Raw genomic sequence first — 115,343 nt, 5'->3', positions numbered from 1 at the left:
GACGCGGAACATTTTGCTTGCGAGAGGCGCCTCCGCCTCCGAAAAATGAATCAAAGATGTCGCTGAATCCGCCAAATCCGCCGAATCCGCCAAAATCGCCACTGCCAAAGCCTTGGCCTCCAAACCCTTGACCAAATCCGCCTTGCGCACCTGCTGCGCCGAATTGATCGTATTGAGCTTTCTTTTTAGGATCGCCCAAAATATCAAAAGCTTCATTGACTTCCTTGAATTTTTCTTCAGCCCCTGGCTCATGATTCAGATCAGGATGGTATTTCTTTGATAATTTGCGGTATGCTTTTTTGATTTCATCAGCAGATGCGTCTTTTGAAACGCCTAAAACATCATATGGATCTCTTTGTTCTGCCATATTGATACCCCTTCAAAAATTTTCTCATGCTTATGAATCTAGCTTAACATAGGTTCAATGAATAAAAAAGAGCCGGAATGAATCCAGCTCTTTTTTGACTCTTAGTTCTTATCGTCTGGATCGACTTCTTTGAAATCGCCGTCAACGGTATTGCCGTCGTTTCCTGCAGAACCATTGTCCGCATTCTGCGTTCCGGCTGCGCCTTGAGCACCTGCTTGCTGTGCCTGTTGTGCCTGTTCATACAATTTGACGGAAATATCTTGGATAGCCTTCGTAAGGTCGTCTTTTTTAGTCTTCATTTCTTCAAGGTTGTTTGCTTCCTGTGCTTTCTTCAAAGCATCGCGAGCATCTTCAACCTTCTTGATTTCAGCAGCATCGACCTTGTCCTTGACTTCTCCCAAAGTCTTGTCCGTTTGGAAGAGAAGCTGATCGACTTCGTTTCTGAGATCGACTTCTTCCTTGCGTTTCTTGTCGGCTTCTTCGTTTTCCTTAGCTTCCTTGACCATGCGATCGATTTCTTCGTCTGAAAGGCCGGACGAACTCTTGATTGTAATCTTTTGTTCCTTGTTCGTGCCAAGATCCTTGGCAGAAACGTTAACGATCCCGTTCTTATCGATATCGAACGTGACTTGAATTTGAGGAACGCCACGAGGTGCGGCAGGAATGTCCGTTAATTGGAAACGACCGAGCGTCTTGTTGTCGGCAGCCATCGGACGTTCGCCTTGAAGGACGTGGATGTCTACGGCAGGCTGATTGTCGGCAGCCGTTGAGAAGACTTGAGACTTGGACGTTGGAATCGTCGTATTGCGATCGATCAGCTTGGTGAAGACGCCGCCCATCGTTTCAATCCCAAGGGAAAGAGGCGTAACGTCGAGCAAAACGACGTCCTTGACGTCACCCGTGATGACGCCGCCTTGGATGGCAGCACCCAAAGCAACCGCTTCATCAGGGTTGACTGATTCGTTAGGAACGTGACCCGTTTCAGCTTTAACGGCTTCCTTAACTGCAGGAATGCGCGTTGAACCGCCGACCAGGATGACTTCATCAATATCGGCATTCGTCAAGCCGGCATCTGCCAAAGCATTGCGAACGGGAATCTTCGTGCGTTCAACGAGGTCTTGCGTCAATTCGTTGAATTTGGCACGCGTCAGCGTTGTTTCCAAGTGAAGCGGGCCTTCTGCGCCGGCCGTGATGAACGGAAGGGAAATCTGTGCCGAAGTTACGCCGGAAAGGTCTTTCTTAGCTTTTTCAGCAGCATCCTTCAAACGTTGCATTGCCATCTTGTCAGCTGAAAGATCGATGCCGTGTTCGCTCTTGAAGCCTTCAACCAGCCAGTCGATGATCTTGTTGTCAAAATCGTCACCGCCAAGATGCGTATCGCCGTTTGTCGAAAGAACTTGGAAAACGCCGTCGCCAAGTTCAAGGATGGAAACGTCAAACGTACCGCCGCCAAGGTCGAAGACGAGAATCTTTTCGTCTTTGTCCTGCTTGTCAAGACCGTAAGCCAAAGCTGCAGCCGTTGGTTCGTTGACGATGCGTTCAACTTTGAGTCCGGCAATCTTGCCGGCATCTTTTGTTGCCTGACGCTGCGAATCGTTGAAGTATGCAGGCACCGTGATAACGGCTTGCGTAACTTCTTCGCCAAGATACTTTTCAGCATAGTCCTTGATGTATTGAAGAATCATTGCCGAAATTTCCTGAGGAGTGTAATCCTTGCCTTCAACGTTTACCTTGTAGCCTTCTTCGCCCATGTGACGCTTGATTGATGAAATCGTGTTCGGGTTCGTGATTGCTTGACGCTTGGCAACTTCACCGACTTGCGTTTCGCCGTTTTTGAATGATACGACGGAAGGAGTCGTACGATTGCCTTCCGGATTTGTGATAATCTTAGATTCTTTGCCTTCGAGGACTGCAACTGCAGAGTTAGTCGTCCCCAAATCGATACCAATGATTTTTGCCATTAGATATTCTTCCTTTTCTTAATTGATTTCCTTAATTATTGTGCAACGACGACCATTGCCGGACGCAAAACGCGATCCTTCAGCATGTAGCCGTCTTGATAGACTTCAACGATCGTTTCGGCTTTTTGACCTTCTTCGACGGGCACCGCTTTAACGGCCTGGTGAAGCGTCGGATCAAAAGTTTGTCCCAATGCTTCAATCTTTGTGACGTCGTTGTCTTTCAAAGCCTTTTCCATGTCTCGCTGAACCATCTCGATTCCTCGCTTAAGCTGTTCGGAACCGCTCTCCTTGACGTCGATCTGCAAAGCGCGATTCAAGTTGTCGACGACCGGCAAAATCTCTCGAATGAGGTCTTGTCCTTCATATTTGAGCAGCTGCTGCTGTTCTTTTTTGAAGCGTTTGGTCATGTTCTGCATCTCGGCTTCGGCACGCAGATACTTGTCTTCCAGCTCATCATATTTCTTTTGGAGATCTGAAAGCTTCTTTTCCGTTTCCTCGTCCGTTTCCTCGCTTGATTGTTTTTTTTCGGGCTCTTTTTTTGCAGTGTCTTGATCGACGTTCTTTTCAGCCGTCACTTTTTCCTTTTCAGAAACCTCAGGCTTTTTTTCTTGATCTTTTTCAGCCACGTAAACACCCCTTTTCTTTCAAAATTCAGTTCAGATGCTGGTAATAATCAAAGATGCGCTGCGTAAGCTCATCTCTGAATGCATCGAGCAGGCCGATGACTTTTGAGTACGGCATGTTCGTCGGACCAAGAATCGCAATGATTCCCTGACCGTTATTACCGTCATCATACGCTGCAGAAACAAGGCTGTAATGGGACAAAAGCGCATCCGAAAGCTCGGATCCCAATTTGACGGAAACGTCACCGTCCCTGTTTTCAAGCAGCATTCCAAGGTTCGCCGACTGATCGATCAGCGAATACAAAGCTTTGATCTGCTCCGGGTCTTCCCAGTGCGCAAAGCTCAAAAGATTCGTCTTGCCGCTTACGTATACCTGCTTTTTGACCGCTTTGTCAAGGATGCTGCCAAACGCATCCATGAATCCGTCAGGCTTATGCAAATACTTCGTAATGAGGGGCAAGCATTCATGCAACTTGGCAACCACCTGATTCAGTGACAAGCCGACAACCTTGTCATTAATGACGCGAATGACCGATTCGAGCTCGTCGCCATGAATTCCTGCCGGAAGATTGTACATCTGACTTTCAACCGTGCCGTCACTGGTAACAAGAATCACCATGACTTGCCGATCGCCAATCGGAACCATCCTGAACCCTTCCAACCGAATGTCGGCTGATTCAGGTTTTAACGAAATAGCCGTGTATTTCGTCAGATCAGACAAAATCCGTGCCGAAGTGGCGACAATCTCATCAACCTTTTGAAATTCATTCCCAAACGATTGTCGAATGTTTTGAACCGCGCCCCTGTCTATCTTGGCAGGTTTCATGATATGGTCGACGTAATAGCGATACCCTCGTTCCAAAGGAATTCTCCCGGAACTTGAATGCTCCTTTGCGATCAAGCCCAGTTTTTCAAGCGCAGCCATCTCATTTCGAATCGTTGCCGAACTTGCATGAATAGGCAATTGCTGTTCCAGACGTTTCGATCCGATTGGCTGTCCCTCATTCGTATAGTCGCGAATGATTGCCTCAAGAATCAAAAGCTGTCGTTCAGTTAACATACAATCACCTCTTTTTAGCACTTAACACATCTAAGTGCTAAGTCAATTATTAATATACACAAGGTTGGCAATCTTGTCAAGCGGATAACACCATAAAAACGTGATTTCAGCGGCTTTTTCGTCCTGTTTTTAGCACTGTTCATGCTAGAGTGCTAAGAATGACGCGGCTTTTGGCACCTTGCATTTTTTCTGCTAAAAATTATTAAAAAATTACTAAGAAATCTCGGCAATCGCTTCTGCCAATCTTTCAAAGCCTTCGATCATTTTTTCTTCGCTGACCTGCGCGATTGAAATCCGCAAATGATCGTCAGGTTTGGAGTAAACGTAATATGCGTCTCCGTTTGAAATGATCAGTCCCCGCTTGCGCGATTCTTCGACGACTTTTTTGGCTGAAAGTCCGTTTTTCAGTCTGATCCAAAAACAAAAACCTCCTGACGGAAGACACCAATCAAACGAAGCTCTGAATTTTTCATCAAGAATGCGACAGGAAGCGGCAAATTGATGCTGATAAGACTCTTGAAGCTTTGTTTTATGCTCGTTCCATAAATTGCTGCGCAGATAATAGTCAAAAATTCGCTGAATCAAACCTGAAGTTTGAATGTCGGTCATTCGCTTGACGCTTTTCAGGCTGTCGGCAAGCTTGCTCGGCATAATCAGATATCCGAGTCTCATCCCGGACACGAACATTTGCGACAAGCTTCTGATGTAGATTACGCGATCGTCGCGGTCATAGGCTTTAAGCGGAGCCGATTCGACCTCATCGTACAAAATTCCGCTGCAATAATCGTCTTCAATGACGTAAAAATCATAAAAATGCGCCAGTCCCAAAATCTTGCGCTTGGTCTTTTGCGACATTGAAAGCCCCGTCGGATTCTGCACGATTGGCATCAAATACACCAGCTTTGGCCGAAAAACTTCCAGTTTTCTTTCGAATTCATCAACGCGAAGGCCATTTTCGTCAATCGGAATTCCGATGATTTTGGCACCGCTCGCCCGAAGCGATTCGAGCGCCCCGGGATAGGTCGGATCTTCCGCAAACACGCAGTCGCCAGGTTCAATCATTGCTCGCGCGCAAATATCGATCCCTTGCTGAGCGCCAGAAATCACCTGCACGTTTTGGGGCGAAGTCATTATCTTGCGTTTGGAAAGCTCAAGCGCAAGCGATTCTCTTAGCGAATAGCACCCAAGATTGTCTTCAACCGTAAAGGCTCTGCCGCCCGAAGCGTCAAGCACGCGATTGACGGCGCGTTTGAAGCTTTTGGCGGAAAATCTGTCCGGATCGAGCGCAACGCTTGACATGTCGATCATTCCTTCTGAAAATGCAGTGCTTTGATACGCGAATGCGGTTTGTTCGTCAGATTCTTCGCTTTCATAAAGCGGTACTTCAGCCACAAAGCTGCCGCTGCCCCACTTGCTGATCAAAAAGCCGTTCTTTTCAAGCTCCTTGTATGCTCTGACAACTGTTCCCGGATTGATCTGAAGCTTTTCTGCCATCCATCTGATCGGGGGCATCTTGAAATTGGTGCTCAGTTTTCCCTGCTCGATCATTTGTTTGATATGGCGATAAAGCTGAACATACAGCGGAATCATGCTCTCACTATCCAACTGTATCGATACAATCTCTTGTTTTATGTCTTGTTCCATTGTCACGCACCTCGCTTTTGATTATAATGTCATTGACTCTTGGAAATTCTTCAAAATTGTTACGTTACAATTTTATCAAGGGACTTATCTGCATTCAAGGAGGAATTTTATATGTCAGATCGCTACACTTTAAACAAGAACTTGGCTCAAATGTTAAAGGGCGGAGTCATCATGGACGTGACGAACGTCGAACAGGCCAAAATCGCAGAAGACGCTGGAGCGGTCGCCGTCATGGCCTTGGAACGCGTTCCGGCGGACATCCGCAAAGAAGGCGGTGTTGCACGCATGTCGGATCCGAAAATGATTCGCGAAATCAAAGAAGCAGTTTCGATTCCGGTCATGGCAAAGGCAAGAATCGGTCACTTCGTCGAAGCGCAGATTTTGCAGGCAATCGGAATCGACTACATAGACGAATCAGAAGTTTTGACGCCGGCAGATTACGAAAATCATATCGACAAGTCCTCGTTTGACATTCCGTTCGTTTGCGGTGCCAGAAACCTTGGCGAGGCGCTCAGACGCATCGGCGAAGGAGCCAGCATGATCAGAACCAAGGGCGAAGCAGGCACGGGCGACGTTTCGCAAGCCGTTCGCCACATGCGGACGATGCAGCAGGATATTCGACGCGTTCAAGCAGCGTCGCAGCCTGAATTGATGCATCTCGCCAAAGAATACGCTGCGCCGTTCGATCTGATTCAGTACGTTCACGACAACGGCAAGCTTCCGGTCGTCAACTTTGCCGCCGGCGGCGTTGCAACGCCGGCCGATGCTGCCTTGATGCTCCAACTTGGTTCGGATGGCGTCTTCGTCGGCTCAGGCATCTTCAAATCCGGCAATCCGAAGAAACGTGCCAAGGCAATCGTCGAAGCTGCCACGTTCTACGATGATCCGGAAAAACTCGCTGTCATTTCTGAAGATCTCGGCGAAGCCATGGTCGGCATCAACTGCGATGCTTTGTCTGAAGAAGAACACCTCGACAAGCGCGGATGGTAAGCAAATGAAAAAAATCGGAATCTTAGGCATGCAGGGCGCAATCGAAGAACATCGAGAAAAGCTTAAAAAACTCGCAGGAATCGAGCCCGTCATCGTCAAAACCAAAGAAAAGATCGCAGAAGTCGATGGCCTGATTCTTCCAGGCGGTGAATCGACTGCGATGGGACGTCTGCTCAACTACTTTAATCTGACCGAACCTTTGAAACAGTCGATTGAAGCAGGTCTGCCCGTTTGGGGGACTTGTGCAGGAATGATTTTGCTCGCCAAAAACATTGAAGATCAAGACGAACGCTATCTGTCAACGATGGACATCACCGTCAAACGCAACGCTTACGGATCTCAGCTTGACAGTTTTTCATGCGAAAAAGAAATTCCTGAAATTTCAAAAGATCCGCTTCCGCTCGTTTTTATCCGTGCTCCTTACATCACAGAACTCGGACAAAAAGCACAAGCCGTGGCTACGGTCGATGGCAACATCGTCTGTGCAAAACAGGACAACATGCTGGTTTCGTCTTTTCATCCGGAACTGACCGACGATGCAAGCTTTCATGAATATTTTGCAGAAAAATTCATTTGAAACAAACGGCAGCTTTGAAAAAAGTCCCGTGATGATCTTAAAACAAAGTCCGGATGAGTTTCAGTTGCTTGAAACTCATCCGGACTTTTATTTTTTTATCCTCTTAATGCTTTCACGAAAGCGATTCAAGCGTCCGTTCGGCTTCGTCTTCAATTTCTTTGATTGATTTTATTGCAGGCATCGGAACGACATGTCTTGAGATGAACTTCTCCATCCAAATCATGTCATACCACGTGTCAAATTTATAACCGCACTTTTTGAACCTTCCAACGAGTCGATAATCATGCTTTTTGTGAAAATCAACGCTTCCGTGCGTAAGATGCTCATCTTCTTGATCCGCATACGTGATGCAGGCATTGACGTTGGTGATGCCTTGAAGTTTCAGCATCGCTTCAAGCGCGGCATACAACAGCGTGCCCGTCCCATGACCGCGATCGTCTTTTGCAACGTAGATGGACGTTTCAACTGCCCAGTCATAGGCAGCCCTGGATTTAAACGTGCCGGCATAAGCATAGCCGATGATTTTGCCGTCACTCTCCGCAACGATGTAAGGATACCTCTCCTTGGTATTTTTGATTCTTTTTGAAAATTCGGCTACCGTGGGAACATCATATTCAAACGTGATAGCAGTTTGCTCAACGTACGGAGCATAAATTTGAAGCAGCTCGTTTGCATCATCGATTTCTGCAAATCTTAAAGTTGTTTTCGCCATATCAATCATCCTTTTTGATTTATGCGTCAATTTTATCCAAAAAAAGCGCTCCTGACAATATCAGAAACGCTTTATCTCAAAAATTATTTAGCCAGGCTTTCTTCTTTGAGCAAAATCTGAAGCGAGTTGAGCAATTCGTCAAGCTTGACTTCAAGCGTTTCACCCGTGCGACGCAGCTTGATTTCGACGATGCCTTCAGCAGCCTTTTTGCCGACCGTGATTCTGGCAGGAATTCCAATCAGATCGGAATCGGCAAATTTAACGCCCGGACGTTCCCTGCGATCATCGACGAGGACTTTATACCCTGCATTTTCAAGCAATTCCGTCACCTTTTCGGAAAGTTCGACCTGTTCTTCCTTCTTGATGTTGACCGGAATCACGTGCACGTCAAACGGTGCGATTGAACGCGGCCAAACGATGCCGTTTTCATCAGAATGCTGTTCAACGATTGCAGAAAGCAAACGGGAAACGCCGATGCCGTAGCAGCCCATGATGATTGGAAGCTGACGTCCGTTTTCGTCAAGCACGACGGCATCCAAATCCTTGGAATAGCGCGTGCCGAGCTTGAAGATATGTCCGATTTCGATTCCGCGCGTAAACTTGAGATGGCCTTTTCCGTCAGGCGAAATTTCCCCTTCTTGAACCGTTCTGAGATCTGCAAAATGAGTTACGCTGAAATCGCGACCAAGGTTGGCATTGAGGTAGTGGAAACCGTCCTCGTTTGCGCCGACGCTGGCATTTGCCATGTTTTCAACGTCAAGATCAGCCAAAATTTCGATTTCTTCGGAAACTCCGACGGGGCCGAGCGAACCGAAGCCTGCACCGAGGTATTTTCTTGCCTCATCTTCTTCGGCAGGACGCAAGAAGTCGCATGAAAGATAATTTTTAAGCTTGACTTCATTGACTTCGTCATTTCCGTGCATCAAAACAACGACCGGCTTTTCATCAGCAATGAAAAGCAGCGTCTTGATTTCACGATCGGCTGAAGAACCCAAGAATTCAGCAACCTCATCAATTGTTTTGGCTCCGGGAGTTGCCACCTTCTGCAGTTCTCCCAACGTTTCATGCGACTTTGGCATCGTTCGCTTGTTTTGAGCCATTTCCAAGTTGGCAGCATAGTCGCTTTCATCAGAATAAACAACCGTATCTTCACCAATCGGAGCAATCGCCATGAACTCCTTGGAATTGTTGCCGCCCATTGCTCCGGCATCACCGATAATCGAGCGGAAGTTCAACCCGACGCGATTGAAAACGTTCGTGTAAGCAGAGTCCATATCGCGGAACGTCTTATCAAGACTTTCTTCTTCAGCATGGAACGAATATGCATCTTTCATGATAAATTCACGACCGCGAAGCAACCCGAAGCGCGGACGATTCTCGTCTCGATACTTCGTTTGAATCTGATAAAGCGTAATCGGCAGCTTTTTGTATGTCTTGATGGCATCGCGCACGATCGTCGTAAATGTTTCCTCGTGCGTCGGTCCCAAAATGAAGTCACGTTCATGACGATCTTGGAATTTGAAAAGATTCGGGCCATATGTTTCATAACGACCGGTTTGTTTCCAAAGTTCTGCAGGAAGAGCAGCCGGAACCAGCATTTCAGCCGCATCGATATTCTCCATTTCTTCTCTGATAATTGTTTCAATATTGCGCAAAACGCGATATGCCAACGGAAGATATGCATACATCCCCGCCGTAATTTGCTTGATGTACCCACCGCGAAGCATCAATTGGTGGCTGATTGCTTCAGCATCGCTTGGCACTTCCTTTAAAGTAGGAATCAACAATTTTGACTGTTTCATAGAAAGCAGATACCCCTCTCAAATTTTTACTTGTAATATTATACACCATCTTAGCGGAAGAAATACCGCTGAATATCGTTCCACGTTACCAAAAACATTAAAATCAACATAAATGCGAAACCGATCAAAGTCAAAACGACTTCCTTATTCGGATCGATTGGCTTGCCTCTGACAGCTTCAATAACGTTCAGCAAAAGCTTGCCGCCATCCAAAGCAGGAATCGGCAGCAGGTTGACGATTCCAAGGTTGACCGATAGAAACGCGAGCAGCGAAATAACACTGACAACGCCATACTGAGCCGCTTTTGAAGTATATGAATACATCGCGACGGGGCCGCCGAGATCATTTAAGCTGAATCCGTGAATCATTGCTCCCAAAGCCGCAAAAATCTTTTTCATGACGTTCCACGTTTGAACAAACCCGTACTCGGCAATCGCAATCGGAGAGCGGTTGACTGCCTGTTTTGCAATCACCCCGATTTTGCCTGATTTTTTGCCGTCTTCAGTCACCGTCTTGGGTTTGAGGCTGATGTTTAGAACCTGATCTTTGCCGCGTTTGACCTTAAAAATAAGTTTTTTGCCCGGGTTGGCATCAATTTTTGCAGCCATTTCCGAAAAATCGGCAACCTTTTCGCCGTTGATCGAAACAACCGTGTCGCCCTTTTTCAACCCGGCTTTTTGCGCAACGGAATCGTGCTGCACTTGACCAAGCGTCGTCGTATTGGTAATGACGCCGCCCTGCATTACCGCTACGAGCGCAAACGCAACGATTGCCAACAAAAAATTGTTCAATGCCCCGGCAAAGTTCGTCATCATCCTGTTAGGAAGCGCCGCCGATTGAAATTGAACGTCAAGCGGTGCAATCTGAACCTCGGTTCCGTCTGATTCGATAATCATCGCATCGTGATCGACCTGATAGGTTACCTCTTTTGTTTCGTCACCGTTTTCATAACCTTTGATCCATAATTCTTGATCAAGATCCCATGCAGACACCTCAAGCGGCACTGCATTTAACAAAGTCATCTTGGAAGATGCGTTGATTTTCCTGACGATGCCGTTATCGTCCAACAACAGCGAAATCGGCTGTCCTTTTTTTAAAGAATCTTCCTCATCTTCAAGTCCGGCCATGCGAACGTATCCGCCAAGAGGCAAGATCCTCAGCGTATAAGTTGTTCCGTTTTTGTGATACGCGTAAATTTTTGGCCCCATGCCGATGGAAAATTCACGCACCAGAATTCCGGAACGCTTAGCGAAGAAATAGTGCCCGAATTCATGTACGAACACCAATACTCCAAAGACGATGATAAAAGTTATTATTGTCGTAATCACGGGCAGATTCCTCTCTGGCCTAAATCAGGCCGAACAAATGCATCAATGGCAACACAAACAACAATGAATCGAAGCGATCCAAAATTCCGCCGTGTCCCGGAAGAATTTTACCGGAATCTTTAACGCCATAATGACGTTTGAAAGCAGATTCGATCAAATCGCCGATCTGACCGCCGACAGACAAAACAACCGTCAACAACAGCATAATCGGAAGGCCATAGGCAAACTTGACCGGTGAAAATGCAAGGTAAAGGCCAACGACGATTACGCTCACGAGACTTCCGCCGATTGACCCTTCCCACGTCTTGTTGGGGCTGACATGCGGCGCAAGTTTGTGCCTGCCGAGCTTTCGACCAATCAGATAAGCACCAGAGTCGGTAATCCAAACAATCAAAAGCGCATATAAGATGACCCAAACGCTTTGGGCACGAGCCTGCATCATCAAATGAAAGCCCATCCCGGCATAGAGCGCACCTAAAGCCGTAACGCCTGCATCATCAAACGAAATGCGGTTTTTTGAAAAAACAGTGTAGATCAAAAGCGCAAGCATTACGAAATAAAAAGCATCAAGCGTCGTGACGTTTTTCGGCAAAAACCTTGCACACTGGCCAGGCGCAAGCATCACCGCAATACCAATAAAACTGAGCAATGCTTCAACGGAAACGATCAGCTCTTTTTTCATGATTAAAAATTCAGACATTCCGGCAATGCCCATTGCAAAAACCAAAACATTAAACGGCACGCCGCCAATCAATAATAACGGAATAAAAACGGCCAAAGCCACGACTGCCGTAATGACACGTGTTCTCATTATTTTTTGTCCCCCTCGTTCAGACCGCCGAAACGACGATCTCGTTGTTGAAATTTGCTGATATCTTCCGCCAGATCAGCCGGAGAATAATCAGGCCAAAAAGTATCGGTGAAAACCATCTCGCTGTAAGCAAGCTGCCACAACAGGAAGTTGGAAATGCGTTCTTCACCGCTTGTCCGAATTAAAAGGTCCGGATCATCATACGGATAAACGGATGCCGTCATCAGACTCTTGCGGATCGTTTCTTCATCAATCTCATCTGCAGCAAGCTCGTTATTTTGAACCTTCTCGGCAATTTTTTTGACGCCGGTCACGATCTCTGCTCTGCCACCGTAATTCAAAGCAAAGTTCAAAATCATTCCCGTGCAGTTTTTTGTTTGCTCAATCGCATCAAAAACGGCTTTTTGCGTCTTTTCCGGCAATTGATCCGTATACCCCATCACGTTTACCTTGACGTTGTTTTCAATCAATTCAGGAACAAACGTGTCAAAAAATTTTGAAGGAAGATCCATCAAAAAACTGACTTCAGACTTGGGACGCTTCCAATTTTCAGTTGAAAATGCATAAAGCGTCAAAACTTTGACACCAAGATTGCTTGCTGCTTTGGTAATTTCCTTTACGTTCTCCATCCCTTGCTTATGTCCGGCAACTCTCGGCAAATGTCTCTTTTGCGCCCAACGTCCGTTGCCGTCCATGATGACAGCGATATGGTTTGGAATCTTATTTTCATCTAAATCGACTTCTTCAGTTTCATTTTCTGAATTCGTCTTAAATAATTTTGAAAACATCTTTTCAAAACCTCCGAATCATGTTTCAGCAGATACAAGAATAACGGGGCAGCTGAGCGCATTCTGCCTGAAATTGCGCCGTTTTGCCCCGTTATTTCGGAAAGCTGACTATTCTGCCAAAATTTCTTTTTCCTTAGCAGCCGTAATTCCATCAATATTCTTGATTGAAGCGTCCGTAATCTTTTGTGCTTCGTCTTCCAGATCATGAAGCACGTCTTCGCTCATGTCGCCGTTCTTTTGTGCCTTTTTTAATGAATCCATCATTTCGCGACGAACGTTTCTGACCGCAACTTTGCCCTTTTCAGCCGCCGCACGAACCTGTTTGGCAAGTTCCTTGCGTCGTTCTTCAGTAAGCTGCGGAATGACCAAACGAATTGCACTGCCATCGTTCATCGGCGTCAAGCCGAGATCTGATGCCAACAAGGCATGTTCGACGTCTTTTAAAGAAGACTTGTCATATGGCGTAACAAGCAAAACGCGTGCTTCAGGGACTGAAATTTGCGCCATTTGGTTAAGCGGAGTCGGAGCACCGTAGTATTCAACCATCACGCGATTGAGCAGGCTGGCATTGGCGACGCCGGCACGAATCCCGCCAAGCTCATGCTGCAAAGCGGCTTCTGCTTTTTGCATCTTTTCTTGATATTTAACTAGTTCTGAACTAACACCCATTGTTATTTCTTCCTTCCTGATTATCGATAAATCATCGATCAAGTATTTAAGTATCCGTTGCTTTTTCAAGTCAACCTTTTTGAGGAAATTATCATTGATATCACGAGATAATTCCAAATCATCACCAAATACTATGTTATCTAACCAAAGTAAATTTGTCAAAAATAATCTGACATCAAAAAAGCCGGGAACTGCGCACCCGGCTTTTAAAGCTGTCAATTATTTCGTAACCGTCGTACCGATATTTTCACCGACAACAACTTTCTTGATGTTGCCGTGCTTATTCATATTGAAGACGACAAGCGGAATATCATTATCCATTGAAAGGGAGGATGCCGTCGTATCCATTACGTTAAGACCTTTGTTGATAATATCAAGATGCGTCAAATTGTCATACTTGACCGCATTTTCATCTTGACGAGGATCTGCCGAATATACCCCGTCAACACCGTTTTTGGCCATCAAAATCACATCGGCGTTAATTTCTGAGGCACGTAACGCAGCAGTCGTATCAGTTGAGAAATATGGAGAACCGGTCCCAGCGGCAAAAATCACGATGCGGCCTTTTTCGAGGTGACGCATGGCTTTTCTTCTGATATAAGGTTCAGCAACCTGGCGCATTTCAATCGCCGTTTGAACGCGTGTCGGAACCCCGACCGATTCCAAATTATCCTGCAATGCCAACGCGTTCATCACCGTGCCGAGCATGCCGATGTAGTCGGCTTGCGCACGTTCCATGCCCATCGCTGCACCTGCTTCGCCGCGCCACATATTGCCGCCGCCGACAACAATCGCGATTTCGACTCCGAGATCATGAACTTCCTTGATTTCTTCGGCAACTTTACGGATTTCGGGTGGATTGATGCCATGGCCTGCTTCACCGGCCAATGCCTCACCGCTCAATTTCAAAACAACACGTTTGTATTTAATATCCGCCATCTGAGTTAATTCCTCCTAAATCTTGATTCATTATAGGCCATAAACCATTCTAAGATATGATACCATTATTTTCATATGCTTTCAAACTGCTTTTCTAAAAAGATTTCCATCGTGAAATTCAGAGTTTTACGACATCATCGTCTTTATGACCCCAACGAAGCGGATCTACCAAATTTTCCAACACGAAATTCTCGGTTTCAGACTCGTATTCAAAAACCGCAATGCTGCAATTCGGAATTCCATGCTGATTTCTGATCAATTGCATCGTATCCGACTCGTATTCGTATCGGTTATGCCCGTATAATGGTGTAAATTGATAAAAAAAAGAGAGCCAAGTGCTCAGCTCCCAGGTATAATTAAATCAACAAACAACAATAATACTAGGAGGATGAACAAATGGCCCAATTAAATATTACCTTAAATCAAGAGGAAATTCTACAACTTCTTTCAAAGGATCACGATCAGGCATTTCGCGAACTGCTTCGTAAAAGTCTCAATAGTATTCTGATGGCGGAATCCACTGCTCAGCTCAAGGCTGAGCCTTATGAACGGTCAGAAGAACGCACGGACAGCCGCAACGGCACTCGAGAACGCGAGCTCAAGACACGGATAGGCAAAATCACCTTAACTGTGCCGAGACATCGCAATGTTCCTTTTAAGACTCTTGTTTTCGAGAACTATTCCCGAAGCGAAGCTGCCTTGATCGCCAGTATGGCGGAGATGGTTGTCAGCGGAGTAGCGACGCGTAAAGTGTCGAATATCATGGAAACTTTGTGCGGAACGACATTTTCTAAGTCCTCAGTTTCAGAAGTATGCAAGGATCTGATTGAAAAGGTCAATGAGTTCAAGGACAGACCCTTGACCGGAGACTACCCTTTTTTAATAGTGGATGCAACCTACTTCAAGGTCAGGGACAAACACAGAATTGTTTCCAAAGCGTTTATGATCGCTTATGGTACGAATCAGGAAGGACATCGTGAAATCCTTGGATTTGAAGTATATGACAACGAATCCAAAGAAACTTGGAATTCCTTTCTCCAAAAACTGAAAAAACGTGGCCTCCAAGGGCTTTTGATGATCACTTCTGATGCTCATGAAGGTATTCAGGATGCCGTCAGTAAGGTATTTCCTGAGGTTCCATGGCAAAGGTGCCAGTTTCATTTTGCCAGGAACATTTCGGGAAAATCACCAAAAAAATATCAGGCAGGCATCAGAGCCGAACTTCAGGAAATGTGGAACTGCGAAACTATAGAAGATGCACGTAAAAAACGTGATGAAATCATCGCTGATTACAGAGATGTTGCTGAATCTGCCATGTCATGCCTCGATGAAGGCTTTGAAAGTGCCATGACCGTCATGGCGCTTCCTAAGAATTTGCGGAGATATTTCAGAACATCAAACCATATAGAACGACTGAACAAAGAGCTGAAGCGACGTTCTTCCGTCATCGGAATCTTCCCAAACGAGAACTCGCTGATGCGGCTGATGGGGTTCCGTTCTGTTGGAAAGAAACGATGTCGTTAGCTCCAAGAAAGCCATATTCAGTCCGGCAACCTACGCAAAAATGATCAAGTCTAAGACGGTTGCTGAACTAAAAGAATTGGCAGAGGAACAACAAAAACTAAGAGCTGCGTAAGGTGTATCACTCTTTCCGAAGCTGTCAAGGGAACCTCTTCGAGGTGCGCAGATGGCGCACCCTTGACAGCTCCTTCAAGAGTGATAGTGGACAGACATGGATGCATTCGCATCCCCTGCACAACTTGTGCCTGGGAAAAAATATTTTACACACAAATTAGGACTTGACTCGTATCCGGTGCGAAACGATCCAAAAAAGTTCCGATCGTGCATCCGTGCGAGACGATCAAAATATTTTCTCCTTCTTCTTTTTTCATGATTGCCTTAACGCAATTTTCAAATCTTTCAGCCATTTCTTGAACGGACTCGCCTCCGTACGGAACAAACGCATCGGTGTTGTCAACGAACCAATTCTTAGGCTGCGTGAACTCGCGCTGCCCTTCATAAAGTCCGAAATAAATTTCTTTCAATGCCTTGAGTCTAGTATAGGGCTTGTCCGTGATTAATTCCGCAGTATCTGAAGTTCTTTCCGAAGTCGACGTGTAAACTGCTGAAAAATCAACGTTCCTGAGCGATCTCCCTGCTTCTTTTGCCTGTTTTCTGCCAAGTTCGGTCAGCGGCGAATCACACCATCCTTGAGTCATGTGCAATTCGTTAAACAACGTTTGACCGTGGCGCACCAAATATAGTTTTTTCATGTCTCTCACCTCGAAATTTATCCTGTCTGTTAATTTTAAAAAAATGAAAAGAACTTCTTATGGATATTTTGCGATTTTTTTCACTGCTTCTTTTAAAATCAAGCATACTCTTGCTATAATTGATAATGTTGAGATATAAAGAAAGGATTGAAATTTCGTTGACTAACCAAACTCGACAAAAAAGGTCTCATCCTCAAAAGCGAAGCCCGTTCTCCAAAAGCAGCCTGTTGCTCATGCTGCTTGTTCTCGGACTCGGTTTCATCTTGGGCTATCGGACCAGGACTTATATGAATCAGATAGTTGTCGAAACAACTGATGCCGTGTTAAAAGAAGGTCCCGGCACTGAATTTCCGCAAAAAAGCTTCCTGAAAAAAGAACAACGTCTGACCGTCTATTCAAGAAAGAATCACTGGCTTCACGTTAAAACGGACAACGGCAAAACAGGATGGGTCGCTGATTGGATGATTGCCGATGGTTATAAGAACCCGATCGAAAAGCTCAGCGATGCGACGATCGTCATTGATGCCGGTCACGGCGGCGCAGATTCGGGCGCATTGTCAATCAAAAACAAGATGGAAAAGAAGTACACGCTCCTTTATGCCAAAGAACTTGAGCAAAAGCTTGAAAGTTATGGTACCAAGGTCTACATGACGCGTTCTTCAGATAAAACGGTCAGCCTTTCTTCAAGACCGATTCTTGCCCAACAGGTTCATGCCGATGCTTTCATCAGTATTCACTTTGATTCTTGCGATCAGCCGAATGCCGCTTCGGGATTTACGACATATTACTATCACACCGGCAAATCGCTTAAACTCGCACGCTGCATCAACCAGAGCTTCGGAGCCCTGGGACTTGAAAATCGCGGTGTTGACAAAGGAGATTTTCTCGTTATCCGTGACAACACTCAGCCGTCAGTTTTGCTTGAAATGGGCTACATCAACACCCAAAAGGATTTCGAAAATATCTCCGATCCTTCATATCGCAGCGAAGCAATGGACGACGTCGTAAAAGGCCTAAAGAAGTTTATTGAAAATAACGATTGAAAAAGAGGCTGCCTCAAATTAAAAACCCGAATGATGCCGGGGTTTTGCGGATGCGTGACAATCGCCTGCTATGTCGGAACAACCCAAAAACAAAACGTGTCTGTAAATTTTAAATGAGATCTTTCCTTGAACAGCACTGTATTTTATAAAATAAAAAATGCCGGACAAAGCCAGTCGCAAATCGACCGTCTTCGTTCGGCATTTCGTTAAATTCAAGCAGAAAGCAGGAATTTTTGCTGTCAACTATTTGTTTTCCGTTCTCAGATACAGTTCTTCCAACTGCTTTTCGGAAACGGTGCTCGGGGCATTCGTCAATGGTTCTGACGCCTTGGAATTCTTAGGGAAGGCAATCACTTCACGAATATTGTCTTTGCCGGCAAGAAGCATTGCGAAACGGTCAAGGCCAAGAGCCAGGCCGCCATGAGGAGGGAATCCGTAATCAAGTGCCTCCATGAACCAACCGAATTGTGCTTCAGCGCTTTCCTTCGTAAATCCAAGCGCTTTGAACATCTTTTCCTGGATATCGCGACGATGGATACGAATCGAACCACCGCCAAGCTCATACCCGTTCAAAACGATGTCATAGCTTTGAGCATGACATTTGTGCGGATCCGTTTCAAGCAGATCCAGATCTTCTTCGTTTGGCATCGTGAACGGATGATGAGCTGCGATATAGCGTTCAAATTCCTCGCTGTACTCAAACAACGGCCAGTCGACGACCCAAATGAACGCAAATTTGGAATTGTCGATCAGATCAAGTTCCTTTGCAATCGAAACGCGCAAATATCCAAGAGAATCAGCAACGACCTTGCGATTGTCGGCAACGAACAACAACAGGTCGCCAGCTTTGGCACCGGTTGCTTCTTTGACTTCTGCTTCCTTTTCTTTGAAGAACTTGGAAACGGGACCGGCCAAGCCTTCGTCCGTCACTTTCATCCAAGCCAGGCCTTTGGCGCCGAAACGCTTGATGTATTCCTGCTTTTCTTCGATCTTTTTGCGCGAATACTTATCAGCACCGCCAGGAACGACGATTGCTTTGACCTGACCGCCGTTTTCAAGCGCCGAATCAAAGACCTTAAAGCCGGCACCCTTGACGACTTCTGCCATATCCTGCAATTCCATGCCAAAACGAATGTCCGGCTTGTCTGAACCGAAACGATCCATCGCTTCGTTCCAAGTAATCTGCTTGATCGGCGTTTCAATTTCGATTCCAAGAGTTTCTTTCATGACTGCTTTCAGCAAGCCTTCCGTCATTTCGCGAATTTCATCAGCCGTCATGAATGACATTTCCATATCAATCTGAGTAAATTCAGGCTGACGATCACCGCGCAGATCCTCATCACGGAAGCAGCGCGCAATTTGATAATAGCGATCATAGCCTGCCCCCATCAGCAATTGCTTAAAGAGCTGCGGTGATTGCGGAAGTGCGTAGAAATGTCCCGGATAAACACGCGACGGAACCAGATAATCACGGGCACCTTCAGGAGTCGAGCGCGTCAAATATGGCGTTTCGATGTCAAGAAAATGGTTTTCATCCAAATAACGATGAACGGTTTGCGTGATTCGATTTCTGATCATCAAAGAACGCTGCATTTCAGGACGACGCAAATCGAGATAACGATAACGCAGACGAGTGTCGTCAGTTGCCGTCGTATCATCTTCGATGCTGAATGGAGTCGTTTTTGCTTCGTTTAAAATCGTGACCTTGCTTGTTTCAACTTCGATTTTGCCGGTTTTCATATTCGGGTTGACGGCATTTTCAGCACGACCGACGACCTTGCCGACGATTTCGATTACGTATTCGCTTTTAAGCGTTTCGGCAATTTTGAATGCTTCTTCTGAAATTTCATGACTGAAAACAAGCTGAACCAAGCCTTCACGATCGCGAAGGTCTGCAAAAATCAAATTTCCCAAATTGCGGCTTTTTTGTACCCAGCCTTTCAAAACCACTTCTTGACCGAGATACTTTTCATCGACCAATCCAGCGTATGTCGTTCGCTTCATTTAATATCTTCCTTTCCTACTTTGCAAGTTTCGCAAAGTCTTCATAAACATCATTTAAGGAAACGCTTATTTCTTCGCCTGTTTCCATTTTCTTCAAATTAGCTTTTCCTTCGGCAAGTTCCGTTTCGCCGATCGTCAAGGTATACTTGGCGTCAAGCTTGCTTGCCGTCTTGAATTGCGCCTTTGGCTTGCGCGACAGATAATCGCGATCGGCACTGAATCCCTGGCGTCTCAATGACATTGCAATCTTAAGCGTTTCAGCATTCGTGCTTTCACCGATGCCGACAACGTAAACGTCAAGATCGTTTTCGATGTCAAATGCATCCTCTTCTGCCTCCAAGATAAGCAGCAAACGCTCAACGCCAAGACCAAAGCCGATGCCCGGCGTTTCAGGTCCGCCAAGCTGTTCAACCAGACCGTTGTAGCGTCCGCCGGCACAAACGGTTGTCCACTTGCCTGAAAAGACCTTGGAATCGCTCATGATTTCAAAAATCGTATGGTTGTAGTAATCAAGGCCGCGAACCATGTTTGAATCGATTTCGTATTCGATGCCAAGGTCGTCAAGCAACGATTTAACCGTTTCAAAGTGCTTTTTTGCATCGTCCGTCAAATAATCGAGAATTGACGGTGCTCCTTCAACGATTTTTTGATCGCCTTCATCTTTTGAATCCAACACGCGCAACGGATTTTTGTGAAGACGTTCTTTTGAATCATCTGAAAGTTCCGCTTCAAAAGGTTCGAGATAATCAATCAAAGCTTGTCGATAAGCCGCGCGCGACTCATTGTCGCCAAGCGTGTTCAAAGCAAGCTTAAGACTGTTCAAACCAAAACTCTTGAGAAGTTCGATCGCCATTGCGATGACTTCAACGTCAAGCGTCGGATTGTCGACGCCGAATGCTTCGACGCCGATTTGGTGAAATTCGCGGAAACGTCCGGCTTGCGGGCGTTCATAGCGAAACATCGGTCCGATGTAATATGTCTTGAACGGCTTTTGAATTTCTGGTCCGTAAAGCTTGTTTTCCACATAGCTGCGAACGACTCCAGCAGTTCCTTCAGGACGAAGCGTAACGTGACGATCGCCCTTGTCAAAAAAATCATACATTTCCTTTGTCACAATGTCTGAAGTTTCGCCAGACGTTCTTGAAAAGACCTCAAAGTTTTCAAAAATCGGCGTTCTCATTTCCTGATAGCGAAATTTTTTGAATAATGCACGTGCCTTTTTTTCAATAAATTGCCATTTTTCGGAATCGCCCGGCAAAATATCGGCAGTGCCCTTTGGACGTTGGTACTTCATTTTTAATTCCTCCTGTTGATTTTCCGGCAACAAAAAAGCCCCTATCGATCATCTCTGATCGACAAGGGCGCAAAAGCACGGTACCACCTTGGCTTATAAACTCAGGGATAACGCGCCATGTCGCGGTGCTTTCATCAAGCACGCCTCGAAAGTGTCTTTCGAAAAGTCGATCCGTTGGACTTTGCAGCATCCGTCCACTCTCTGTGCGGTCTTCCTTTCTACTCCTCTTTTTCACCGGTTCATTTATGATAAATACAGTGTACTAAATATCAAATGTTAAGTCAAGCGTTGTTACGGCTTGTTTTTATTGAACAAGCAAACACATCTCACCTGATCGGCAAACCTTTAGCGTACGTTTCTTTAGCTTCCGTCAGCGTCATTTCATTGAGACCGCCATCAAAGCGCTCAAAGACAACCACCTCATAGTCATCTTTAGCCATATTTGCACCTCACGTTACAAATGAAAGTCAGCTATTTTTTCTGGCTGCTCTCATCTCACGTTCCTTGCGTCTTTTCTTTCCATACTCTTCTAATTCTTTTGCTCTTTCTTTTTGAAGACGCAGTTCTTCTTCGGTATAATCCGGCTTGCGTGATTCTGCATAGATTCGCTCCAGATAATATTTTCGAGCCAATTCCTTACTCAACATAAAAATATCACCTCAATTTATAAATATACAAACCAGCCACTTTTTTCACTAACTCTAAATCAGCACCACCGTTTATAACAAACTCTCGCTGCTTTCTATATGCTTCATCAGCTATCAACTCAACGTAACCGCCATTACTTCCCCTGGGAACAATAATTGTCACATTGGGTACCTTTCCTATTGCTGCCCCAGGTGCGACCGACGTACTCGTAAATTTGTAGGAAACACCGACTAAGTCTCTAGGATAGAAATCATTTCTGTATGCTATTATATCATCCTTCAACCTAAATGATATGGCGGCCTTGATATTGTCTGCGTTTCTCAAAATGATTTCCTTATCTAGAGTATACTCTTATTTAATCGATGTTGATGATAAGAAAAATTACGTCAATTATCACGGAAATTAAAGCAGTAAATTAAAGAATAAATTATTCATATGTGTGCAAACTGTGTGCAGACTTTTTTAAAACATACTAAAACATATGAAAACTCAGAAACAAAAAAATCGCCTATAAACGTTATCATATCAACGTTTATGGGCGATTTTAAAATTATTTGAACTATAGCATATTGAACTATAGCATATTGTTTATAAAAAGGAGAGTACAGGATTTGAACCTGCGCGCCGGTACTACCGGTTCGCCGGATTTCGAGTCCGGTGCATTACCACTCTGCCAACTCTCCACAACAGCATTAATTATATCAACTAATATTGCTATTGGCAAGAGGAAATTTCATTATCTTTTAAATAATTCTTTTTTTATGCCGTGATTGACGAGATAAGCCACTTTCTTGGCACGAGATTGATGCTTGAAAGCATATTCTGCTTTCAACGCACTGGATTTGTCAGAAAATTCTTCGTGATATATCAGCTTGACGGGCCGCCTGTTTCGCGTATATTTGGCTCCTTTGCCGCTGTTGTGCTTTGCTGTACGAACTTTCAAATCGGTCGTAAACCCTCCGTAAAGCGTTTTGTCAGAACAAAGAAGAACATAAAAATAATATTTTTTATCCATATACGATCTTCCTGACTTCTTCCGTGTACTTCCCGTTTTCTTCGTAGACGAAAAGCGGCGGCATAAAGCGAAGTCCGCCCGGCTTGCCGTCTTTTATGGCTTCAACGAGCACCATGTTTGCTTCGCGATTCCTTTTTGGATAGACGAACTGCACTCGTTTCGGCTCCAAACGATGCTTCTTCATCAATTCGATCATTTCGATCAAGCGTTCCGGACGATGAACGTACGAAACCCTTCCGTTCATTTTGAGCAAACCGCTGGCCTGTTCAATCGTCTGTTCAAGCGTCACCGCAAGCTCATGCCGAGCCAATGCCAAATACTGATTGGGATTTTTCTTGCTGTCGGGCTGATCTTCAAAATACGGCGGGTTGCAGGTCACCGTATCGATCGAGTCCTTTGCCAAATACTCAAAAACATTGTTCAAATCATCGTTGATCACCGTTACGCGTTCTTCCAAACCGTTTAGGTCAATGCTTCTTTTTGCCATGTCGGCCAAACGCGGCTGAATTTCGACTTCGTAGATTTGCGCACTGGATTTTGGCGTCAAAAAAAGACCGACCGCACCGTTTCCTGCACATAAATCAACTATTTTCTGCTCCTTTTTCTTAGCCGGGTTGGCAAAATCAGCCAATAAAACGGCATCTAACGAAAACGAAAATACCTCGCTGCTTTGAATAACCTTTATGCCGTTTGAAAAAAGCGCATCGACGCGCTCATTTGCATGAATTTCAACATCCATTTCTTTTCCCTCGTTCACTTGTTTAGGATATCTGTATATTATACCATTTCCTGGTCAGCTTTTCGAAAAACTTGTAATTTATGTCGTTTCATTTTAATATTAGGTGTGAATACATTTTGAAAGGGAGAAAAAATTTGTTCTATTCTTTTATCAGAGTCGTTGCGCGATTCATCGTCTTCGTTTTAAACGGCAACGCTCATTATGAAAATAAAGATAAACTTCCAAAGGGAAACTATATCCTGGTTGCGCCGCACCGTGCTTGGTTTGACATGATCTATTTCGCTTTGGCGGCGGCACCGAAAAAATTTTGTTTCATGGCCAAAAAGGAACTTTTTAAAAATCCAATCCTGAAATTCATCTTGGTTCATGCCAATGCTTTTTCGGTCGATCGAGAAAATCCAGGGGCATCAGCCATCAAAAAACCTGTCAAACTGCTAAAAAGCACCGATTTGTCGCTCATAATCTTTCCGTCCGGCACGCGTCACAGCCAAAACCTCAAAGGCGGTGCCGTTTTGATTTCAAAACTTTCCGGAGTTCCGCTTGTTCCCGTCGTCTACCAAGGACCCGTAACCTTTAAAGATTTATGCAAACGCCAAAAATTAACGGTTCGTTTCGGAGATCCGATTGAAGTCAATCGTAAAATGAAACTGACGGATGAAAATCAGGCTGAAATTCTTGAAAAAATGAATCAGGCATTCGATAAGCTCGATAAAGAAATCGATCCGAACTACCATTATGTCGATCCGCATCCGAAAAAATAACCGAGACCGTCAGTTTATCTGGCGTTTTTTGCTTTATTCGCAAATAATTTCAAAGCTAAAAAATACCTGCTGCAATCGCTCATCATTGAAGTGCAATAAAAAAGTTAGACAAAATTAAACAATTAAGCTGTCATGGCATGATTTCGGTATTCTACCGGAGTCATGCCTTTTGTTTTTAAAGAAACCCGTTCGTAATTAAAGAAATGGATATAGTCTTGAACCATCATTTGAAATGCAGTAATGTCTTCAAATAATGGTAGCCCATCCAGCAACTCAGTTTTCAGTATGTGGAAAAAGCTTTCCACTGGTGCGTTATCCAGACAATGTCCCTTACGAGACATACTTTGAACAAAGTGATGGTTAGCCAATCTTTGAGTATAGTAAGGCAACTGATACTGCCATCCCTGATCCGAATGAATCAAGGGGCAGGCATGATCAGGAAGATTCCTGATTAATTCATCCACAGTCCTTGTAATTAAATCTGAATTCGGGTGAAGGCTGACCTGACATGCCAGAACTTCCTTACTGGCCTCATCAGTCATCACCGAAAGGTAAGCCCAGGTTTGATTAGCCAGACGGACCTGACTGACATCTGTATGGCACACCTGATAGGGTTTTGTCGCGCAAAAGTTCTGATGTAATCGGTTAGGAGCAAGATGACCTACGGTACCTCGATAGGACGAATACTTTCGATTTTGATGACGGTTGTAGATGGTTACCTGAATGTCCAGGTCACGCATTAGCCTCCGAACGGTATCACCAGCCAGATGAATTCCCAGACGTTCCAATTCAACTTGAATTCGTCGATAACCGGCAGTGAAACGATTTCTCATGGAATACTTCTGCGCAATAATCATCATCTGCCTTTTAACTTCATGATACTTGTCAAACTTATTACTGATGCGCTTACGTTCATCATAGTAAGTTGCCCGTTTCAACTCTAATTTAGACAGTAAGTCATTAAGACTGAAACGTTCAGCTTTAGGCATTTGTAACTGTTCGGCCCTGATCTGGTCAAGAATCATCGTTTTCCGTCGTGCTTTGAGTTCCAGAACAGGGCCGCCGCTTTTTTTAATATGGCTGCGTCCAGACGTGCATCATACAATTCTTTCTTTAGCTTGATAATTTCAGCCTTCAGCCGCTCATTTTCGCTCAATTCTGATGATGTTGGTTTCTTTTCCGGGTGTTTTGGTGATTTCATTTGTTTTGGCTTCCTTCCCTTTTGATGAGGACGCAAAGCTTCTATACCACCCGTTTTAAATAGTGTCCTCCAATGGGATACTTGACCTGGAAGCAGATCAAACCTGGCAGCAACTTCAGCTATGGTTACCTCATGTGTTTGATAATAGTCTATCACAGCCAGTTTAAAATCAGTGTCAAATATTCTCTTATTTCTACTATGACGAATTTTACCTTGAAGTCGATATGTTTGAATCCAGCTTCGAACAACCCTTGAATTGAGGTTGTATTCTCGAGCTAATTGGATACTCGTTGCCATTCCCTGATTATATTTACTAATAATTTCCGCTTTCAGTTCCTAACTGTACTTGGCCATAAAAATACCCCACAATCATTAGACTACTTTGTCTAACAATTATAGGGCACTTCAGATGCAACAGGTATTTTTCTTTAATTCGAATTAATTTTTATGCGCCTTGCCCTTGTGTTTGCGCACTTTGCATGCGATAAAGCTCAGCATAGCGTCCGTTCAAAGCAAGCAGGCTTTCGTGATTGCCGCGTTCAACGATATTGTTGCCCTTGTCAAGAACAAGAATCAAATCGGCATCCTTGATCGTTGACAGACGGTGGGCAATCGCAATCGTCGTTCTGCCCTTTCGCATCTGATTCATCCCGTGCTGAATCATCATTTCAGTCTGAGTGTCGATATTTGCCGTTGCTTCATCTAGAATCAAAATTTTAGGATCTCTGACGATCGTTCGCGCAAATGAAAGAAGCTGCCTCTGTCCGGCTGAAAAAGCTCCTCCGCGTTCAAAGACCTTTGAATCATATTTTTGCGGAAGTTTTTCGATAAATGACGAAGCATTGACAAATTCAGCTGCTTCTTTGACTTGTTCATCGGTAATCGATTTGTCATACATCCTGATATTCGTCTTGATGTCGCCATAAAACAAGAACGGCTCTTGCAAAACAAGTCCCAGCTTGCTCCTCAGTTCGGCAGTCGAATAATCTCTGATGTCATGTCCGTCGATTAAAATCTGACCGCTCGAAAACTCATAAAATCGCATTAAAACATTGATGATTGAACTTTTGCCGCTGCCGGTATGTCCGACCAAAGCAACGGTCTGCCCTGGTTCAACGGTAAAATTGATGTTTTTCAAAACCGGATTGTCTTCATCGTAACCAAAAACAACATCCTTAAACTCGATTCGCCCGGCAGTAATTTCAGCATCAGACTCTTCATTTTGCTTAGGGGCATACGTTTTTTCGTCCATGATTTTCAAAATGCGACTTCCGGCAACGATTCCGTCCTGAAAAACGGACATGTAATCCATCACATTCGTCATCGGATTGAAGAAGTTTTGCACATACGACAGGAACGCATAGATAACACCTGCCTTGACGAAATTATCCAATCCTTGAACGCCAAAATATGTCAAAGTTACCAACTCAGCCAAATTGAACAATAACGTAACAATCGGAAAGAGCAGCAATGAGTTGATCTTGATCATCTTGAAACGCATCTGCATATATGCTTCGTTTTCATCTTCAAATTCATGCGTGATTCGTTTTTGTTGCCTGAATTGCTGAATAATGCTGATTCCCATCAAAGATTCGTTCAGTTTCGTGTTGATTCGACTGAGATATTCGCGCAGGCGCCGATAAATTTTTGAACTTAATTTTTCATAAAGATAAGTCGTCGCAAAAATCACCGGCAAAAAAATCAGAGTCAGACAAGCTAACGAAACGCTCACGCTTGCCATTGCGAAAAATGCTGAAATAACCGAAAAACTTGCGACAAAAATCGTCAAAAAAAGCGTCCAAAAATCAAATAGCGTTTTCGTATCGTTCGTAACCCTTGAAACGATGGAACCCGCAGGCACGTTATCAAAATATTTGAGTCCTAACGTATGAAGCTTTTTAAAAAGTTCAACGCGAATTCTTTCAAGCGTTCGTTCGGCACCCATTCCAAAGGCAAACTGTTGTATGAACTGAGTTGCCGCCTTAATGATCGTTCCTAAAAAATACAGTCCGGCAAATGCCCAAATCATATTCATCGTCGTGTTCGAATTCGTCAGGTAATGATCAAGGTAGTATTGCAATGCACGAGGCAATGCGATATTGATCAGACTCAAAACAAGCGCAAACACGATTGCCGTAATGAACTGCCCTTTAAATTCCATTGCGTAAGGAATCAAGCGTTTAATAATCGTTTTTTGCTCTTTTCTTGTAAATGATCTTGCCCAAACCGACTCATGTTTCATTATGCCTCATCCCCCTTTCCGATATTTTGCTCAAGTCGCTGCATCTCAAACGTTTTTTGGTACCATCCTCCGTTTTGGGCAAGCTGCTCATGCGTTCCTCGTTCAACGACCGTCCCATGATCGATTACGATAATTTCATCGGCTCCCATAACCGAGCTCAAACGGCTGGCAACCATGATTGTCGTGCGATCCGCACGATTTTTCTTGATTCGTTCAAGAATGTGCTTTTCCGTTTTTGCGTCGACAGCAGAAAGCGAATCGTCCAAAATCAACAGTTCGGGCGAAACCATCAGTGCTCTGGCAATGGCCAAGCGTTGTTTTTGCCCTCCTGAAAGAGAGACGCCCATTTCCCCGACTTCAGTATCATAGCCTTCCTGCATCTGAACGATGTCTTCATCAAGATCGGCAGTATAGGCAGCTTTTTCGACTTCTTTTTGATCGGCCAAAGGCTTGGCAAACCGAATGTTTTCACGAATGCTTGTTGAAAATAAGAAGCTTGTCTGCGGAACATAACCGATTTGCGTCAGGAAATCCTGCATTTGATAATCGCGAATATCATGACTGCCAAACGTGATCTTACCGTCATAGCTGTCAAATTCACGCATCAAAAGACGTAAAATCGTGGATTTCCCGGCACCGGTTCGGCCAACGATTCCAAGTACTTTGCCAGGTTTTACCTCAAATTTGACATTTTGCAAATTGACGCCGCGATCTTTTTGATCAGGATACTTAAATTCCTTAATGTCAAATGCAAGCTCTCCTTCAACATCTGAATGTTCTTCAAGTTTTGGCTGAACCCAGTGATTCTTTTCTCCAAGAAGCAGCATGATTCGATCGTAGCTGGCAGTGCCGCGTTCAAGAATGTTGAACAAACGTCCGATAGCAAACATCGGCCAAATCAATTCAGACAGATAAGAAACAAACGATACGAGCTGCCCGATTGAAATCGTTCCGTTCAAAACCGAACTGCCTCCGTAAACAATCGTCATAATGTATGAAAACCCCAAAATAATCGTCGTTGCCGGATCAAACAAGGAATCAATCACGATCGATTTTTTGTCGGCAGCAATCGTCTTGTCAACATGACGTTCAAAATCTTCAATGTCCTGCTTTTCCTGTCCAAGCGTTTTAATAACCTTGACGCCTGTAATGCTTTCTTGCGTCTTATTGTTCAGATCTGAAAATGCAGCCTGGGCATCACTGAACGCATCATGAATCTTCTTGCCAAGATATGTTGCTTCCAAAGCTAAAAAAGGCAAAGGAATGATTGCTAAAATAGTCAAGCGCCAGTCAACGAAGATGCACATCGCAATCAAAGTCGAACAGCCCGTCATCAACGAATCTGCCAAAGTCAAAATTCCTGAACCTGCGACTTCTCTGACCGCATCAACGTCATTGGTCGCATGCGCCATCAAATCACCGACGCGATGGTTGGCATAAAACGTCTGATCCATCTTCATAAAATGCTGAAAAAGACGACTTCTGATTTGCCTTTCTAAAATAAATGACGTGCCAAATATGTATTTTCTCCAAACATAACGCATCAGATATCGCATAACGGAACTGAAAAGAAAAATCAAAAGCATTAGACACAAAAAATTTGGTTTCAGGTTTCTCTGCGAAATGGCATCAACGATGCTTCCGATCACCTTAGGAGGAACGATTGTCATGATTGCCGTCACGAACAGAGCTAAAACGCCGATAACGTAACGTTTTTTCTGTTCTTTGAAAAACCAGTCCAAACGTTTAAAAATACCCAAAATAAACACCCCTTTTCTAAAAAATAAAAAAGCCAGGCACGCAGAAATCGCATCCCTGGCTTGATTTCAGCAAGATTTAAACATATGATCATTTCTTATCCATGTTTGCTTTCATTGCTGTCATCATTTGGTGAAGTTTCTTTTCGGAAGGCTTTTGGCCCATTTGGACCATCATCGTCCTTAACATTTGCTCATTGATAGGAGGATTCTTCTTTAAATAATCTTCCATATACTTGCGAGCCGCAAAAAAACCACCTGCAAAGCAAGCCAAGCCCACTAATACGATGATCAGCACTAAGACTGGTGTCGACATACTAACGCCCCCTTCTGATTAAAACTAAGTCTCAACAAATAATTTTACACAATATCAAATAAAAAATAAAGTGAAACCTCAAGAAACTTTACCTTGTCTGCTAATCATCACGCAATCCGCGTTTCCTTTGGATGTTTTTAACCTTCTCGGGCGTGACTTCCTTACCGTCTTTATCATAAATTTGAAGCATTTCAATTCGATTTCTGAATCCTTCGCGAAAAATAGACAAGTATGTCTCGCGAAGGCTTTTTTGTTCTTCTTTTTCTTCCGGAGTCAGACCGACAGTCTTTTTCCTGTTGGCCAACTCATTGATTCGATCGATGAGATTTTGCGGAATTTGACCATTATCCATCAATGGAGCCTCCTATTTTTAAATTCAACATGGCTAATGATATCTGAAATTTAAGAAAAAAACAAGTTTTTTGCTCACACGTTCGGAAAAGTTTTTGAACGAACTTTAGTTTGATTATCGATTGATTTATGTTATAATGATAACAAAATATAAAAGGGGGTGTACCCATGCCAAAAAAGCCATCAGAAAAACGCCAAATCAAGGTTTTGCGCTACATCTACAACACGGTTCAAGAGAAAGGCTATCCTCCAACCGTTCGCGAAATTTGCAAAGCAGTGGAACTTTCTTCCACTTCAACGGTTCACGGTCATTTGGCACGTTTAGCCAAACGCGGCTATCTCAAAAAAGACCCGACCAAGCCGCGTGCAATGGAAATTACGCCAGAAGGCCTGGAAGCCATCGGTGAGACTCCCAAGAAAACGAAAATTCCGGTTATCGGTACCGTCACTGCCGGTGCGCCAATTCTTGCCGTTGAGGAAACAACCGAGTATTTTCCGCTTCCTCCGGAATTTGAAAGCGCAGATGACTTGTTCATGTTGACAATTCGTGGCGAAAGCATGATCAATGCCGGAATTTTAAACAGTGATCAGGTTATTGTCCGCAAGCAGAACTATGCTGATAACGGGGACATCGTTATTGCGATGACCGAAGATAACGAAGCAACTTGCAAACGATTCTTCAAAGAACGTGACCATTACCGCTTGCAACCGGAAAATGATACGATGGCACCGATTATTTTAAACAGCGTCAGCATCGTTGGCAAAGTAATCGGTCTGTATCGTAATATGATTCGATGACTCAAATAATAAATGCGATTGCCCCATGAAAAGAAGGCAATCGCTTTTTTTACGAACAAAGGTCGCTGCCTTGCCCTAAGGTTTGACAACAACCTTTGTTTTAATTTTTTCTTGTCTCTTTGGCCATCTTGAAAAGTTCCTGCGCATGCTCCAAAGTCAATTCCGTAATCTTTGATCCGGACAGCATTCTTGCCAACTCTTGGACCCTTTCGCTATTATTCAAGAACTTGACGTGCGTTTCGGTTCTTCCGTCGATGACGTGCTTTGCAATAAAGTAATGGTGATCAGCAATTGCCGCAACCTGAGGCAGATGCGTAATGCAAAGAACTTGCGAATTACGAGAAATCAGACTGATTTTTTCAGCAATTGCCTGAGCAACGCGTCCGCTGACGCCGGTATCGACCTCGTCAAAAATAATGCTTGTTACGCCTTGTTTTTGTGCAAAAATAGTTTTCAAGGCCAGCATGATTCGCGATAATTCACCACCGGATGCAATTTTTGCCAGTGCGCCCATTTCTTCGCCAGGATTCGTTTGAATGTAAAATTCAACCCGATCAATCCCGTCTTCATTCAATTCAGCTGCATTTTCCTTAAGAAACTTGACTTCAAAAACGGCTTTATCCATGCAAAGTTCAGCAAGCTGCTGATGAATCGCTTTTTCCAGACCTTTAGCCACGGCTTTTCTTCTTTCGCTAAGCTTTGCAGCTAAAGACAGCGCCTCAGACCGTGCCTTTTTGACGCTTTCTTCTTGTTCGCTTGAGTCTCTGTCAACTTGCTGCATTTCGTCAAGTTCGGCAGAAATTTTCTCAAAATATGCCAAAATCTGCGGAATCGAGTCTCCGTATTTGCGCTTTAACTGATGAATCGTTTCAAGTCTTGCTTCGATTTCATCCAAGCGATTTTCATCCCACTCCATTGTATCAAGCTCATTTGAAACGTCTCTGCCGACATCTTGCAGGCCGTAAAAAGCCTCTGAAATTTTATCGGCTATCGAACTCAGTTTGTCGCTGATTCCTGCAACCTTGTTCATTTCCTCCATGACGTTTCCAAGCACGCCCAAAACATCGAATTCTTCGCCGTTAAAGGCTTCATAGCCCGTTTCAAGCGCATCATGAATCATTTGGTAATTGTCAAGCTCTTCTTTTTCCGAAAGAAGTTTTTCTTCTTCGTCAGAGACCAGATTGGCCGACTTGATTTCCTGAACCTGAAACTGCAGCATGTCCATCCTTTGCGCCCACTGCTTTTCGTTCGTCTCTCTTTTTTCAAGTGACTTTTTCTTTTTCAAAAAATCCGCATATCGTTCATGATACTCGTTTAAAAGCGGAGCAAGAGAATTGTCGAATCCATCGAGCAGCTTGATGTGATTTTCAGGATGCATCAATTCCTGATGTTCGTTTTGGCCATGAATATCAATCAGCGTTTCGCCAACGCGACGAAGCGTGGTCAAGTTGACCATCGCCCCGTTGATTCGACAAATATTTTTACCGCTTCGATAAATGTCGCGCTGCAAAATAAGGCCGTCGCTTTCAACGTCAATTCCGAATTCATCGAGAACGTCATTTGTCTTTGAATCTCCGGGAACGTCAAATAATCCTTGAATCACGGCTTTGTTTGCACCTTTTCTGATAAAATCGACCGAACCTCGTCCACCGGAAAGCAATCCCAAGGCATCAATGATAATTGATTTTCCGGCACCGGTTTCACCGGTCAGGACCGTCATTTGGCTTTGAAACTCCAGATCCATTTTTTCAATGATTGCAAAATCGCGAATCGTCAACTCTTGAAGCAAAATATGACCCCCTGAAACTATTCTTCGCCAATCATGTCAAGGAGCTTGTGGTGTATCTTTTGTGCATCCTCGTCCGACTTGGCAAACAGCATCACCGTATCATCATCACCCAAGGCCGCAAATACCTCATCATATGCCATCTGCGTAATCAAACTGGTAATAACCGGGCCGTTTCCGGGCAAAACCTTAAACACGCACATGTCGCGCAAGAAATCTGACGATACGTATGCCTCTTTCAAAATGCGATTGAGTTTCTTTTCAGTACTTGTCTTGACAGAAGGTGGAACGCTGTAACGATACTCTCCATTTGGCGTTGGCACCTTCAAAAGCTGCATGTCTTTAACGTCGCGCGAAATCGTTGCTTGAGTTACTTCGATTCCCTTAGCTTGCAGAATCGCAACCAAATCTTCCTGACGATAAATGTCATTTTCTTGCAGAATCCTTCGAATGATGCGCTGTCTGTCTATTTTCCTCATTTATCTCACCTTTCTCTACTTACGTTCAAGAACGGCATGTGCCTGTTTAACGACTGCCGCTGCATCAACTTCGGGCATGATTTTTCCCTCTCCGTCAACGGATTTCAGGTGTATCAGAAATTCGATGTTTCCCTGACCTCCGGTGATCGGCGAAAAATCTAATTCGCAAACATCGTAACCGACGCTTGCGGAAAAGACCATTATGTCTTGAACGACTTCCAAATGAGTTTTAGGATCATGCACGATTCCGTGCTTGCCGACTTTTTCTCTTCCCGCTTCAAATTGAGGCTTGATCAAAGCAACGACGCTCCCGCCCTCTTTGATGATTGAGTGCAGATTCGGCAAAATCAAATGCAGAGAAATAAACGAAACGTCAATCGTGGCAAAGTCAGGCTGACCGCTTGTAAAATCATCTTTCTTTGAATATCTGAAATTGGTATTCTCCATTACGACGACCCGATCATCTTGTCTCAATTTCCACGCAAGCTGATTGGTGCCAACGTCAAGCGCATAACTCATCTTGGCACCCTTTTGCAAAGCTGCGTCGGTAAATCCTCCGGTTGAAGAACCGATATCCAAAACGGTCTTGTCCTTAATCGAAAGATGAAAGACTTTAAGCGCTTTTTCAAGCTTCAATCCGCCTCGACTGACGTACGGCATTTTAGTGCCCTTAAAATGAAGCTTCGTTTCAGGATCAACCTTCATTCCCGGCTTGTCCAAACGTTCTTCATTTTCTCCGAGAATCTCCCCGGCCATAACCGCACGTTTGGCCTGCTCGCGCGTTTCAAATAAGCCTTGTTGAACCAACAAGACGTCAATTCTTTCTTTTTTCATCTAATTCTTACCTGCTTTAAAATAATTCAATAACTCTTCAAGCAACATCGTTTTTGCGCCAAATTCTTCTGCCAGCACTTCCAGATGCGCTTTGGCATTCGCTTTTGCTTTTTCAAGTTCCTCGTATGCTCCGTCAAGACCCAACAGTCCAGGATAGGTATTTTTATGCTCTGACTGGTCCTTATGCGTGGCCTTTCCCATTTCTTCCGGAGTCGAAACGACATCCATGATATCGTCATAAATTTGGAATGCCAGTCCAAAACAATTTCCAAGTTCTTTAAGTTCACCCAAAGCCCGGTCAGACACGCCGGCAAGTATTCCGCCTGATTCAAATGCATATCTGAGCAAAGCTCCGGTTTTTTGCGCATGAACGTTTCTAAGCTGAGGCAACGTGAGCTTGACGCCTTCATTTTCAATATCCCCGACCTGTCCGTTGACCATGCCTTGAGGTCCGGCTGCAAACGCCAACCTGCTCATGAGCGTGCACTTTGTCTTTGCGGAAATGCTTGTTTGTCCCAAGCATTCAAAGGCTGTCGTCAATAATCCGTCACCAGCCAAAATAGCCATCGATTCGCCAAAGACTACGTGATTCGTTGCCTTTCCACGCCGAAGCTCATCATTGTCCATTGCCGGCAGATCATCATGTATCAACGAATAAGTATGCACGAATTCAAGCGATGCGCAAACGTCTAAAACGTCTTGATCGATTTTTTTCTTGAAAGAATCGCAAACCAGCATGATAATCATCGGTCTGATGCGCTTTCCACCGGCATCAACCGAATAAGACATCGAATCATGAAGAGTTTTGCGCGTATTGAGCTGTTGCAGATAAACGTCCATTCTTTCATTTAACAAGGGCAAAAATTCTGCTTGAAAATTATCCAGTTCAGAATTATTCATTGTCATCAGCTCGTTCGTAAATTTCTTCTTCTCCGTTCGAATTGATAACTTTCGTCAATGTTTCTTCAGCATCGTTCAGCGTCTTTTGCAAGGTATTGCTGAGATCGATTCCTTCTTTAAACTGAGTCATCGCTTCTTCCAAAGGAACGTTGCCTTTTTCAAGATTGTTTACGATCTGTTCTAATTCCTGCAGCTGCTGTTCGAATGTTTTTTCATTGTTCATTTGTCTCATTCCTTTTCTGTTTCAATAATTGACGCATTTGCATATCCGTCTTGCAAATGCAGTTTGATCTCTTCTCCGACGCTAAGCTCATTGACGCTTTTGATCACGTGATCTTCTTGAGTCACATAGGTAAAGCCGCGGCCCATCACCCTCAGCGGACTCAACATATCAAGCGCATTTTTTGCTTTGATGAAACGATTCTCTGAATTTTTAAGTCGGCTTATTCCTGCGCTTTCAAGCTGTCTTCTGTCTTGTTTCAATTCGCTTTGCAGCAGGCTTATCCTGTCAGGCATGATTCGGCCATACAAAACTTTGTTTGCAACCGTCAAGCGATTTTTTCCCTGACTGATTTTATTTTGCGTCAAACCGATCAGTTCATTTTGCATTCTGTCAAGTTTTTGAAGATATCCTTCATACAAGCGTTCCGGCTGCATGAAAATGTAGGAATTTCTACATTTTTCAAACCGTTGCTTAAGATACTCGATTCGATTTCTCATGCTCTTGACCAAGCGATAGCGCAACTGATCAATCATTGCCAAATCATCGCTTAAAACTGAGGTTGCAAGTTCGGCAGCCGCAGTCGGTGTTGCAGCTCTGACGTCTGCCACAAGATCAGCAATCGTCGTATCGGTTTCATGTCCGACTGAAGAAATAACAGGAATCTTGCTGTCAAAAATCGCCCGTGCGACTTTTTCTTCGTTAAACGGCCATAAATCTTCAATCGAACCGCCCCCTCGTCCGATGATAATCGTGTCAAAATCTCCTCTTGCGTTGACTTCCTTCAAACGTGCGACCAACGTATCAGCAGCTTGCGCACCTTGCACGACTGCCGGAAACAGCACTACTTGGGCGATCGGATATCTTCTGCGAATCGTCGTCCTGATATCTTGAATCACGGCTCCGGAACGGCTGGTAATAACGGCGATACGCTTAGGAAATCTATTGATCGGCTTTTTCGGTGCAGAAAACAAACCTTCTGCCGAAAGCTTTTGCTGAAGTTCTTTGAGTGCCTGGTACAGTGCACCGATTCCTTCAGGCTCCATTGTTTCAACGTAAAATTGATACTTTCCGCTTCCTTCATAAACGTCGACACGACCGCTGACAATGACTTTCATCCCTTCTTCAGGTCTGAACTTGACCTTTGAGAAATCACTTGCAAACATTACGACGTCAATCACTGCATTTTCATCTTTTAAAGAAAAGTATTGATGTTTGGGACGCAGTCGAAAATTGGAAATTTCGCCTGTCAAATACACTCTGCGCATATACGGGTCGGCCGTAAATTTTCGTTTGATGTAACGCGTGAGAGCCGTAACCGTCAGATACTTTTTTTCATCAGACATTCGCAACACTTCTTTCTGCAAATTCAACCGTTTGCTTCATCAGCATCGCAACCGTCATCGGACCTACTCCGCCTGGGACGGGCGTCAAAAACGCAGCCTTGCCCATAACGTCTTTTGCATCAACATCACCGCAAAGCTTTCCTTCCGCCGTCCGGTTGATGCCGACGTCGATAACGACCGCTCCTTCCTTGATGTAGTCCTTGTTGAACATTTTGGCTTTGCCAACGGCAGCAACCAAAATATCTGCTTTTTTCGTAACGCTTTGCAAATCATGCGTTACGCTATGCGCCACGGTTACGGTTGCGCTCGAGTTGATCATCAAGGCCGCCAGCGGTCTTCCGACAAGATTGCTGCGTCCGACGATCACAACCTCTTGTCCTCTGACGTCAATATCATATTCTTTAAGCAATTCCATGATTCCCCTTGGCGTGCATGGAAGCGCTTGGGGCTCATTCATGAACAGACGCCCCATGTTTTCAGGATGAGATCCGTCAACGTCTTTTTTAGGATCAATCGTATCAATAATCGCCTTTTCATCAATATGCTTTGGAAGCGGCATCTGTACCAGAATTCCATGCACGTCAGGATCGTTGTTGTACTTTTCAATCATCTTGATCACGTCTTCTTGTTTGGAATCTGCAGGCATTGTTTCATCAATCGTGTTGATTCCGATTTTTTGTGCTGCGCGATGCTTGTTTCTGACGTAAACCTTGCTTGCTTCGTCGTCACCAACCAAAATTACTGCAAGCGTGGGCGTTACCCCAACCTTTTTTAATCCCTCAACGCTTTTTTTCAAATTCATTTTGACCTTTGCCGAAAGGTCACGCCCGTTCATTATTTCCGTCATCAAAAACACCCCAATGAATATATATTCTGTCTGTTACAAATATTTTACCATAGCAACGCCAAAATACAGAACTTATTTTCAGGCTTTTTTGAAAACAAAAACAGCCGTCACCCGCAAACGGACGACAGCTGTATTGTTTAGATCAAATTGGACAAAACGCCATTGATGAAACGACGTGAAGTCTCATCGCTGAATTCTTTTGAAAGTTCCAAAGCTTCATTGAGAGATACCTTGTTCGGAACCTCTTCAACGAACTTAATCTCATAAACGGCAATGCGCATTAAAATCAAATCGGTTTTATTCAAGCGGGAAATCGGCCATCCCTTTTTCAAATGAGCCGAAATGGCTTCGTCGATTTCCGCAAGATGTTCATTTACTCCGTCAACCAGTTGAGTCAAATACTCGGGAGCTTCAATATCCTTGCCCAATACTGTTTGATACACGTCAGTCGCAACGGCATCAGGGTTGCTGCTCATTGCAAACAGCGTCTGAAATGCCAAGCGCCGAATATCATGTCTAGACATACTCAATTTTCTTCACCATTCTCTTCGCCGAAAGGATTATTAGGATCGATTGCCGGAATTTCCTTTTCAGGGATGATTCCGCAAACGTGAACGTCGACTCCTGCAATTTCAAGGCCAGTCATGAACAAAACTTGTTGCCGAACCTTGTCTTGAATCTCGCAAGCAACCTTTGGCACGGAGACCCCGTAATTTAAAAAGACATAGACGTCAACGAGCAAACCGTCTTCCGTGTTTTCCAATTTAACGCCGCGACCGCGATTTTTACGTCCGATGAGTTCAGTCAGACTGTTAGCCAAAGAACCGCGCATTGAGCATACGCCTTCAACCTGGCTTGCGGCAATTCCGATAATTACTTCGATTACTTCAGGAGCAATGCGAACCTCGCCCAGGCCTTGTTCCTTTGTTGCCAAGACAATGTTGTTATCTTCAGCCATTTAAAAGACCTCCTTGAGTGTCGTTGTGTCGACCAATTTAATTGGCACGTGAAATATATGAACCATCAACCGTGTTGATCGTCAACACGTCGCCTTCGTTAACAAAGAACGGCACTTGAACAACCAATCCGGTTTCCATCGTTGCAGGCTTTGAACCACCGGAAGCAGTATCGCCTTTGATGCCAGGTTCGGTAGCTTGCACAGTCAGGTCAACCGTGTTCGGAAGTTCAATTCCGAGCGTTTCGGCACCGTACATAATAACGCTGACAACCATGTTTTCCTTCAAGTATTTCAATTCTTCCGTCAATTCTTCGCCGGGAAGTTCAAGTTGTTCGTATGTTTCAGTATCCATGAAGACGTAGTTGCTGCCGTCTGCATACAAGTACTGCATCTTGCGACGATCGATTTGTGCTTGTTCAACTTTTTCGCCGGCACGGAACGTTTTTTCTTGAACGGCACCCGTACGAAGGTTCTTAAGTTTTGAACGAACAAATGCTGAACCCTTCCCTGGCTTAACATGCTGAAATTCGACAACACGCCATAATTCACCATCAACCGTGATGGTCAAACCGTTTTTAAATTCATTAACAGAAATCATCTGATGATCCTCCTCTGATTTATGGACAAGAAGAAATTCTTTGCATACTCGTCCAAATATAACGTACACTCTATAATACCAAAAGAACACGCTATTATGCAAGGGAATTGGCAATAAACATCTCAGACTTCTGTATAGTCGCGTGAAAAATCAGTCAATATTTCGTAACCGTTCTTCGTGACCAGAACATCATCTTCAATTCTGACGCCTCCGACTCCAGGAACATAGATTCCAGGCTCAATCGTGATGATTTGTCCTGCTTTCATGTATTCTTCGTATGTGCGCCCGACATTCGGGAGCTCGTGGATATCAAGACCGATGCCGTGCCCCATGCCGTGATTGAAATACTTTCCGTAACCGGCATCTTCGATATATCCGCGGCCGATTCGATCAAGTTCCTGACCATTGACCCCTTCTTTAACTGCTTCGATCGTCTTTTGCTGAGCTTCAAGAACGATCTGATAAATTTTTTGGGCTTCATCGCTTTGCTTGCCTATTGAAAATGTTCTTGTCACGTCGGACGTATAACCATCTGCATAGTACCCAAAATCAAGCGTAACCAAATCACTTGCTTCGATTTTCTTAGTTGTTGCCGTCCCGTGAGGCCAGGTCGTGCGCTCCCCTGAAGCAACGATTGTTTCAAAAGAACGTTCTTCAGAACCGTTTTTCTTCATATAGTAGTCAAGTTCGTTTGAAACCTCCAATTCGGTCATCTGAGGCCTGATTGTTTCCAAAACGTATTGATAGCCTTTTCCAGACATCTTGCAGGCACGTTTGATTGCATCAATTTCTTCAGGAGATTTGACAGAACGGATATCTTCGATTACGCCTGACAACGGAACGATGTCGCATTCGCACGATTCATCGATAAAATCGTATTCCGCATATGAAATCGTATTTTCAAAAGCCATTGCCGCCACATGGTTTTTGACGCAAAGATCACATGCTGTTTTCAGGTAATTTCTTGTAATGATTGCCTCCCAAGAAGGCTGATCATGAGAAATTTGCTCTTCAAAGCGAGAATCGGTAATCAAATAGCGATGGTTTTCAGTCACAAGCAAAACTCCGTCGTCTCCGGTAAATCCGCTCAAATAGTATCTGTTTGAGGGATTGGTCACAAGATACGCATCAACGCTCATTTCACTCATCTTGCGCCTCAATTTGCCAACACGCTTAAGGGACATTTCATCAGTTACAAACATCATGCAAAATCACCATCCAAATTTTCTCATCATTATTTATGGTAATTATATTAAATCTAAGAGTTCGATTCAAGAGTATTTACCGTTGAACTACCCCAACTTAACCTGAAACTTCGTTTTTTACCGGTTTGAAGTTGGGGATTCCAGGAACACGGCAAACTTGCCAGTCTAGTTCTTCACTAAGTTGGTAGAGGTCACCGCTATTTACCAAGGTACGTTCCATACCTGTTTATTATTAAGCCAGAGTTTCTAATCCTTTAGCCAAGATATTTTTAACTGCGTTTACATCTCTATCGAGATGCGCATGACAATTAGGACAGTCCCATTCACGAGCAGCTAACCATTCTGACTGGGAAAGGCTGTCAAACTCGTGATTTTTTTGTTTGCATTCATGACAAATACGACTGGTATTTTTAGGGTCTATGATAATTAATTGTTTGCCATACCATGCACATTTATATTTAAGCTGACTGATTAAAGTTCCCCAGGAAGCATTGGCAATCGAGGCAGACAGATGATGATTCTTCATCATGTTCTTTACGCTTAAATTTTCAACTACAATAGTGTCATAATCTTTAACCAATCTAGTTGTCAACTTGTGCAGATTGTCTCTTCTTCGTTCAGCAATATGTTTCTTAAGTTTGGCTACAGTTCTCACAGCCTGCTGATAGCGCGGAAATTGCTTTAAGTCCGTTCTGGGAAACAAGACTTTATCATGCTCATCAAAAGCCATCGCTTTTTTAGCATTTTCATAGCGTCTGGATTTTTTACGTTCCCAAATTCTTAATTGTTTATTCAGCTTGTCATCAACATTGAGAATGTCTTCTTTTTGACCGTCAGAAGTGACAGTGAGACTTTTTAACCCTAAATCAATCCCAACAGACTTCTTCGTCTTTTTGAAAGTTTGGTTTTCACTTTCAACTAAGATACTGGCCTGATATTGTTTTCTTGAATTAACGCTAACTGTAACAGCTCTAATCTTACCATTTAATATTCTGCCGGCTTTAAAGTACACTAAGCCTAATTTAGGTAACTTAATGTGATGTTCATCTATAATTCGAATATTATTGTTGACAAATTTAGAAGTATAGCTTTGGTTAGTGTTTTTCTTTGATTTAAACCTTGGAAAACCATTTTGAAGGCTATGATTGAAAAATCTTTGAAAAGCGTCGTCTAAATCTCGATTTACTCTTTGAAGAGACGTAGACTCGGCCTGTTTTAACCAAGGATATTCTATTTTTAAAGCTTTCAGCATGACATCCATTGCATATCTGCCTTGGAATTTAGCCTTTCTATTGTTTTTATAGCGTTCAATGTGCATATTAAGCATTTGATTCCACACAAAACGAGCACAACCAAAATTAACATGAATTGGATTGCGTTGCGTTTTATTAGGATATAATCTCAATTTGAACGCTTTTAAAACCATTAATTTTGACCTTGCCTTTCAATATATTGTTTAATTACGTCAATTGAAACTTCGCCAGTGGAAATCAAACAGTAGCTTTTAGTCCAAAAAGCTTCCTTCCACAAATATTGACGTATTTCAGGATAGTTCTTTTTAACCAGTCTTGAACTGGCTGATTTATATGCAATTAATGAATTTAGCAGGGGCGATTTGGGGAGTACATTAAAAAAGCACATGAACATGGTCTTTATCATGATTCCACTCTACTAATTCAACACCATAATGATGCCTATCCGTTCAAATGTAGCCCTTAAGTATTCCGATATTTCATCAGATATTACTTTTCTGCGGTACTTTATCACCATCACAAGATGATAATTAATTGAATATACCGAATGTTGATTTTTGTCCAATTCCATTGTGTTTATCACCTTTTACAATTTATGCACTAATTATAATATCCGATTTAAAATGAATCAGGAAAAAAGAAGCGCTGAGTGCTTCAAAAGAGGCGATTCATCCCCCGCTTAGAGAAGTGGGGGCATTCTCGCCCCTTTAGGGTAAAATACAGTGCTTTTGATTTGACTTTTAGCATGATCAAATCTACAAAAACAGTCAGAGCCGATTAAGTTGCCGCTCTGACTGTCCGTATTCTGATTTGAAGCTTTTTTGTCTTTTTTATCTCACCGTTTACTAATAATCATTTAACCACATATCCTTTGGACGGCTTGCCATTTTCAAGCTTAACGATTGTGATTGCTTTTTTCGGATTGTGCTTTGCATCCATCGTCGTATCGCCCGTCACGCCCTTAAAGTTTTTGATTTTCGCCAATCCTTGCTGAATCTTGACGGAATCAGCAGATTTTTCAGTTTCGATTGCCTGTTTGATCATATAAACGGAATCGTATGACAATGCTGCAAACGTTGGCGAATCTTCACCGTACTTGTCCTTGTAAGCTTTGTTGTAAGATGCGACTTTCGGATTAGAGTTTGCAGTAAGTACCGTGAAGGCCGTCGTGTAATAAATGTCCGTTGCATTCTCTGCACCGGAGATTTTGACCATCTTGTCATCAGACATTCCGTCAGCGCCCATAATCGGCTGCTTGATTCCTGCTTCACGCGCCTGCTTGATGATTGCTCCGCATTCCGTGTAGTATGCCGGAACGTATAAAACGTCAAACTTCTTGCTCTTGATTGAAGTTAAAACCGAATTGAAGTTTTTGTCTCCGGCTTGGAAGTACTGAGTATCAACAACTGTCCCTTTGAAGTATTGCTTAAAGGCTTTGGCAATCCCGATGCCGTAGTCGCTCGAATTATCGGCTAAAATTGCTGCACGTTTGGCTTTAAGCGTTTCATATGCAAATTTTGCTGCAGAACTTCCTTGATAATCGCCTTTGAAATATGCTCGAAAGACATACGGATGAACTTTGCCGTTCTTATCAAGCGTAAAGTCAGGAGCAGTGGCCGATGCCGACAAAAACGGTACGCACGTCTTATTTGCGGTCGGAATCGTTGCCGTTCCGTCATTTGTAGTTGCAGGACCGATCGTTGCGACAACCTTGTCCTGCGTTGTCAACTGCGTTGCAACCGAGGCACTGGTCGATGTCGAACTCTTGTTGTCACGATAAATCGCCTTGATCTTCTTCTTTTTTCCGTTGACGTTGACTCCCCCCCTAGCGTTGATTTCATCAACAGCAAGCTGAATGCCGTTTTTTTCCTGTTGCCCGTATCCGCCGGCTGCACCTGAAAGTTCCATGTTAACGCCTATTTTGATCGTATCGCCTGCCTGATTGCCTTTGGTTGCGGCCGACGTTTTCGAAGTACATCCTGCCATAAAAACCGAACACATCATAATTGCTGCTGCAAAGCCCGTCATTTTCTTAATTTTCATATGGAACCAAACCCCTTCATAAGTTGTACTCTGATTAATTAATTTTCGAATCGGCGGGAATAAAAAAAGCCCTCGTTCCGACAAGCTGGAACGAAGACTTTTTAAACCCCGGGAGCCCTCATTCCAAGCGTACTCAAACAAGGACCCACCAACATAAGATGTCAATCTCTTACGTCAACGAATCCTTGCGAATAGTAGGAGGGCACGAGAAGAAGCGCCTTGAAACATATTTGATTTTTTAAATTTGATAAATCCCATTTCAATCGCTCCTTTCATAATTAATTTCCTGTATCGATTTGAATAATGTCATTATAATTACAAATGAATTAATTGTCAATGTGTTTTTTGTAATTTTATGTGATTATTTACATCGTTTATTTTAACAGGCAAAAAATTATTCTGAATTTATCCAAAAGAAAAAGGTTCCCAAAATTCTTTCATAAGAATTTGGAAACCTTAAACATTTAATTAGTCAGCAACAGGGTAAACAGATACCTGTTTCTTGTCGCGACCTTTGCGTTCAAATTTAACAACGCCGGCTGTCTTGGCAAACAAAGTATTGTCACCGCCCATACCAACGTTTACGCCTGGGTAGATGTGAGTTCCGCGTTGACGGTAAAGAATTTCTCCACCGTTAACTGTTTGGCCGTCGGCACGCTTTGCGCCTAAACGCTTAGAACGTGAATCACGACCGTTTGATGTGGAACCGCCCCCCTTTTTGTGGGCGAAGAATTGCAAGTTCATAAACATATCGAGTGCACCTCCTCTGTGCAAAACTATTTCACATGTATATATTCATGATATGAAATTTCAATGTCGCGCAAGCCTAATTCAAGGCTTTCAAGCAATAATTGAACTTTTGGGTCGTCCAAATCAGAATCATCAACAGAAACTTTCATGAAACCGCCGTTCAAATCATCCAATTCCTTTTCCAAAACAACCCCGGCAAGTTTCTCCAGACTATTGATCGTATTGATCGACAATACCGAAACTGCCGCACACACAATATCTTGACCATATTCTCCTGAATCAGCATGACCGCTCAGCTCAAAACCGCTGAGCCGCGAATCTTTACGAAACAAGCATGCATTAATCATCTTGAAATGCTCCTGAAATTATGCGTTGATTGCATCGATAACAACCTTCGTGTATGGTTGACGATGACCTTGCTTTGTGTGTTGATGCTTCTTTGGCTTGTACTTGAAAGTTACGACCTTCTTTTCGCGGCCTTGCTTTTCGACAGTACCTTCAACCGTGGCACCTTCAACAAATGGCGTTCCGATAACGGTCTTTTCGCCACCTACCAAAACAACTTTGTCAAAAACAACTTTTTCGCCGGCTTCGTTTGCAAGCTTTTCAACGTAGATTGCTTGACCAGCTTCTACCTTGAGTTGCTTACCGCCTGTTTGAATAATTGCGTACATGTATGTGCACCTCCTTATATGATTCTTAGACTCGCCGTAATGTAGTGATTCGTAAAACGAATGCTTTGACTTAAAACGTGCGGTTGCAGCTGTGACATGCACAAATACAACGTTAATATGATAACAAGTTTTTCTTGCTTAGTCAAGCAAAAATAAAAAGAGTCGCGAAAAAAATCCGCAACCCTTTTGTATAATTACTTGCGACGTTCTGGAATACGAGCAGCCTTGCCGCAAAGTGCACGCAAGTAGTAAAGCTTTGCACGACGAACACGGCCCAAACGTACGACTTCAATCTTGTCAACACGTGGCGTATGAAGCGGGAAAGTACGTTCAACGCCTACGCCGTTACTGATCTTGCGAACGGTGTATGTTTCAGAGATGCCTTCGCCACGACGCTTGATAACAACGCCTTCGAAGATTTGGATACGTTCGCGCTTGCCTTCGACGATGCGTGCGTGAACACGTACCGTATCACCGGCGCGAAATTCTGGAATATCATTACGCAATTGTGATTCCGTAATTTTTTTAATCAATGGATTTACTGACATTGGTTTTTCTCCTTTTCGTCGACATTCATGTCCAGTTGCAGCGGAATATCGTTAATCTTTGGCACATAAGCCAACAATTAGTTTATCACATCAGACAAATTCTGTAAATATCATTTTAGAATTAAATCCGCTGTCTCAATCATCATGCCTGAAAAGATTTTTCAATTTGTATCCGAGTTTTTTTCGCATTCTTTTTTCTTCTTCTTGTTTTTTGACCTCTTGCTGCAATTTGAACTGAGTTTCCGCCATTGCTTTTCCTTGCTCGATTGCTTGAATCTTAGCAATTTTGATTTCATGTTCATCATGCGCCAAGCCTGTGTCTGCCCTGTATTTTTCACGCAAAACGCTGTTCCCGAGCCAACTGTCCATATTGTCGATCACGATCGACAAACCGGCATCGACTTGAGTCGGACAAATTTCAAGTTTCGCCGGCAGATAGTCGAAATAACGGCTTACCCCGTCTCTTCCCGGGAAACAGTCTTTCGGAATGAATGCCGTTTCATCTCCTTTGTTAAATGAAATCTTCTCCAAAACGTTCTTATCGCTTAAAAGCGCAAGCCAGTTTCTGCGGCCGTTGTCGTTTTTGATATCGTAGTTATCCGATTCAAAATAGCGTTTCATCCCGTCATACAGAGCGTGTTCCGACAAAAGGCCCTTAAACGCCTGCTTGACCGGATACAAAAAATCTTTTGAAAGATTTTCGTAGTCTTCATCAGAAACGTTGTCAAGCCAAGCATCTATCCAATACGTGAGATAAAGAAACACCTGATTGCTCAGATCATTTTCAAAATGCGTCAATTGATTCGCTTCGCTTTTTGAAATCTGCCTGAATTGGTTCTCTTGCCCGAATGCATATGCCCTTCGTCCAATTTGATGCGGAATCGAAAAATTATGATTTCGATCGTTCATCGCAATCAGCACCACGGGATGCGGTGCGCCTTTGTAAGTATTGGAAAGATACTTGAGCGGATTTTCGGCAGATTTCGACTGAATCAGGCCAATATTCGGATCATCAATGCAAATCGGAGTAATGGAACTTTTTGTCAGCATGTATCTTTGAATGAATTCCCAAGTATTCTTGTTCATGACAAGCGGCGTTTCCGAAAAAGGATTCTTCTTCTCAGCTTCGGTCAGTTTCTGATTATTTGCCAGTTTCTCTTTGACTCCCGCCTTAAGTTTAAACATATCATCTTGCGCATTGACAATATGTTCTTTGCTTCCGATCGTCAAACACGAAACAATCTTCAAAAGCGTCGTTTTGCCCGTCTCTCCTTGGCCGATCAAGGCAGCAACAACCGGAACGTTCTCGACGATTCCGCCGTGCTCCGAAATTACCTTTCTGATTTTCCAAATATTGGCCGATTCTAAGACATACATCAAAAATGAAAATACGGCTTGCGATTCATCGTCCTGCTTATTGTCTCGATAAAAGAAGACAATGTCGCAAATATCTTTGACGTCTTGCTTGCTGATTTCGCATGGAGGAACAATCTTGTGCTGCACACTTGAACCATACATTGGCGTTTCAAAAATAGCCTTTTCGTCATCATCATAAAGAAACAATGGTTTGGGATAATAGTCGGAAGCTTTAACATTTTCAAATACAAAGCGCTCGTTTGGATCTTCATCATGATACACGACATTCAGGAGTTTCTTTCTGAGCGGTTCATCGTCCATAACGGAAACTTTCTCTTTAGGAAACCCCTTTGAATCGTATATCAGGTTCAAAACTTCGATTGAATCACGCTTTTCTTTTTGAATCACGTCAAAATCGCGAATTTCCCCGTTGAGTTCCCTTTTTTCGGACAAAATTTCTTTAGCACTGATTCCGATTGGATTGTCAGCGTCAGTCAAGGCCGACACGGTCTCGTCAAGCAGATAGATTTTCTTTTCCTCAACCGTCGTTTTGCCCAAAAAACCGTTAATAATCTTTCGATCGGCAAAATCGGCTGAGCCGTCATAGATTTGATTAAAAATTGATTGATAAATTTCTTGATATAGTTTGTCCTCTTTCAAGCCGTAATCGCACAAAAGCATTTCAAAATTATCATGAAGCGCCTTTTCGCTGAGATTCATCGAACCTGAATATGCACGATATTTATTGCTGTCTTTTGAGTCTAAAATATACAGTTTGGTATGAACCAGCCGCTTGTGCGTGAATCTGATTGTCAAGCTGCCATCTTGAAGTCGATTTTTCATTTCCTCACTGCATTTTTCAAGAATTTTAAAGCGCTCACTGGTCATGCCTTCAATGTAGTCAGCAACTCCGCTTTTAGCATTTCCGTCGCCCATTCCGATCACCAGACATATTTTTTGAAAGCGCGGAAACAGATATTTTTCAATCACGTCAATATTTGCGTTAAACATCGTTCCATAGAACTCGTCAAATTCAGAGCCGTTACGATCGATGTCTTTAAAAAAATCATTCCCCAAATCTGCTATTTTTGTTCGATCTTTAATAACAACCATTTTTTCACCCCAATCTTAATTTAACCTGTGACATCCGCCTTTTGCGTTAATAATAATTATTTTATCTCAAAAATACGTTCGTTTAAAGTACAAATATAAAAAACATAATTTCAAAAAAGGCAATGCGAAATTACTTTTTAAACCCGGTCCAATCATTGAAAACAAAAAGACCAAGGGCTTTCCCCCTTGGTCTCAATTTGATCAAATTAATTTTTTCGAACTTTAAACTGTCGATTAAAGTGCGTTTGATGCACCATGGTAAACAATACCGCGACGGCTGTCAACAGTTACGACTTCGCCATCAGAGATGAGCGATGTAGCATTCTTGGCACCAACGATGACAGGAATACCCATTGAGATGCCGACAACGGCAGCATGTGATGTCAAACCGCCATTTTCAACGATCAAAGCTGAAGACTTTTCGATAGCTGGCAAGTAATCCTTGTCTGTCGTAGATGTAACAAGGATGCCGCCTTCAATAGCCTTCTTGTTTGCTTCGTCAGCTGATGAAGCAACAACCGTCTTGCCGATAACCGTTTCGTCACCAACACCTTGACCTTCAACCAACTTGGAGCCGATCAATTGAATCTTCATAACGTTTGTCGTACCCTTTTCGCCAACAGGAACACCGGCTGTGATAAGAATCAAATCGCCTTCCTTGGCAAAGCCGCACTTCTTAGCTTCTTCCGTTGCCAAGCTGAACATTTCATCTGTTGAAGATGGTGTTTCAGCAACAACAGGGTAAACGCCCCAGTTGATGGACAAGCCGCGACGTGTGCGTTCATCGAACGTAACTGCCAAGATGTCTGCATCAGGACGGTACTTGGAAATCATTCGTGCCGTATGACCAGACTTCGTTGCAGCAACGATTGTCTTGATGTTCAAGTTGTCGGCTGCTTCAGCAACGGCACGACCGATTGCTTCCGTAACGTCCGTCTTGTCAAAGTCGTTCAAAGCAAATGTCTTGTGTTGACGCAATGCGTTTTCAGCCTTAACGTCGATACGAGCCATCGTTGCAACAGCTTCAACAGGGTAGTCACCGTTTGCGGATTCGCCGGAAAGCATCGTTGCATCCGTGCCGTCGAATACGGCATTAGCAACGTCAGAAGCTTCAGCACGTGTAGGACGTGGGTTTTCTTGCATTGAATCAAGCATTTGCGTAGCCGTGATGACAGGCATGCCCAAAGCATTGCACTTCTTAATCAAAGCTTTTTGTACCAAAGGAACGTTTTCTGCAGGAATTTCAACACCCATGTCACCACGAGCAATCATCAAACCATCAGAAACCTTGAGGATATCGTCGATGTTGTCGATACCTTCTTGTGATTCGATCTTAGGGAAGATTTGAACATGTTCCATGTGCTTTTCTTCCAAAAGTTCACGAATGTCGAGAACGTCTTGCGGCTTACGTACGAATGATGCAGCGATGAAGTTGATTTCGTTGTCCAAGCCGAAACGAATATCATCAGCATCTTTTTTCGTAATGCCAGGAAGGTTGATGGAAACGCCAGGAGCATTGACACCCTTGCGTGAACCAAGAACACCTTCGTTCAAAACTTTACATAACAATTCATGGTTTGCTTCGTCTTTCTTTTCAACTTGCATGTCAATCAAGCCGTCATCAAAAAGAACATGGCCGCCTTCATGAACGTCATCATACAAGCCTGGGTATGTTACGGCAATCTTTTCATGCGTGCCTTCGATGGAATCATCCATGGAAATACGTACTTCATCACCGATTTCAAACTTGATCTTGCCTTCTTTTTGTACAGTCGTACGAATTTCGGCACCTTTAGTATCAAGCATGATACCAACCATCTTGCCTGTGATCTTTTCAGCTTGATGTACAAGATTGATACGACCCAAATGTTCTTCATGGTCACCATGTGAGAAGTTGAAACGGAATACGTTAGCACCTGCTTCAATCAACTTGCAAATTGTATCCAAATCTGAACTAGCTGGTCCAAGTGTACTTACGATCTTGGTCTTTTTCATGAGTAAATTCTCTCCTTTGAAAAATTAAAAATGACTTTAAGTCTTCTTTATTAAAACTAACGTGAATTAGAAGCTCAAGCGATCATTGAGATCTGCCAATGACACGTCTGTCTGATGCTTATGGTTTTCAAGTGTGTCGATAATATCAGTAGCAACAAGCTGGTTGTCATGAATACCGATAGCAAGGCCGCCCTTGCCTTCAAGAAGCAAACGTACGGCATAGTCACCGAAACGGCTGGCCAATACGCGATCTTTCGGTGTAGGAACACCGCCGCGTTGTACGTGTCCCAATGTGATGGCACGACTGTCAAACTCACCGTATTGATCAAGCTTTTCCTTGAAGTCTTGTGCTGACATTACGCCTTCAGCAACGACAACCAAGCCATGATCCTTGCCATGTTCACGGTTAGCCGTCAATTTGTCAGCAATAGCCTTAATATCATAGTCACGTTCTGGGATGACGATTGCATCTGCACCGGCTGCGATTCCGGACCAAAGAGCAATGTCACCGGCGCCACGACCCATAACTTCGACAACAAACACGCGTTGATGAGACGTTGCCGTGTCGTTGATACGATCAAGTGCTTCCGTGGCTACGTTAACGGCAGTATCAAAACCGATCGTGAAATCAGTTCCTGGAATATCATTATCAATCGTACCTGGGACACCGATTGAGTTGAAACCGAGTTTCGTCAGTTTCAAAGCACCATGATAAGAGCCATCGCCGCCAATAACAACCAATGCATCGATACCGAACTTCTTAAGTTGTTCGATACCTTTCAATTGCGTTTCCTGTTCTGCAAATTCTGGGAAACGTGCAGAATAAAGGATCGTACCACCACGGTCGATAATGCCGTCAAGCTGATGAGACTCCATCTTAAAGATATTCCCTTCAACAAGGCCTTTATAACCATAATTGATACCATATGCTTCAAGTCCTGCGTTCATCGCAGAACGGGCAATTGCACGCACGGCAGCGTTCATACCGGATGAGTCGCCGCCACTTGTCAAAATACCAATGCGTTTCATTTCTTCACCTCAAGTAAAAATTCTGTAGCACTACATTCTCCAAAAACAATGTTATCACTTTTTTAAGTTTTTGTCTTGTTATTTAAGCGAATTTCATAAAAAGTTGATATATGTTTTTTCCATATCATTTTTTCAAATCAAAATATTTTGAATTACCGTCAATTCAAAGAATGATCTAATTTTACATATGTAAAAACTAATGTAAAGTTTGCGTAAACGCTTATGACTTTTACGCATCGAACATGTTTGAAAAAAGCATATTTGACAAAAAACTTAAATAAGCATCTAAAATACTTAACAATACGAATAGCATTCAAAAAAGAGGCCAGAACCCCTGACCTCTTAAAAAATTATTTAACTTGACTCATAACTTCTTCAACAAAGTTGTCAGCTTTCTTTTCGATGCCTTCGCCGACTTCGTAGCGAGTGAATGACTTGTTTGCGCCATTTTTTGAAGCAACGTACTTGGCAACCGTTTGATCTGGATCTTTGACGAAATCTTGTTCATCCAAGACGATTTCAGCAAAGAACTTGCCTAAGCGACCTTCAACCATCTTTTCAATAATCTTTTCAGGCTTGCCTTCGTTTTTGGCTTCTTCAGTAAGGACAGCCTTTTCATGTTCAACTTCTTCAGCAGGAACCTGGTCACGGTTGACATACTTAGGGTTGCTTGCAGCAATGTGCATTGCAACGTCCTTGGCAACCGTTTCGTCTGCACCGTCAACGACTGTCAAAACAGCGATGCGACCGCCCATGTGAAGGTAAACGCCAAAGTTTTCGCTATCGGATTTTTCAACGACTTGGAAACGACGAAGTGTGATCTTTTCACCGATAACTTGCGTTGCTTCAATGATTTCATCATTGATCGTTCCTTTTTCGGACTTGATTGCAAGTGCAGCTTCCAAATCAGCCGGTTTGTTTTTGGCAATTGCAGTTGCAATGCTCTTTACAAGATCCTTGAATTGTTGGTTTTGTGCGACAAAGTCCGTTTCAGCATTAATTTCAACGATTGCAGCCGTGTTGCCGACAACTTCAACGTCAGCCAAACCTTCAGCAGCAACGCGGTCGCTCTTCTTAGCAGCCTTTGCGATACCTTTTTCACGCAAGAAATCGATAGCCTTGTCCATGTCGCCTTCAACGGCAACCAAAGCCTTCTTAGCGTCCATCATGCCGACGCCTGTCTTGTCGCGCAATTCTTTTACTTGTGCAGCAGTAATTTTTGCCATAGTTGAAATGGCCTCCTTAAAAAATGATTTTTATCAAAAAAGCCGCCTCGAACTTGAGGCCTAAATGCCCAGATTCGAGACAGCCTAAGTTATTAACTATTCAGCATCTGTGTTGTCGTTGTCGCCTTCGACTGCTTCAACGATGTCTTCGATTGAATCAACGCTTTCGTCTTCAGCTTTGAAAGCTTCTTCAACAGGAGCTTCGTCTTCGCCTTGACGACCTTCGATAACGGCATCTGCCATCTTAGCCGTAATCAAGCGAACCGCACGGATTGCATCGTCGTTAGAAGGAATCTTAACGTCGATTTCATCTGGATCTGCATTCGTATCAACCATAGCAACGATAGGAATATTAAGCTTTTGTGCTTCTTTAACGGCAATGCGTTCCTTGCGAGGGTCAACGATGAAGAGAACGTCAGGGATACGTGGCATGTCTTCAATACCGCCCAAGAACTTTTGAAGGCGATCGCGTTGCTTAACGAGCAAGGCAACTTCCTTCTTTGGAAGACGTTCAAACGTGCCGTCTTCTTCCATTGCCTTGATTTCCTTCAAACGCTTGATACGTGTTTGAATCGTATTCCAGTTTGTTAAAGTACCGCCCAACCAGCGATGGTTTACGTAGTATTGACCACAACGCTTTGCTTCTTCTTCAACGGCGTCTTGTGCCTGCTTCTTTGTGCCGACAAAAAGAACAACGCCATCATTAGATGCAGCATCCTTTACAAAATCATATGCTTCATCAATCAACTTAACCGTCTTTTGCAAGTCGATGATGTAGATGCCATTGCGTTCCGTAAAGATGAATTGCTTCATCTTAGGATTCCAGCGACGTGTTTGGTGACCGAAGTGGACACCTGCTTCAAGTAATTGTTTCATGGAAATAACAGCCATAACAATTAACCTCCAAAAATAGTTTTAATTATCCTCCCCCATGTTCAACGGCTGAAGACTCAAATGAGCACCCTTTTTGCCATCGCATGGAGTGTGAATTGTACTGTTCCACAGCACTTGCTACATTATACTTTATAATTGCGTCAAATGCAACAAAAAATATTGTCCGACAAAAAATTTAACGGACAGTCTCACCTTCATCGCCATCACAGAAAGCGATTTCCCGCATATACAAAAACCGGCTTAGATTTGCAATTAGCTGCAAATCTAAGCCAGTTTTTCATTTTAAGGCATGTTCCCAACCACGAAAATTATTTGACTAAAGTACTTGAAGTCCCCGTTTCAATGACTTCTTTAGCTGAATTAAGCGAAATCTTGACCATGTTTTCAACGGCAACGTTCGTATAGAATGCAATATGCGGTGAAACAACAACGTTGTCGAGCTTGATTAATTCCTTAAAAGTTTCGTCTTCAATTTCTTGGCCTTCAAGATCATGATTGAAAATGCTTGCTTCATTTTCATACGTATCAAGGGCCGCACCGGCAAGCTTGCCGGATCTGAGCGCTTCGACAAGGGCTGACGTATCAATCAATGAACCTCGTGCCGTATTTACGATGTAGGCACCGTCCTTCATCATCGAAATCGTCTTTTCGTTTATGAAATGGTAGTCATCATCCGTTGCCGGCATATGCAGCGTGATCACGTCGGCTTTTTTCAACAAATCTTCTTTTTCGACGTAAATGCCTTCTTTTTCAAGTTCCGGATTATGGAACGGATCATAAGCAATGACCTTGGCACCGAATCCCTTGTAAATTTGAATTGCCGCACGACCGATTCGGCCCGTTCCCATTACGCCAACTGTCATTTTGCCAAGTTCCTTTCCGACGAACGGTGCCCAACGATAATCTTGCTTGGCCATTCTTTTGCGGAACAGATTCTGGTTACGCAAAAGCTGCAAAAGCTGCGTAACGGAAAATTCGGCAATGGCGCTTGGCGAATATGCCGGAACATTTGTCACGGCAATGCCGTTTTGCTTTGCGTCATCGAGATTAATGTTGTCAACGCCAACGTTTCGCACGGAAAATACCTTGATGTTTGCATCTGATAATTCTTTAAACAGATTATCAGGGTAAAGACCGGTCTGCAATCCGATGACCGCATCGTAACCAACGGTTTCAGACACATTGTCCGGAGTAATCTCTTCTTTCTTCAAAGAAACTTCAATTCCATTTTCCTTTGACCATTCTTCAAAATATCGGCGTTCGTCTTCCCGAACGTTAAAAGCAACAAACTTCATGATTTCCTCCAAAAGAAATAAATTATCTATTATACAGTACAGGTTCCGGTTATCGTATTATAAATAAAAATTATACATCCATAACCCATAACCTTCATCGAACCTAATTTTATCATGGAAACACGTAAATAAATCTTATTTGCACGAAATTTAATTTATTTTTTATTTATTTTGTGATGCCGCTTGAAAATACAGTTCTCATCCCCCTTTAAAAAAATGAATTCGATTCAGTAATATGCAAAAAACGGATTATATTTGCAATCAATCGCAAATCTAATCCTTTTTTTCGTATAAAGGACGATTACCTTCCATGATGGAAATAACCAAAAATAGTTTGGCGCGCTGATTCATCAGGCGCTGCATTTGACAAAATTACGGTGTCCACTGTTATGTTTATAAAATGGGTCTTCTGTCCGTAAATGGCTTGCTCGAAAAATGGCGATTACGGACAAAATGGGCAAAAACAGCTCTTTGTCCGTAGATTTGAGTGAAATCTTGGATAGATTGGTTGAGCAGTACTGCTGCTTGAAAAAGTAGTTTTTATTCATTTGGAATTAAAAAAGCCGGACAAAGTCAGCCGCAAATCGACCGCCTTCGCTTGGCTTTTCGTTTAATTCAAGAGAGAAAAGAGACTCTTTCCCAGCCTCTTCCGGCTAGACCTAATTAAAATTATTAATGTTCATAACGGTATAGCTGCGCTTGTCCCCAGGGACGTGACTCGTTGAATATTCAATCGATTTGCCGTTCGTCAACCAAACAACCTGCTCAACCTCAAGAATCGGAGAACCTTTTTCTACATTAAGCTCCTTGACATCTTCATCATCAGCACCCAATGCAGAAAATTTTCTGAAGGCATTTCCAAATTTGAGGCCAAGTTCATCATGAATATAAGTATAGATAGACTTTTCGCAAACTTCTTTTGAAAGTTCAGGAACAAGATTTACAGGCATGTACGTATGTTCCAAAACGGTCGGTTCGCCATCAATTATGCGGATGCGCTTGACTTCATAAACCGGGTCGATGCGTTTGATGTTAAGATTTTTTTGAATTTTTTCATCCGGAAGCTGAACGTCAAATAACAAAACATCGGACTTGATGCGATCAGGACCAAATTCTTGATATGCTCCTCTGAAATCATCGACCGTCACGTCTCTTTCGTGATCAACGAACGGAATCTTCCCGCGAACGTAGGTTCCAAGGCCTGATTGCTTGTAAATCAAGCCTTCTGAGGCCAAACCGTCAAGTGCCTTCTTAACGGTCAGCCGATTTACCTTGAACTCTGCTGCCAAAGTCGTTTGGTCAGGAATCAATTCTCCGGCCTTATACGTCCCGTTTTCAATTCTTTTGCGAACAATATCAGCAACTTCTTGATATTTAGTAGCCATAACTCAACCACCCCATCTTATTAATTCATATCTGCATACATTCATATTATATATTTTTCTATGACAAAATCAATAATTAGGTTAAATTATTTCTTATTCTACTAAAAAAACATAAATGCATATCAATACTTTTGTACTAATGAAACCGCCTTATGTATTTCAGTTTCTGTTCGAATCTGATATTCATCTAAAAAAAATTCAACATACATCTAGTGCAAAAAAAGGCATTGATGACTAGAAAGCCAAAAACGCCTTTGTCAACCACCACCGATGCCTGCCTTGGTTCTCAACAATGCAATTGCTGAGCTATTTGCTATCTGCGATCATCATAACACAGTATTACTATCCGGACGCTGAGAAAAAAACTATGTCTCAAATTGAAAAAACGGATGATTTGCAATCAATCGCAAATCTGATCCGGTTTTTTTGCGTATGCATGATAATTGCCTTCCATGATGGAAATAACCAAAAATAGTTTGGCGGTAAATTTGACTGAGAGCGTAGCACGCTGATTTAGCAGGCGCTGCATTTGGCAAAATTACTGCCGTTTACGGACACATTGAGTAAAATGTAGGATTTGTCCGTAACTTTGAGTGAAATCTTGGATAGATTGGTTGAGCAATACTGCTGCTTGAAAAAAGTAGTTTTTTCATTAGAAATTAAAAAAGCCGAACAAAGCCAGTCGCAAATCGACCGTCTTCGTTTGGCTTTTCGTTTAATTCAAGAGAGAAAAAAGACTTTTGCCCAGCCTCTTCCGGCTAGACATAAATAAAATGATGTTTTATTCCAAAAAATCCTTAAGCTGCTTCGAACGAGAAGGATGACGAAGTTTTCTCAGTGCTTTTGCCTCAATCTGACGAATTCGTTCACGCGTGACTCCAAAGACCTTTCCGACTTCTTCAAGCGTGCGCGTACGGCCATCGTCAAGCCCAAAGCGGAGACGCAAAACGTTTTCTTCCCGATCGGTCAACGTATCAAGCACGCTTTCAATTTGCTCTTTAAGCAACTCGTATGCGGCATGGTCTGCCGGACTAGTGGCTGCATGATCTTCAATGAAATCGCCAAGATGCGAATCATCTTCTTCACCGATCGGCGTTTCAAGCGAAACAGGTTCTTGGGCGATTTTCAAAATTTCACGAACCTTTTCAGTCGGAAGATTCATTTCTGCGCCGATTTCCTCAGGAATCGGTTCGCGACCAAGGTCTTGAAGCATTTGGCGCTGAATTCTGATCAACTTATTGATTGTTTCAACCATGTGAACCGGAATCCGAATGGTACGTGCCTGATCCGCAATGGCACGCGTAATCGCCTGCCTGATCCACCATGTGGCGTATGTTGAAAATTTGAATCCTTTACGGTAATCAAATTTTTCAACCGCCTTCATCAACCCCATATTCCCCTCTTGAATCAAATCAAGAAAAGACATTCCGCGCCCAACGTATCTTTTGGCGATGGAAACTACGAGACGAAGGTTTGCTTCTGCGAGACGCTGCTTTGCTTCTTCGTCACCTTCTTCAATTCTCAAAGCAAGTTGTTTTTCTTCTTCAGCCGTCAAAAGATTGACGCGCCCGATCTCCTTCAGATACATTCTGACAGGATCGTTGATTTTAACCCCGGAAGGTGCGGAAACGTCGCTTTTTGAAAGTTCTTTTTCCTCTTCCTTAGCCTGATTCAAGCTTTCTGCCGTAGGATCGCCATTTTCATCGACAACGGAGATTCCTTTCTTCTCAACGTCTGCAATCAAATCATTAATTTGTTCGGACGTCAAATCCAGTGGTGAAACACGCTTCGTCAGTTCGCTGTACCTCACCTCGCCAGCCTGCTTGAATTCCTGGACGACTTCACGCAACGCCTTCTTGTACACAACGTCATCCAACTGGTTGTTTTTCTTCTCTTCTGCCAATGTTAGGCCCTCCCTTTAATAATTGAAGCTGCAATAATTGACACGCAGTTCAGCTAAGCATCAGCCTGCTTTTCCTGCATCATTTTAATATATTTAATGGTTAATTCCGTTATTTTATTGACATCATTTTGCCTTTTGGCCTGATCCAACTGAGTGCTGATTCGTGTAATCTGTTCTTCCAACGGCGCATCATGTTTCAGCACTTTCAAGCAATCGTCTACCTCTTGTTCATCATAGTCTCCGTAGTCTTCCATCTCAATCGAAATCAAGACGTTTTGCAATTTTGAATCTTCAACATAATCAAGAAATTTGGCATCGTCATATTCGGAATGCTCGCTGTAATATCCTTCAATCAATAAATACAGTGCTTGATAATCAACATGAACGAATTGAAAATCTTCAATCGAGCTCACCTTGGAATAAACGCTATAATCATTCAGAATTCGATGAAGCAACAGGCGTTCTGCTTTTTCAATTCTGGAAAATTCCTTTTCCTTGACAACGTTTGAATCAACGCTTGTTTTCTTTAAACTGCTTTCTGACCGCACGTTTCTAGTGCCCAGCTGCTGTTTTAAAACTCGCAACTGACTTTCAAGACTCATTTTGTCAATTCCGAATTCCTTAGCCAAACGCCCAAGAGTCAATTGTATCTGCAAAGAATCGCTGACTTTTGCGGTTTCTCCCAAAACATCCGTAATGTATGCAAGCTGTCCGCTTTCCGTTCCAAGGTTTTTTCCTTCCTTGAAGTAGCGCATATAAAATTCAAGAACGGTTTCGCGGTCGTCATGAACTATTTTTTTAAACGATTCCGTGCCGTGTTTTCTGACGTATTCGTCTGGATCCAGTTTTTCAGGCAAATTAACAACTTCACACTCGATTTTCGACGAATCTTCAAAAAGATCAAGGGCCCTTTTGGTTGCCGCCTGTCCCGGCTGATCACCATCATAGCAGACAAGAACCTTCTTTGTTATTTGTTCTACTTGATAAATCTGATCATCAGTCAGGCTGGTTCCCATTGAAGCTATGCCGTTCTTGACTCCGGAACGATACGCAGCCAAAACATCCATGAACCCTTCGAACAAATAGACCTCGCCATCACGTCTGATTACGCTTTTGGCTTTGTCAAAGTTGAATAAAACTTTGCTCTTTTCGAACAATAATGTTTCTGGGGAGTTTAAATACTTTGGCGACTTGTCGTCTTTGGTCAGAAGCCGACCGGAAAAAGCTATCGTCTGGCCTGATGCATTTCTAATCGGAAACATTACCCTCGAATGAAAACGATCAACCAAACTTCCGTCTCCGTGTTCAGTAAACAGGCCTGATTTCCTGAAAAGCTGGTAATCACCAATACCATGCGTTTCAAAATAAGTCTTTAAAAAATCTTGCGAGGGTGCAAACCCCAAACCGAATTCTTCAATCAAATCATCCGTAAGACCGCGTTGATGCAAATAATCCAATGCTTGCTCGCCGATTTCAGCGGTCGTCAGCATATAATGATATACATCAGCTGCAGTTTTATACAAATTTTTCAGTTGCCCAATTTCTGAAGATTCAAATTCCTTTTGAAATCGGGCTTGATTTTCCGAAGAATAGCGAGGATCTATTTCGATATTTTCAAGTTCAGCAACTCGATAAACAGCCTCTATGAAATTCAAGTCTTCAAGTTCCATGATAAACTTAAAAACATTTCCGCCGCGTCCGCACGAAAAACAGTAAAAAAACTGTTTTTGCTCATTGATTGAAAACGACGGCGTCTTTTCAGCATGGAAAGGACAAAGACCCACCCAGTTTTTGCCAGCATGCCGCATTTGAACGAAGTTGCCGACAACATCCAGAATATCTGCATTGCTTCTGACCATATCAATCGTTTTTTCGGGTATTCCGCCAGCCAAAAAATCCCCTCCCGTCATTAACCACGAGGCGTAGAAAGGTCGCACACATAAGTGTACGACCTGTTTCGCATAATCATTGGCTATTGTATAACATTTTCTGAAATTTGTCAATCAGACCTCAGACCAGACTCTCGTTCAAAAGACATTTGCTGATTGTTGACGAAATTGCCTGAACTTTGATGAAAATAATCCAAAAAAACGCATCGGCAATTTTGACTGAGATCTTGACGAGATTAGTTGAGCAGCACTGCATTTATCAAAAAGAGCAACTTTAAATGTATCAAAATTGAAAAATACCGAACAAAAACAGTCGGTTATAATGTCCTTTAAGTATACAGGTAAAAAAGAAAATTTGCTGTATGCTTGGAGGGCATTTTCATATGGGAAGAAAATCGAAATATTCTGCTGATTTTAAGCTGATGATCATTCATGAAGCAGAAACATTGGGAATCACCAGAACATCAAGGCTGTATTCCATATCAGACCATACCATCAGAACCTGGAAGCTCATCTATAAGTATCAGGGTATTCAGGGCCTGGAACCCACACATTCAAATAACACATATTCCAGAGAATCCAAGGCATCACTGGTTGAAGAATATCAGAAGTCAGATGAGAAGCTTGAAGAGTTCGCCATCAGCCACGGGCTGAGAGGCCGTACCCAGCTAAGTCAATGGATTATGAGGTATAATGAATCTATCTTAGAGGATCACAGATCCGGAAAGCGAGATTCAGGAATGAAGGGCAGAAAGACAACTTTTGACGAACGGCTGGAGATCATTGAACAGCTGATAAGACACGATGTTGACTACAACTGGGCGGCTGAACATTACAATGTCAGCTATAATCAGGTCTACGGATGGTATCGGAAGTACACCGGAAGCGGCAACAATCCGGAATCGCTGCGTGACCGCAGGGGAAAGGCCAAACCGGAATCAGAACTCACTGAAATGGACCGGTTGAAGAGGGAAAACAAACTTCTCGAGGCCAGACTTCATCAGCAGGAAATGGAGATAGCCTTCGCAAAAAAATTCGTCGAAATAAGCAACAGGGAGGCGAAAAAGGGATTAGGCAGAAGACTATCAGGGAACTGAACGAGGAATACGGCTGGTCAATCAGTGAACTGTGCAGAACAGTCGGTATAACCAGAGATGCATACTATAAGTGGCTCAAGCGTGGAACAAGTAATAAGCAACAGGAACAGTCAGACCTTCTTTCAGCAATTATGGATCTGGAGAAGGAACACAAGGGTACTCTGGGATATCTGGGAATGACCACGCAGCTTGCCTCGGAAAACAGGCTGTACTTCAAGGCCGGCATCAAGCGCGTCACCAACTGTATGAGAAGCAACGGAATCACATCCAACGTGAGAAGAAAGAAACGCAACCGTATCAAGAGACACGAAGAATACATCAATGACAACCTGTTGAAGGGACAGTTCGACAGGAAAGGAAAAAATGAAGTCTGGGTTACTGACACTACTGAAATCAAGTACGGCAACTCCGGTCACAAGGCAAGAGTGCATGTTGTTCTGGACTTATACGGCCGTTATGCATTAAGTTACAACATTTCGGAAACAGAGACATCGTCGGCTGTAATCGACACCTTTAAGCGGGCGTTTGAATATGAGCCGGACGCCCATCCGATGGTTCATACGGACCGCGGAGCAGCATACTGTTCAATGGATTTCAATAATTATCTGACAGAGAATAAATGTGTTCACAGTATGTCTCATCCCGGGCATCCATGGGAGAATTCACCTATGGAACGCTGGTGGAACGATTTCAAGCACATCTGGATGGATCATCATCCGCGGCCTGCCAACCTTGAAGAGCTTGAAACATTAGTTCAGGGAGCAATAGACTATTTCAACAGGAAACGTGCCTATGCGTCAAAAAACGGCCTGACCGCAGAACAGTTCCGCAATCAAGCCGTATCTTGTTAGTTAAAATTTTATATTTGAACTGTATACTTGACAGGACATAGTACAAACAGCCGAGCAGCAAAAGTATTAGTTGTTTTTTCCAAGAATCCCCGGCATTTTTTCCAATGCTTGAAATGCTTCCCAATATTCAACGTCGCTGATCGTCATTGCCAGCTCATCTTTAACATTATCCGGGAGCTTTCCGTAATTTGACCTTGAAAAACGCGGTATTAAGTATCTTTCAATCAAATCAATTCCCAACTGCTGAATATTCCCCATGAATTCCTTGTCCTTAAGCATTTTTTCGCATTCTTCCAACTCATCTGAAGAAGCTTCATTCGGGTATTCGCGCATCAAAAGAGCTTTTCCGGAAACGCTGGCTTTTGACACTTTGACCGCATACGCAAACGCTTTGCTCATGTTGACCGTCCATGCGTAATGATTGTAAGCGATAATGTACTCAAAAGCGACATTGATTGCAACTTTTTGACAAAAATCCAAAAGCTTGACATCGTCCCCGGTTCTTAATTTTTGATATCTAAATGCTCTAAGCAGCATTTCGACACAATAATCGTCAAATGCAAGTTTAAATTCGTCTCTGGCTTCATATGCTTGAGCACGCAATCGGTATGCCTCAATAAAAGCATGTTTTTTCAGCAATTGAGTTGCATATTTTATGGCATCATCATAACGAGAATAGGCAATCGCATTAAATTCGTTTTCAACCTTCTTAAGCAATGCATATTCTTCGGCTGTTGGTTCATCCATTAAAGTTCTTTCGGAATTTTCGACAAAAAACGCGGCCTTTTGCTTGATTCCCGTCTCAGTCGCATATAAATCGTAACGCTCTCCGATTTTATTCAACGCATTGATTTTACGATGAAATTCTTCTAAAGGCATTTTACTGAAAATTTCGCGCATAAATCTCAGCTTCATCTGATTTTCATACCCGTCATTTATCATTGCCAACAAGTCATAGACTCGTCTTGCTCCAAGACTTATCGCTTCGTCACGAAAATCTTCGCTCCGAAAACGTGCCAGACTGACTGCGCATATTTTTTTTTCCAAACCCTTGTCAAATTGGCTTTTAACAAACAAATCAAAATCAGCCTTAGTTTCGCTGGTCATATACAACTTAGCCGACGAAACATGGTTGATGTCATCCAACATCATCAAATATCCCAATGAGGCCAACAAATCTTCCGATTGTTTAAAAATCTTGTTTTGTTTTCGCTTAAATCCTTCTTGGCACTCTTCGCTGACGAAAAATGCCAAATACATCAAATGAACACTTGCTTCTCTTGTATCGCCTTGTCTCAGATTCAATTTGTACAACAAAAAAATCAACTCGCTGTCAATCACTTTAAACTTTCCGAACGTTTCCCGTGCCATTTTTAATGCTTCCTTATCTCGTCCGGCCTCCGTCAGCATAGAAATTATTTGAAGTGATTGCTTATATTCAAGGTCCAACATGCTGATTCACCCGTTTCCTTCTAATCGTAATATATTATTTTATTTAAGTTTAAAATAAAAATAGGCTTTTTTTGTATACATAGAATAGAAAAATATATGAACTTTACAAACTAAAAAAAGCAAGCGGGAAAGCTTGCCTTTTCATCAATTTATCAAACGATATGCAATACATGCTAAATAGCAAGCAAAACACTCATCATAACTCAAAAGATTGCATCCTAAAATTTCACTGATCCGTTTTAAGCGATACCTTACTGTATTTCGATGAACGAATAACAATTCGCTTGTCTTTTGCAAATCTCGCTGAGCATCCAACAAATAGGTGCAAAGCGTGTGCATCAATTCTTCATTTTGGTTATGCCCGTATAATGGTGTAAATTGATAAAAAAAAGAGAGCCAAGTGCTCGTCTCCCAGGTATAATTAAATCACCTAACAAAATAATACTAGGAGGACAAACAAATGGCTCAATTAAATATTACCTTAAATCAAGAGGAAATTCTACAACTTCTTTCAAAGGATCACGATCAGGCATTTCGCTAACTGCTGCGTAAAAGTCTCAATAGTATTTTGATGGCGGAATCCACTGCTCAACTCAAGGCTGAGCCTTACGAACGGTCAGAAGAACGCACGGACAGCCGCAACGGCACTCGAGAACGCGAGCTCAAGACACGGATAGGCAAAATCACCTTAACCGTGCCGAGACATCGCAATGTTCCCTTTAAGACTCTTGTTTTCGAGAACTATTCCCGAAGCGAAGCTGCCTTGATCGCCAGTATGGCGGAGATGGTCGTCAGCGGAGTAGCGACGCGTAAAGTGTCGAATATCATGGAAACTTTGTGCGGAACGACATTTTCTAAGTCCTCAGTTTCAGAAGTATGCAAGGATCTGATTGAAAAGGTCAATGAGTTCAAGGACAGACCCTTGACCGGAGACTACCCGTTTCTAATAGTGGATGCAACCTACTTCAAGGTCAGGGAAAAACACAGAATTGTTTCCAAAGCGTTTATGATCGCTTACGGTACAAATCAGGAAGGACACCGTGAAATACTCGGATTTGAAGTATATGACAACGAATCCAAAGAAACTTGGAATTCCTTTCTCCAAAAACTGAAAAAACGTGGTCTCCAAGGACTTTTGATGATCACTTCTGATGCTCATGAAGGTATTCAGGATGCCGTCAGTAAGGTATTTCCTGATGTTCCATGGCAAAGGTGCCAGTTTCATTTTGCCAGAAACATTTCGGGAAAATCACCAAAAAAATATCAGGCAGGCATCAGAGCCGAACTTCAGGAAATGTGGAACTGCGAAACTATAGAAGACGCACGGAAAAAGCGGGACGAAATCATCGCTGATTACAGAGACGTTGCTGAAGCTGCCATGTCATGCCTCGATGAAGGCTTTGAAAGTTCCATGACCGTCATGGCGCTTCCTAAGAATTTGCGGAGATATTTCAGAACATCGAACCATATAGAACGACTAAACAAAGAGCTGAAGCGACGTTCTTCCGTCATTGGAATCTTCCCAAATAAAAACTCGCTGATGCGGCTGATGGGTTCCGTTCTGTTGGAAAGAAACGATGTCGTGATCTCCAAGAAAGCCATATTCAGTCCGGTAACCTACGCAAAAATGATCAAGTCCGAGACAGTTGCTGAACTCAAAAAATTGGCAGAGGAACAACAAAAACTAAGAGCTGCGTAAGGTGTATCACTCTTTCCGAAGCTGTCAAGGGTGCGCAGATGGCGCACCCTTGACAGCTCCTTCAAGAGTGATAGTGGACAGACATGGATGCATTCGCATCCCCTGCACAACTGGTGCCTGGGAAAAAATATTTTACACACAAATTAGGACTTGACTTTCATTTTCCTTGACCGGCTTCAAAAATCCAAGCAAATCTGAATACGTATCGGAATTATCCTCTAAACCTCTTGCGATTTTAACAACATATTCACACTTGATAAGTGAAAAGAAACGCAAATTAGGAAAAACTTTTCTCAACGCCAACCGATGCATTATTACTAACCGATACGACCGCCCAAAATCAGCCAACTCATTCATATTCGGACAATAAACGACCGTCTCGATTTGCTTCTTGACAAAATCACCATCCAACCATTCGTTGAAGACATTGTTTTCAGCCTTGTCTCTCTTATATCCTCCGCACATGACCACGATATGATCGTCAATGTGATCAATGACAACTTCTTCGTAACATTCTTTTAAGTATTCGTCAAGATTGTCGATGACTTCCTTGAAAACACCGATGGAATTAATCGAAACGATCCACATCACGTTAATTTTTTTAATGTCAATTCCAAATCTGCTCGCAACTCTTTGCGAACGATCCGACTCATTATTCAGAATCCCCCAGATTAATGAATAGTATGTAACGTTCAGACTGCTTGTTCCCCAAATATCAAGCACGTTTTCCACGACGTCCTTTGCCTGCTGCAGTTGATTGTCGGTCAACTGTCCACGTTCCTTTACAAGCCACAAATCATATCGATCTTCAGCCCATTCGTTGTTATTTTTTTCTCCGAGTTCAACTGAAAAAATTGATCCTCCACATATTTTTTCAGTTCCGTTGATTGATTCAGCCAGATTCAATTCAGAATTTCTTGGCCACCTTGCGCTATACTCTATTTCGTTTCTCCCGTTCGTGATGACAACGTTTGAATTTAAGGCATCAGCCAACATTTTAAGTGCCGTTTCAATCGTTTGCGACCATTTCGGAACTTCTGAAAGTTTCCGCATGATAAGCGGTTCAAATTCAGAGTTTCGATATTCAAAAAGCATTTGAGATATTTCGGTAACGGCTTCATTGAAACGAATATTCGTATTATTCACAGGCATTTGAATAATTGCAAAATTAATCTCATTTGCCGTTTGAAGAAAAGAATCATCTAAACGAGGAACGAAAACGCCCACGTAATAAACAATGATGCCGACAGCGCCCAAATCATGCATTCCCTTGATTAATTCGCACTGCTTTTCCGGATCGTCTTTTATGGTATACAACGAAGTGATGTCCAACTCGCCCAAAAAATACTCATCCGGATTCAAAATGTTCCTTCTCACTTGACTCATATCGCATGCTTCTAAAAATGACAACGACATTACTTCTCTTTCAAGCGCCCTTTTTCCGGCAACAACAGTTGCACCTTGCAAAGACGGAAGCTTCATCAGCTCTTCAAGCTTTACTCCCAAGCAATCAACCCCTAGCTTAGCATTGTACATATTCGACATTTTAACTCTAATCCTGCTTTTTTTCAAAGCTTAATGGCTTTTAAGATTTTTGAACATTCTTTATAATTTCTTATGAAAAGTAGGCTGAAAAAGGTCATTCAATGGTGTACAATGATAACATGGTGTTTTGTATTAAGTGGACTTTATTTGTTTTAATGAATTTAAACTCGCAAGTGTTGTAGAAAGGGGGGGCATGTATTTTTGCATGCCGTTTTGAATACTTATGATAGGATATTATAATTATGCCGTGATTTTGACCTACATCAGCATGTTGATTTCATTCGGGGGGATTTCTTACGTAATTGACAATAAAATCGTCGCTGCTTGCGTGTGCTTACTGCTTTCAGGGATTTGTGACACTTTTGACGGCAAGATTGCTCAAACTAAGGAACGTACTCAACACGAAAAGCGTTTTGGCATTCAGCTTGATTCTTTGGCTGATACGGTATGTTTCGGCGTTTTGCCTGCAACAATCATGTATCATATCGGTGGTTTCAGAAATCACGTTACGTTGACTGTTGCAGGCTTTTACGTCTTAGCTGCAATCATCCGCTTGGCATGGTTCAATGTTGACGAGGAAAAACGGCAGGATTCTGCCAGCAAATGTCGCGAATTCTATACGGGCATGCCCGTAACGGTTTCGGCATTTATTTTGCCGATTGTTCTGGCATTGGCCAACATCAGCGGAAGCTCTATGCTGATTCCCGGCACGATTACGTTGTTGGTACTCGCGTTTGCTTTTATAGCACCAATCAAGGTTCCCAAACTGAATTTTTCAATCGGTCATCAAAAAAATAACGAACAGGAAGATCATAGTGAATAATAATCCCAATAATTCTTTCATAACTTTTTTATATCAGACCGTTGCCGGACGCATGATTCTAAAGGGAATCATGAAGTCCGGCGTTTTGAAGGCGGCTGAAAAATATGCCAAATCAGAATCGTCCAAACACCTTATTCCTTGGTTTATTTCTGAAAACAAAATCGACATGACCGAGTACGGAAATTATTCATATCATTCATATGCTGAATTTTTCAGCCGTCAAAAACTGAGGAAATACTCTAAAACAGATTTTTCAGACAAGCATCTTATCTCGCCGTGTGATGGCTTTTTATCAGCGTATCGCTTATCTGACGATTCTTCATTTGCAATCAAAGGGTCTCGTTACCGCGTATCTGATCTGTTAAACGATTCCGAACTGGCTAAACGTTTCAAGAACGGAATTTGTCTTGTTTTCAGGCTTGAGGCCCGTGATTATCATCGCTATTGCTATATTGATGATTGCTACCAGCATGACAGCCACTATATTGAAGGATAACTTCACAGCGTTCAGCCGATTGCCTTGGAAAACCATCCGGTATTTGCCTTGAACAGGCGCCTTTGGAACCTGCTTGAAACAAAGAATTTCGGACCGATCGTCCAAACTGAAATCGGTGCCCTTTTAGTCGGAGGTTTCTCTAACAATCATCCAAACGGCCATTTTATCAAAGGTGAAGAAATGGGACGATTTGAGCTTCATGGATCAACAATCACGCTTTTGATCGAAAAAAACAGGATCGAACTGATCGATAATCTGGAAGCTGCTTTTAAGCATGAAATTAAAGTTCGTCAAGGAGAGTGGATCGCTAGTGCAATCAACCAATGAAAAAGAAAAGACAACCATTTTAGGCATCATTCCTAGATATGCTGCTCTTCCGCTCTTGATTGTCGTTGCATGGAATATGTGTGTTTACTTTGGAAACCGCATCTTTTCATCAAATCTTTATCACTATGATTTTACGACGTCATTAGATGAAAAAATTCCTTTAATTCCATGGACCATCGTGATTTACTTAGGTTGTTACCTTTTTTGGATCATCAACTACATCTTAAGCTGTCGAGACAATAGGGAGAAGGCCCTGCGCTTCACAAGTGCTGATGTAATTGGCAAAACGGTCTGTCTTCTATTTTACGTCTTCTTGCCGACTACGAACGTCAGACCTGAAATTGTCGGTAATGACGTCTTTTCCCAAATGATGAATTGGTTGTACGGGACCGATGCGGCAGACAACTTGTTGCCTTCAATTCACTGTTTCGTCAGTTGGATGTGCTTTATCGGTGTAAGAAATTCGCCAAAAGTCCCTTCTTGGTGGAAGGAAGCGTCATTTGCCATTGCAATTGCCATCTGCATCTCAACTTTGACAACCAAACAGCATATTCTGATTGACGTCTTTTCGGGTGTCCTGCTTGCAGAAATTTGCTATGCATTGGCAGATAAATTTCCTGTCTTGACTAAACTTCCGGTAATTTGAAAACATACGACAAAGGGTCTTTGTCAAATGGTGTTGATGGCCTCGAAAACTTCACTTCAGAAATGGAGTGGAGTTTTTTTGTTCCCGTCGGTTTCTCCTGTGTTTTTTCAAATTGGTACAGTTACGTATCAACACCGCCTGCGTTTCCGCTGGCGTGGATTCATGTATGAATTCCTGTCGTTGATCCACACAAAGTCGTGGAGCGCGCGACAGAGACAAGGTGTGGAACCGAGCGCTTAGCCCGCAAGCACCAGGCCTGCTCGAACGCCAGCAGGCGAGCCTGCCAAGTGAGAGTACCTGAGCGGAACGGGCTGCGAGGTGAAACCCAGTTAGGTCGCAGCGCGTTCGAGCTTTGCGAATCAACGGTGGATGTCACGCAACGTTAGACGGAAACGAAGGTGGGAATGATAGATTCAGCTGCATTTGTATAGTTTCATTTTATAGCATTGCGAAGATATTTTGTGAATACAAAAAATGGTGTTGAAAAATCATCATCAACACCATTTAGTATAGACCCCTTTTTGTACCGTATTCTTACAACTTTGAAATAGCCTCTTTCATTTGCTTAACATATTCTGCAACATACGGAACTGACTCAGCACCATACTTTTCACAAATTTTAACGATTGCCGAGCCAACAATCGCGCCATCGCTTTGCAAAGCCATTTCGTGGGCAGTTTCAGGCATGCTGATTCCAAAACCGATGGCACACGGAATATCATTTGCTTCCTTGACAAGTTTGACCATGCTTGAAACATCAGTTTTGATCTCTTTTCTGGTTCCGGTGACGCCAAGCGATGAAACGCAATAAACAAAACCTTTGGCATCCTTTGCAATCATCTTGATTCGTTCTTTTGAAGTCGGTGCAACCATTGAAATCAAACATATTCCGTATTCGTCACACACATCGGAAAACTCTTCTTTTTCTTCATAAGGAACGTCTGCCAGGATTAATCCGTCAACTCCGACGCTTGCAGCCTTTTTCAAAAAAAGTTCCGTATCATAGGAATAGACAACATTTGCATAAGTCATCAAAATCAGCGGAATCTGGGTCTTTTGCCGGATTTTTGCAATCATTGAAAAAATCTTGTCCGTTGTCGTACCCGCTGAAAGCGCACGTAAATTTGCTGCCTGAATGACAGGACCTTCAGCCGTTGGATCAGAAAAAGGGACGCCCAGTTCAATGATATCTGCCCCAGCATCATCCATCGCATAAACAAGCTGCTCCGTTGTTTCAAGACTCGGATCACCGCTTGTTATGAAAGGAATGAATGCCTTGCCGTTCTCAAATGCTTCTTTAATTCTGTCAATCATACAGATTTTCCCCCTTGTATCTTGCAATCGCTGCAACATCTTTGTCGCCTCTTCCTGACAATGTGACGATTACGATTTGATCCTTGCTCATTTTCGGAACGATCTTTTTGGCATAAGCAACAGCATGAGCACTTTCGATTGCCGGAATGATTCCTTCAGTTCTTGACAAGTACTCAAATGCGTCTACTGCTTCATCATCCGTGATCGGAACGTATTTTGCGCGCTTTTCATCGTGTAAAAATGCGTGCTCCGGACCAACGCCAGGATAATCCAATCCGGCTGAAATAGAATAGACCGGTGCAATTTGTCCATATTTGTCCTGACAAAAATAAGACTTCATCCCGTGAAAAATGCCCAAGCGCCCCGTCGCAATCGTTGCTGCAGTTTCAAAAGTATCTGCTCCTTTTCCTGCCGCTTCGCATCCGATCAGTTCAACGTTTTTGTCATTGATAAAGTTATAAAAACTTCCGATTGCATTTGATCCTCCGCCAACGCAGGCAATCACCGCATCCGGCAAACGCCCTTCTTCTGCCAAAATTTGTTCTCTTGCTTCTTTTGAAATGACGGCCTGAAAATCACGCACGATTGTTGGAAAAGGATGCGGCCCCATGGCAGATCCGAGAACGTAATGCGTGTCGTCGATTCTTCTGGTCCATTCGCGCATCGTTTCAGAAACGGCATCTTTCAGTGTTCCGGTTCCCGTTGAAACGGAATGAACTTTTGCTCCCAGAAGCTTCATGCGATAAACGTTTAATGCCTGTCTTTTGCAATCGACTTCACCCATGAAAATCTCGCATTCCATTCCCATCAATGCAGCAACCGTTGCTGTGGCAACGCCGTGCTGACCGGCACCGGTTTCGGCAATGACTCGTTTTTTGCCCATCTTTTTCGCCAACAGGCATTGTCCAAGAACATTGTTTATTTTGTGGGCACCAGTATGATTGAGGTCCTCGCGTTTAAGATAGACTTTGGCGCCTCCGAGATCTTTTGTCATATTTTTGGCATAATAAAGCAAAGACGGTCGACCCGCGTATTTTTTCAGCAAATCATCTAATTCGCGCTTGAATCCTTCATCTTCTTTGTAGTAATTATAAGCCTTCTCAAGTTCATCAACGGCGTTCATAAGCGTTTCTGAAATATACTGACCGCCGTGTGTTCCAAATCTCCCTTTAGAATCCGTCATCATTGTTCCCTCTTTCTTGATTGTTTCTTAAAAATTCAGTGATTCGTTTGATTTTTGCATAGTCTTTTTTGCCATCGCTTTCAACACCGCTGCTGATATCTATGGCATAAGGATCTAACGTATCAAGCGCAGACCCGATATTTTCTTCGTTGAGTCCTCCGGCCAAAAAATACTTGCGCGATGACCGCACATTTTTCAAAATTTCCCAGTCAAATGCTCTCCCCTCTCCTTTTCCGGCATCAAACAGCAAATAGTCTGCTTTCGTTTTGAAAAAATACTCAACGTCAGTGGCATCTTTCGGAATAACTGCTTTAATAACCGGCTTTGATGTTTTCCTTTTAAGTTCTTCGATATAGCTTTCTGATTCTTTCCCGTGAAGTTGTGCCATATCAAAGCTTGCCATCGTTTTAATGACCTTTTCCATGGGTTCGTCAACAAAAACGGCGACCTTCTTGACGGTTTCCAAAACATTTGCGGCCAATCGACAAGCTTCGTTTGGTTCCAAACTTCGTCTGCTTTTTGGATAATCAACAATAAATCCGCAATAATCGGGCTGCGTTTCATTGATTATTTCAACGTCTTCTTTCGTTTTCAGACCGCAAATTTTCAACTTGCTCATATTTTCGCCTCGAATCCTAATTCTTTCAAAGAGGCTTTTTTATCACGGCTTTTCATCATCGTTTCACCGATAAGCACGGCATCCACGTTATAATCTTTCAATTTCTTGACATCTGCCGACGTTTTAATTCCGCTTTCTGAAACAAAAATAACCTCTGCAGGTACAAACTTTCTCAATACGGTGCTTTTTGCCTGATCAACGTCAAAATTTTTCAAGTTGCGATTGTTGACCCCAATAATTTTTGCTCCTGATTTTAATGCAACATCGATTTCAGCTTTGGAATGTGTTTCGACCAAAGCATCCATCCCCAAACTTTCAGAAAGTTGACGATAACTTTTCAACTCTGCTTCATCAAGCAGACTGACGATCAAAAGAACTGCTGAAGCCCCCAAAACCTTTGCTTGATAAATCATGTATTCGTCAATCGTGAAATCCTTTCTCAAAACTGGCACCCTGACTTCTTCAGAAATTTCGGCAAGAAATTTATCGTTTCCCAAAAAATATTTTGGCTCAGTCAAAACGGAAATTGCGCTTGCACCTGCTTCTTCATATTCTTTGGCAATTTTCAAATACGGAAAATCCCTTGCAATCAATCCTTTTGAAGGAGAAGCTTTTTTGACTTCGCAGATGCATGACATTTTCTGTTCATTCAATGTTTTTAAAAATGAACTCCGGCTTTTTGCATGTTGTGCCTTATGTTTCATTTCTTTAAGACTTATTTGCCTTTTTTGAAATTCGATCCGCTCTTTGGTCGAATCAGCCAAGATCTTTAAAATATCTTCTGTCATTCATCATCCTCACTTGTTTGTCTCTTCCACAAATTCTTCCAGTTTGACCTTGGCTGAACCGTCATCAATCAGTCGTTCTGACAATCTGACTCCTTGAATCATATCTTTTGTCAATCCCGCCAAATACAGAACCGCACCGACATTCAGGCAAACAACCTCACGTTTTGCTCTCCGATCTTCTCCGGTTAAAACTTTCTTTGTGATTTCAGCATTTTCCTTTGGAGTCCCTCCTTTAAGATCCTCCTTTTTGCATCTTGAATAGCCAAAGTCTTCCGGCTTGATTTCATAAGTTTTAAAAACGCCATTATTGATTTCGCAGACTTTCGTTTTTGCGCTCATTGAAATTTCGTCCAGCCCGTCTTCTCCGTACACAACCATCCCTCGCTTTACGCCGAGCCTGTTCAACACGCGTGCCAACGGTTCGACCAAATTTTTTGAATAAACTCCCATTAACTGGATTTTAGCATCTGCCGGACTCGTTAACGGTCCTAACACGTTAAAAAGCGTTCTTATGCCAAGCTCTTTTCTGACGGGTCCTACAAAACGCATTGCCGAATGGTATCGTTTCGCAAACAAAAAGCACATATTGGTTTCGTTTAAAATTTCTTCGTTTCGTTCCGGATCAATATCTATCTTGGCTCCCAATGCTTCCAGACAATCAGCCGCACCTGATTTTGATGACGCAGAACGATTGCCGTGCTTTGCAACAGGAATTCCTGCTGATGCAATAACAAACGAGGCGGTCGTCGAAATATTGAACGAATCAGAACCATCGCCACCGGTTCCGACGATTTCCGCCACTTTACGATTCGTCTGCAATTTTGTTCCTGCAGCACGCATTCCTTCAGCACTGGCTGCAATTTCGTCGATTGTCTCGCCTTTCATCGCCATCGAAACAAGATATGCTGATGCTTGAACGGGGGTTGCCGTTCCGTTCATCAATTCCGTCATTGTCATACGTGCTTCTTCGTAAGTAAGATTTTCTTTTTTCGTTGCCTTTTTGATAACTGATTCAATCATTTTTCATGCCTCCAAAAAATTCTCGATTATTTTTTTCCCGTCTTCCGTCATTATTGATTCAGGGTGAAACTGCACCCCATAAATTGACTTGTCGCTATTCTCCACGGCCATAATTTCTTGATCGTCAACATCCTGTGCAGTTACCTTTAACTCGCTCGGCAAACTGTCGGGATCTGCCGTTAAAGAATGATACCTGGCAGCCGTGAATCCGCTTTTAATTCCTTTAAAAAGATTCGACTTTGAAACGATTTTCACCTGACTCGTTTTGCCATGCATTAGATGTTTGGCATGAACGATTTTTCCTCCAAATGCTTGACAGATTGCTTGATGTCCTAAGCAGACTCCCAAAATAGGAACGTTTCCCGCAAAACGCCTGATCAAATCAAGGCAAATACCGGCATCATCAGGTCGTCCCGGACCCGGTGAAAGAATGATTGCTTGCGGATTCAATTTTTCAATCTCGCCTAACGTAATCTCGTCATTTCTTTTGACGATAACCTGAATACCGGTTGCACCAAACAAATGGTAAAGATTATAGGTAAAACTGTCATAATTATCAATCAGCAATATCATCTCCGATACCTCCTTTCGCTTCTTCAATCGCCAGCACAACTGCACGTGCCTTATTTTGGCACTCTTTGAACTCTTGCTCCGGAACTGAATCGGCCACGATTCCCGCTCCGGATTGAATGCGCAAATTGGTGCCCCGTTTGCTGACAAGCCTGATTGCAATGCAAACGTCCAGACTTCCTGAAAAATCCAAGTATCCGATTGCTCCGCCGTAAATTCCCCGTTTGCTTTCTTCCAATTCTTCGATAATTTCACACGCTCTGAATTTTGGTGCTCCTGAAAGCGTTCCTGCAGGCAAAACGGCATCGATAACGTCAAGTCCGTCCTTTTGGTCCGAAATTTCCGCGACAACAGTTGACCCTAGATGCATTACTTGTGAGAAACGTTCAATTTCCATGTGTTTTTCGACTTTTACCGTTCCGATTTTCGCAACTTTTCCAAGGTCATTGCGTCCAAGATCGACCAGCATCTCGTGTTCAGCTCGTTCCTTGCTGCTTTTTTTAAGTTCTTTTTCAAACATCAGATCCTCTTCCTCATTTTTGCCCCTTCTCCTTGTTCCTGCCAAAGGAAAAGTAGCCAATTTGCCATTTTCAGATCTGATAAGCGTTTCAGGAGAAGCTCCGGCAATTTCTTCATCTGAGGTCGATAAATAAAACATGTACGGTGAAGGGTTTTCGACACGCAAGACGCGATAAGCATCAAACAGACTTCCTGTAGCTTTTGCCTGAATCGGATTCGACAAAATCATTTGGAAAATATCGCCAGCAAAAATATGTTTTTTTGCTTCTTCAACTTTTTTGGAATACTTTTGAAGGGAAAATTCCGTTTCAAGACTACTTTTTAGTTCAAGCTTTTCAAATTCGAACCTTTCTTTGCCTGCAAGCACGTTGCGCAGATTTTTTAATTTCTTCTTAGCAACTTCAAGCGATTCATCAAGTTCAGCAGGATTTACGTTTGCTATCAAAATGATTTTTTGCCGGTAATGATCAAAGACAACCGTTTCGTTAAACAACATCAGGTCCAAATCGTTAAAGTCTCCCTTATTTGTCAGTTTTAGTTTTGGTTCGCCGTATTTCAGATAATCATAAGCAAAATACCCGACCAAACCGCCTGTAAATGGTGGCATCTCAGACAATACCGGGCTTTTGTTTGCTTCAATCAGCTTGCGCAAAAAAATGCGTGGGTTATCTTCATCCGGTTTTGCTTGACCGGTCTTTTCTCCGTTTTTATAAAATAATTGCTTGATTTTACCGTTGTTGCAAACAATCTCCATTTCAGGATTACAACCAATGAACGAATATCTGCCCCAACGTTCATCTTGACTTGCACTTTCAAACAGATAACATCTTTGACTCACATTTCTCAGTTTTTTCAATGCCTCAACCGGAGTAGTCACGTCAGCATACATCTCAATCGCAACCGGGATTCGATGATACTTCTTCTCAACTGCCATCTTTTTTAACTGCTCATATTTAGGATACACGCTTTTCATCCTCCTTATAAAAAAGACCCGCCCCTGCAAGCATGAATAATGCTTGTAAGGACGAGTCAACCCGCGGTGCCACCTTCTTTATGATTGCTAAATCATCTTCTCGAAATCTGTAACGTCGATTACGCGTCATGGAATACTCAAGCCTTGCTCTTTGACCATGCCCTCAACAGTCCATTTGACAGCCGACACGATTCGGATTCCAGCACCCCGAACTCTCTTGACGCACTTTTCTGCCTTTATCTCTGTTTCAAAGGTTTCGATATTTTGAGAAAGCCGTGATGTCGGAAAAAAAACGACCGCATCATCTATGCGGTCGTCAATAAAGATTGTACCAGCATAGGCTTTCCCTTGATTGTTAAACAAACAAAAGCAAACCTACACTGAAATGATGTAAGTTTACTCTAAGCTATGCCAGACTTGCCAAGTTTTAAATAACATCTTCATAGTACAATCTTCCTTTCAGTTAATGTTGATATAATTATATTTTAACTTAAAACTTTTGTCAATCTTTTTTCACATTTAAATATAAAAAACGAAAGCACCTTGCGATGCTTTCGTTCCCGTTCTTAAAATATCACTTGGCATATTCAACTGCACGTGTTTCACGAATGACAGTAACTTTGATATGTCCCGGATATTCAAGTTCATCTTCGATTTTATTTTTGATATCGCGTGCAAGAACAACTGCACCGTTATCGCTGACTTCATTTGGCTCAACAATAACGCCGCGGACTTCACGCCCTGCTTGAATGGCATAGCTCTTCTTGACACCATTAAATTCGTTGGAAATATTTTCCAATTTCTCAAGACGGTGGATATAGTTTTCCAAAGACTCGCTGCGAGCGCCTGGACGTGCAGCCGAGATTGCATCTGCTGCAGCGACCAAAACGGCAATGACCGTTTTAGGTTCAACATCACCGTGATGAGAGACGCAATCGTATTTACGATTGTCTCATTTTCATGATACTTCTTGGCCAATTCGACCCCGATTTCAACGTGAGAACCGTCAACTTCGTGATCAACGGCCTTCCCGATATCGTGTAATAATCCTGCGCGTTTCGCTAATGTAACATCTTCACCTAATTCAGCAGCAAGAACACCCGAAATTTTCGCAACTTCAATCGAGTGTTCCAAAACGTTTTGACCATAGCTCGTTCGATAATTCAAACGGCCGACAGTCTTGATCATATCCGGTTGCATCGAATGAATTCCAAGGTCAAAGATTGTCTCTTCACCTTTTTCTCTGATTCGAACATCCATCTCTTTAGTAGCCTTTTCGACCATTTCTTCAATTCTTGCCGGATGAATCCGTCCGTCTTGAATCAGCTTCTCAAGGGCCATTTTTGCGATTTCTCGACGAACGGGATCAAATCCGCTCAACACTACCGCTTCCGGAGTATCATCAATAATCAAGTCGATTCCTGTCAGAGTTTCCAATGTCCGAATATTTCGACCTTCTCGACCAATAATTCGACCTTTCATTTCATCATTTGGAAGACTGACAACCGAAACGGTCGTCTCCGAAACCATGTCTGCCGCACTGCGCTGAATTGCTTGAGCAATCAGATCCTTTGCAGTTCGATCTGCCTGTGCTTTAGCTTCATTTTCGCTGTCTTTAATCATTACGGCTAACTCATGAGCAAGACTTGATTTTGTTTCCTTTAAAATCAAATCCTTTGCCTGTTCCTTGGTCAAAGCAGCGATTTCCTCAAGCTTAGTCTCTTGCTGTTTTTCAAGCGAAGCAATTTTTTGACGTTTGGCCTCTAGTCGTTGCTGTTCAAAATTCAACTGGCCTTCTTTCTTTTCAATCGCATGCTCGCGCTTTTCTAAAGTATTGTCTTTGCGATCAATATTTTCTTCACGAGCAAGCAATCTGTTTTCTTGCTTTTGAACTTCCGAACGGCGAACCTTCAATTCGTCTTCGACTTCGCTACGATAGCGTTGACTCTCATCTTTAGCCTCTAACAAGGCTTCCTTTTTTTGAGCCGCTGCTTCTTTTCTAGCATTGTCCAAAATCCCGTTGGCCGTTTTAGTGGCGGCATCAAGAGACTTTTCATAGCTTTTCTTCCGATAAGCAAAGCCAAACACGAACCCAAGCATCAATGTTACAATCGCGATTACGAGGATGACAAGCATATTTTCCAAATTTTGCCCCTCCGTCATCGTTTCAAGAATTGATTATTATCTTGTTGTGTTTTTATTAAGATGTTAAAAATGTTTTTACGCACAATAATATTCTAATGTTTTTCAGTGGTGTATGTCAATGCTTATTAGAAAAACAGGTTGCGCGAATGCAAAGAAAAAGCAATCTCAAATAACTAAATGTCACTTTCTTACTATTACCGAATTTATTGATTAACAAATTCAATCTACGTCTAAACACAAAAAATGTTAAATTAATGAAAAAAGCTTTTACCGATTCTAAAATCAGTAAAAGCAAATAAGTTTTTCCGAACGAATGTCAGAAACTACTTTGTACTGTCTTCAACTTTTTTTGATGATTTAGCAGCCGACTTTGTCCCTTTGTCATCATCAATTTTCAATTCAAGCTGCTCATCATCCTGCTTATCATCAATTCCGTATGCTGCTCTGACTTTCTTCGTAACTTCTTCCATGATATCCGGATGTTCTTTCATATATTTCTTTGCGTTTTCACGCCCTTGACCAATGCGTTCTTCACCATATGAGAACCACGAACCGCTCTTCTTGACGATTTCTTTTTCAACTGCCATATCAATCAATTCACCGGTCTTGGAAATCCCTTCACCATACATGATATCAACTTCAGCCGTCTTGAACGGAGGCGCAACCTTATTTTTGACAACCTTGATACGAACACGATTCCCAATAATATCTGATCCGTCTTTGATCTGTTCAGCACGGCGCACTTCTAAACGTACCGTCGAATAAAACTTCAATGCACGACCGCCAGGAGTTGTCTCAGGATTGCCAAACATGACGCCGACCTTTTCACGAATCTGGTTTATGAACAAAGCAATCGTCTTGGTTTTATTGATTGTGCCGGAAAGTTTTCGTAAAGCTTGCGACATCAAACGTGCTTGCAATCCCACGTGCGTATCGCCCATTTCGCCTTCAATTTCTGCTCGTGGAACCAAAGCAGCGACCGAATCGACAACAACTATGTCAATCGCACCGGATGAAACCAATGCGTCACAAATCTCAAGTCCCTGTTCTCCCGTGTCAGGCTGCGACAGCAATAATTCATCGATATTAACACCCAATGCCTGTGCATAAGCAGGATCAAGAGCATTTTCAGCATCAATGTAAGCTGCAGTTCCGCCTCGTTTTTGAACTTCAGCAACTGCATGCAATGCAACAGTTGTCTTACCAGAACTTTCAGGACCGTAGATTTCAACAATCCTCCCACGTGGGAAACCGCCGACTCCCAACGCTTCATCCAACGAAAGCGAGCCAGTTGGCACGGTCGAAATCCTGGTATCAGCTTTATCGCCCATCCTCATAATAGAACCTTTGCCAAAATTTTTTTCAATTTTCTTAAGAGCATTATCTAATGCCGCTTTTCTATCGTCGCTCACCGAAACCCCTCATCTCTCTTATAAATTGAACGTTTGTTTTGTTTACATACCTTATGATACTTGTTTCTTTAAAAAAAAGCAAGCATATTGCGAACTAAAGTTTGATTAGCTGTTTTTTTATTATAGTTCATTGTTAATCAGGCCGAATCCGGCTAAAACGCTGCGAATGCGAACCGCATCTCGATCCCCATAAAAATGATATTCAAAAGCAGCAGTCTGCCTGTCTCGCTGCGATATCCCGATCCAAACAGTTCCTGCGGGATTTCCCTCCAACGTATCAGGCCCGGCAACGCCCGTAAATGAAACGCCAAAATCCGTATCCATTTTGATTCTTGTCCGTTCAGCCATCCACTTTGCGGTTGCTTCGCTGACGACACCGTTTTCAATAATTATTTCCTTCGGGATGTCCAACAGGTTTTCCTTGGCGGAAGCAGAATAGGTCACGAATCCGCCGGGAAAAACCTGTGAAGAACCGGCAATGTCCGTAACTGCTTTCTGGAATGAACCGCCAGTTAAACTTTCAGAAGCGGAAACCGTCAATCCTTTTTGTTTTAGTTTTTCAACGACAACCTCCGGAAGACTGTTGTCATCACCATACCCATAAAGATATTGACCCACGCGTTTCGAAATAACTTGCTCCGTTTCATCAAGAATTTCTTTTGCGCTTTCTTTTGAATCTGCCTGAGCAGTCAAACGAAGCGTAACCTCGCCAACTTTAGCGTAAGGCGCAATCGTCGGATTCGTTTGTCCGTTGATCAAGTCATCCAATTCAGTCACCAATTGTGATTCGCCAATACCGTAAAATCTCAAAACTCGTGAAAAAAGCAGATGTTCTCTTGCATAGTTTTCTTTCAATCTGTGCATTACTTGCTTGTCAAACATGGGGCGCATTTCGCTTGGAGGTCCAGGGAGCAAAATAAAGTCAGGCCCGTTTTGATTTTGATAATAGCTGCCTACCGCCATGCCGCTTTCATTTGGAAGCGAAACCGAACCCTCGAGATATTTTGCCTGCAACAGATTGTTATCGGTCATTTTCCGATTATTTTGACGATAATACTCCTCAATGGACTCTAAAGCATCCTTATCCGTCAAAAGTCCGCAATTTAAAAATTTGGCTACGGTTTGCTTCGTAAGGTCATCTTTTGTCGGCCCGAGTCCACCGGATAAAATAACCATGTCAGACCTGCCTGAAGCAATCTCCAAAGCTTGAAGCAATCTTTTTTCATTGTCCCCGACAACCGTTTTAAAATAAACGTCAATCCCCAGTTCGGCCAAACGTTGGCTGATAAACGTCGAGTTTGTATCCGTAATTTGGCCTAACAAAATTTCCGTTCCGACCGAAATAACTTCTGCATGCATTAAAATCCCACCTATTCTTAAATACGCGAAAAAACGTTATTTCATTTTATTTTCCTGTTAATTATTTCACGGCACCGGAACTTTTTCAAGTCTGTCGCTAAAAATACAAACAGGGTCAAGAAAATTTTCTCAACCCTGCAAAATTATTTACTGAACGAATCTTCAAAAACCGCCCGGCTATTCCAAAAATAGTCAATCCCTGAGTAAACTGTAAAGAATAGGCAAATATAAAGCAAAACCTCACCAATCGGGAAATGAATATTTGTAAAAAAAACATCGTTTAAATACAGAAATATGATTGAAAACATCTGCGTAAACGTCTTGATTTTACCAGGCATTTTTGCTGCAATAACCTCACCGTCGTTTTCAACCACGATCAATCTGAGACCGGTAACCGCCAACTCGCGACAAACAATGATTGCTGCAACCCATGCCGGAACCTTGCCCATTTGAACCAAGATAACAAAAGCGGTCATAACGATCATTTTATCCGCCAACGGATCGGCAAACTTGCCAAAATTAGTCACCAGCTTATTGCGTCGCGCAATTTGACCATCAGCAAAATCCGTGATTGAAGCACATGCAAAAATAACGGCGCCAATAAACTGCGTTACCGGAATGGAAGTTCCCGCAACCATAATGCTTCCCCAATCAAGCGGAAGCAATAATACCAACATAAATAACGGTATCAATAAAATTCGAATAACCGTCAACTTATTAGGCAAATTCATAATAATCCTCCCAAATCAAAAGGTGTTTGCATCTGTAAAAGGCTTTCAGCCTTGCCATTTAATGTTACCTACTTAAGATTAAGCGTAATCGTTCTGACTGTCAACGTGTCATTTTCCTTCTTGTAATCAAACTTCTTGCCATTTAATTTAAGCGAAGTTGAATTTGAATTGCCTAAACTGATCGTAATCGTCGTCGTACTTTCCGGAAGTTCGACAGTATGGCTACCACCGTCATTCAAAGTTCCTTGCCATACTTGAGAACCGTTTGATGAAACGGAGCTCCAAGCAGCACTGCCGCTGACGGAAAGCTCTAATTTGTTCTTATCCGCTGCATTTTTAACGTCATAGACGAATTTTGAACCTTCTGAAGAAACGTTCTCAATCGTTTGCTTAGTTGAAGCTGCTGACTTCTTTTTAGCAGACGGCGTTTTTGAACTTGCGGTTTTTTTAGCAGAAGACGTGCTTGCAGACGATTTCTCTTTCTTGACATCAGATGAAACCGAAACCGTCTGACTTGAAGAACTTTGAGACTCGGTATTTTTGCTGTGATTGCCCCAAGCAACGACGTAAATCGTTCCAAGGATTGCAACGACGACAATCACGATAATGATCGTTGGCAAATAGTTCATCAATTTGCCCAAAAAGTCATTCTTTTCTGCCTGTTCGATTCTAACCGCCTCTGTCCTCGTCGTCGTCTCATGAGCAACCGGAGTTTCAGCTTTGATCCCCGTTTTTTCTTCGAGCTGTGCAAGCAACTCATCGCCATCCAAGTCAACGACCTTGGCATACTGCTGAATAAAAGCTCGCACGTAAAAGTCACCTGGCAGCGCATCAAAGTTTTCAGCTTCAATTGCAATCAAGTATCTCTTTTGAATCTTTGTTGTCTGTTGCAGATCGTCAAGCGTTAAGCCTTTCTTTTCTCTAGCTTCTTTTAAAGTTTGTCCAATCCCATTCATTGAAATCTCTCCAGTATTTTTCGTAATGATTGTGAAAATATTTGAAAACTCAATCCACTAATAATTATAACATATTTTATCAACTAAAAATGATAAGAAAACCTTTATTTTAGCCATCCTCCGGTCGCATACAGCGTCTGACCCGTCAGATACCCTGCTTTTTCGCTTAAAAGTACCAAAACCCAGTAGCTGATTTCGTCAGGAGATGCAAATCGTCCGATCGGAATTTCAGCATCGATATCTGCTTTTTCGCTTTCAGAAAAAATCTTGTTCATCTGGGTGTCAACAGCACCGGGCGCAATAACGTTAACCGTTATCCCCAACGATGCGACTTCTTTCGCATATGCCCTTGAAAATGCACTCAAAGCACCTTTAACCGTGCTGTAACCGACTTCCATCGCACTGCCCGCACCGCCATAAACGGAGCCGACAAAAACAATGCGACCGAATTCAGACTCAGCAAGCTTATCCTGGAGCGACTGAACGATTCTAAGCGGTGTTCTGAGCTGCATCGTAATCATCATATCCAAATTGTTTGGCGATAACTCTGAAAAAAGGCCATAGTAAGTCGTCCCTTCCGAAAAAACAACCGCATTCAGCTTTCCGAAAATTGAATCGCAGATTTTGGAAATATTGTCCGCATCCGTCATATCGTATTGCAAAGTGATGAAATCCTGTTTTGGATGCTTTTTGGTAAGTTTTTGGGAAATTTCATCTATCTTTTCGCGATTTTGATAATAATGAAGATAAAGCGACCAGCCTGCATCGGCCAAATCTTCCGCAACTTTTGAGCCAATATCTCCCGATGCTCCAAAAATCAATGCCCACTTCACGCTTCTTCCCCCTTTGGAAGAATTTGATAAACGCTGACAGCTTCGGATCTGATGAATGATTCGGCCGTTTTCTCGACGTCTTTCAAAGTCATCTTTTCAAGCAGCGGAACGATATCAAAAATCGTTGCATAGTCAAACAGGCTTCCTTCATAGCGATTGGCGATATTTTCAAGCGAATTCATTGCCGAAATGCTGCGCCCGATCAGCTCACGTTTGGCAAGCTCGAATCTTTCCTCTGCATTTTCCAAAATTTTCTGAGCATTTTCAGCAATCCCGATGATCGAATTTGAAAAGTCTTGCGGAAATTCCGTATCGCTTGACATCGTCACAAAATGAAATCCTCGCTCAACCGTAACGTCATAACTGAAACTATCATCCAAAATGCCCTTGTTGTATAATTCAAGGTACTGTTCAGACGTTTCGTCATACAGCAAATACATCAGCATTTCCAAGGAAAGCTTATAAAAAAGTCCGTCTCTTCCTCCCGGAACGTCATCCAAACCTTTGATTCCGACGATGGCTGCAGGTCTTTGAACGTTTAGCTCATTCATCCGATACGGGATGACGTCTTTTCCTTCTTTATCGGTTGAAAAAGCTGCTCTCGTAATTTCAAACGGAGCATCAAACGTTTTGTTTGCTTGATTTTTTTGAATAAGATCCAATACCTTGTCCTGATTGAATCCTCCGACCAAAAAAAGATTCATGTTGCTTGGTTGATAAAAAGTCCTGTAACAAGAGTATAGATCATCAGGGGTAATCTGCGCAATCGAATCAACCGTCCCCGCAATATCGCTTGCTAACGGATCTTCAGGATACAAATTCCCGATTATGCCGAAATAAAGCTGCCAACTCGGGTCATCGTCATACATTTTAATTTCTTGACCAATGATTCCGCGCTCTTTTTCAATCATTTTTTCAGAAAAATAAGGTTCTTGAACGAAATCCAATAAAATCTCGATGCACTTGTCAACGTTTCGAGTTGCAGAAAACAAATAGCTCGTTCTCGTAAAACTTGTAAAAGCATTGGAGGATGCGCCATACTGTCCAAAAAGATCAAAAGCATCATGATCTTGTTTTTCAAACATCTTATGCTCCAAAAAATGCGCAATCCCGTCCGGAACTTTGATCAATTCTTCTTTGCCATACGGAATGAACGTATTGTCGATTGAGCCGTAATCCGTTGTCAAAACACCATATGTTTTATGAAAATTCTTTCGAGGCAACAAATTAACGCGCAATCCGTTGGCAAGAACAGTGGTATAAAGAACCTCATTGTACCGCGGATAATTTATCTCTTCCACGACTAATTACCTCCATCAAGAAAATAGATATTTTGCAGTTTGACCTTGCTTGCAACTTCCATAATTTCTGCTTTTGAAACGCTCAAAACATTCCGAATCCAATCCTCATTTGAAACATACGTCCCGGTCAAAATATCATTTTGAGCACGATTAACCGCCGTCATTTGATTGTCCAACCGACTCTCAAAATTATTTATCAAAGATGACTTGACGCTTTCTACCAGAACATCTTCAAAATCCCCGATTGCCAAAGCTTTCAATTGGTCTGCAATCAACTGAATGACGTGTTCCTTGTTTGCTGATTGAATTCCAGTCTGAACCATCAAAAATTGTCTATAAGGATCAAATGAAGAACTCGCATAATATGCCAGGCTTTCTTTTTCGCGAACGTTGACGAAAAGCTTTGAAAGCGGAGAACCACCAAACAGTCCGTTAAAAATCAACGCTGCGTAATGCAGGTTCGAGCGATACGGAACGTCCAAACGATAGCCCAGGTCAAGCTTGCTTTGATTAAGCTTTTGTTTTTCAACGTTTTCACTGACAGTTTTCTTTAAAGGCTGCGCATAATTCAAGTCAAAATATTCAGGCTTTCTTTCAGCAAAATTGAAATCTTTTGAACGCTCAGCAGCCAAGTTTTCATCAATGTCTCCGGAAACAAGAATCTGAATCCGATCGTTTTTGATCATTTCAAGATAGGCGTCATAGACATCCTTTGAAGTAAGTTTCTCGAGTTCTTCTGCAGATCCGAAAACAGGCGATTTTTGTGCTGCTTCATTAAAATAACCCTCTTGGAGTTTTAAAGAAGCATAACTTTGCTTGTTATCCCTAATGGAATTAACATATGCAATCAAATTTTGCTTTTGACGCAAAAACGTTTCTTGGTCGAACTCGCCATCTTCTGCGAGCGGATTTAAAATCATCTTTTTCAAAAATGTAAATCCGGCATCGACCAATCCGACCGGATTTTCCAAAAATTTATCATCAATGCAATTAAAAACAAAATTAATCATATGGATATTTCCGTGACGATTGACAGTCGTGCCAAACCCGGCCCCATACATCTTTGACAGTTCCATCGCCGTCTTGCTTTGAGTCGGAAAATCGCTTGAACTTGTCTCAAGCAAGTTCGACAGCAGCGTTCTGATGCTCAAGCTTCTCACGTCTGCCAATTCGGTCATAAAAGAAACGACAATCCGATTTGTTTTGAACTGTTGTGTAGGGATCAAAATCAAGTCGACCCCGTCCGTTATGCTTATTTGCACACACAGTTCCCCCTTCTAATATTTAGCATTACTTTTCATTTTATAGTAAAATGCACGGAAATACAAGGCTTCCCCCTTTTTAGAAAGCAAACAAAAAAATTCTCTTTCGGGTTCTGAAAGAGAATTTTTCGACGCTTATTCTTCAGGCTTGACGTAAACCTCCCGCGGTTTGGCACCTTCTTGTTTTCCGACCATCCCCCGCGCCTCGAGTTCATCGACGATTCGTGCCGAACGGTTGTATCCAATGCTGAAATGACGCTGAAGCAATGAGATGCTGCATTTTCCTTCAACCGCAATGAACTTAACGACGTCATCAAACAATTCGTCAACATCATTTTCTCGTTTTTCCTGCTCGATTTCTTCGTCCGAAACTTCCATCGTTTTGTCAAATGCGGTGCTGCGCTGATTAGAAACAAATTCAACGACATTCGCCACGTCTTCATCAGAAATAAACGCCCCCTGAATTCTCGTCGGTTTATTTTGACCGACGGGCATGAACAGCATATCACCGCGACCAAGCAGTTTTTCCGCCCCATTACTGTCAAGGATTGTTCTCGAATCAGTTCCGCTTGAGACCGCAAATGCCATTCGTGACGGAACGTTTGCCTTGATCAACCCCGTGATAACGTCAACTGACGGGCGCTGCGTCGCCAAAATCATATGAATTCCGGCAGCGCGTCCCATTTGTGCGATTCTGACGATCTGATCCTGAACGGAGCCACCGGTCGTCATCATCAAATCAGCAAGCTCATCAACCACAACGACAATATAAGACATGAGCGGACGTTTGCCGCCGTCTTTTGCATTTTCCTGTTCAATCATTTGATTGTATCCTGAAATGTTTCGAACGTCCTTTTCCGCAAATCGTTCATATCGTTCCTCCATTCGAGCGACGACCTTTTCAAGCGAACGTGCGGCCTTGCGAGGCTCGGTAATCACGGGAACGAGCAAATGAGGAATGTCTTTATAGATTCCAAGTTCGACTTTTTTTGGATCAACCATCATCAGCTTGACCGTTTCCGGGCGACAATTCATTAAAAGACTCGTAATAATTACGTTGATTGCAACCGATTTGCCGCTGCCGGTTGAGCCGGCAATCAGCAAATGAGGCATTTTGGCCAAATCAGCCGTTTCTAAATTGCCCGAAACATTGTGCCCAAGCGGAACTTCAAGCGGTTTCCGCTTACCCTTGCGCCGCTTGAATTCGGTGATGATCGTTTTATATGCAACCGTCGCAACGTTTTGGTTGGGAACTTCGATTCCAATCAGCGGCTTTCCCGGTATCGGGGCTTCGATTCGAATATCCTTGGCCGCCAAGGCAAGCGCCAGGTCATCGGCCAAATTGACAATCTTTGAAACCTTGACCCCGATTGCCGGATGAAGCTCATATCTTGTAACGGCAGGACCGAGCATGACGTTTTTAAGTTCAGCCTTGACACCAAAGCTTTCAAGCGTCCGAATCAAAACATCCTTGTTTTTTCTGATTGTGCATTGTTCCGAACTTTGATCTGTATCCTTTCCGTCAGTCAATAAATCGATCGAAGGCAATTTATAATCGGAATCTTCAAAAGTTTCTTCAGAAAATCCAAGGTCTTCTTCATTTTGCGAATCACTCAAGGATTCATCCTTTTCTTTTTCGATGATTTCAGTCACATCGTCTGATTTGTCCTGATCGAAAATTTCTTCCGATCGGCTTTCTTCGGTTTGAACGTACTTTTTCAAAACGTCTGAAGATTTTTTATGAAGCTTGCCCTTTTCTGCAAAAATCTGCGAAAGAATCTCTTTGATTTTTCTCAAAAGCCAAGCTGCTGCATTTTTCAGCCAACAAATGACAACATAGCACATTTGACCGAAAGCATCGATCAAATCCTGTGCTGATAAATTCAGCATCATGCACAAACCAAAAAAACACAGAACATCTGCCGCAAGATATGAACCTAACTGTGCCGTCAAAAAATAAGTCAGCGTATAAAGAAAGGAACCTACAAGCCCCCCGCCGACCGTCGTCCCAAGCGTTGAAGACATCAGATCAGCTGATAAATATTGCCATGTGATTGAAACGAAACGCGCATGAAGGTCAAGTCTCGCAAACATCAGCGCTGAAAACATGACTAAGATGCCTGACCAACAAATGAACAGCCCGCAAATTCGTTTTTTGTTCAGTTTCGGAGTTTTTCCGGTTAAAAGCAAACAACAGCCCAAAATAATCATCAAGATAAAAGCGACTTTATATGTATCGCCTACGAACAAGCGCAAAACATTTGACAACAAAACCCCGAGATATCCCATGCCTAAAAAGCCCAAAACCGCAAACAGGATATAAATTGCCCCAATAACATGCTCAGATAAAACGATCCCGTTATTTTTTCTGCGCGTTTTTTTTCTTTTCTGAGCCATTAAAAAATCCTCCCTGATAGTCTTGGTTTCAATTATAGCATACCCCTGCCGAAATAAACAAATGTTCGCAACAAAAAACCGCCGTTTTTGGCGGTTTTAACAACTATTTCAATTTATCGTTTTCATAACGGTGAACGCGCTCCAAATCTGGAAAAGATTGTTGTCTGAGCGCTTCGTAAATCACGATCGCAGCCGTATTTGACAAATTCAGAGCACGAATATTCCGGTCGTTTTGAGGAATTCTGATGCACTTCTTTTCATACTTGCGCATAAAAATTTCCGGAAGTCCCGTCGTCTCCTTGCCGAACAAAAAATAATGGTTTTTGGATTCGTCGGTATAATCGACATCAGCATAGGTTCTCTCTGCAAATTTCGACACGACGTACAGTTCGTCGTTTTCATCCATCGATTCCAAAAATTCAGGCAGATTCTCATGATAGGTAATCTTTACTTTATCCCAATAATCAAGTCCCGCTCTTTTCATATATTTATCATCGGTCGAAAAGCCAAGGGGCTTGATCAGATGAAGTTCAGTATTCGTTCCGGCACACGTTCTGGCGATATTTCCCGTGTTTGCCGGCATCAAAGGTTCAAACAATACAATGTGATTCGTCATTTAAGGATTCCTCTCTTTTTGACATAAAAAAAGCGTAACCGTTCGGTGTGGGCACGGCGAACAGTTACGTTAATGAAGTACAATCATACAGCAACTAACGACAGTTCCGTCAATTGCCAACAACCGATCTCTTGTCACTATACTAACACTGTATATTTTAATTTTCAATAGGTTTTCGATAACTTTTTTAAAAAATCTTAATTTTTCAAATTTGGTTCCGTTCCTGACGGCAATGCCTTGAAACGGGACTTTCATCGTTAAAAAAGTCCTTCATTCAGGCCTTTCTCAAAGTTTTTAGTTAAGAAAAAACTTATAATCGGAAAAAGGCCGAAGAAAATGACATATAAGCCGGAAAATTAAGTTTAACTTTGATTTCATTAATTTTCACTGACTTTAATATATTTTCCAGAAACAAGACTTACCAGATCATCCCTTTTCAATCTGACGGAACGTCCGACTTTTCCGGCAGAAACGGAAATATCATCAAAATTCTTGATGCGTTCGTCAAAATAAACGGGGAATCCTTTTCTGATATTGATGCCGATTGGAGTATTTGCCCCATGAACATATCCGGTAATATTGATTAAATTTTTGTTATCTGCAAGATGAACCTGCTTTTTGCCAAGTTCATGCGCAACAAGCTTCAAATCGATTTCATGAATAAGAGACAAGCATACCACGATGTAATCTTTTGCATCATTATTTGCCTGCATCACAATCGTTTTCAAGATGCTTTCTGCCGGAACTCCCTGTTCCTTTGCCTCGGCTAAGGCATCAGCACCATTATTGATCCAATCAAAAGAAACTTCTTCATACTCAATGTGGTGCTGATCCAAGATTCGTTCATCGTTTGTCTTCTTTTCTTTAGTGCTCTTTTTTTTAGCCATCTTTTTTCAGCTTCCTTCCATTCAATTATGTTACCAATCTTAACATCTCGCATCAGATAAGTCCAAATTATCAATACTGATTTCATGAAACGCCTGAACAAAACATGATCCTCATCCTCAATAACAAAATAGTATTTTAATTTTTTGTGAATTTTCTCAAAGCGACTTTATTTGCGTTGACTTTTGGTCTCATTTAAAGTATATTACTTGTGTTTGCGGACGCATCCGCCTTGTCGAAAGTCCGCAACATATTTTAGAATTGCGAGGTATATCATGCCAGTTTTTGATTATGAAGATATTCAGCTTGTTCCTAACAAGTGTATTGTGAAGAGTCGTTCCGAAATTGATACGCGCATCAAATTCGGCCCAATGACATTCAACATTCCGGTTGTTCCTGCAAACATGCAAACAGTCATTGATGAAAAACTTGCCGTTTGGCTGGCACAAAACGGCTACTTCTACATCATGCACCGTTTCGATGAAGATGAACGCTTGCCATTCGTTAAAAGAATGCATGATCAAGGATTATTCGCATCAATTTCCGTTGGCGTCAAGCCAAAGGAGCATGCGCTGATTGATGAATTGGCCGCTCAAAATCTTGTCCCGGAATATATCACAATCGATATTGCTCACGGACATTCAGACACGGTCATCGAAATGATCAAACATATCAAGCAAGCAATGCCGGGAGTCTTTGTCATCGCCGGAAACGTCGGTACTCCGGAAGGCGTTCGTGAACTTGAAAATGCAGGGGCTGATGCGACAAAGGTCGGAATCGGACCGGGAAAAGCATGCATCACTAAGCTTAAAACAGGTTTTGGAACAGGCGGTTGGCAATTAGCAGCAGTCAGATTATGCGCAAAGGCTGCCAGCAAGCCCATCATCGCGGACGGAGGAATTCGCAATAACGGCGATATTGCCAAATCAGTCAGATTCGGAGCCTCAATGGTCATGATTGGTTCAATGTTTGCCGGACATGAGGAAACGCCCGGTGAAGTCATTGAAAAAGACGGGCAAAAATACAAAGTCTACTACGGATCTGCTTCCCAATATCAAAAAGGACAATATAAAAACGTCGAAGGCAAAAAATTGCTCGTACCTTACCGCGGACATATTTCCGATACCTTGCGCGAAATGCAGGAAGACCTTCAATCCTCCATCTCATATGCAGGCGGAAAAGAACTGATGGCACTTCGCAAAGTTGATTATGTAATCGTTAAGAACTCCATCTTCAACGGAGATACCTTTTAAAAAACATCGTCTTTAAAAATCACGAAAAAACGGTCAAGAACCTGATTGATTCTTGACCGTTTTTTAAATTCAAATCGTCAAAAAACTGAGTCAATGCCTATAACAACCAACTAGTCAAAAACGATTTCGGTTCCGATTTCAATTTTTGGCATGGCGTGCGGTTTCAAATAAATTGCATTCTCCTGGGGCGTTTCCGGAACTTCTTTAAAGGCCAAAACAGTATGTCCAATGGAAGTCAGGTTCGATTCAACCAATTGTCCGACGAATTCGACTTCATATTCGGAAGAACCGATTCTGACCTTTGAACCCTTCTTGATGTCATATCCGCCAATCGGATCATTTTCAAAATCATGAATCAATGATACTTCGCGCAAACGTTCCGATGCCGTTTCACCAAATAAAATAAGCAATGGTTGCTTTTCGTCAATTGCCTGGGGACCGATTGCAGTAATCTTGCTCTTAATCATATCAAAAATTCCTCTCTTAATCCGCTTGTTCAATGCTTAATAAATTCATTATAACCTATTTTGTTCTTTCTTTGTAGATTAATATTCTTTGACAACGTTTTCTTGGAAAGGATATGTTATAATCGATATCGATAGAGATAACTACAGAGAGGATGTTTATGCGTGAAAGAAGAAATTCTGTTCGGAACATATACTAAAAAAACAAGCAAAGGTATCTATTATGCAACCTTGGATACCGAGAAAAAAACGATTTCTGAACCTAAACCCGTCGTCGGATTGCAAAGTCCGACTTATATGAAAGTCACAAATAAAAAGACGCTCGTCTCAGTAGCCAAAAAAGACGATCTTGGCGGAATCGCTGCATTTGACGCAAAAAATTCGGCATTTACGTTTTATGACGAAGCTTTAACGCCTGGTGCCAACCCTTGCTACGTCGGTTTTGACGAAAAGCGACAGCTGATTTTCACGGCCAACTATCATAAGGGACAAATCGATGTTTACAAAATTAACGCTGATCAAACGCTCAGTTTAAGGGATACTGTCAAAGATGAAGGCAACGGTCCGCGCCCTGAACAAGATTCAGCACATGTTCACTACACGGACCTTGCTCCGGACGGACGGCTGATTGCTGTTGACCTCGGCAACGATACCGTTTCGACGTATGACGTCTCAGATGAAGGCAAACTTTCGCTTGTTTCCGTTTTTAAAACAGAACCAGGTTTTGGGCCGCGCCACATTGTTTTTGCACACAACAGCAATTATGCATATCTTGCAGGCGAACTTTCAAGCAATCTTTCTGTTCTAAAGTATGACGCAAAAACAGGGTGTTTCTCGCTCGAACAAACAGTCAAAACGATTCCTTCAACTTGGACCGAACATAACGGTGCCGCTGCCATCAGAATTTCTGATGATGACAGATTCGTCTACGTTTCAAATCGCGGCCACAACTCATTGGCACAATTTGAAATTCATGACGATCACATGGTTGATTTTGTCGAATTCGTTTCAACCGAAGGAGATTTTCCTCGCGATTTTGACATCGATCCAACGGGACGTTTCGTTGTGTGCGTCAATCAGAATACGGACAACGGAACGCTTTACGAACGCAATGAAGAAACCGGCAAGCTGACGCGCATTCAAAAAGACATCGTTGTCCCTGAAGGCGTTTGCGTTTGTTTTGCCGATATCAACGATTGATTGGAGTCTGCTATGCTGATTAGAGAAGCTTGTCTTGAAAATTATACTTTGCTTTCTCGTGCAATTTCCTGCGGCGCAAATCGCATCGAACTCTGCGACAATCTTTCCTGCGGCGGAACGACCGTTTCAAAGGGCGTTATGGCAGAATCACTGAAGTACGCGCACGAAAAAAAAGTTCCGGTAACGGTGTTGATTCGACCGCGAGGCGGTGATTTCGTTTACAATGATGCTGAAATCAAAATAATGGAGTCAGACATCTTTACCGCACAATCATTGGGCGCAGATACGATAGCCATCGGTGCGCTAGATTCAAACGGCGGACTTGATTTCGAGGCCATGGAAAACCTTGCCCAGGCTGCATTCGGGATGCAGCTTGAACTTCACATGGCATTTGATTCGCTGGATTTTGAAGAACAAAAAAAGGCCATTGACTGGTCTGTTTCTTCCGGTTTCGACCGAATTTTGACTCACGGCGGGCCGCTTGAAGTTCCTATCGAAGAAACCGTCCCTCACTTAAAAGAACTGATTTCATATGCGGATCATCGCATTGAAATTTTGCCGGGAGGCGGCATCACGTTTGAAAATTGCGAGCAAATTGCTGAAGAACTGGGCGTAAAGTCCGTCCACGGAACTAAAATCGTCAATCTCATGCATGATTAGATTATTGATTAAAAAAGCTGCGAATCAAAAATTTCGCAGCTTTTTTACATCCACTTTTCTTTTTTAAACAAAATAATTTCAACTGCAATTATTATGATTGAGCTGATAATTGCAATCAAATAACCGTATTTCCACGTTGTTTCCGGAATGTTGAAGTTCATTCCGTACCATCCCGTAATCAGCGTCAGCGGCATGAAAATCGTTGTCACGATCGTCAAAATCTGCATCACCTTATTTTGTCTGACGTTGATTTTAGCTTGATACGTATCAATAATTTGCGTTGCATATTCGAACATGCTTTGTGCTTCAAGATTCAACCGGCTAAGACGATTTGCAACCATCTGCATGTCGGTTAGATTGATTTCGTCAAGATAATCGACTCCGCTTTCAGCAATATTCGTGACAAGTTCCGTCATTTGTTTGTAGAATCTCATCAAATGCCGCTGTTCTTTTTTGATTTTAAAAATATATTCTTCAAAATCGTGTGGAATTTCCAAAACGTTGTCTGCCATGTTATCTTCAAGCAAATCAAGTTTGCGTTCGCAGTCATTGAAAAAAAGTCATCACGATAGGTCAAATGATAAATACAGTTCAAAAACGCCTGTGCCAGATTATGGCTCTTTACATTCTGCAATTCAACGCAATCAGCCAAACAAGAAGCCATAATGCCGCTTTTGTCAATGAATATCAAACGTTCTTCAGAAAGGTGATACCGAACAAAAATACCCTTTCCTAGCAGATTACTTCTGTTCAACAATGCCATTGTTCCAAAAATTTCATCGCCAATAATATCGACGGTCGTGTATTTTTCACCGTTAAGCTTGTTCAGCCACAGCTTGACTCTTTCAGAAGCGTTCGATTCCTGATACTCTTCGGGAGTCATGATTACGATTTCAGGATTGTCTTTTTCTCCGCATTCCACGATTTTTTTGTCAATGATTCTGTATTTCAACGGGGCATCCTTTCGGACTTCGAAAGAATTTTCGGTCTCGGCAATTGGATCATCAAAATACTTGATGTTTTTCCAAAAAGATTTCTCATGCGCGTCATGTTCGCCAAAGTAGTAATAAAGGGAAAATCCGCTGCAAATGAAGTAAAAAAACAACTTTTCAAACGTAAAATCTGCCAAGAAAAGCTGCAGAAAAAAACTGACCATCGTCAGTGCCAACATAAAAACACTGACCGCAAAACATACAAAATGCCCGTTTCTTTTCAAGCCCCTCAAAGCCGCGACAAAAATAAAACAAGCCAGCGTCTCATTTGAAAATGCGGCAATCAACTCCGGAACATGAAGCCTTCCCCTGAAAATTTCAGCAATTATCATCAGAAACTCCCCGAGGCAGAGCAATTCGACTATCAAAAAACATGCTTTTCTGTGCTTAAACCTCTTTACAAACATTACGAACCTCGCTTACTTTCCCATCAAAAACTGCATGAAAAGCTTGGCAATGTTAAAATAGATCAAAACCGACGTTAAATCGCTCAAAGTCGAAATAAACGGTCCTGAAGCAACGGCAGGATCGACCCCGATTCGATCCATCAAATTCGGAATGAAGCTTCCGGCAAGATTGGCAACCGTAATGGCACACATCATTGCCATGCCGATTACGAATCCCAAAACGAAATTTTGCTTCCAAATGCCGACAATCAGACAAATTGTCAAGCCTGTAACGAACCCAGTCAAAAGTCCGGTGAAAAACTCTGTCAAAAACTGTTTATACCAAGAAGGTTGATCCTCTTCTTTTTCAGCCAGACGCCTGACGGCAACGGCTAAGCTTTGCGTCCCGGCATTACCGGCAGTCCCCGTGATGGAAGAGATGAAAATCGCCAAAATACTCGCCTCACCGATCATGCTTTCATAATGCGAGATAAGCGTCGTCGTTGACATTCCGAGCAAAAGCAGCACAATCAGCCAAGGAAGGCGATTGACAGCTGCCTTGAGGGGACTGTTCGTCTCTTCGTCCGTGTCAACACCGGCCAAACCGGAGTAGTCTTCCGCAGATTCTTCATCGATGACATCGATGATGTCATCAACGGTAATAATGCCAATCAATCTTCCGTCATAATCCGTCACCGGAATCGCCAAAAAATTATAATCACGAATCGTCTGTGCAACCTCTGCCTGGTCATCCGACACCTGAACGGACATTACCGGCGTCGTCATGATGTCTTCGATCATCTCATCATCGTCATGGGTCAAAAGATCCCTTAACGTCAAAACTCCTCGGAGCTTCTCATTTGAACCGATGACATACACGTAATAAATCGTTTCCGCATCATCTGCTTCACGCTTTATTACGTGCATTGCAGAACGGACCGTTTGATTGCCGACGATTTCGACAAATTCGGTCGACATGATGGCACCAGCAGTCTTATCTTCATAGTGAAGCATTTCTCTGATTTCTGCGGCCTTTTCTTGGGGAATCAGACGCAGATACTTAGCAAGATCTTTCTTTTGAGCATAGGCCAAAATATCAACAGCATTATCGGTATACATCTGATCAATAACGTTAGCCGCATACTGCGGAGTCATTTCTTTGAAATAGTTGACAACTTCTTCAGGCTCTTCTTCAATCGCATCAAACATGTCACCGACTTCTTCGGCCGTCAGATAACGATAAAGCCTCGCCCTTTGCTTTTCAGTCAGATCGGTAAAAATCTGTGCCTGCTCGTATACGTGCAAATCAAGATACTCTTCGCGAAACTGTCTTGCCTTTTGCGCATTGAGCAATTGAATGATGATGTCGCTTTTATCATGGGTTGTTTCGATTGTTTTTACCATGATGCTCACTCTTTCTTATTTTTCTTAATATACCCCTCAAAATCCCGAGGCGGATTGCAATATATTTCAAGCTGCTTTGCGAGAAACGGATGATAGAAGACAAGATGGAAACAATGCAGACCTTGACGCTGCAAAGGAAGAGAATTTTTGCCGTCATAAAGAGTATCTGCTACGAGCGGATGCCCAATTGCTTTGCTGTGAACCCTGATTTGGTGAGTTCGACCAGAATGAAGTCTTACTCTGTACAAAGAAGCATCCCTCAGTTTCTTTTCTAAAAAGTATTCGCTTGAAGACGGCTTTCCGTCCTCAGTTATTGTTCGCTTAATCATGCTGCCAGGTTCTCTTCCAATCGGCAGATTGACAAAAAAGTGTTGTCGATTAACTTTACCAGACAGCAAAGCCAAATACTCTTTTTTAATCGAGTGGTCATGAACCTGTTTGTCAATTAACGCATGCGCATATCGATGCTTGGCAATCAAAACAATTCCTGTCGTGTCACGGTCAAGCCTCGTAATTACGTGAACTACCGTATCCTTGATGCCGCGAAGCTCGTAATATCCGACGACTCGATTAACCAACGAATCGTACCGATGTTTTTTATCAGGAGAAGGAATCGTTGCCAAATGCGCTGGTTTGTCAACAATCAAAAAATCTCGATCCTCATAAAGAATTTTAAGCGGCACGTATGACGGAATCACAGGCTCTTTTCTGACCCTTTCAGGCGGCATCGTCAATGTCACGACTGCATTGGGAAAAATCATGTCCAGTTTCCGACCGGAAGTTCCGTCAACGTCAATCGCTCCGCCTTCATGTCTGATTTTTGCCAACAATCCTCTTGAAATCCCCTGCTGTCTCAGAAAAGTTTTTAAATGACAGGGATTCTTTCCTTGATAAACCAAACTAATCTTCATTTTCTGTTCCTATGAAAGCTTCCTGGACTCGTTGCCAAAAATGCATATGACGGTATTTGGCAAAATGAATCCTTTTTTTAGATATCTTATATTGTATTTCAACAATATCACGATTGTGATACGAATCGGAATCGACCGTCAAAACAAAATCGCTTCCTCGCATCGGTCTAAAGGTGATCCAGTCATTTGGAGCAACAATCATCGGAGAACTCAACGTTCTGAAAACACGATTGTTAATTGAGCTAATTTCTGCAATCTGCAAAACTTCGAGATTCGGATGAACCACGGCTCCCCCCAATGATTTGTTGTATGCGGTCGAGCCGGTCGGAGTTGAAACGCACAACCCGTCTCCTCTGAACCTTTCAAACAATTCCCCGCCTAAATACACGTCGGTCGTCATCGTTGAACTGATGCGCTTCAAAGTTGATTCATTCAAAGCAAGGTAATGAACTCGTTTCGGACAGTCTGCATATTTAACGCAAACTTCAAGTAACGGATAGCTTACGGACTGACCGTTATCGGATTCCAAACTAATTACAAGATCATCAACTTCTTCATCACGCCAATCTGTATAAAAGCCCAAATGACCCGTGTGTACGCCAACAAAACGAATCTTGTCAAGACGATTTTCATAGTGATGAAACGCCGATAAAAGCGTCCCGTCCCCACCGATTGAAATAACGACGTCAGGCTCTTTGTCGTCTAAAACGAAATGTCGCTCAGTAAAACGTTTTTCAAGCCTTTGCTTGACGTTTTGAGATTGTTTTCCATCATTTGCAAAAATTGCAACCTTCATGACCGTTTCCTTTCATCGTGATATTCTTTAATCATCTCAAATTGACTTGGGGGCTGCCCCTTTTCAATAAACTTGATCTTGTTGTTGAATAATTCCTGAGCCTCTTGAATTTCTTCACGAATACTAGACATTTCATTATCAAGCAAAAATGCGGCTTCTGCGCTTCTGGCAAGCCTTTCTTTCAGTTCTTTAGGGAACATGCCGCGATATTTGTATCCCAAAGAATGCTCAATCGTTGCCCAAAAATTCATTGCAAGCGTTCTTATTTGAATCTCAACTTTAATGTTTGTCTGCTCATCAAGCAACTGTACCGGATAACAAACGACGATATGATACGATCGATAACCGCTCGGCTTTTGATTCGCAATATAGTCGCGCTCTTCGATTATCTGCATATCACTTCTTTTTCTGATGATGTCAACAACCGTATAAATATCTTCCACGAACTGACACATGATTCTGATACCGGCAATATCCTCCATGTCATCAGCCAAACGTTCCTCTCTTATCTGGCGTCTAACCATTTTTTCTTTAATGCTTGCTACGGGTTTAACTCTTCCCGTAACGAACTCAATCGGGCAGTGTCCTTCTTTTTCAAACTGGCTCCTCAAAGTTCTGAATTTGAGTTTAAGTTCCTTAACTGCTTCTTCATACGGAAGCAAAAAATTTTCCCAGTCTCTCTCCATAAAAACACCGCCTTTCACCTACTTATCAAGTTTAACACAACAACACAATAAATTGTATGAACAAGATCAGGTAATATCGAAAAATGTTTTAAATAAAAAGATCGTTGAAAAAAGACAAGTTTCAACGTCTTCTAAGATATAAAAACAAGTGGCCGTTTTAAATTTTAATAGATTTCCATAAACTTTATAAAACATAGGAAACCTACGCAACCTCTTTTCAGAACTTGATGTTTTTTTGATTAATTTGAGCAAAATAATTGCAAAATTTCTTTTTTTTGCTAGAGTATAGTTAGAAATAATAATTCAACAAAGTGGAGGAATTGCCTTGCTTGAGTTGTATTTGTTCATTAATCCGCTTGGAAGCACTTGCTACCATGCAGAACAAAACATTTTAAAGCTCGTCGAATTGTCGAAGAGTAAGATTAGATTCAAATTTGTCCCGCTATTGAACATTAACTCAATCTCCTCGATTATGTCGTCGTACGGCATCGATGCTTGTGATTTGAAAAAACGAAATCAGATTTCCCAAGTCTTGTTTCGTTCAGCAATCGATTACAAAGCAGCGATGTTTCAGGGGACTAAACGCGGACGTAAATTCTTGATGACCATCCAACAAGAAATACATGAAAACCACCGCGATTACACGGATGAATTGGTTTTGGAATCAGCTGAAAAAAGCCGTCTCGACGTCGAAATGTTTTTAGCTGATCGCCAATCAGACCTTGCCGTTAAATGCTTCAAACAAGATCAGAAGTTGGCAGCAGATTTAAAAGTTCAAACGCACCCTACGCTTGTAGTCTATAACCTTGCCGGATATGATTGCGGTTTTTCCATCAAAGATTGCGATTCTTTGGAGGCCTTGGAAGATTTGCTCCTGTCAAATGATCCTAAGGATTTTATCTGTGATGATGCACGCGGTGCTTTGAAGAAAAATCTTCATACGAATCTTCATCCCCTTTTCAAACAAAAATAAGCTTGAAGGCAATGTCTTCAAGCTTATTTTTTATCCGTTATCAACCAATGAGTTTCTCCAATTCATTCAGTCGCTTTTCAAAGACGTCAAATGCTTTTTCAAGATACTCTTCATTCGTCATATCAACGCCAGCTTTTTTCATGATGTCAATTGGATATTCGCTCGATCCTGACTTCAAATATGTCAGATATGCTTGCGTATCGGCAGGATTATCATTTAGGATATTTTGTGCCAAAGTCGTTGCAGCAGCAAATCCCGTTGCATATTGATAGACGTAATAATTGTAGTAAAAATGAGGAATTCGTGCCCATTCAAGAGAAATTTCATCGTCATTAAAAATATCAGGCCCGTAGTAACGCTTATTTAGCTCGCCATAGTACTTGCTGATAACATCGGCAGTCAGCGGCTTGCCTGCAGCGTCTTGTTCATGGGACCATTTTTCAAATTCAGCAAATTGCGTCTGACGGAAAACCGTTCCCTTGAAACCATCGAGATAGTGATTTAAAACATATGCTTTAACTTTTTTGTCTTCAAAATGATCAAGCAAATATTGCGTCAATAGGTTTTCGTTTGTCGTTGAAGCAATTTCAGCAACAAAAATTGAATAATCCCCGTATTGATAAGGTTGATTATGACGAGTATAGTAGCTGTGAATCGTATGTCCCATTTCATGTACAAGCGTAAACAAATTATCAAGCGTATCCTGCCAATTGAGCAAAATGTACGGGGCAGTATCGTAAGATCCGCCAGAGTACGCTCCGCCACGCTTGCCCTGATTTGCCACAACGTCAATCCAACGATTGTCAAAAGCTTCTTTAACGTGAGAAAGATAATCGTCACCTAAAACAGCCAATGCTTTTAATGCTTCTTCCTTGGCTTCATCATACGTATATTTGAGGGTCGGCTCGCCCGCGATCGGCGTATACAGATCATACATATGCACCTCGTCAAGATTGAGCAATTTCTTCCTGAGCGCAACGTAGCGATGCAGTAAAGGCAAATGCTTATTCGTTACATTGATAAGCGTATCATAAACAGAGACCGGGATGTGATTGTTTGCCAAAGCGGCCTCTTGTGCCGTTGAGTAATTTCTGACTTTGGCAACGTAATTTTCAGTCCTGTTGTGTGAAGACAACGTCATAGCAAACGTATGACGAAACTGGCGATAAACCTTATACAAATTTTGGAAAGCTTCTTTGCGAACGCGACGATCCGTCGATTCGAGCAACGTTCCGTAGATCCCTTCTGAAAGCTCAACGTCATCACCGTTTTCATCCTTCATGACAGGGAATTTCAAATCAGCATCGTTCAAAACTTCAAAAGTGCTTTCAGGTGCACTGAAGATGTCGCTCGCACCGGCAAGCAATGCTTCTTCTTTGTCGCTTAAGACGTGATCTTTCATCTCAAACCATTCTCTGAGATTTTGTGAATATTCGTTAAGTTCCGGTGTCTGCTTCTTTGCCTCCTCAAGCTCTTCAATCGTCAAATGCAAGAGCTCCGGTTGAAACCAGGAAAGTTTTTCCGAAACTTCGGCCACAAGTTTTTGAACGGTTGCGTTCTTGGCTTGATTTTCAGCATTGGCAGTATCTTGATCATTCTTCATGCTTGCATAAACATAAACATTCTCAAGACGCCTTTGAATCGCAAACATTTCTTTAATTGCTTCGAGCAAGGTATCTCCGTTTTCCTTAAGCTTGCCCTGATATTTTTTGAAGCTCTCCGCTTCTTTTTTTACTTTGGCAAAATCTGCTTCGAAGTCCGTATCCGTAGCATAAATTTTCGTAAGATCCCATGTCAGTTCAACCGGAACTTCTTCACGTTTTGGAAGTTGTTTTACTTCAGCCATTTCTTTACCCCCTGTGGTTACAATTCTCAAATTGGTCAAATCAATCTGACAACTGAAATTCTACTAATATTTGAATTAAAAATCAAGTTTCTGCTTTCTCATAATTCGAATTTATCTGCGATTTCTTTATGACGTAACTGATATCTTTCTTCAGGATAGAATCAACTGAAGAAACAAACGGCATGAAGTAACAGTTTTCGCGCTTAATTTTAAAATATTTACTTTGCAGGCTGAAACTTTCGCCGCTAAACAAAGTCAAACTCAGGCTTGATTTCCAATAACACGAGTCTTCGCTATAAATAGGTTGATAATAATGCGGACTAACCATATCCCAAATCAATTCCTTGGCATCAATACACTTGGTATAACACGCCATTTGTAATTTTCTAATCTTGCCCTTTGAAAAATGAAGTCTCACTTCTAATTTTTTGCTTTGTTCTGCCCTCAAATCTGCGCTAAGACGATACATTTTCCACGAATGATTCCGGTTGAAAAAATCTCGCAGCTCTCTGAGACTTTTGACATAACCACGTAAATATCTGACTGGAAGAAAATCGGCTTTTTGAATCCCATAATCAATCTCGATTTTCTCGTTGATCGGATCTAAAAAAAGCAAATAAAAACCAAGCGAAGCATTCCAACGAATAAATTTCGCCGTAGCGTTCGTCAATTTTTTTCCTAACTTATATTTCTGCCCCAAAATCCAAAAAAAATTAAGTCCAATGCTCCTGTATCCGTTTGAACGCTCAACTAGTCTTTTAGGTGTTATCGGAGCGCATTGGTACTCCAACGCCAAATCATTCCGCCCTTGTCTTTTTACCAAAACATCCGGACGCTGTTTTAAATCGCTTAAATACGCTTCTGGCTGAACGCTATAACCCAAATCTTCCTCCCACTTTGCCAAAAGTTTCTTTCCTTTTAGATGAGCAACTGTCTCACCTTCCGTAAATAAATTGCAAGTCGATTTATAATGAGCAAAATGCACGGCTTTTTTTTGACCTTTTTTCAAATAAAGCTTTGCACCGCATCCTGGGACAGTAATAATTTTGATTTATTTTGGCATCCGTTGCCGAAACAAATTTTTTCATTTCATCTGCAGCATATAACAAAAAAACACCTCCACACATTATAAATGCGCAAGAGGCGTCAAAAATTTTTTATTTCTTTTGATTGAAATGATAACGCGCGATTTCAATTGCAGCGTGCTCCATAATCAGTTTGCCACGTTCGCGGACAACGTCAACTGAAAAGTTGACAGGATCACCGTATTCATATGCCAAAGACAAAGCATCCTTGACTTGATCTGAAGTCATCTCTGATTCAAAGAAAACTAATTCAAGAAAATACTGTCCGTCATATGCATAAAGGTTGGATACGACGTTGCTATACGGGAAAACGCTCGCCAATCCTATAAAGTTCTCAAAATTAACAAAATTTACCAAAAAGTGCTTTTGAGACTCATCTTCTGCATTCAAGTATCCAGAAACCCCATCTCCGTCATCATCAACAGTTTTGTTTCCTGCTGAATGAATGACGGATTCTTTTTTATCTTTTTCCTCTAACTGACTGCGTATGTAATCAGCCAACTCATTCGTAAAGACATCGCCGTTCTCGGTACCGTTGTTAAAATCATCAGGATCCTGATTTTCTGAATCATCATTTTTGATTGAATCCTCAATAGGTTTGTTCTGACTCGGATTACTTTTTGTAATCAACAGTTCCAAACCATTGCGATTAGGCATCAATTGAAAAGTAACCGCCTCATTGTTGCGAAATTCATGATCCTTATCCACTTCATCCAAAATACTGAAAAAGAAGCTTTCAATTTCACTTTGATTGCCAAGCAAATCGAGAACAGTAATCCCTCGTTCGGTTAAATCTTCATTTTCAAGCAACACTCTGATCGTATTGTCATTGATTTTTTCCATTTCCATAGGGACGTCCTCCTTTTCGATAATCTTGCAATTGAATTAAGTTGCAACCATTATCATATCAAAAAAAACAAGAAAAGGCTACCCAAAAAGGCAGCCTTGATTGAATTCTCAGTTAAAAACCTGCCAATTCCTGGGCACGGCGCAATTCCAACGCACGAACTTCGTGCGGAAGGAAACGACGAATTTCATCTTCGTTATAACCTACTTGCAGACGTTTCTCATCCATGATAATCGGACGACGCAACAAGCCAGGATGTCTTTGAACCAAATCCAACAAATCTTTCAAAGACAAATCATCGATATTGACATGCAAATCATGATAAACCTTTGAACGTGTCGAAATAATTTCTTCTGTACCGTCTTCCGTCATTTGAAGAATCTGTTTCAGTTCATCGACACTAAGCGGATTAGAAAAAATATTGCGTTCCGCATAAGGAATATTGTGTTCTTTCAACCATGCACGCGCCTTACGGCAAGATGTGCAACTTGGTGAAGTATACAAGGTAACCATTAAGAATCGCCCCTCTCAGATTTAAACTGATGCAACCATACAATATATATCCTCGTGTACTATTATACACCACTTTAAAAAATTTGATACCACTTTTTGTAATATTTTTGCAATAATCTTGATTTAGATTGCGTTAGAATGATTTAAAACACCGCCAAATATACGTTTACGTTCAAATTCTTTACCTTTACTTAAAAAGTTAAGAAATAATTAACATATATTCAGCCATCCATTTAAAAAGCATCCTTGAAAATATTGATTAAAAGAAATCCAAGCGCTATAATTCCTATTAAAACATATCGGATGGTGTTAAAATGGAAAAAGAACTGACAGGCTTTACGAACATTCAGAAACTGGATCCGGAAATCATCGTTGATCTTAAGTATGCAACGCCCGACAACTTTACGGGAAAAGTCGTTTATGACTTTCAAACCGCCATTGCTCGAACAGGGACAGCAAAAAAACTTGCGCATGCCAGCAAATTAGTCAAAGACCAAGGATATCGCTTAAAAATCTGGGATGCATATCGCCCTGTTTCAGCACAAAAAAGACTTTTCGAAGTCTATCCGGATCCTAAATTCGTTGCGAAACCCAATCCTGACTTCAGTCACCAAAAAGGCGTCACCTTTGATTTAACGCTGACTGACATGAAGGGCCGCGAAGTCGAAATGAAAACCGGATTTGACGACTTCACCGAACATGCATTACGAAATGCAAAAAGAACCCCTCTCCAAGAAGAACATTACCAAATTTTGGACAAGGCTATGACTGAAGCGGGATTTGTCGGCTATGTCAACGAGTGGTGGGACTATCGTGACTCTCAAATGGATGAATATAAGCCTTTGCTTGCAGATCCGAATGATTATAAGATATGAAAAAGAGGCTGAGAAAAAAGTCCCGTTTTCCTCTTGAAATAAATGAAATACCGAACGAAGGCGGTCAATTTGCGACTTTTTTCCAGCATTTTTTAAATACGGTGCTGCTCAACTAATCTAGTCAAAATCTCATGCAAATTTGCCGCCAGCCTCTTTTCGGATATTTCCATCATGGAATGAGATTGTCATATATGCAAAAAACCGGATCAGATTTGCACTTGATTGCAAATCATCCGGTTTTTCAATTGAGACATAGTTTTTTCCCAGCCTCTTTTCTTATCTGACCAGACCTTCCCAAATAACGACCTCGCCCTTTTCAAATGATTTTTTAACATCAACGATTCTTTGATTGGAACTTCCCCTGAATTGCAGCGTCAAGTCCTTCAGATCTTCTCTGAAGCGTCCGTCAACAAGAATATCGATACTATGTAACAGTTCAAGCTTGTCTTCTGAATCAAGCAGCAGTTCATCCCACGTATAACCGCTCCAAGACCAAATATCCTTGATATCTCCGTACTCTTTTCTGATTCTCTTGACCAATTTCAAACAAACATCAGTATTTAAAAATGGCTCACCGCCAAGCAGCGTTAATCCTTGAACGTAATCTTCGCCAAGATCCTCAATTATCTGATCTTCAAGTTCTTGCGTATAGGGTTTGCCGTAATGAAAATTTTGTGCAACCTTGTTATAGCATCCAGGACACGCAAACAAACATCCGCTGACGTAAAGACTGCACCTGACCCCTTCACCGTCGACAAAATTGAATGGTTTGTAGTCAGCAATATAGTTTTGTGACAACTCGCTTGAAAGCCACTCTTTCGGCTGTGGATTCCTGGGCTTTTTAGGTATGCGAGAACGTCGTTTGAAATTTTTTTTGTCGGCATTTCCTTTATCCAGATCGGATTGAGTAATAAAACAAGTATCACCGCCAATGCTTACCCGAATCTGACTATCATTCAACATCTTCAGCCATCCTCTCGGTCATGTTCTTGACGCGTGACGAAATCTCAACGTGACGTCCGTGCACCATCGGACGCTGCAAAGGATTCCCAAGATAGCCGCAAGTTCTTTTGACGCAATCGCAAGTCTTCGGATCGTGATTGCCGCACGTTGGACACTCAAAGCCGCGCTCCGTCGCTTTGAATTCGCCTTGAAAACCGCACTTATAGCAATGATCGATCGGCGTATTGGTTCCAAGATAGCCGACCTTATCATAAGCCCAATCCCAAACGGCTTCCAAAGCTTTCGGATTTTGACGCAAATTAGGGTATTCACAGTAATGAATAAACCCGCCTGAAGCATATTTCGGATAGTCCATTTCGAATGAAAGCTTCTCAAATGGAGTCGGATGCTTTCTGACGTCATAATGAAAACTGTTCGTGTAGTATTCCTTATCCGTAATATCTTTAATCTTGCCGAATTTTTCAGTATCCAACCGACAGAAACGATCCGTCAGCGACTCGCTTGGAGTCGAGTAAACACTATAATGATAGCCGCTTTGCGCAGACCACTCTACACAGGCATCGTGCAATTTCTTAACGATTGACAGCGTAAAATCATGAGCTTCCTTGTTATGTTCCCAGTTCGGCCCATAGAAGACTGTTCCGACTTCATATAGGCCGATATAGCCCAATGAAACCGTTGCACGTTCATTTTTAAACAACTCATTTACGTCTTCTCCCGGCTTGAGACGCTTGCCAAATGCACCGTATTGATAAAGAATCGGAGCATTTTCAGGAATGGCATCCAAAACGCGCTTGACTTTGAACTTGAGCGCAGTATGACATACGTCAAGGCGTTCATCGAATATTTCCCAAAAAAGATCCATGTCGCCATTTGATTCAAGTGCGATTCGCGGAAGGTTCATGGTCACGACTCCGAGGTTCATTCGGCCTGAATTGACTTCATTTCCTTCATCGTCTTTCCAGCCTTGAAGAAAAGAGCGACACCCCATCGGTGCTTTGAAGCTTCCAGTCAGTTCAACTATCTTGTCATACATCAAAACGTCAGGATACATGCGTTTCGTAGCACACTCAACCGCAAGCTGCTTGATGTCATAATTTGGATCGCCAGGCTTGAGATTCAAGCCTTTTTTCAACGTAAAAACGAGTTTCGGAAAAATTGCCGTACGTTTTTCGCGACCGAGTCCTGCAATTCTGATTCTCAAAATCGATTTTTGAATCTCACGAGAAATCCAGGAAGTTCCAAGGCCAAATCCGAGCGTTGTAAACGGCGTCTGTCCTTGTGACGAAAACAGGGTATTGATTTCGTATTCCAAAGCCTGCATCGCATCGTAGATATCTTTTTTGGTCCTTTTCTTGGCAAATTCGACTTGCTTTTCAGGATTTTCGATGTAATCCCTGGATTCAGCCAAATGTTTCTCATAATTACGCATTGCAAACGGTTCAAGAACCTCATCCACACGGTCTGCCGAACACCCGCCATATTGACTGGAAGCCACGTTTGCAATAATCTGAGACATTTGTGCCGTTGCAGTTTGAATCGAATGAGGACTTTCAACCTCTGCATTTCCGATTTTAAATCCGTTCGTCAGCATTTCTCTGAAATCAATCAGACAGCAATTCGTCATCGGACTCCACGGAGTATAGTCAAGATCATGATAATGAATGTCGCCGCGAAGATGTGCTTTGGCAACATGTTCAGGCATCAAGCGCAATCCAAGCGTTTTGCCAACCGTTCCCGCGGTCAGATCGCGCTGCGTATTGAAAACGTTGCTGTCCTTATTGGCATTTTCATGCACAAGTGTCGGATCCTTCTTTTGAAGTCGTGTCAAACGTTCAGTAGGATCCGTTTGTTTTTGCCATTCTTCTTCCTTGACCTTGTGTTTAGTGATGAAACTTTCAGCTTCATCGTCAAAATTGTTTTCTTTCAAAGTCGCAATGACTGCATCATAGATTTCAGCCGTTTCAACCGTATCTTGATCGACAAATTTATTAATAACCGACCAAATCAATTCATCGCTTTGGTCTTCCAAACCGAGGGCGCTGAAAATATATTTTAATTTATATGACGCAAAGGGCATCCTGTATCCATCGCGCTTGATGACCGACCCCGGCCTTTTTGTCACTTTTTTTTCATCATTTTTTAATTCAATCATTCAAGTCAACCCCCGAGTCAAAATTTTCATTATCATTTGCCAGTATAAAAACAAGCTGTTCCGTTCATGTAAGGTCGGTATGTCTCCCTGACCTTCCAGCATATTCTATATTATAACGAAAACAACAAAAACACAATATATAGGGCCTGAAGAAAAATAACAATGCTAGATATAGAGCGTGTGAAACTTTTATAAAAACCTTTTTACATTGGGGTTGACTGCCTGTGAAACATTTTTATTTCAAAAAACATGAAGCACCGACACAATATATGGTGTTATAATTGATACAATAACTCGGGATGACGGAAAGTTTCCCGATAATTATGAGAAGGTGAAATTTTGGAAATCGATTTAAACAAGATTACAGAACAAATACGGAGCGGATTAACCGAATTGCTGAATCAAGCAAACCTTCATGAGGGCGATCTGGTTGTTTTAGGATGCAGCACAAGCGAAATTCAAGGTAAGCACATTGGAAAATACCCCAGCGTCGACGTTGGCCGTACGGTTGTTTCTGCCGTTATGGAAGTTTTAAAACCGCGAAAGCTGTATTTGGCCGTCCAAGGATGCGAACACTTGAATCGCGCCCTTGTCGTCGAAAGAAAAATCGCTGAAGAAAAAAACTTCGAAATCGTCACCGTTTTTCCAAGCGAACATGCCGGCGGATCTTGCCAAATCGCCGCATTCGAGCAAATGGACGATCCCGTTGAAGTTGAACACGTCATCGCGCAGGCAGGAATGGACATCGGAGATACGTCAATCGGCATGCACGTAAAATTTGTCCAAATTCCGGTCAGAACGTCCGTCAAGGAAATCGGATTCGCGCATGCAACATATCTTCGCTCACGTCCGAAATTAATTGGAGGAGAACGTGCAAAGTACAAGTGGGATCCATTCGGATAGTGCTTTGATTCAGCTGGTTTTTTCATTCCCGGCTTAAAATACAGTCAAATTTGCTGCGTGAAAAGCATAATCAAAAAGGCAGCCGTGCTCAAAAACACGGTTGCCTTTTTAGTCTCAATCTTCAATCAAGTCAAAACAATATCCGTACGCGTCGTTTTTCTATCTGTATCTTGGCCCGTTGTCCCCCATCAAATGAGCCAACTGACCTTGAAACTCGCTTCTGTATCGTTCGATCTCATGGCTGCCTGCAGAAGAATCAACGGCTTCCCCGTGTTCCCCGGCATCCAAACCAACAATTTCTTCTTCTTCAGTAACACGCATCGGAATAAAGCAACGCAAAATCGCAATCAAAATAAATGATAGCACGGTCGTAAAAATAATCGTTACGACGGTCCCCATGATTTGTATCAAAAACAAATGGACTCCGCCGCCGTAGAAAAGACCATTTTCAACGATGCCCGAGTTGGCAGCCTTCGTAGCAAACACGCCTGTCAATACGGATCCGGCAATGCCTGAAACGCCATGACATCCAAAAGCGTCAAGAGGATCATCAAATTTCATCTTTGGCTTGATGTGAGTAATGAATGCGAAACTCGTGCACGTGCAAATAATACCGATGAAAAATGCTCCAACGACCGTAACATAGCCTGCGCCAGGCGTAATGCCGACCAAGCCGCATAAAGCACCCGTACATACACCGACAAGCGTTGGTTTTCCGTCAACCTTCATTTCAATCAGCATCCACGCCATCATTGCGCTGCCGGTTGCAACAGTAGTCGTAATAAACGCCTGCAAAGCAATCTTGTCGGCTGCCAAAGCCGAGCCGGCATTGAATCCGTACCATCCGATCCAAAGAATGGCCGTTCCAAGAAGAACCCAGGGAAGATCATAGTGTTCCGTTTCACGCTTCAAACGAGGTCCAAGACAAATTGAAAGAATCAATGCCGTGATCCCGGCATTAATATGAACAACGGTCCCACCGGCAAAGTCAAGCACTCCTGCTTTGAACATTAATCCTGACGGGCTCCAAACCATATGTACGAGCGGATAATAAATAACTAAAGTCCAGCAGATAATAAAGACAAGCAAAAAATTGAATCGCATGCGTCCAACAATGGCTCCAACAAACAATGCGGGTGTAATCAATGCAAACATCATTTCAAAAATCAAATAAGTTCCAAGGTTGATTCCGGCATCCTTATTCACGATTGAACCGATATTGACGCCGCTTAAAAACAAATGCTTAACTTGCCCGATAATGCCGCCAATATCGCCATTAAAGCAAAGCTCATATCCGACAAAGCAAAACAGCAAAACCGCCACTCCACAAATAATAAAAACCGAAAGCATCGTATTGACAACGTTCTTTCTTGAAACCAAGCCCCCATAGAAGAAAGCCAATCCAGGCGTCATACAAAAAACCAAAATGCTGGAAACGATCAAAAAGACCGTATTAGCTCCATTCAACATATCAACCATTCCCTTCTGCTTTATGTCATAAATTCTAACACAGCTTTAGCTAATTGCAAGCGATTTTTAAGAAAAACATTATAAAAACGTTTTCTTGTGTAAAAAGATATAACATAAATCGATTTATTTTGATTTTGAATTTCAGGTAAAAAAAGAGACTGAATTCAATCATTCAGTCTCAAAAAATTATTTAATCTTTTTAATCATTCCGTTCAGACAATCAGTGATTTCTTCAGGAAGCTGTGCATGCGGATGCGTTTCTTCATATCTTTCGATCCAATCACGACGAATTTCAAATCGACTGGCAAGTTCTTCTTTATATTCCTCATCTGAAAAATCCAGGGCATAGCCGTCAAGCGGCATATAGCTCATGTTGTCAAGCGGCCCGAACGGTTTCCAAACATCAGCACCGGTTGCAATGTCTTCAAGAATCTTCAGCGTTAAGTTCTTATCGATATCCCGTCCATTAAAATCAGCAGTATTGACAATATAGCAATCAACGCCATTTTCAAACAATTCCTTAAAATCGGCATAGTCTTCAGAAAGAAGATAAGCCCTGAAAGGATCGGCAAAAGGCTCAATCACTAATGCATCTCTAGCCGTTTTCGCAACGTTTTCAGCCGTCGAACGTTTGGTTGCAAGCGTCACGCCGAAAGTTGCTGCAGTCACCGGATCCTCAAGTTTGACGACCGGAGGCAAACTGTTGTCTTTCATGATCCAAAAAATCGACGTTATCGGTGCTTTTTCACGATCAACGCGGTTAACTGAAGCATAACGCGACTTAATCGTACGTCCATTGCCATTGCGAAGGTCTTCCGTTACCAAAACTTTTTTGCCGTCAGCGTCCAAAGTTACGCCAACATTCATCACGGTTGTAAAATAGTTCGTTTCCTTCGTCCCCGGCAGATAATCGTTTGTCTTATCAAAATATGACGGTTCAAGCGCAACTGAGCTCCCGTCTTTTCGATTGATCACGAACGCATCGTCATGCAAAACAGTAATATCGAACTTGCCGTTATGCTTTGCGTGAGTCAACGTTGACTTTCCGGACCCTGAAAGTCCGTAAAATGCAAAAACCTTGTCATCCTTGTCTTTGAAATGAAAAGCCTTTTCTCCGCCATGACAAGCAGCATAGCCGTTTCTGTGAGCAGTTGCCCAAGCAAGCGTCAAGGTCGCTTTCTTCAATTCCCCGAAATAGCGCAATCCCAAAACAGCCGCTGCGTTGTGCTTGGCATCGATAATTACGAGACCGTCAGGATAAGCTGCATCATGCCACGATGGATCGGCATAAAGATAGATATCGCCTTCATCATACTGTTTTGAATTTTCGTAACGTTTCTCATATTCGTCGTTTAAAAATTGAAAATTCAGCATGTATGACAAAAGATTGACTTCAAACCCTTCCGCAATCGCAAGGTGCGCTTTCAGCATAAACTCTTCATCAAGCCCTACGACCACGTCGGTCTTATAAAATTTACGACTCCTGGCAGAATAAATTGCTTCGCGCAAAACACCGTCAAGCTTGTCATCATCAGATTCAGGTGAACCGATGAGCCTCCTTGCTTTGGCCGTCCTTCCGACAACGTCTCCATGATTGTCAACGATCATCTTTGCGTCATCCGGAAGGCCCAGCTCTTTCGTATGAATAATCGGCAGATTGGTAACTATTGTCGCACTGGATTTTTCAGCCAGACGATAGGCTTGTTCAACGCTTGCGACATCAACGACGTTGTTTCCGTAAAATGCAGATTCAATCGTCGTTCTTGTTCTTGAGAAAATATGATTCTCCTTCGTAATCTCTTCTTCAGCAAATCTCTCACGCGTACTCATACAAACCACTCCTTAGAAATCGTTTTCACAAATATAGTATATCACTAGCCCTCACAACATACAATTTTTTCAATACTAATCGGAACAATTGTCTCAAAAAACAGCCGGTCTCTGAATGAAACCGGCTGTTAAATCATTAACCTTTTTTAGCGTTTATCTTATGGACGTCAACCAACGGGCATCCCTGATCATGACAAGAATCGCAATGTCCTTTGCTTCTTTTGATAAAACGCGTATATACAATATAGAAAAAAGCACCAAAAATCAAAACAGACAAAATTACCGTAGCAATCATTTAAATTCCTTCTTTCGCAAGCTGACTTTCAGCATCAACGGTCTTGGCTGGACGCTTGATAACCAATCCATAAGCAAAAATCAAAATGCCAATGGCTACGCCTAAAACGTTAAGCCACGTATAGCTTCCGGAGAGAATAACCGATGACTGGCAAATGACCAATGCGGCAAGGTACGCAAGAAGCGTCTGATATCCTACTGCTCTAAGCGTCCATTTGTAATCTCCAAACTCTTTGTTCATTGCACTGATTGCCGCAAAGCACGGCGCACACAGCAGATTGAAAACCAAAAAGGAGTAAGCGCCAAATGAAGAGAAATGCGACAGCATGAGTTTGTCGAAGACTGCGTTTGACGGATTGCCAAACGTAACCTGAATCGTGCTGATGCAATTTTCCTTGGCGATCAGGCCGGCAAAACCCGCGGCGCATGCATGCCAATCGCCAAATCCGAGCGGTTTGAAAATCGGAACGAAAATCGAACCGATCGTCTTGAGCATGCTTTCTTGCTGAGAAACCATCTGCATCTTAAAGTTGAACGAGGAAAGAAACCAGATAAGGACCATTGAAGCAAAAATAATCGTGCCGGCCTTTTGAATAAAGGCAATCGAACGCTCATAAGAATAACGCAAAATGTTTAAAACCTTCGGCAGGTGATAGGCAGGAAGTTCCATGACGAACGGCTGCGTCTCACCGGCAAACAACTGTGTTTTTTTCAAGAAGATGCCGGAACAAACGACGGCAGCCATTCCGATAAAATATGCTGACGGTGCAACCCAGCTCTGGTGCGGAAAGAAAGTCCCCGAAATCAGACCGATAATCGTCAATTTGGCCGAACAAGGCATGAAAGTCGTCAGCATAATCGTCATTTTGCGATCTTTTTCGCTTTCAATCGTTCTCGTTGACATGATTCCCGGCACGCCGCAACCTGTCGAAATAAGCAACGGAATAAAAGATTTGCCGGAGAGATTGAAACGGTGAAAAATGCGATCCATGACAAATGCAACGCGTGCCATGTAGCCGCAATCCTCCAAGATGCCAAGACACAGGAAAAGGACTGCAATTTGCGGAACAAAGCCTAAGACTGCCCCGACACCGCCAATAATGCCATCGATTATAAGTCCCTGCATCCACGAAGCAACGTGCCAGCTTTTAAGCAGCACAGTTGCCGTATCAGGAACAAGTTCTCCGAACAAAACGTCATTGACCCAGTCAGAGCCTGCACCGCCAATCGTTTGAATCGAAATATAGTACACGAGCCACATGACCAAAACAAAAATCGGCAGCGCAAGGATTCTGTTCGTTACCACCATATCCACATAGTCAGATGCCGTCATGACAAAGTCTTTTTCGTTGACGATGCTCATGTCAACGACGCGAGCGATGAAGTCGTAACGAGCATTGGCAACGATGCTCCCGGTCTCGTCGCCAAAAACTTTTTCAGCCGTTTTGATAAGTTCTTCGATTTCGCTGCGACGCGTCGAATCAAGCGCGACGTTTCCCCAAACGTCATCATCTTGCTCAAAGAACTTGATTGCATAAAAGCGCAGATCTTCATCAGACACAACTCCGCGAAGCTGGTCTTCGATCATTGACAGAGCCGATTCAAGGCGATCGTCATACTTGGGAAAAGAATATTCTTTGTGCTTTTCTTCAATCATCATATCGATCAGCACATCCAGATTAGTCTTCTTCAAAGCACTGATTCCGATTACCGGAACGCCCAACAGATACTCCATTTTCTTCAAGTTGATGTGCTTGCCCTGCTTTTTGAGCAAGTCCACCATGTTGACTGCACAGATTATCGGAAGTCCGGTTTCCATCAATTGCAATGTCAAATACAGATTTCGCTCCAAATTCGTTCCGTCGATCACGTTGACGATTACGTCCGGACGTCCATCAATCAAATATCTTCTGGAAACGACTTCTTCCGGACTGTATGGAGACAAAGAATAGATGCCCGGAAGATCTTGAATGACGACATCCTTGTGTTTTTTCAGGCGTCCGGATTTCTTTTCAACAGTAACTCCGGGCCAGTTTCCGACAAATTGGTTGGCACCGGTCAAAGCATTGAACAAAGTCGTCTTTCCGCAGTTTGCATTTCCGGCAAGAGCAACGTTAATCATAAGCTCGCCTCCTTAACCATGATGTTTGCGGCTTCACTCTTTCGCAACGAAAGTTTGTATCCGCGAAGAGTCAGTTCAACAGGATCGCCCAACGGTGCAACCTGCTGGACGGTCACGATCGTATTACGGGTCAGCCCCATATCCATTAAACGACGACGCAGTTCCTTTGATCCGTTCAGTCTGACGACCACGCCAGATTTTTTCAACGGAATCGAATCCAAAGAAACAAGATCCTTATCGTCAAGGCTGCCAAGATCCAAAACTTCGATGCACTCAGCCATTTCAGGACTGACGGCAAGTCTTTGACCTTGAAAATAAATCAGCAGTCCGCTGTTTGAATCAGCCGTCGCAATCACCGTAACTACTTTGCCACGAACCATCCCCAACTCTGCCAAGCGGCGCACCAACGTTCTTGAACCATCAATTTTTGAAATGATGCAACGCCCCTCGCGCTTGATTTGTGCCAATGTTTGCATTTCTCTTTCCTCCTGAACACGCCTGTTTTAGTTTCTAATTGAGAACTGTTATCATTTATGTTATTAAGCGTATCACGAAATCTATCTTTTATCAATGCAAAATTAGAAAAAAATGTGAATCTTATTCAAACCTCTCGCTGCCTGATTGATTGCTTTGCTGATAAAAACAAGATCCCCACTGATTTTAAGATCAGTGAGGATCTTTAAATGAGAATTATTCTAATCCGACGTTTTCAACAAAACGCATAAAAGCTTCTTGACCCTGTTTGTTTCGTTTGTACACGCCCGCGTCTTCAAGAACTCTGGCAAAAACTCTTCCGGTTTCCTGATTAACGATTTCCGTAATATTTTCTGCAGTCGCTTCCGGATGATTCTGCTTGATTTCATCAGCCCAAACGCGATGATATTCTTTCATTTCGTTTGATGTTCCCAAAATATGCTTTCCGACTTCGGCAAGCTCGTCTTTGAGGCGCGGAGGCAAAATCGCCAGTCCCATGACCTCGATCAGGCCAATATTTTCTTTTTTGATGTGCTGCACGTCTTTATGCGGATGGAAAATTCCGTCCGGATATTCCTCTGACGTTTGATTGTCGCGCAAAACCAAATCAAGCTCGTAATTGCCGTTCTTCATTCTCGCAATCGGCGTAATCGTGTGATGCAAAACGTCACCATCAAATGCTTTGACGTTAACTTTTTCGTCACTGTATTTGCGCCAAGAATCTAAAATTTTGGCGGATAATGCCACTAATTCTGCTTTATCGGAACCATTCAGACGAATCACCGACATCGGCCACTTGACGATTCCGGCAGAAACGTTTTCAAATCCGGCAAATCTGAAACTTTTTTCAACAGGCGCTTCTTCCATTGCAAAAACGTGACGACCGCCCTGATAATGCTCATGAGTCAGAATAGATCCGCCGACAATCGGCAAGTCCGCATTGCTTCCGGCAAAATATCCAGGAAACTTTTCGACGATTTCCAAGAGATTGCTAAACGTTTCCTTGGAAATTACCATCGGCTCATGCTTGCCGTCAAGGAAAATGCAGTGTTCGTTAAAATAAGCGTACGGAGAATACTGAAAACCCCAGACTTCTTCACCCAAATTGAACCGAACGATTCGGTGATTCGTCCTTGCAGGATGATCAACGCGACCATAATACCCTTCATTTTCCATGCACAGC

The 115,343-nt window shown here is 42.5% G+C and carries 112 protein-coding genes, 1 tRNA gene, 3 pseudogenes and 1 other annotated feature (2 of these 117 running past the window's edge); of the genes and pseudogenes, 20 read left to right on the top strand and 96 right to left on the bottom strand.

Features of this window, described 5'->3' with window-relative positions; translation table 11 throughout:
* The 5 genes from dnaJ to pdxR all read right to left on the bottom strand — a co-directional run.
* Positions 1 to 367, bottom strand: the start of a protein-coding gene (gene dnaJ / locus LRC_RS04675; RefSeq protein WP_014073364.1) for a molecular chaperone DnaJ. The gene continues 779 nt to the left of window position 1, outside the view; the window shows 367 of its 1,146 coding nt (coding positions 1-367); its start codon is at positions 365 to 367; its stop codon lies beyond the left edge, outside the window.
* 101 nt (positions 368 to 468) lie between these two features.
* Positions 469 to 2,328: a molecular chaperone DnaK gene (dnaK, locus tag LRC_RS04670; RefSeq protein WP_014073363.1), complete on the bottom strand. Its 1,860-nt coding sequence runs from the start codon at positions 2,326 to 2,328 to the stop codon at positions 469 to 471.
* Positions 2,329 to 2,363: 35 nt separating this feature from the next.
* On the bottom strand, positions 2,364 to 2,954 hold the full coding sequence (grpE, locus tag LRC_RS04665; protein ID WP_014073362.1) for a nucleotide exchange factor GrpE: 591 nt from the start codon (positions 2,952 to 2,954) through the stop codon (positions 2,364 to 2,366).
* A 25-nt stretch (positions 2,955 to 2,979) separates the two neighbouring features.
* A complete protein-coding gene (gene hrcA, locus LRC_RS04660; RefSeq protein WP_014073361.1) occupies positions 2,980 to 4,011 on the bottom strand; it encodes a heat-inducible transcriptional repressor HrcA in 1,032 nt (343 codons plus the stop codon).
* 213 nt (positions 4,012 to 4,224) lie between these two features.
* A complete protein-coding gene (pdxR, locus tag LRC_RS04655) occupies positions 4,225 to 5,655 on the bottom strand; it encodes a MocR-like pyridoxine biosynthesis transcription factor PdxR (protein ID WP_014073360.1) in 1,431 nt (476 codons plus the stop codon).
* A 111-nt stretch (positions 5,656 to 5,766) separates the two neighbouring features.
* On the opposite strand from pdxR, the gene pdxS reads away from it, so the two are divergent.
* Positions 5,767 to 6,645, top strand: a complete 879-nt coding sequence (gene pdxS / locus LRC_RS04650) for a pyridoxal 5'-phosphate synthase lyase subunit PdxS (RefSeq protein WP_014073359.1) — start codon at positions 5,767 to 5,769, stop codon at positions 6,643 to 6,645.
* Between the two features lie 4 nt (positions 6,646 to 6,649).
* Complete coding sequence (gene pdxT, locus LRC_RS04645) at positions 6,650 to 7,222, top strand: pyridoxal 5'-phosphate synthase glutaminase subunit PdxT (RefSeq protein ID WP_014073358.1); 573 nt, start codon at positions 6,650 to 6,652, stop codon at positions 7,220 to 7,222.
* Between the two features lie 112 nt (positions 7,223 to 7,334).
* On the opposite strand, the gene LRC_RS04640 is transcribed toward pdxT, so the two are convergent.
* The 8 genes from LRC_RS04640 to LRC_RS11215 form a co-directional block, all read right to left on the bottom strand.
* Entirely contained in the window at positions 7,335 to 7,943 is a 609-nt protein-coding gene (locus LRC_RS04640) for a GNAT family N-acetyltransferase (protein WP_014073357.1), read from the bottom strand.
* A gap of 74 nt (positions 7,944 to 8,017) precedes the next feature.
* Complete coding sequence (locus LRC_RS04635) at positions 8,018 to 9,736, bottom strand: proline--tRNA ligase (protein ID WP_014073356.1); 1,719 nt, start codon at positions 9,734 to 9,736, stop codon at positions 8,018 to 8,020.
* Between the two features lie 50 nt (positions 9,737 to 9,786).
* Entirely contained in the window at positions 9,787 to 11,064 is a 1,278-nt protein-coding gene (gene rseP, locus LRC_RS04630) for an RIP metalloprotease RseP (protein ID WP_014073355.1), read from the bottom strand.
* A gap of 19 nt (positions 11,065 to 11,083) precedes the next feature.
* Positions 11,084 to 11,875, bottom strand: a complete 792-nt coding sequence (locus LRC_RS04625) for a phosphatidate cytidylyltransferase (protein ID WP_014073354.1) — start codon at positions 11,873 to 11,875, stop codon at positions 11,084 to 11,086.
* Positions 11,875 to 12,663, bottom strand: coding sequence for an isoprenyl transferase (locus LRC_RS04620; RefSeq protein WP_014073353.1), 789 nt, complete (start codon positions 12,661 to 12,663; stop codon positions 11,875 to 11,877). The genes LRC_RS04625 and LRC_RS04620 overlap by 1 nt, the downstream gene beginning before the upstream one ends.
* 108 nt (positions 12,664 to 12,771) lie before the next feature.
* Positions 12,772 to 13,332: a ribosome recycling factor gene (gene frr, locus LRC_RS04615; protein WP_003694053.1), complete on the bottom strand. Its 561-nt coding sequence runs from the start codon at positions 13,330 to 13,332 to the stop codon at positions 12,772 to 12,774.
* A gap of 219 nt (positions 13,333 to 13,551) precedes the next feature.
* Complete coding sequence (gene pyrH, locus LRC_RS04610; protein WP_014073352.1) at positions 13,552 to 14,271, bottom strand: UMP kinase; 720 nt, start codon at positions 14,269 to 14,271, stop codon at positions 13,552 to 13,554.
* Positions 14,272 to 14,389: 118 nt separating this feature from the next.
* Positions 14,390 to 14,536: a hypothetical protein gene (locus LRC_RS11215; protein WP_241531257.1), complete on the bottom strand. Its 147-nt coding sequence runs from the start codon at positions 14,534 to 14,536 to the stop codon at positions 14,390 to 14,392.
* A 131-nt stretch (positions 14,537 to 14,667) separates the two neighbouring features.
* Here LRC_RS11215 and LRC_RS04605 point away from each other — a divergent pair, with 131 nt between their 5' ends.
* Together LRC_RS04605 and LRC_RS12355 are read left to right on the top strand one after the other, a co-directional pair.
* Positions 14,668 to 15,795, top strand: a complete 1,128-nt coding sequence (locus LRC_RS04605) for an IS256 family transposase (RefSeq protein ID WP_014073351.1) — start codon at positions 14,668 to 14,670, stop codon at positions 15,793 to 15,795.
* Complete coding sequence (locus tag LRC_RS12355) at positions 15,773 to 15,907, top strand: hypothetical protein (protein WP_014073350.1); 135 nt, start codon at positions 15,773 to 15,775, stop codon at positions 15,905 to 15,907. The genes LRC_RS04605 and LRC_RS12355 overlap by 23 nt, the downstream gene beginning before the upstream one ends.
* Positions 15,908 to 16,052: 145 nt before the next feature.
* Here LRC_RS12355 and LRC_RS04600 read toward each other — a convergent pair whose 3' ends face one another.
* Positions 16,053 to 16,544: a histidine phosphatase family protein gene (locus LRC_RS04600; RefSeq protein ID WP_014073349.1), complete on the bottom strand. Its 492-nt coding sequence runs from the start codon at positions 16,542 to 16,544 to the stop codon at positions 16,053 to 16,055.
* Between the two features lie 233 nt (positions 16,545 to 16,777).
* Here LRC_RS04600 and LRC_RS04595 point away from each other — a divergent pair, with 233 nt between their 5' ends.
* On the top strand, positions 16,778 to 17,587 hold the full coding sequence (locus tag LRC_RS04595) for an N-acetylmuramoyl-L-alanine amidase family protein (protein WP_014073347.1): 810 nt from the start codon (positions 16,778 to 16,780) through the stop codon (positions 17,585 to 17,587).
* 243 nt (positions 17,588 to 17,830) lie between these two features.
* On the opposite strand, the gene aspS is transcribed toward LRC_RS04595, so the two are convergent.
* The 7 genes from aspS to LRC_RS04555 form a co-directional block, all read right to left on the bottom strand.
* Positions 17,831 to 19,591, bottom strand: coding sequence for an aspartate--tRNA ligase (gene aspS / locus LRC_RS04585; protein ID WP_014073346.1), 1,761 nt, complete (start codon positions 19,589 to 19,591; stop codon positions 17,831 to 17,833).
* 16 nt (positions 19,592 to 19,607) lie between these two features.
* The gene (hisS, locus tag LRC_RS04580; RefSeq protein ID WP_014073345.1) at positions 19,608 to 20,885 is read right to left on the bottom strand and encodes a histidine--tRNA ligase; all 1,278 of its coding nucleotides are present in this window, start codon (positions 20,883 to 20,885) and stop codon (positions 19,608 to 19,610) included.
* A gap of 467 nt (positions 20,886 to 21,352) precedes the next feature.
* Positions 21,353 to 21,532 (bottom strand): hypothetical protein, encoded by a 180-nt coding sequence (locus tag LRC_RS04575; RefSeq protein WP_014073343.1) that lies wholly within the window; start codon positions 21,530 to 21,532, stop codon positions 21,353 to 21,355.
* A gap of 7 nt (positions 21,533 to 21,539) precedes the next feature.
* Positions 21,540 to 21,857 (bottom strand): ADP-ribosyltransferase family protein, encoded by a 318-nt coding sequence (locus LRC_RS04570; protein ID WP_049780072.1) that lies wholly within the window; start codon positions 21,855 to 21,857, stop codon positions 21,540 to 21,542.
* 272 nt (positions 21,858 to 22,129) lie between these two features.
* Positions 22,130 to 22,216: transfer RNA gene (locus tag LRC_RS04565), tRNA-Ser, on the bottom strand.
* Between the two features lie 53 nt (positions 22,217 to 22,269).
* A complete protein-coding gene (locus LRC_RS04560; protein WP_014073342.1) occupies positions 22,270 to 22,548 on the bottom strand; it encodes a GIY-YIG nuclease family protein in 279 nt (92 codons plus the stop codon).
* Positions 22,541 to 23,287, bottom strand: a complete 747-nt coding sequence (locus LRC_RS04555; RefSeq protein ID WP_014073341.1) for a tRNA1(Val) (adenine(37)-N6)-methyltransferase — start codon at positions 23,285 to 23,287, stop codon at positions 22,541 to 22,543. Before LRC_RS04555 ends, LRC_RS04560 begins: the two co-directional genes overlap by 8 nt.
* Before the next feature lie 134 nt (positions 23,288 to 23,421).
* On the opposite strand from LRC_RS04555, the gene LRC_RS04550 reads away from it, so the two are divergent.
* Complete coding sequence (locus LRC_RS04550) at positions 23,422 to 24,048, top strand: lysophospholipid acyltransferase family protein (RefSeq protein WP_041819956.1); 627 nt, start codon at positions 23,422 to 23,424, stop codon at positions 24,046 to 24,048.
* A 122-nt stretch (positions 24,049 to 24,170) separates the two neighbouring features.
* Here the strand turns inward: LRC_RS04550 and LRC_RS04545 are convergent, their stop codons facing one another.
* The 6 genes from LRC_RS04545 to LRC_RS04520 form a co-directional block, all read right to left on the bottom strand.
* A complete protein-coding gene (locus LRC_RS04545; RefSeq protein WP_014073339.1) occupies positions 24,171 to 25,073 on the bottom strand; it encodes an IS3 family transposase in 903 nt (300 codons plus the stop codon).
* Positions 25,070 to 25,567: a helix-turn-helix domain-containing protein gene (locus LRC_RS04540; RefSeq protein WP_258414849.1), complete on the bottom strand. Its 498-nt coding sequence runs from the start codon at positions 25,565 to 25,567 to the stop codon at positions 25,070 to 25,072. The genes LRC_RS04545 and LRC_RS04540 overlap by 4 nt, the downstream gene beginning before the upstream one ends.
* A gap of 127 nt (positions 25,568 to 25,694) precedes the next feature.
* Positions 25,695 to 27,491: an ABC transporter ATP-binding protein gene (locus LRC_RS04535; protein ID WP_014073337.1), complete on the bottom strand. Its 1,797-nt coding sequence runs from the start codon at positions 27,489 to 27,491 to the stop codon at positions 25,695 to 25,697.
* Positions 27,491 to 29,251, bottom strand: a complete 1,761-nt coding sequence (locus LRC_RS04530) for an ABC transporter ATP-binding protein (protein WP_014073336.1) — start codon at positions 29,249 to 29,251, stop codon at positions 27,491 to 27,493. The genes LRC_RS04535 and LRC_RS04530 overlap by 1 nt, the downstream gene beginning before the upstream one ends.
* An 88-nt stretch (positions 29,252 to 29,339) precedes the next feature.
* A complete protein-coding gene (locus LRC_RS04525; protein ID WP_014073335.1) occupies positions 29,340 to 29,564 on the bottom strand; it encodes a YneF family protein in 225 nt (74 codons plus the stop codon).
* Positions 29,565 to 29,664: 100 nt separating this feature from the next.
* Positions 29,665 to 29,916 (bottom strand): DUF896 domain-containing protein, encoded by a 252-nt coding sequence (locus tag LRC_RS04520; protein ID WP_014073334.1) that lies wholly within the window; start codon positions 29,914 to 29,916, stop codon positions 29,665 to 29,667.
* A 167-nt stretch (positions 29,917 to 30,083) separates the two neighbouring features.
* Here LRC_RS04520 and lexA point away from each other — a divergent pair, with 167 nt between their 5' ends.
* Positions 30,084 to 30,713: a transcriptional repressor LexA gene (gene lexA / locus LRC_RS04515; RefSeq protein WP_014073333.1), complete on the top strand. Its 630-nt coding sequence runs from the start codon at positions 30,084 to 30,086 to the stop codon at positions 30,711 to 30,713.
* A gap of 100 nt (positions 30,714 to 30,813) precedes the next feature.
* On the opposite strand, the gene recN is transcribed toward lexA, so the two are convergent.
* The 26 genes and pseudogenes from recN to LRC_RS11910 form a co-directional block, all read right to left on the bottom strand.
* Entirely contained in the window at positions 30,814 to 32,502 is a 1,689-nt protein-coding gene (gene recN / locus LRC_RS04510; protein WP_014073332.1) for a DNA repair protein RecN, read from the bottom strand.
* A 17-nt stretch (positions 32,503 to 32,519) separates the two neighbouring features.
* The gene (locus tag LRC_RS04505; protein ID WP_014073331.1) at positions 32,520 to 32,978 is read right to left on the bottom strand and encodes an arginine repressor; all 459 of its coding nucleotides are present in this window, start codon (positions 32,976 to 32,978) and stop codon (positions 32,520 to 32,522) included.
* 15 nt (positions 32,979 to 32,993) lie between these two features.
* Complete coding sequence (locus LRC_RS04500; RefSeq protein ID WP_014073330.1) at positions 32,994 to 33,812, bottom strand: TlyA family RNA methyltransferase; 819 nt, start codon at positions 33,810 to 33,812, stop codon at positions 32,994 to 32,996.
* On the bottom strand, positions 33,813 to 34,712 hold the full coding sequence (locus LRC_RS04495) for a polyprenyl synthetase family protein (protein ID WP_041819954.1): 900 nt from the start codon (positions 34,710 to 34,712) through the stop codon (positions 33,813 to 33,815).
* Positions 34,705 to 34,935, bottom strand: coding sequence for an exodeoxyribonuclease VII small subunit (locus tag LRC_RS04490; RefSeq protein WP_041819952.1), 231 nt, complete (start codon positions 34,933 to 34,935; stop codon positions 34,705 to 34,707). The genes LRC_RS04495 and LRC_RS04490 overlap by 8 nt, the downstream gene beginning before the upstream one ends.
* Before the next feature lie 5 nt (positions 34,936 to 34,940).
* Positions 34,941 to 36,278: an exodeoxyribonuclease VII large subunit gene (gene xseA / locus LRC_RS04485; protein ID WP_014073327.1), complete on the bottom strand. Its 1,338-nt coding sequence runs from the start codon at positions 36,276 to 36,278 to the stop codon at positions 34,941 to 34,943.
* Positions 36,271 to 37,125: a bifunctional methylenetetrahydrofolate dehydrogenase/methenyltetrahydrofolate cyclohydrolase FolD gene (gene folD, locus LRC_RS04480; protein WP_041819950.1), complete on the bottom strand. Its 855-nt coding sequence runs from the start codon at positions 37,123 to 37,125 to the stop codon at positions 36,271 to 36,273. The genes xseA and folD overlap by 8 nt, the downstream gene beginning before the upstream one ends.
* A 137-nt stretch (positions 37,126 to 37,262) precedes the next feature.
* Positions 37,263 to 37,655 carry a transcription antitermination factor NusB gene (gene nusB, locus LRC_RS04475; protein WP_014073325.1) on the bottom strand — a complete coding sequence of 131 codons (393 nt, stop codon included), beginning with the start codon at positions 37,653 to 37,655 and terminating at the stop codon, positions 37,263 to 37,265.
* Positions 37,652 to 38,083 carry an Asp23/Gls24 family envelope stress response protein gene (locus LRC_RS04470; protein WP_003694088.1) on the bottom strand — a complete coding sequence of 144 codons (432 nt, stop codon included), beginning with the start codon at positions 38,081 to 38,083 and terminating at the stop codon, positions 37,652 to 37,654. The genes nusB and LRC_RS04470 overlap by 4 nt, the downstream gene beginning before the upstream one ends.
* 37 nt (positions 38,084 to 38,120) lie before the next feature.
* Positions 38,121 to 38,681 (bottom strand): elongation factor P, encoded by a 561-nt coding sequence (gene efp / locus LRC_RS04465; protein WP_014073324.1) that lies wholly within the window; start codon positions 38,679 to 38,681, stop codon positions 38,121 to 38,123.
* A 122-nt stretch (positions 38,682 to 38,803) separates the two neighbouring features.
* Positions 38,804 to 39,886, bottom strand: a complete 1,083-nt coding sequence (locus tag LRC_RS04460) for a M24 family metallopeptidase (protein ID WP_014073323.1) — start codon at positions 39,884 to 39,886, stop codon at positions 38,804 to 38,806.
* A gap of 232 nt (positions 39,887 to 40,118) precedes the next feature.
* The gene (locus tag LRC_RS04455; RefSeq protein ID WP_014073322.1) at positions 40,119 to 41,312 is read right to left on the bottom strand and encodes an RNA-guided endonuclease TnpB family protein; all 1,194 of its coding nucleotides are present in this window, start codon (positions 41,310 to 41,312) and stop codon (positions 40,119 to 40,121) included.
* 23 nt (positions 41,313 to 41,335) lie between these two features.
* A pseudogene (tnpA, locus tag LRC_RS04450) lies at positions 41,336 to 41,710 on the bottom strand (IS200/IS605 family transposase); the annotation flags it as partial.
* Between the two features lie 281 nt (positions 41,711 to 41,991).
* Complete coding sequence (locus LRC_RS04445; protein ID WP_014073320.1) at positions 41,992 to 43,182, bottom strand: ABC transporter substrate-binding protein; 1,191 nt, start codon at positions 43,180 to 43,182, stop codon at positions 41,992 to 41,994.
* A gap of 468 nt (positions 43,183 to 43,650) precedes the next feature.
* Positions 43,651 to 43,932, bottom strand: a complete 282-nt coding sequence (rpmA, locus tag LRC_RS04440; RefSeq protein ID WP_003698495.1) for a 50S ribosomal protein L27 — start codon at positions 43,930 to 43,932, stop codon at positions 43,651 to 43,653.
* A gap of 26 nt (positions 43,933 to 43,958) precedes the next feature.
* Positions 43,959 to 44,279: a ribosomal-processing cysteine protease Prp gene (locus LRC_RS04435; RefSeq protein ID WP_003698497.1), complete on the bottom strand. Its 321-nt coding sequence runs from the start codon at positions 44,277 to 44,279 to the stop codon at positions 43,959 to 43,961.
* 18 nt (positions 44,280 to 44,297) lie between these two features.
* On the bottom strand, positions 44,298 to 44,606 hold the full coding sequence (rplU, locus tag LRC_RS04430; RefSeq protein ID WP_003694096.1) for a 50S ribosomal protein L21: 309 nt from the start codon (positions 44,604 to 44,606) through the stop codon (positions 44,298 to 44,300).
* A gap of 17 nt (positions 44,607 to 44,623) precedes the next feature.
* Positions 44,624 to 44,701: a sequence feature (ribosomal protein L21 leader region), on the bottom strand.
* A 99-nt stretch (positions 44,702 to 44,800) separates the two neighbouring features.
* On the bottom strand, positions 44,801 to 45,154 hold the full coding sequence (gene rplS / locus LRC_RS04425) for a 50S ribosomal protein L19 (protein ID WP_014073318.1): 354 nt from the start codon (positions 45,152 to 45,154) through the stop codon (positions 44,801 to 44,803).
* A gap of 135 nt (positions 45,155 to 45,289) precedes the next feature.
* Positions 45,290 to 47,623, bottom strand: a complete 2,334-nt coding sequence (locus LRC_RS04420; protein WP_014073317.1) for a phospholipase D family protein — start codon at positions 47,621 to 47,623, stop codon at positions 45,290 to 45,292.
* 234 nt (positions 47,624 to 47,857) lie between these two features.
* Positions 47,858 to 49,618 carry a pyruvate kinase gene (pyk, locus tag LRC_RS04415; protein ID WP_014073316.1) on the bottom strand — a complete coding sequence of 587 codons (1,761 nt, stop codon included), beginning with the start codon at positions 49,616 to 49,618 and terminating at the stop codon, positions 47,858 to 47,860.
* A 66-nt stretch (positions 49,619 to 49,684) separates the two neighbouring features.
* Positions 49,685 to 50,647, bottom strand: a complete 963-nt coding sequence (gene pfkA / locus LRC_RS04410; RefSeq protein WP_014073315.1) for a 6-phosphofructokinase — start codon at positions 50,645 to 50,647, stop codon at positions 49,685 to 49,687.
* 350 nt (positions 50,648 to 50,997) lie between these two features.
* Positions 50,998 to 51,873 carry a translation elongation factor Ts gene (gene tsf / locus LRC_RS04405; RefSeq protein WP_014073314.1) on the bottom strand — a complete coding sequence of 292 codons (876 nt, stop codon included), beginning with the start codon at positions 51,871 to 51,873 and terminating at the stop codon, positions 50,998 to 51,000.
* A gap of 96 nt (positions 51,874 to 51,969) precedes the next feature.
* Positions 51,970 to 52,764 (bottom strand): 30S ribosomal protein S2, encoded by a 795-nt coding sequence (gene rpsB, locus LRC_RS04400; protein ID WP_014073313.1) that lies wholly within the window; start codon positions 52,762 to 52,764, stop codon positions 51,970 to 51,972.
* Between the two features lie 311 nt (positions 52,765 to 53,075).
* Positions 53,076 to 54,062, bottom strand: coding sequence for a D-2-hydroxyacid dehydrogenase (locus LRC_RS04395; RefSeq protein ID WP_014073312.1), 987 nt, complete (start codon positions 54,060 to 54,062; stop codon positions 53,076 to 53,078).
* A 659-nt stretch (positions 54,063 to 54,721) separates the two neighbouring features.
* Positions 54,722 to 55,447: a GntR family transcriptional regulator gene (locus tag LRC_RS04390; protein ID WP_014073310.1), complete on the bottom strand. Its 726-nt coding sequence runs from the start codon at positions 55,445 to 55,447 to the stop codon at positions 54,722 to 54,724.
* A 400-nt stretch (positions 55,448 to 55,847) separates the two neighbouring features.
* A complete protein-coding gene (locus LRC_RS11910; protein ID WP_004563507.1) occupies positions 55,848 to 55,976 on the bottom strand; it encodes a hypothetical protein in 129 nt (42 codons plus the stop codon).
* A 60-nt stretch (positions 55,977 to 56,036) separates the two neighbouring features.
* Between LRC_RS11910 and LRC_RS11565 the strand changes: the two genes are divergently transcribed.
* Entirely contained in the window at positions 56,037 to 56,219 is a 183-nt protein-coding gene (locus LRC_RS11565; RefSeq protein WP_155400508.1) for a hypothetical protein, read from the top strand.
* A gap of 9 nt (positions 56,220 to 56,228) precedes the next feature.
* Here the strand turns inward: LRC_RS11565 and rpoD are convergent, their stop codons facing one another.
* Both rpoD and dnaG read right to left on the bottom strand, forming a co-directional pair.
* On the bottom strand, positions 56,229 to 57,350 hold the full coding sequence (rpoD, locus tag LRC_RS04385; protein ID WP_014073309.1) for an RNA polymerase sigma factor RpoD: 1,122 nt from the start codon (positions 57,348 to 57,350) through the stop codon (positions 56,229 to 56,231).
* A 53-nt stretch (positions 57,351 to 57,403) separates the two neighbouring features.
* A complete protein-coding gene (dnaG, locus tag LRC_RS04380; protein ID WP_014073308.1) occupies positions 57,404 to 59,242 on the bottom strand; it encodes a DNA primase in 1,839 nt (612 codons plus the stop codon).
* Between the two features lie 380 nt (positions 59,243 to 59,622).
* Here dnaG and LRC_RS04375 point away from each other — a divergent pair, with 380 nt between their 5' ends.
* Together LRC_RS04375 and LRC_RS04370 are read left to right on the top strand one after the other, a co-directional pair.
* Entirely contained in the window at positions 59,623 to 60,336 is a 714-nt protein-coding gene (locus LRC_RS04375; protein WP_041819947.1) for a helix-turn-helix domain-containing protein, read from the top strand.
* Entirely contained in the window at positions 60,273 to 61,187 is a 915-nt protein-coding gene (locus LRC_RS04370) for an IS3 family transposase (protein ID WP_338034093.1), read from the top strand. Before LRC_RS04375 ends, LRC_RS04370 begins: the two co-directional genes overlap by 64 nt.
* Positions 61,188 to 61,253: 66 nt before the next feature.
* Here the strand turns inward: LRC_RS04370 and LRC_RS04365 are convergent, their stop codons facing one another.
* A complete protein-coding gene (locus LRC_RS04365) occupies positions 61,254 to 62,558 on the bottom strand; it encodes a hypothetical protein (RefSeq protein ID WP_241531316.1) in 1,305 nt (434 codons plus the stop codon).
* A 225-nt stretch (positions 62,559 to 62,783) separates the two neighbouring features.
* A complete protein-coding gene (locus tag LRC_RS10540) occupies positions 62,784 to 62,978 on the bottom strand; it encodes a PucR family transcriptional regulator (RefSeq protein WP_014073303.1) in 195 nt (64 codons plus the stop codon).
* Between the two features lie 202 nt (positions 62,979 to 63,180).
* On the opposite strand from LRC_RS10540, the gene LRC_RS04360 reads away from it, so the two are divergent.
* Complete coding sequence (locus LRC_RS04360; protein WP_476737625.1) at positions 63,181 to 64,338, top strand: IS256 family transposase; 1,158 nt, start codon at positions 63,181 to 63,183, stop codon at positions 64,336 to 64,338.
* Positions 64,339 to 64,470: 132 nt separating this feature from the next.
* Here LRC_RS04360 and LRC_RS04355 read toward each other — a convergent pair whose 3' ends face one another.
* Positions 64,471 to 65,874: a PucR family transcriptional regulator ligand-binding domain-containing protein gene (locus LRC_RS04355; RefSeq protein ID WP_014073301.1), complete on the bottom strand. Its 1,404-nt coding sequence runs from the start codon at positions 65,872 to 65,874 to the stop codon at positions 64,471 to 64,473.
* A 232-nt stretch (positions 65,875 to 66,106) separates the two neighbouring features.
* On the opposite strand from LRC_RS04355, the gene LRC_RS04350 reads away from it, so the two are divergent.
* The 3 genes and pseudogenes from LRC_RS04350 (at position 66,107) to LRC_RS04340 (ending at position 68,175) form a co-directional block, all read left to right on the top strand.
* Positions 66,107 to 66,706 carry a CDP-alcohol phosphatidyltransferase family protein gene (locus LRC_RS04350; RefSeq protein WP_014073300.1) on the top strand — a complete coding sequence of 200 codons (600 nt, stop codon included), beginning with the start codon at positions 66,107 to 66,109 and terminating at the stop codon, positions 66,704 to 66,706.
* 52 nt (positions 66,707 to 66,758) lie between these two features.
* A pseudogene (locus tag LRC_RS04345) lies at positions 66,759 to 67,529 on the top strand (phosphatidylserine decarboxylase).
* Entirely contained in the window at positions 67,513 to 68,175 is a 663-nt protein-coding gene (locus LRC_RS04340; RefSeq protein ID WP_014073299.1) for a phosphatase PAP2 family protein, read from the top strand. The pseudogene LRC_RS04345 and the gene LRC_RS04340 overlap by 17 nt, the downstream one beginning before the upstream one ends.
* 534 nt (positions 68,176 to 68,709) lie before the next feature.
* Here the strand turns inward: LRC_RS04340 and trpA are convergent.
* The 19 genes and pseudogenes from trpA to LRC_RS04240 all read right to left on the bottom strand — a co-directional run bounded on the left by trpA (position 68,710) and on the right by LRC_RS04240 (position 89,060).
* On the bottom strand, positions 68,710 to 69,489 hold the full coding sequence (gene trpA, locus LRC_RS04335; protein WP_014073298.1) for a tryptophan synthase subunit alpha: 780 nt from the start codon (positions 69,487 to 69,489) through the stop codon (positions 68,710 to 68,712).
* Positions 69,482 to 70,672 carry a tryptophan synthase subunit beta gene (gene trpB, locus LRC_RS04330; RefSeq protein ID WP_041819945.1) on the bottom strand — a complete coding sequence of 397 codons (1,191 nt, stop codon included), beginning with the start codon at positions 70,670 to 70,672 and terminating at the stop codon, positions 69,482 to 69,484. The genes trpA and trpB overlap by 8 nt, the downstream gene beginning before the upstream one ends.
* Entirely contained in the window at positions 70,659 to 71,291 is a 633-nt protein-coding gene (locus LRC_RS04325; RefSeq protein ID WP_014073296.1) for a phosphoribosylanthranilate isomerase, read from the bottom strand. The genes trpB and LRC_RS04325 overlap by 14 nt, the downstream gene beginning before the upstream one ends.
* Positions 71,288 to 72,079, bottom strand: coding sequence for an indole-3-glycerol phosphate synthase TrpC (trpC, locus tag LRC_RS04320; RefSeq protein WP_014073295.1), 792 nt, complete (start codon positions 72,077 to 72,079; stop codon positions 71,288 to 71,290). Before trpC ends, LRC_RS04325 begins: the two co-directional genes overlap by 4 nt.
* Before the next feature lie 9 nt (positions 72,080 to 72,088).
* Complete coding sequence (gene trpD, locus LRC_RS04315; protein ID WP_014073294.1) at positions 72,089 to 73,099, bottom strand: anthranilate phosphoribosyltransferase; 1,011 nt, start codon at positions 73,097 to 73,099, stop codon at positions 72,089 to 72,091.
* Between the two features lie 3 nt (positions 73,100 to 73,102).
* On the bottom strand, positions 73,103 to 73,672 hold the full coding sequence (locus LRC_RS04310; protein ID WP_014073293.1) for an anthranilate synthase component II: 570 nt from the start codon (positions 73,670 to 73,672) through the stop codon (positions 73,103 to 73,105).
* The gene (locus LRC_RS04305) at positions 73,656 to 75,161 is read right to left on the bottom strand and encodes an anthranilate synthase component I family protein (RefSeq protein ID WP_014073292.1); all 1,506 of its coding nucleotides are present in this window, start codon (positions 75,159 to 75,161) and stop codon (positions 73,656 to 73,658) included. The genes LRC_RS04310 and LRC_RS04305 overlap by 17 nt, the downstream gene beginning before the upstream one ends.
* Positions 75,162 to 75,287: 126 nt before the next feature.
* Positions 75,288 to 75,524 (bottom strand): hypothetical protein, encoded by a 237-nt coding sequence (locus LRC_RS04300; RefSeq protein WP_014073291.1) that lies wholly within the window; start codon positions 75,522 to 75,524, stop codon positions 75,288 to 75,290.
* Positions 75,525 to 75,735: 211 nt separating this feature from the next.
* Positions 75,736 to 77,297 (bottom strand): annotated as a pseudogene (gene rny, locus LRC_RS04295) (ribonuclease Y).
* 332 nt (positions 77,298 to 77,629) lie between these two features.
* Positions 77,630 to 78,718, bottom strand: a complete 1,089-nt coding sequence (gene recA / locus LRC_RS04290) for a recombinase RecA (protein WP_014073289.1) — start codon at positions 78,716 to 78,718, stop codon at positions 77,630 to 77,632.
* Between the two features lie 120 nt (positions 78,719 to 78,838).
* Positions 78,839 to 80,077, bottom strand: a complete 1,239-nt coding sequence (locus LRC_RS04285) for a competence/damage-inducible protein A (RefSeq protein ID WP_014073288.1) — start codon at positions 80,075 to 80,077, stop codon at positions 78,839 to 78,841.
* Between the two features lie 143 nt (positions 80,078 to 80,220).
* Positions 80,221 to 80,808 carry a CDP-diacylglycerol--glycerol-3-phosphate 3-phosphatidyltransferase gene (gene pgsA / locus LRC_RS04280; protein ID WP_014073287.1) on the bottom strand — a complete coding sequence of 196 codons (588 nt, stop codon included), beginning with the start codon at positions 80,806 to 80,808 and terminating at the stop codon, positions 80,221 to 80,223.
* Between the two features lie 68 nt (positions 80,809 to 80,876).
* The gene (locus tag LRC_RS04275) at positions 80,877 to 81,764 is read right to left on the bottom strand and encodes a helix-turn-helix domain-containing protein (RefSeq protein ID WP_014073286.1); all 888 of its coding nucleotides are present in this window, start codon (positions 81,762 to 81,764) and stop codon (positions 80,877 to 80,879) included.
* Between the two features lie 104 nt (positions 81,765 to 81,868).
* Positions 81,869 to 82,597, bottom strand: a complete 729-nt coding sequence (gene ymfI, locus LRC_RS04270; protein WP_014073285.1) for an elongation factor P 5-aminopentanone reductase — start codon at positions 82,595 to 82,597, stop codon at positions 81,869 to 81,871.
* A complete protein-coding gene (gene yfmH, locus LRC_RS04265) occupies positions 82,594 to 83,898 on the bottom strand; it encodes an EF-P 5-aminopentanol modification-associated protein YfmH (protein ID WP_014073284.1) in 1,305 nt (434 codons plus the stop codon). Before yfmH ends, ymfI begins: the two co-directional genes overlap by 4 nt.
* A 2-nt stretch (positions 83,899 to 83,900) precedes the next feature.
* Positions 83,901 to 85,160 (bottom strand): EF-P 5-aminopentanol modification-associated protein YfmF, encoded by a 1,260-nt coding sequence (gene yfmF, locus LRC_RS04260; protein ID WP_014073283.1) that lies wholly within the window; start codon positions 85,158 to 85,160, stop codon positions 83,901 to 83,903.
* Positions 85,161 to 85,295: 135 nt separating this feature from the next.
* Entirely contained in the window at positions 85,296 to 87,557 is a 2,262-nt protein-coding gene (locus tag LRC_RS04255) for a DNA translocase FtsK (protein ID WP_014073282.1), read from the bottom strand.
* 103 nt (positions 87,558 to 87,660) lie between these two features.
* Positions 87,661 to 88,173, bottom strand: a complete 513-nt coding sequence (gene trmL, locus LRC_RS04250) for a tRNA (uridine(34)/cytosine(34)/5-carboxymethylaminomethyluridine(34)-2'-O)-methyltransferase TrmL (protein WP_003693586.1) — start codon at positions 88,171 to 88,173, stop codon at positions 87,661 to 87,663.
* A gap of 377 nt (positions 88,174 to 88,550) precedes the next feature.
* Entirely contained in the window at positions 88,551 to 89,060 is a 510-nt protein-coding gene (locus LRC_RS04240) for an aminoacyl-tRNA deacylase (protein WP_014073280.1), read from the bottom strand.
* Positions 89,061 to 89,333: 273 nt separating this feature from the next.
* Between LRC_RS04240 and LRC_RS04235 the strand changes: the two genes are divergently transcribed.
* Entirely contained in the window at positions 89,334 to 90,311 is a 978-nt protein-coding gene (locus tag LRC_RS04235; protein WP_014073279.1) for a GMP reductase, read from the top strand.
* A gap of 110 nt (positions 90,312 to 90,421) precedes the next feature.
* On the opposite strand, the gene LRC_RS04230 is transcribed toward LRC_RS04235, so the two are convergent.
* A complete protein-coding gene (locus tag LRC_RS04230; RefSeq protein WP_014073278.1) occupies positions 90,422 to 90,778 on the bottom strand; it encodes a PTS glucitol/sorbitol transporter subunit IIA in 357 nt (118 codons plus the stop codon).
* Between the two features lie 162 nt (positions 90,779 to 90,940).
* On the opposite strand from LRC_RS04230, the gene LRC_RS04225 reads away from it, so the two are divergent.
* Both LRC_RS04225 and LRC_RS04220 read left to right on the top strand, forming a co-directional pair.
* Entirely contained in the window at positions 90,941 to 91,975 is a 1,035-nt protein-coding gene (locus tag LRC_RS04225) for a lactonase family protein (RefSeq protein ID WP_014073277.1), read from the top strand.
* A 12-nt stretch (positions 91,976 to 91,987) separates the two neighbouring features.
* Positions 91,988 to 92,635: a copper homeostasis protein CutC gene (locus LRC_RS04220; protein WP_014073276.1), complete on the top strand. Its 648-nt coding sequence runs from the start codon at positions 91,988 to 91,990 to the stop codon at positions 92,633 to 92,635.
* 44 nt (positions 92,636 to 92,679) lie between these two features.
* Here the strand turns inward: LRC_RS04220 and LRC_RS11905 are convergent, their stop codons facing one another.
* The 6 genes from LRC_RS11905 to yjbM form a co-directional block, all read right to left on the bottom strand.
* Entirely contained in the window at positions 92,680 to 93,147 is a 468-nt protein-coding gene (locus LRC_RS11905; RefSeq protein WP_258414701.1) for a CorA family divalent cation transporter, read from the bottom strand.
* Positions 93,069 to 93,959, bottom strand: coding sequence for a magnesium transporter CorA family protein (locus LRC_RS11900; protein WP_258414699.1), 891 nt, complete (start codon positions 93,957 to 93,959; stop codon positions 93,069 to 93,071). The genes LRC_RS11905 and LRC_RS11900 overlap by 79 nt, the downstream gene beginning before the upstream one ends.
* Before the next feature lie 87 nt (positions 93,960 to 94,046).
* Entirely contained in the window at positions 94,047 to 95,417 is a 1,371-nt protein-coding gene (mgtE, locus tag LRC_RS04210; protein ID WP_014073275.1) for a magnesium transporter, read from the bottom strand.
* 5 nt (positions 95,418 to 95,422) lie between these two features.
* Entirely contained in the window at positions 95,423 to 96,328 is a 906-nt protein-coding gene (locus LRC_RS04205) for an RluA family pseudouridine synthase (RefSeq protein ID WP_014073274.1), read from the bottom strand.
* Positions 96,318 to 97,124, bottom strand: coding sequence for an NAD kinase (locus tag LRC_RS04200; protein WP_014073273.1), 807 nt, complete (start codon positions 97,122 to 97,124; stop codon positions 96,318 to 96,320). The genes LRC_RS04205 and LRC_RS04200 overlap by 11 nt, the downstream gene beginning before the upstream one ends.
* Positions 97,121 to 97,810 carry a GTP diphosphokinase gene (gene yjbM, locus LRC_RS04195; RefSeq protein ID WP_014073272.1) on the bottom strand — a complete coding sequence of 230 codons (690 nt, stop codon included), beginning with the start codon at positions 97,808 to 97,810 and terminating at the stop codon, positions 97,121 to 97,123. The genes LRC_RS04200 and yjbM overlap by 4 nt, the downstream gene beginning before the upstream one ends.
* A gap of 325 nt (positions 97,811 to 98,135) precedes the next feature.
* Here yjbM and LRC_RS04190 point away from each other — a divergent pair, with 325 nt between their 5' ends.
* Positions 98,136 to 98,783: a ClpXP adapter SpxH family protein gene (locus tag LRC_RS04190; RefSeq protein ID WP_014073271.1), complete on the top strand. Its 648-nt coding sequence runs from the start codon at positions 98,136 to 98,138 to the stop codon at positions 98,781 to 98,783.
* A 40-nt stretch (positions 98,784 to 98,823) separates the two neighbouring features.
* Here LRC_RS04190 and pepF read toward each other — a convergent pair whose 3' ends face one another.
* The 4 genes from pepF to spxA all read right to left on the bottom strand — a co-directional run bounded on the left by pepF (position 98,824) and on the right by spxA (position 103,074).
* Entirely contained in the window at positions 98,824 to 100,629 is a 1,806-nt protein-coding gene (pepF, locus tag LRC_RS04185; protein ID WP_014073270.1) for an oligoendopeptidase F, read from the bottom strand.
* A gap of 82 nt (positions 100,630 to 100,711) precedes the next feature.
* The gene (locus LRC_RS04180) at positions 100,712 to 101,671 is read right to left on the bottom strand and encodes a competence protein CoiA (RefSeq protein ID WP_074786575.1); all 960 of its coding nucleotides are present in this window, start codon (positions 101,669 to 101,671) and stop codon (positions 100,712 to 100,714) included.
* A 115-nt stretch (positions 101,672 to 101,786) separates the two neighbouring features.
* On the bottom strand, positions 101,787 to 102,563 hold the full coding sequence (locus LRC_RS04175; RefSeq protein ID WP_014073268.1) for an adaptor protein MecA: 777 nt from the start codon (positions 102,561 to 102,563) through the stop codon (positions 101,787 to 101,789).
* Positions 102,564 to 102,675: 112 nt separating this feature from the next.
* Positions 102,676 to 103,074 (bottom strand): transcriptional regulator SpxA, encoded by a 399-nt coding sequence (spxA, locus tag LRC_RS04170; RefSeq protein ID WP_014073267.1) that lies wholly within the window; start codon positions 103,072 to 103,074, stop codon positions 102,676 to 102,678.
* Between the two features lie 314 nt (positions 103,075 to 103,388).
* Here spxA and LRC_RS04165 point away from each other — a divergent pair, with 314 nt between their 5' ends.
* Positions 103,389 to 103,949, top strand: coding sequence for a M15 family metallopeptidase (locus LRC_RS04165; RefSeq protein ID WP_014073266.1), 561 nt, complete (start codon positions 103,389 to 103,391; stop codon positions 103,947 to 103,949).
* Between the two features lie 276 nt (positions 103,950 to 104,225).
* On the opposite strand, the gene nrdG is transcribed toward LRC_RS04165, so the two are convergent.
* Positions 104,226 to 104,912, bottom strand: coding sequence for an anaerobic ribonucleoside-triphosphate reductase activating protein (gene nrdG / locus LRC_RS04160; protein ID WP_014073265.1), 687 nt, complete (start codon positions 104,910 to 104,912; stop codon positions 104,226 to 104,228).
* Positions 104,902 to 107,067, bottom strand: a complete 2,166-nt coding sequence (gene nrdD / locus LRC_RS04155; RefSeq protein ID WP_014073264.1) for an anaerobic ribonucleoside-triphosphate reductase — start codon at positions 107,065 to 107,067, stop codon at positions 104,902 to 104,904. The genes nrdG and nrdD overlap by 11 nt, the downstream gene beginning before the upstream one ends.
* 339 nt (positions 107,068 to 107,406) lie before the next feature.
* Here nrdD and LRC_RS04150 point away from each other — a divergent pair, with 339 nt between their 5' ends.
* Positions 107,407 to 107,970: a TIGR01440 family protein gene (locus tag LRC_RS04150; protein ID WP_014073263.1), complete on the top strand. Its 564-nt coding sequence runs from the start codon at positions 107,407 to 107,409 to the stop codon at positions 107,968 to 107,970.
* A 159-nt stretch (positions 107,971 to 108,129) separates the two neighbouring features.
* Here LRC_RS04150 and LRC_RS04145 read toward each other — a convergent pair whose 3' ends face one another.
* From LRC_RS04145 to galT, 6 genes are all read right to left on the bottom strand, one after another.
* Complete coding sequence (locus LRC_RS04145; protein ID WP_014073262.1) at positions 108,130 to 109,440, bottom strand: ammonium transporter; 1,311 nt, start codon at positions 109,438 to 109,440, stop codon at positions 108,130 to 108,132.
* Positions 109,441 to 109,626: 186 nt separating this feature from the next.
* Positions 109,627 to 111,270: a phosphoenolpyruvate carboxykinase (ATP) gene (locus LRC_RS04140; RefSeq protein WP_014073261.1), complete on the bottom strand. Its 1,644-nt coding sequence runs from the start codon at positions 111,268 to 111,270 to the stop codon at positions 109,627 to 109,629.
* 136 nt (positions 111,271 to 111,406) lie between these two features.
* The gene (locus LRC_RS12350; protein WP_003693535.1) at positions 111,407 to 111,565 is read right to left on the bottom strand and encodes a FeoB-associated Cys-rich membrane protein; all 159 of its coding nucleotides are present in this window, start codon (positions 111,563 to 111,565) and stop codon (positions 111,407 to 111,409) included.
* Positions 111,566 to 113,686: a ferrous iron transport protein B gene (feoB, locus tag LRC_RS04135; protein WP_014073260.1), complete on the bottom strand. Its 2,121-nt coding sequence runs from the start codon at positions 113,684 to 113,686 to the stop codon at positions 111,566 to 111,568.
* A complete protein-coding gene (locus tag LRC_RS04130; RefSeq protein ID WP_014073259.1) occupies positions 113,683 to 114,162 on the bottom strand; it encodes a FeoA family protein in 480 nt (159 codons plus the stop codon). Before LRC_RS04130 ends, feoB begins: the two co-directional genes overlap by 4 nt.
* 214 nt (positions 114,163 to 114,376) lie before the next feature.
* On the bottom strand, positions 114,377 to 115,343 hold the 3' portion of the coding sequence (galT, locus tag LRC_RS04125; protein WP_014073258.1) for a UDP-glucose--hexose-1-phosphate uridylyltransferase. The gene runs 500 nt beyond the window's last position; the window shows 967 of its 1,467 coding nt (coding positions 501-1,467); its start codon lies beyond the right edge, outside the window — the gene reads right to left on this strand; the stop codon is at positions 114,377 to 114,379.

It is taken from the genome of Ligilactobacillus ruminis ATCC 27782, from assembly GCF_000224985.1.
Lineage (GTDB): Bacteria > Bacillota > Bacilli > Lactobacillales > Lactobacillaceae > Ligilactobacillus > Ligilactobacillus ruminis.
This window is presented reverse-complemented; position numbering and strand designations above follow the sequence as displayed.

Coding starts and splice junctions, on each gene's coding strand:
- trpA (WP_014073298.1), bottom strand. CDS start 69,489: ATGATTGACAGAATTAAAGAAGCATTTGAGAACGGCAAGGCATTCATT.
- dnaK (WP_014073363.1), bottom strand. CDS start 2,328: ATGGCAAAAATCATTGGTATCGATTTGGGGACGACTAACTCTGCAGTT.
- LRC_RS10540 (WP_014073303.1), bottom strand. CDS start 62,978: ATGCACACGCTTTGCACCTATTTGTTGGATGCTCAGCGAGATTTGCAA.
- xseA (WP_014073327.1), bottom strand. CDS start 36,278: ATGTCTGATGAAAAAAAGTATCTGACGGTTACGGCTCTCACGCGTTAC.
- LRC_RS11905 (WP_258414701.1), bottom strand. CDS start 93,147: ATGGCAGACAACGTTTTGGAAATTCCACACGATTTTGAAGAATATATT.
- mgtE (WP_014073275.1), bottom strand. CDS start 95,417: ATGGTAAAAACAATCGAAACAACCCATGATAAAAGCGACATCATCATT.
- rpsB (WP_014073313.1), bottom strand. CDS start 52,764: ATGGCTGTTATTTCCATGAAACAATTACTTGAAGCAGGTGTCCACTTC.
- LRC_RS04525 (WP_014073335.1), bottom strand. CDS start 29,564: ATGTCGACACCAGTCTTAGTGCTGATCATCGTATTAGTGGGCTTGGCT.
- pdxS (WP_014073359.1), top strand. CDS start 5,767: ATGTCAGATCGCTACACTTTAAACAAGAACTTGGCTCAAATGTTAAAG.
- LRC_RS04355 (WP_014073301.1), bottom strand. CDS start 65,874: ATGTACAATGCTAAGCTAGGGGTTGATTGCTTGGGAGTAAAGCTTGAA.
- tsf (WP_014073314.1), bottom strand. CDS start 51,873: ATGGCAAAAATTACTGCTGCACAAGTAAAAGAATTGCGCGACAAGACA.
- LRC_RS04275 (WP_014073286.1), bottom strand. CDS start 81,764: ATGAATGGGATTGGACAAACTTTAAAAGAAGCTAGAGAAAAGAAAGGC.
- LRC_RS04635 (WP_014073356.1), bottom strand. CDS start 9,736: ATGAAACAGTCAAAATTGTTGATTCCTACTTTAAAGGAAGTGCCAAGC.
- LRC_RS04230 (WP_014073278.1), bottom strand. CDS start 90,778: ATGATTAAGAGCAAGATTACTGCAATCGGTCCCCAGGCAATTGACGAA.
- LRC_RS04505 (WP_014073331.1), bottom strand. CDS start 32,978: ATGAGGAAAATAGACAGACAGCGCATCATTCGAAGGATTCTGCAAGAA.
- LRC_RS04310 (WP_014073293.1), bottom strand. CDS start 73,672: ATGATATTGCTGATTGATAATTATGACAGTTTTACCTATAATCTTTAC.
- LRC_RS04140 (WP_014073261.1), bottom strand. CDS start 111,270: ATGAGTACGCGTGAGAGATTTGCTGAAGAAGAGATTACGAAGGAGAAT.
- pdxT (WP_014073358.1), top strand. CDS start 6,650: ATGAAAAAAATCGGAATCTTAGGCATGCAGGGCGCAATCGAAGAACAT.
- pyk (WP_014073316.1), bottom strand. CDS start 49,618: ATGAAAAAGACCAAGATCGTAAGTACACTTGGACCAGCTAGTTCAGAT.
- LRC_RS04575 (WP_014073343.1), bottom strand. CDS start 21,532: ATGTTGAGTAAGGAATTGGCTCGAAAATATTATCTGGAGCGAATCTAT.
- trpD (WP_014073294.1), bottom strand. CDS start 73,099: ATGATTGAATCAGTTATCAAAAAGGCAACGAAAAAAGAAAATCTTACT.
- LRC_RS04555 (WP_014073341.1), bottom strand. CDS start 23,287: ATGGATGTTGAAATTCATGCAAATGAGCGCGTCGATGCGCTTTTTTCA.
- LRC_RS04375 (WP_041819947.1), top strand. CDS start 59,623: ATGGGAAGAAAATCGAAATATTCTGCTGATTTTAAGCTGATGATCATT.
- LRC_RS04435 (WP_003698497.1), bottom strand. CDS start 44,279: ATGATTAATGCATGCTTGTTTCGTAAAGATTCGCGGCTCAGCGGTTTT.
- nrdD (WP_014073264.1), bottom strand. CDS start 107,067: ATGATTGAATTAAAAAATGATGAAAAAAAAGTGACAAAAAGGCCGGGG.
- LRC_RS04305 (WP_014073292.1), bottom strand. CDS start 75,161: ATGAAAAGCGTGTATCCTAAATATGAGCAGTTAAAAAAGATGGCAGTT.
- folD (WP_041819950.1), bottom strand. CDS start 37,125: ATGACGGAAATAATGAACGGGCGTGACCTTTCGGCAAAGGTCAAAATG.
- aspS (WP_014073346.1), bottom strand. CDS start 19,591: ATGAAGCGAACGACATACGCTGGATTGGTCGATGAAAAGTATCTCGGT.
- LRC_RS04470 (WP_003694088.1), bottom strand. CDS start 38,083: ATGGCTGAAGATAACAACATTGTCTTGGCAACAAAGGAACAAGGCCTG.
- LRC_RS04620 (WP_014073353.1), bottom strand. CDS start 12,663: ATGTTTTCAAAATTATTTAAGACGAATTCAGAAAATGAAACTGAAGAA.
- hisS (WP_014073345.1), bottom strand. CDS start 20,885: ATGAAGTACCAACGTCCAAAGGGCACTGCCGATATTTTGCCGGGCGAT.
- LRC_RS04205 (WP_014073274.1), bottom strand. CDS start 96,328: ATGAAGATTAGTTTGGTTTATCAAGGAAAGAATCCCTGTCATTTAAAA.
- rpmA (WP_003698495.1), bottom strand. CDS start 43,932: ATGTTTATGAACTTGCAATTCTTCGCCCACAAAAAGGGGGGCGGTTCC.
- LRC_RS04390 (WP_014073310.1), bottom strand. CDS start 55,447: ATGGCTACTAAATATCAAGAAGTTGCTGATATTGTTCGCAAAAGAATT.
- LRC_RS04595 (WP_014073347.1), top strand. CDS start 16,778: ATGCTGCTTGTTCTCGGACTCGGTTTCATCTTGGGCTATCGGACCAGG.
- LRC_RS04285 (WP_014073288.1), bottom strand. CDS start 80,077: ATGCATGCAGAAGTTATTTCGGTCGGAACGGAAATTTTGTTAGGCCAA.
- LRC_RS04460 (WP_014073323.1), bottom strand. CDS start 39,886: ATGATGTTTGTAACTGATGAAATGTCCCTTAAGCGTGTTGGCAAATTG.
- frr (WP_003694053.1), bottom strand. CDS start 13,332: ATGGGTGTTAGTTCAGAACTAGTTAAATATCAAGAAAAGATGCAAAAA.
- nrdG (WP_014073265.1), bottom strand. CDS start 104,912: ATGTTGAATGATAGTCAGATTCGGGTAAGCATTGGCGGTGATACTTGT.
- LRC_RS04520 (WP_014073334.1), bottom strand. CDS start 29,916: ATGGATAATGGTCAAATTCCGCAAAATCTCATCGATCGAATCAATGAG.
- pgsA (WP_014073287.1), bottom strand. CDS start 80,808: ATGAATTTGCCTAATAAGTTGACGGTTATTCGAATTTTATTGATACCG.
- LRC_RS11900 (WP_258414699.1), bottom strand. CDS start 93,959: ATGATAATTGCTGAAATTTTCAGGGGAAGGCTTCATGTTCCGGAGTTG.
- trpC (WP_014073295.1), bottom strand. CDS start 72,079: ATGACAGAAGATATTTTAAAGATCTTGGCTGATTCGACCAAAGAGCGG.
- LRC_RS04220 (WP_014073276.1), top strand. CDS start 91,988: ATGCTGATTAGAGAAGCTTGTCTTGAAAATTATACTTTGCTTTCTCGT.
- LRC_RS04455 (WP_014073322.1), bottom strand. CDS start 41,312: ATGGTTTTAAAAGCGTTCAAATTGAGATTATATCCTAATAAAACGCAA.
- pyrH (WP_014073352.1), bottom strand. CDS start 14,271: ATGGCGGATATTAAATACAAACGTGTTGTTTTGAAATTGAGCGGTGAG.
- LRC_RS04350 (WP_014073300.1), top strand. CDS start 66,107: ATGATAGGATATTATAATTATGCCGTGATTTTGACCTACATCAGCATG.
- LRC_RS12350 (WP_003693535.1), bottom strand. CDS start 111,565: ATGATTGCTACGGTAATTTTGTCTGTTTTGATTTTTGGTGCTTTTTTC.
- LRC_RS04175 (WP_014073268.1), bottom strand. CDS start 102,563: ATGGAAATGGAAAAAATCAATGACAATACGATCAGAGTGTTGCTTGAA.
- LRC_RS04535 (WP_014073337.1), bottom strand. CDS start 27,491: ATGAAACATGAGTCGGTTTGGGCAAGATCATTTACAAGAAAAGAGCAA.
- trmL (WP_003693586.1), bottom strand. CDS start 88,173: ATGACGAATCACATTGTATTGTTTGAACCTTTGATGCCGGCAAACACG.
- spxA (WP_014073267.1), bottom strand. CDS start 103,074: ATGGTTACCTTGTATACTTCACCAAGTTGCACATCTTGCCGTAAGGCG.
- LRC_RS04235 (WP_014073279.1), top strand. CDS start 89,334: ATGCCAGTTTTTGATTATGAAGATATTCAGCTTGTTCCTAACAAGTGT.
- pfkA (WP_014073315.1), bottom strand. CDS start 50,647: ATGAAACGCATTGGTATTTTGACAAGTGGCGGCGACTCATCCGGTATG.
- LRC_RS04130 (WP_014073259.1), bottom strand. CDS start 114,162: ATGCAAACATTGGCACAAATCAAGCGCGAGGGGCGTTGCATCATTTCA.
- LRC_RS04325 (WP_014073296.1), bottom strand. CDS start 71,291: ATGAGCAAGTTGAAAATTTGCGGTCTGAAAACGAAAGAAGACGTTGAA.
- LRC_RS04490 (WP_041819952.1), bottom strand. CDS start 34,935: ATGAACAATGAAAAAACATTCGAACAGCAGCTGCAGGAATTAGAACAG.
- lexA (WP_014073333.1), top strand. CDS start 30,084: ATGCCAAAAAAGCCATCAGAAAAACGCCAAATCAAGGTTTTGCGCTAC.
- LRC_RS04495 (WP_041819954.1), bottom strand. CDS start 34,712: ATGAATAATTCTGAACTGGATAATTTTCAAGCAGAATTTTTGCCCTTG.
- pdxR (WP_014073360.1), bottom strand. CDS start 5,655: ATGGAACAAGACATAAAACAAGAGATTGTATCGATACAGTTGGATAGT.
- LRC_RS11215 (WP_241531257.1), bottom strand. CDS start 14,536: ATGCAATTGATCAGAAATCAGCATGGAATTCCGAATTGCAGCATTGCG.
- yjbM (WP_014073272.1), bottom strand. CDS start 97,810: ATGGAGAGAGACTGGGAAAATTTTTTGCTTCCGTATGAAGAAGCAGTT.
- LRC_RS11910 (WP_004563507.1), bottom strand. CDS start 55,976: ATGCAGCGCCTGCTAAATCAGCGTGCTACGCTCTCAGTCAAATTTACC.
- hrcA (WP_014073361.1), bottom strand. CDS start 4,011: ATGTTAACTGAACGACAGCTTTTGATTCTTGAGGCAATCATTCGCGAC.
- LRC_RS04145 (WP_014073262.1), bottom strand. CDS start 109,440: ATGTTGAATGGAGCTAATACGGTCTTTTTGATCGTTTCCAGCATTTTG.
- LRC_RS04365 (WP_241531316.1), bottom strand. CDS start 62,558: ATGGCACGGGAAACGTTCGGAAAGTTTAAAGTGATTGACAGCGAGTTG.
- LRC_RS04640 (WP_014073357.1), bottom strand. CDS start 7,943: ATGATTGATATGGCGAAAACAACTTTAAGATTTGCAGAAATCGATGAT.
- rplS (WP_014073318.1), bottom strand. CDS start 45,154: ATGTCAGTAAATCCATTGATTAAAAAAATTACGGAATCACAATTGCGT.
- LRC_RS04625 (WP_014073354.1), bottom strand. CDS start 11,875: ATGAGAACACGTGTCATTACGGCAGTCGTGGCTTTGGCCGTTTTTATT.
- pepF (WP_014073270.1), bottom strand. CDS start 100,629: ATGGCTGAAGTAAAACAACTTCCAAAACGTGAAGAAGTTCCGGTTGAA.
- LRC_RS04240 (WP_014073280.1), bottom strand. CDS start 89,060: ATGGCTAAAAAAAAGAGCACTAAAGAAAAGAAGACAAACGATGAACGA.
- LRC_RS04600 (WP_014073349.1), bottom strand. CDS start 16,544: ATGAAAAAACTATATTTGGTGCGCCACGGTCAAACGTTGTTTAACGAA.
- LRC_RS04445 (WP_014073320.1), bottom strand. CDS start 43,182: ATGAAAATTAAGAAAATGACGGGCTTTGCAGCAGCAATTATGATGTGT.
- LRC_RS04545 (WP_014073339.1), bottom strand. CDS start 25,073: ATGATTCTTGACCAGATCAGGGCCGAACAGTTACAAATGCCTAAAGCT.
- efp (WP_014073324.1), bottom strand. CDS start 38,681: ATGATTTCTGTTAATGAATTTAAAAACGGTTTGACCATCACGGTTGAT.
- LRC_RS04605 (WP_014073351.1), top strand. CDS start 14,668: ATGGCCCAATTAAATATTACCTTAAATCAAGAGGAAATTCTACAACTT.
- rplU (WP_003694096.1), bottom strand. CDS start 44,606: ATGTACGCAATTATTCAAACAGGCGGTAAGCAACTCAAGGTAGAAGCT.
- LRC_RS04200 (WP_014073273.1), bottom strand. CDS start 97,124: ATGAAGGTTGCAATTTTTGCAAATGATGGAAAACAATCTCAAAACGTC.
- trpB (WP_041819945.1), bottom strand. CDS start 70,672: ATGACGGATTCTAAAGGGAGATTTGGAACACACGGCGGTCAGTATATT.
- feoB (WP_014073260.1), bottom strand. CDS start 113,686: ATGATTAACGTTGCTCTTGCCGGAAATGCAAACTGCGGAAAGACGACT.
- LRC_RS04165 (WP_014073266.1), top strand. CDS start 103,389: ATGGAAAAAGAACTGACAGGCTTTACGAACATTCAGAAACTGGATCCG.
- LRC_RS04255 (WP_014073282.1), bottom strand. CDS start 87,557: ATGGCTCAGAAAAGAAAAAAAACGCGCAGAAAAAATAACGGGATCGTT.
- LRC_RS04500 (WP_014073330.1), bottom strand. CDS start 33,812: ATGAAAAAAGAAAGAATTGACGTCTTGTTGGTTCAACAAGGCTTATTT.
- LRC_RS04560 (WP_014073342.1), bottom strand. CDS start 22,548: ATGGATAAAAAATATTATTTTTATGTTCTTCTTTGTTCTGACAAAACG.
- LRC_RS04420 (WP_014073317.1), bottom strand. CDS start 47,623: ATGGTTGTTATTAAAGATCGAACAAAAATAGCAGATTTGGGGAATGAT.
- LRC_RS04395 (WP_014073312.1), bottom strand. CDS start 54,062: ATGAAGTTTGTTGCTTTTAACGTTCGGGAAGACGAACGCCGATATTTT.